Below are 115,343 nucleotides of genomic sequence, written 5' to 3'. Positions count from 1 at the left end.
AGGGGTGGGCGGCGGGTCAGGCGCCCCGGCGGCGGGCGACGAGCCGTTCCGCCGCGAGGGTGACCAGGTAGAACGCGAGGCCGAGCAGGACGGCCCCGAGCACGAAGGCCCACGCGCGGGCGTAGGCGCTGTTCGCGGCGGCGGAGGTGATGCGGGTGCCGAGCCCGTTCTGCAGGCCGCCGAAGTACTCGGCGACGAGGCCCGCGATGACCCCCGTCGACGAGGCGATGCGCAGGCCCGTGAAGAGGAACGGCACGGCGCCGGGCACGGTCACGACGCGCGCGAGCTGACCCGACGACGCCGCGTACGCGCGCAGGAGGTCGCGGTGCACCGGCTGCACCTGCCGCAGCCCGCGAAGCGTGTTGACGAACACCGGCGCGAACACGACCACCGCCACGACCACCCGCCGCGGGGTCGTCGACGTGGTGCCGAACATCGTGTTGAGCGCGGGCGCCAGCGCGACGACCGGCATGACGGCCAGGGCCGCCGCCGTGGGCGAGACCACCGCGTCGACGAGCCGGCTGCGGGCCGCCACGACCGCCGCCGCCACCGCGAGCGCCGCTCCGACCAGCATCCCGACGAGGACGTTCGTCCCGGTCGCGACCGACGCCTGCAGCACGAGCGGCGCGACCTCGACGAGCTCCGCGCCGATCGCCGTGGGGCTGGGCAGCAGGTACGGCTCGATCCCGGCGCCGACGACGAGCGCCTGCCACGCGGCGAGGAACGCCGCCCCGAGGAGCACCGGCGCGAGCCGGCGCCCCAGCACCCTGCCCGTCACGGCACCCGTCGACGTGCGCGTCGCCGTGCCTGTCACCGTGCCCGTCACCGTGCCCGTCACCGTGCCCGTCACCGTGCCCGTCACCGTGCCCGTCACCGCAGGTCCACCCCGCGGGCGGACCCGGGCCCCGCGCCACGCGACCCCGCGTGCAGGGCCTCCCGCACCGCGGTCACCGCGTCGAAGAAGGCGCGGTCCTCGCGAAGGTCCTCCGTCCGGCTGTCCGTGGCGGCGAGCGCGACGGGCACCACCGCGCTGATGCGCCCGGGCCGCGGCGACATCACCACGACGCGGTCCGACAGGAACACCGCCTCGGGGATGGAGTGCGTGACGAACACGACCGCGGCACCGCTCTCCGCGCACAGGCGCACGAGCTCGGTCTGCATGCGCTCGCGCGTCATCTCGTCGAGCGCGCCGAACGGCTCGTCCATGAGCAGGAGGCTCGGCCGCTCCGCCAGGGCCCGTGCGATCGCCACCCGCTGCTGCATGCCCCCGGAGAGCTGGTGCGGGAAGTGCGCGGCGAAGTCCGTCAGCCCGACGAGTGCCAGCAGCTCCGCCGCCCGCGCCGCACGCTCCCGGCGCCCGACCCCGTGCAGCTCGAGCGGCAGCGCCACGTTCGCCGCGACGGTCCGCCACGGCAGCAGACCCGCCTGCTGGAAGGCGATGCCGTAGTCCTGCGCCTCCCGCGCCACCCGCGGGCTCTTGCCGAACACCGTCAGCTCGCCGGAGCTGGGGGTGTCGAGGTCGGCGACGAGCCGCAGCAGCGTCGACTTGCCGCAGCCGGACGGCCCGATGAGCGAGACGAACTCCCCCGCCGCCACGGTGAGGTGCACGTCCTGCAGCGCGGTCACCGTGCCCGCCCGGGTGGTGAACACCTTGCCGACGCCGACGGCGTGGACCGCCGCGGCGGGCGGCGTGCTCACGTGCGCGCCGCCGGCCGCGGTGCTCGTCGCGGTGCTCGTCGCCGGGCCGGTCACCGAGCTCGTCGCCGGGCTCGTCGCCGGGCTCGTCGTGGGGCCCGTCATGGGGACGGGGACGCTCATGACACCTCCGCGTGGCGGTAGCGGCGCAGGCCGGCGCCCAGCAGCCCGACGACGCCGGCGGCCAGCAGGCCCAGCGCGGCGGCGCCGACGATCGCGGCCCAGGGCTTGGCGGGGTCGCCGGAGGCGGCCTGCGCGTAGCTGATGATCAGGCGGCCGATGCCGCCGCGGGTCCCGGTGGACACCTCGGCGACGATCGCGCCGACGACGGCCGTGGCCGCGGCCAGGCGCAGGGCCGGGAGCAGGTGGGGCACGGCCGCCGGCAGCCGCAGGGACAGCAGGGTCCGCCCCCAGCCGGCCGCCGAGGCCCGGAACAGCTCGACCTGCGCGTCGGTCGGGGACTTCAGCCCGCGCAGCGCCCCGACCGCGACGGGGAAGAACGCCAGGTAGGAGGCGATGAGGGCCACCGACATCCACCGCTCCCAGGCGAAGGCGCCGAGCTGCAGCCGCCCGCCCCACCCGACGACGAGCGGCGCCAGCGCCACGAGCGGCACGGTCTGCGACAGCACCACCCACGGCAGGACCGCGCTCTCGGCGAGCGACCAGCGCTGCATGAGCACCGCGAGCACCATCCCGCCGACGACGCCCAGCGCCCAGCCGACGAGGGAGACGCCGAGCGTGAACCAGGCGGCGTGCAACGTCGCGACCAGCACCGACGGGGCGCCGCTCGCCCCCGTCTCGGGCTCGAGCATCCGCGCGGCGACGTCCCACACGTGGGGCATGGCCACGTCGTCCGTGCGTGGGAGCACGCTGGCCTCGCCCAGGTGCAGGCCCGTGTCCGGGACGACGACCTTGACGAGCTCCCACAGCACCCCGGCCAGGAGCAGCGCGGCGAGGCCGACGAGCACCGGCCGCACCGCACGCGCGGCACGGCTCATCGCGTCGCCACCACGGCCTCGCGCATCGCGGGGATGACCCGCTCGCCGTACTGCCGCAGCGTCTCCTCCTTGTTGTCGTGCTGGAGGTACACCGCGAACTGGTCGACGCCGAGGTCCCGCAGCGCCTCGAGCCTCTCCACGTGCTCGCGCGGGCTGCCGAGCAGGCAGAACCGCTCGACGATCTCGTCGGGCACGAAGGAGGCGTGCGTGTTGCCGGCGCGGCCGTGCTGGTTGTAGTCGTACCCCTGCCGCGCGGCGACGTAGTCGGTCAGCGCCTGCGGCACGGGTGACGTGGTGCCGTAGCGCGACACGATCTCCGCGACGTGGTTGCCGACCATGCCGCCGAACCACCGGCACTGCTCGCGCATGTGCGCCCGCGCCGCCGGGGAGTCGCCGGCGCCGACGTACGCCGGCGCCGCGACGCAGAACTTCACGGCCATCGGGTCGCGGCCGGCCGCCTCGGCGGCGCCGCGCACCGCCGCGATCATCCACGCGGCGATGTCGGGGTCGGCGAGCTGGAGGATGAAGCCGTCCCCGACCTCGCCCGTCAGCTGCAGCGCCTTGGGCCCGTACGCCGCGACCCAGACGTCGAGGGCCGACCCCTCGCTCCACGGGAACCGCACGACGCGGCCGTTGTGCTCGACCTCGCGGCCGTTGGCGAGCTCGCGGATGACGTGCACGGAGTCGCGCAGCGCCTCGAGGTTCGACGGCTTCCCGGCCAGCGTCCGCACCGCGGAGTCGCCCCGGCCGATCCCGCAGATCGTGCGGTTGCCGTACATCTCGTTCAGCGTGGCGAACAGCGAGGCCAGGACCGTCCAGTCCCGCGTCGCCGGGTTGGTCACCATGGGCCCGACGACGACCTTCCGGGTCGCCGCGAGGATCGCGGAGTAGATGACGAACGGCTCCTGCCACAGCAGGTGGGAGTCGAACGTCCACACGTGGCTGAAGCCGTGCGTCTCGGCCAGGCGCGCGAGCTCGACCGTGCGCGAGGCCGGGGGGTTGGTCTGCAGGACGGCGCCGAACTGCACGGCGGGCCTCCTCTCGTCGGGGGGAGCGGTCAGGGGCTGGACGCGTCAGACCAGGTACTGCGACAGCTCGCGCTTGACGTACCGCCCGTGCCCGGCGCGCCCGCGGAACTGCCCGTCCTCGACGAGCACCTCGCCGCGGGACATGACGAGGTCCACGTGGCCGTCGACCTCGAAGCCCTCCCAGGCCGAGTAGTCCATCTGCATGTGGTGGGTCTTCCCCAGGCCGATCGACGTGTGGCCCGCGGGGTCGTACACGACGACGTCCGCGTCGGCGCCCGGCGCGAGGACGCCCTTGCGCCCGTACATGCCGAACATGCGCGCCGGCGTCGTCGAGCAGATCTCCACCCAGCGCTCGAGCGTGATCTGCCCGGTGACGACGCCCTGGTAGAGCAGGTCGAGGCGGTGCTCGACGGACCCGATGCCGTTGGGGATCTTGGAGAAGTCGCCCAGCCCCATCTGCTTCTGCGTCATGCAGAACGGGCAGTGGTCGGTGGAGACGAGCTGCAGGTCGTTCGTCCGCAGGCTGCGCCACATGTGGTGCTGGTGGCCCTCGGCCCGGCTGCGCAGGGGCGTCGAGCAGACCCACTTGGCGCCCTCGAAGCCCGGCGCGCCGAGCTGCTCCTCCAGCGACAGGTAGAGGTACTGCGGGCACGTCTCGCCGAAGACGTTCTGGCCGCGGTCCCGGGCGACGGCGATCTGCTCGGCCGCCTGCTTGGCCGAGACGTGCACGACGTACAGCGGCGCGCCGGTGAGGTCGGCCAGCATGATCGCGCGGTGGGTGGCCTCGGCCTCGGCCTGCCAGGGCCGGGTGAGCCCGTGGAAGACCGGGTCCGTGTCGCCCCGGGCCACCGCCTGCTGCACCAGCAGGTCGATCACCGACCCGTTCTCCGCGTGCATCATGATCATCGAGCCGTTGTCCGCAGCCTTCTGCATGGCCTTGACGATCTGGCCGTCGTCGGACAGGAAGACGCCCTTGTAGGCCATGAACAGCTTGAAGCTGGTCACGCCCTCGGCGACGAGCTCGTCCATCGCCTGCAGGGACGAGTCCTGCACGTCGGACAGGATCTGGTGGAAGCCGTAGTCGACCGCGCAGTGCCCGGCCGCCTTCTCGTGCCACGCCGCGTACTGCTCCAGCGGCTGCTCGCCGGCGTACTGCACGACGAAGTCGACGATCGTCGTCGTCCCGCCCCAGGCCGCCGCCGTCGTGCCGGTCTCGAAGGTGTCGGAGGCGAAGGTGCCGCCGAACGGCATCTCCATGTGCGTGTGGGCGTCGATGCCGCCGGGGATGACGTACTTGCCCGTGGCGTCGACGACCCGGTCCACGCTCGCGGCCAGGTCGACGCCGAGCAGCGTCGAGCCCGGCGTGAGCAGCGCGACGATCGTCTCGCCGTCGACGAGGACGTCCGCGGCGCCGCGACCGGTGGCGTTGACCACCGTGCCGCCGGTGATGAGCGTCCTCACGGCGCCACGATCGGGCCGTAGGCGTCGGGCCGGCGGTCGCGGAAGAACTGCCACCGCTCGCGGACCGTGCGCACCTGCTCGAGGTCGAGGTCCCGGATGAGCAGCTCGCTCTCCGTCGACGACCCGATCTCGCCCACGTAGTTCCCGTCGGGGCCCACGGCGTAGGAGGAGCCGTAGAAGTTCACGGCTTCCGTGCCGTACTCGTTGTCCTCCAGCCCGACGCGGTTGTTGGCGACGACGAAGACGCCGTTGGCGACGGCCGCCGCGGGCTGCTCGATCTCCCACAGGCGGTTGGAGACGCCGGGGGCCGTGGCGTTGGGGTTGAAGATGATCTCCGCGCCGTTGAGCGCGAGCACGCGCCAGCCCTCCGGGAAGTGCCGGTCGTAGCAGATGTTCACGCCGATCTTCCCGACCGCCGTGTCGAACACGGGGTACCCGAGGTTGCCGGGCCGGAAGTAGAACTTCTCCCAGAACTTGGGCAGGTGCGGGATGTGGTGCTTGCGGTATTTCCCCAGCACCGTGCCGTCCGCGTCGATGACGACCGCCGTGTTGTACAGGACGCCGGGCTGGTCCTCCTCGTAGATGGGCAGCACGACGACGAGGCCGAGCTCGGCCGCGAGCGCGGCGAACCGCTGCGTCGTCGGCCCCGGGACCGTCTCGGCGTAGTCGTAGTAGGCCGTGTCCTGCGTGATGCCGAAGTACGGCCCGTAGAACAGCTCCTGGAACGCGATGAGCTGGGCACCCGCGGAGGCGGCCTCGCGGGCCCACCCCTCGTGCAGGGCGATCATCGACTCCTTGTCGCCGGTCCAGGTGGCCTGGGTGAACGCGACCCTCACAGTGCTCATGCGGCGCTCGTCCGTCCTTCTCGTCGGTGGCGGCGACCGGGCGTGCCCGGGGCTGAGGAATGTGACCCTGGGCCCTGAACATTTCTGCGGCGTTTCTCCCGGTTTCCGCCGTGCATCGGCCGGCGGTCCGCGTGTAAACACTTCGCGCACGTCCCCCTCCCGGGTGGCGCACGGGCACGATGGGCGCCGTGAGCACCACCGCGAGCCCGCCCGCGCCGTCGGGCGTGACCACCGTCATCCAGGGCGACGTCGGGAGTGACGTCGGGGGTGACGTCGGGGGCGGCGGCGTCGTCGACCTCGTCCGGCACGTGGAGGACCGCAGCCCCCGGGGCATCGCGGCGGCCGTCGCGCGCTGCGTGCGCGCGGGCGACCTGGCCGTCGGCGACCGCCTGCCCACGGTGCGCGAGCTGGCGCGGGCCCTGGGCGTCTCCCCCGCGACGGTGTCCGGCGCGTTCCGGGCGCTGTCCGCCGTCGGGCTCGTCGCCTCCCGCGGCCGCGCGGGCACCTTCGTGCTCGCCGAGCCGGCCGGGTGGCTGCCGCCGCGCTACCGGCGGATGGCCGCGGGCGCCCCCGCCCGGCTGGACCTGTCCCGGGGCACGCCCGACCCCGCCCTCCTCCCGGCGCTCGGCCCGGCCGTCGCGCGGGCGGCCGCGGCGGCACGGCTCGACGAGGCCGGCTCCTACCTCGACGCACCCCTCGTCCCGCGGCTGGAGGCGCTGCTGCGGGCGTCGTGGCCGTTCGCCCCGGACCGGCTGACCGTCGTCGACGGCGCGATGGACGCCATCGGGCGCACGCTCGAGGTCGTCGCCCGGTACGGCGCCCGGGTCGCGGTGGAGGAGCCGGGCTTCCCCCCGCTGTTCGACCTGCTGGACCAGCTCGGCCTGGAGCGGGTGCCGATGACGCTCGACCGCTCCGGGGTGCGGCCCGACGCGCTCGCCGCGGCCCTCGCCGCCGGCGCGGCCGCGGTGGTCCTGCAGCCCCGCGCGCACAACCCGACCGGGGTGAGCCTGACGACGACGCGGGCGCGCGAGCTCGCGGCGGTCGTCCGGCTCCACGCGGCGCGGGCGGCCTCCGACGAGGGTGTCCGCCAGCGGCGGGTGGTCGTCGTCGAGGACGACCACTCGGGCCAGATCGCCTCGTCGCGCGACGTCAGCCTGGGGGCGCACCTGCCCGCGCAGGTGGTGCACGTGCGGTCCTACTCCAAGTCCCATGGACCCGACCTGCGGCTGGCGGCCGTCGGCGGGCCGGCCGCCGTCCTGGACGCGCTCGTCGGGCGCCGCATGCTGGGCCCGGGGTGGACGAGTCGGCTCCTGCAGCACACGCTCGTCGACCTGCTCACGGACGCCGACGCGCTCGACGCCGTGGCGGACGCCCGCCGCGTCTACTTCGCCCGGCAGCGGGCCCTGGTCGACGCGCTGGCCGCGCACGGGCTCGTCGTCACGCCCGGGGACGGCATCAACCTCTGGGTGCCGGTCCGCGACGAGGCCGCCGCGCTCGTCCACCTCGAGGCCGCCGGCGTCCGCGTGTCACCGGGGGCCCCGTACCGCGCGGGGCCGGGAGCCGGGGAGCCCCACGTGCGCGTGACCGTGGGCGCGCTGCGCGAGGGCACCGCCGAGGTGGCGGCCGCGCTGGCCCTCGCCGCCCGGGCCTGACGGTCCGGGAGGCACGGTCGGACGGCGTGGCCGTGGTGTCGCGCCCGGGGGCCCCTCAGCAGCCGGCGGGGGCGTCCGGCTCGTAGCCGCGGATGGCGTCCACCTTGGCGGCGGACCCCGAGGTCGGGTCGAACCGGTAGCCCAGCCACTCGCGCACGAGGCGCAGCGCGAGCTCCTGGCCGATGACGCGCTGCCCGAGGCACAGCACCTGCGCGTCGTTCGACAGGACCGTCCGCTCGACGGAGTAGCTGTCGTGGGCGGTCACGGCGCGCACGCCGGGGACCTTGTTCGCGGCGATCGCCACGCCCAGGCCCGTGCCGCACACGAGGACGGCACGGTCGGCCTGACCGCCGGCGATGCGGCGCGCCGCCTCGACGGCGACGTGCGGGTAGGCGGTGTGCTCGTCGGCCCCGACGCCGACGTCGGTCACGGCCGCCACCCGGTCGTCGTGCTCGAGCGCGTCCCGGATGAGGTCCTTGTAGGTCAGGCCGGCGTCGTCGCTGCCGACGACGACCCGCAGCGGCTGCGTCATGCGTCCTCCAGGGTGCGGGGAGCCGTGTGCCGGGCGCACACGGCGGTGGCGACGAGCGCGAAGGAGACCGCACCCGGGTCCGGCGAGCCGACGCTGCGCTCGGCGAGCGGGCGCGCGCGGCCCACCCGTGGGCGCAGCGCGGCGGTGTCCTCGGCGGCGCGGGACGCCCGCTCGGCGGCCCGCGCCCAGGCGGCGGCGGCACCCTCGTCGGCGTCCCGGCCCGCGAGCTCGGCGTGGAAGGGCTCGAGGGCGTCGAGCATCGTCTTGTCCCCGGGCTCGGCCCTCCCGAGGGAGCGCAACGCGTCGACGCCCGCGCGCACGGCCTCGGCGACGACGCCCGGCGCGTCGGCCTCCCACCGCCGCCACGCCTCGTCGTCGTCCCGCAGGCAGCGTCCCGCCGCCTCCAGCATCGCGCCCCACAGCACGCCGGACGTGCCCCCGGCCCGGTCCGCCCACGCCTGGCCCGCCTGCGTGAGCACGGCCGTCGGCCCGCCGCCGTCCTGCGCGCACGCGCGCCCGGCGGCGAGGGCGGCCGAGGCCCCGCGGACCATGCCGCGGCCGTGGTCGCCGTCGCCGGCGACCGCGTCCAGCCGGCCGAGCCGCTCCTCCGCCTCCGTGAGCGCCGCCACCGCGTCCTCGAGCGCGGCGACGACGAGTGCCGCGTGGCCCCGGGCCTGGTCGCTCGCCGGCGCGGCCACCGGACCGGCGTCGTCGTCGTGGCCGTCGTCGGGCCCGTCGTCGGCGGCCGCCGACGCGGCGGTCGCCGTCCCCGTGCCCGCCGCCGTGCCGACCGTCGTGCCGGCTGCCGGGTCCGCCGCCGGGTCCGCCGCGACCAGCACGCCCTTGCGGTAGGCCGGCGCACCGGACGGCGCTCGCCAGTACGTCTCGAGCGCCTCGTCGAGCCACATGAGCGTCAGGGAGCAGCCCGCCATGTCCAGGCTCGTGACGAGCTCCCCCACGTCGGGCTCGACGACCGTGATGCCGGCCTCGCGCAGCAGCGGCGCGACGCCGGACCACACGACGAACAGCTCCTCGTACTTCGTGCGGCCCAGGCCGTTGAGCACGGCCGCCGCGCGGGCGGGCCCCGGCACCGGGGCCTCGGCGAGGACGCGCTCGACGAGCGTGGCGGCCAGCTCCGCGGCGGTCGGGAGGGCGACCTCCCCGATGCCGGGCTCGCCGTGGATGCCCACCCCGATGCCCATGATCCCGTCCGGCACCGTGAACAGGGGCGCGCCGGCGCCGGGCAGGGTGCAGCCGTCGAAGGCGACGCCGAGCGTGCGGGTGCGGTCGTTGGCGTGCGCCGCCGCCCGCTCGACGCCGTCGAGGTCGAGGCCGGTCTCCGCTGCGGCCGCGGCGACCTTGAACACCGTGAGGTCCCCGGCGATCCCCCGGCGCCGGTCCCTCTCGCCTGGCGGCGCGCTGGCGACGTCGTCCGTCACGACGAGGTACCGGGCGTCGATGCCCTCGGCGACGAGCCGGTCGCGGGCCAGGCCGAAGTTCATGACGTCGCCCGCGTAGTTGCCGGTCAGCAGGAGCACGCCCGCGTCACCGGCCGCGTGCCGGGCGACGGACGCCGCGTCGGCGGCGGACGGCGAGGTGAACACCTCCCCGACGACGGCGCCGTCGGCGAAGCCGGGCCCGACGAGCCCGCAGAAGGCCGGGTAGTGCCCGGAGCCCCCGCCGACGACGACGGCGACCTTGCCCGGCCGCGTCGGCGTGGCCCGCACGACGCCGCCGGGGACGGACCGCACGACGTCGGCGTGCGCGTCGACGAAGCCGCGCAGCGCCTCCTCCGTGAAGCGTGCCGGGTCGTTGACCAGGGTCGTCATGCTCGTCCCTCCGCGGGTCCCAGGGTCGTGGCGACGACGGAGTCGTCGGCGGCGGCCAGGCCCCGTCCCTCGGCCAGCCGGTAGAGCTGCTCCGCCGCCGCGGCGACGGGGGTGGCGACGTGCGCCTCGTGCGCGAGCCGGGCGACGATGCCCATGTCCTTGGAGATGACGTCGAGCCGCGAGCGCAGCGGGGGCTCCTCGCCGCGCAGGCGCTGGGCCATGCGCGGGCCGCGGTCGGCCAGCATGAACGAGGCGGCGGCGCCCCGGCCCAGCACGTCGATCGTCGCGTCGAGGTCGAGGCCGAGCGCGTGCGCGAGCGCGAGGGCCTCCCCGGCGGCCGCGGTGTGCACGCCGCACAGGAGCTGGTTGACGGTCTTGAGCAGCTGCCCGTCGCCGACGCGGGGGCCGGCGACGACGAGCGTGGACGACAGCGCCTCCAGCACCGGGCGGGCACGGTCCAGCGCCTCCCCCGGGCCGCCCACCATGATGAGCAGGTCGCCCGTGCCGGCCCGGACGGGACCGCCGCTGACCGGCGCGTCGACGAGGTGCACGCCGCCGGCGGCCAGGCGGTCGGCGGCCGCGCGGGCGGCGTCGACGCCGACGGTCGAGGTGAGGACGACGGCCGTGCCCGCGGCGAGCGCGGCGGCCGCGCCGCCCTCCCCGAACAGCGCCGTGGCGAGCTGGGCCGCGTCCCGCACGCCGACGAGGACGACGTCCGCCCCGGCGCAGGCCTCGGCGGGCGTTGACGCCCCCGCCGCGCCGGCGTCGCCGGCGAGCGCGACCCGCTCGGCACTGACGTCGAAGCCCGTCACGGCGTGCCCGCGGGCCAGGTGGGTCGCCATCGGCAGGCCCATGGCCCCCAGGCCGAGGACGGCCACGCGGGCGGTCACCGGGACGCCCCCGCCGCCGTCGCCGCCGCCGTGGACGCGCCCGCGCGGGCGGCCCGGGCCACCTCGCCCGTCGCGACCGCGAGCAGCTTGCGCAGGTACGTGCGGTTCTCCGCCGCCACGGACAGCCCGTCGCCGCCGTAGTGCTCGACGCAGAACGGACCGGTGTAGCCGACCTGCACGGCGTGCCGGACCGCGGACCGGTAGTCGAGCGACCCGGCGTACATCGGCGCCGGCACGGCCACGACGGCGCCCGTGCGCGGGTCGGTGTCACGGTGGTAGCTCTTCACGTGCCAGTAGTTCGCCACCGGCAGCGTGCGGGCCACGGCCTCCTGGAACACCTCCACGTCCCGGTGCAGGCGGAACAGGTTCCCGAGGTCGGGGTTGAGGCCGACGGACGGGTGGCCGATGTCCTCGAGGAGCCGGACGGCGGAGTCGGCCGAGCCGAGCAGCGTGTCCTCGTACATCTCCAGGGACAGCGCCAGCCCGGCGTCGGCTGCGTGCTCGCCGAGCTCCCGCAGCCGCCGCACCGCGAGCGCCCAGGTCTCGGCGGAGTCGTCGTCCCGGGGTCCGTCGACCGTCCAGAACCACAGCACCCGGCGCTGCGCCTCGGTCAGCGGCCGGTGCAGCCCGACGCTGACGACCGAGCAGCCGAGCTCGGCGGCCGCGTCGATCGTGCGGTGGGAGTAGGCGAGGTTGTCCTCGCCGGCCTCGGGGTCGATGACGCTGCGCCGGATGGCCGACAGCGCCTCCGGGTGCAGGCCGGTGCTGCGCAGCACGTCCGCGAGCTCCGCGAGCCTGCCCGGCTCCAGGTCGCCGGCCCGCACCCACCCGTCGGTCAGGTCGACCTCCGTGAAGCCCTCGGCCGCGACCTCCGCGAGCTGGTCGTGCCAGGTGTCCGCGGACGCGTCCTGCGACGGCGGGAAGGGCAGCATCGCGGCCGCGACGGGCCACGTGGCGCTGCTGTACGGGGGCTGGGGGCGGCTCACGGGGCCTCCGGTCGGGTTCGGTGGTGGGTCGGTGACGCGTCGGTGGTGGGTCGGGTCGAGGGCACGCGGCTGCCCCGCGGTCAGCGGATGCGGACCCGGGTGGGTCCGGCGGGCAGGGCGACGAGCGGCCCGGCGGGGTAGGCCGTGCCGGCCGTCCGGGCGTCGCCGCGCAGGTCCGTGCCGAGGACGACGGGGCTGCCGTCGGGCGCCTCGAAGTCCGCGCCGACGAAGCGCACGGGAGGCAGGTCCGCGCCGGTGACGACGTCGAGGACCGGCGCGACGGCGGCCTCGGGCAGGTCGAGCTCGAGGTGCACGGCCCCGTCGTCGACGACGAGCCCCCACGCGACGGGCCCGGGCAGGACGACCGCGCCGCGCTCCTGCTCGTACGGCCGCGCGCTGTTGGCGTACACGTTGTGGTGCACGTAGGCGGGCTGCCGGTGGCCGTGGAACCTCACGTGGTCGCCCGGGCCCAGGCCGGCGAGGTACTCGTCGAACGTGGCCGGGCAGCCGTCGTACCCCGCCGTGCCCACGTCGACCGGGCCGTACCCGGCCGTGCCGGGCACGTACGCGGAGGTCGCGTCGCCGCCGAGGAACAGATTGCCGACCCAGCGGTCGTCCCCGCCGTAGACGACGGCGTACCCCGCCACCTGCGTGCTGTGGGGCCGGTGGTAGGGCGTGGCGCGGTCCAGCACGGCCTCCAGCCGGACGGCTCCCCCGACGAGGTTGTGCACGAAGGCCCCGCCCTGGCTGAACACCTCCACCGCGACCGCCGACGCCAGGACGTTGTGGTCGACGACGTACGGGCCGTGGCTGACCTCGACGAACAGGTCGCGCGTGTTGTCGTGCAGGACGTTGCGGGTGACCCGGGTCCCCTGCGTCTGCCAGTCCAGCCAGATGCCGAGCGTGCAGTCGTGGACGTGGTTGCCGCGGATCTCCACGTCGATCGCGGCGTGCAGCTTGATGCCCGCGATCTCGTAGCCGACGAACTGGCGCCTCGTGCCGATGCGCGCGACGTGGTTGTCCTCGATCGTCGAGAACACCGCCCCGAGGTGCCCGACGACGGCGTTCTGCCCGCAGTCGGTGATGGTGTTGCGGCGCACGACGTGCGAGCCGACGTGCTCGCGGTCCCACCCGATCTGGCGCGCGGCGAAGACGGCCTCGAGCTGGTACTGGTAGCCCGGCTTGTCACCGCGCTGCGTCGACAGGTTGTGCCCCGTCGACGCCTCCTTGCCCAGGGACACCGCGGAGCACTTCGCGTCGTGGATGAAGCAGTCCTCGATGACCCAGCCCCTGGCCCAGTTCGGCCCTACGAGGCCGGGCTGGTCGGCGGTGGGCGGCGCCCAGGGCGTGGCGGCCTGCGCCAGCTCGAAGCCCCGCACGGTGATGTAGTCGAGGTGGTGCTCGTCGGGGTAGAAGACGGACCGCCGCACGTTGATCTCGACGATCGCGTCGCCGGGGTCGACGTCGCCGAAGTTCGCCCAGATCGTCGTCGCCGCCCGACCGACCTCCGCGTACCAGACGCGGCGCGTGGCGTCGGGGTCGGGCAGCGGCTGCTGCCGGCCGGTCCACTGGTCCACGGCGGTGGTCCGCCGGGGCGGGTCGACGACGGCCGCGCGGTCGTGCACCTCGTACAGGCTCCTGCCGTCGAGGTACACCTCCCCGAGGTGCGCGCGCTCCCCCGTCGGCGGGTGCAGCAGCCAGTCGCCGTCGACCTCGTGGGCGAAGGGGTTGAAGTCCCCGAACAGGCCGGCGGGCACGGTGACCGTCCGGACGGTGCCGGTACCTGTGCCGGTGCCGGCGCCGGTGCCGGCACCCGTCCCACCCAGGTCGGCCCGGGTCCAGCCCGTGATGCGCTCCGACCCCTTGATGACGACGTGCTCGCCGGGGGCCGCCTCGTAGGTGATCCGCCGGGTGTCGCTGCGGCCACCCCGGGCGGGCCGCACCCACTCGCGGTACTCCCCCGCGTGGACCGTGACGGTGTCGCCCGGCCGCGCGAGGGCCGCCGCCCTGCTGACCGTGCGCAGCGGTGCGTCCGCGGTGCCCTCGGCGTCGTCGGCGCCCGTCGTGGCGACGTGGTAGCGGGTCATGCCTGCCTCTCGTCGTGCTCGGCGGCGGGGTAGGCGGCGCGCAGCCGGTCCCACTCGTCGCCGCGCAGCGGCAGGACGCCGCCGTGCTTCGTGTCGGGCGGCAGGTGGAACCGGTCGGCGGGCACGTGCTCCCACCGGCCGCCGGCCAGGTCGGTCGTGCGCAGGGCGACGTACCCCTGCGGCCGCCGGTCGTACTGGTCGAGGAACAGGTACCAGACGTCCTCGTGGTGGTCCTTGAGCAGCACGGGGCCCTCGAGGCGGTCGTAGCGGTCGGTGCCGATCCGGGTGGCGACGGTCCGGAACCCGTCCGCCAGGAGGCCGGGGCCGACCTCGTGGTGCACGCGCAAGGACCCCTCGTCGAAGGACTCCTGCTTCGAGACGCGGTGCACCACGCCGTCCTGCACCAGCACGGTCGTGTCGATGACGTCCGTCCCGAGGTCGACCATCACCTGCACCGGCCCGAGCGTCCGGAAGTCCCGCGTCCACGCCGCCAGCACGCGGCTGTACCCGTCCCCGCGGTGCTCCTCGTCGTCCGGGGCGAAGAGCGCCGAGGACCAGAAGAGGAGGAACTCCCCCCGGTCCGGGTCGAAGACGGCTTCCGGCGCCCACGCCATCCCGGCCTCCGGCGGGGCGACCGTCAGCGTCCACGGCCCGATCCACCCGACGAGGTCCTCCGAGCGCCAGACGAGGACGTCGCGGCTGCCCCGCCGGCGCCACGTGTCCCAGCCGGCGTCGTCGCCGCCGTAGATGCGCAGGTCGGTGGCGACGAGGAAGAACTCCCCCGCCCCGCGGACGACGAACGGGTCGCGGATCCCGGTCGTCCCGACGTCCGAGCGCAGCACGGGACGGCCGCCGTTCAGCCGCACCCAGGACAGCGGGTCGTCGCCGTCGCTGAGCGAGAGGTGCACCTGCTCGCCGTAGCCGTCGGGGTCCTCGACGAAGTGCACCAGGAGGTAGCCGAAGGGATCCTCCGGGCGGCGGGGCGCCGCGGCGCCGCCGCCGCCGGACGTCGCGGCCGGCCCGGTCCCGGACGTCGGCACCGTCAGCCGACCTCGAGCACGAACATGCTCCACGACGCCGCCGGCAGCTCCGCGCGCAGCGTCGTGCCGTCCACGCGCGCGTCCGGGTGGGCCCGGGGCGTGACGCGGTCGGGGTCGTCGGCCGTGTTGACCGCGGTGAGGTCCTCCCCGCCCAGCAGGGCGGACTCGACCAGGCGGGCGCCGCCGAAGCCGCGCAGGTCCGTGGCCAGCGACACCGGCGCGTCGGGGTCGCGGTTGACGACGAACACCGCCACGCGGCCCGCCTCGGCGTCGTGCGTCGCCACCGCGTCGAGCGCCGGCACGTCGCCGTGCTTCGTCGTCGACAGGGTGGGGGCGTCGACCCGCAGGTCGAGCACCCGTCCCTGCGCGTGCCGCGCCGTGAGCGCGAACGGGTGGAAGGTGGTCTGCCGCCAGGCGCGGCCGCCCGGCTCCGTGCGGATGGAGCTGATGGTGTTGACGAGCTGCGCCTGGCACGCGGCGGTGACGCGGTCGGCGTGCCGCAGCAGCGTGACGAGCAGGGACCCGACGACGACCGCGTCCAGGGCGGTGTAGGCGTCCTCGCTGAGCGGCGGCGCGGCGGTCCAGTCCTCGGGCATGCCGCTGGCCTGCAGGGACTTCAGGTACCAGACGTTCCACTCGTCGAAGGAGATCTGGATCCGCTTCGTCGACGACAGGCGCGCCCCCACGTGGTCCGCGGTGGCGACGACCTCCCGGATGAACCGGTCCATGTCGGCGGACGAGGCGAGGAAGCTGGCGACGTCGTCGCCCTCGAGCTCGTAGTAGGCGTGCGCGGAGACGAAGTCCACGACGTCGTAGGCGTGCTCGAGGACCGTGGCCTCCCACGCCCCGAAGGTGGGCATGTTCCGGCCGGAGGACCCGCACGCGACGAGCTCGAGGGAGGCGTCGAACTGCCGCATCGCGCGGGCGGTCTCCGCCGCGAGCCGGCCGTACTCCTCGGCCGTCTTGTGCCCGAGCTGCCACGGGCCGTCCATCTCGTTCCCCAGGCACCACATGCGGATGTCGTGCGGCTCCTTCTCGCCGTGCGCGACCCGCGCGTCCGACAGCGCCGTGCCCTCGGGGTGGTTCGCGTACTCGAGAAGGTCGATGGCCTCCTGCAGGCCGCGGGTGCCCAGGTTGATCGCCATGATCGGCTCGACCTCGGCCTTGCGGGCCCAGCGCATGAACTCGTTCAGCCCGAAGGCGTTCGTCTCGACCGTGCGCCACGCCGGGTCGAGCCGCGTGGGGCGGTCCTCGACCGGGCCGACGCCGTCCTCCCACCGGTACCCGGACACGAAGTTGCCGCCGGGGTAGCGCACCGCCGTCACCCCCTGCTCGCGGACGAGCGCCAGGACATCGCCGCGCAGGCCGTCGGCGTCGGCCGTCGGGTGGTCGGGCTCGTACAGCCCGCCGTAGACGCAGCGGCCCATGTGCTCGACGAACGACCCGAAGAGCCGACGGTTGACGGGTGCCACGACGAACGCCGGGTCGATCGACAGCTGGCCGGTCTGCATGCGGGTGCTCCTGGGGTGGGTCGGGCGCGCGGTGCGGCCGGTCGTCGGGGAGGAGGGGAGGTGGCCCTCGCGCCGGTGGCGCGACGGGCCGACGGCGCGGTCGGTCCGCGCCGCGCCTCCCGGGCGCCGGCTCGTGCCGACGCCCGGGGGCGGGTGCTGCTCGTGCGGCGGTCAGCCGCCGATCTGGTTCTCCAGGTCCTGCTGCGCCTGGTCCAGGGCCTCCTTGGCCGGCACGCCGTTCTCGAAGATCTGCGTGAACGTCGTCGTGGTGAACACGTCGTCGACCGCCGGGAGGTTGGCGTTGCTGAAGGACTCGAAGTGCCCGATGCCGTCCTTCACCTCGTTGAGGACGTCGAACAGGTTCGTCCGGAAGTACTGGTTGAACTTGTTGTCCGGGTTCTTCGTGACCTCCTCGTCCTCCCAGATGGCCATGTTGACCGGGTCGAAGCCGAGGACCTCCCACACGGCGACGTTCGCCTCGGGCGAGAGCTTGGCGAACGCGAGCCACTCGGCGGCCACGTCCTTGACGGGCGAGGAGTCGGCCACGGCCGTCCCGGTGCCGCCGCCGCCGATCGTCTGGACGACGCCGTCCTCGAAGGTCGGCGCCGGCGCGATGGCGATGTCACCGGCCAGGTCGGGCATGTAGTCGACGAAGCGCGAGGTGTACCAGGCCGGGTAGACGATGGCCGCGTAGTCGCCGTTCGCGATCGCGCCGAACGCCTCCTCGTCGTCGGGGCTGCCGCCGGGGATGGTCGAGATGGCGCCTGCCTCCTGCATCTCCTGCTCCTTCTCCAGGGCCTCGACGACCTCCGGGCTGTTGACGGCGACGGCACCGTCCTCGTCGAAGAAGGTGCCGCCGAGCTGGGCGACCATGAGCGGCTCCACCATGTCGACGCCCGTGCTGGCCACGCCGAACTGCTTCCCCGTCGCGGCGTTGTACGCCGCCCCGGCCTCCTGGAAGTCGTCCCAGGTCTCGATGGTCGTGTAGTCGATGCCGGCGGCCTCGAGCAGGGCGGCGTTGTAGAACGTGACGAACGCGCCGACGTGCGTGGGCAGGCCGTAGACCGTGTCGTTGCGGCTGTAGAGGTCCAGCCGCGCCTCGACGACGTCCTCCCGGTACGGCTCCGCCACCTCGGTGAGGTCCATGAGCGGGGTGCGCCCGTCGTCGGTGACGAACTTGGAGAACTTGCTGACCTCGATGTCGACGAGGTCGGGCATGCCCTCCCCGGAGTTCGCCGCGAGCTGCAGCTTGTTGTGCATGTCGTCGTACGGGTACACGGTCACGTTGAGGTCGACCTGGCGGTCCGGGTTCTCCTCGTTCCAGAGGTCCGCCATCTGCTCGTAGTAGGTGCCGTGCAGCTCGGCGAACACCCACATGTTCAGCGGGGTCGAGCCGTCGGCGTTCGTGGCGGCGGGCTCGCCGCCTCCCCCACCGCCGCCGCTGCACGCGGCGAGCACGAGCGCTCCGGCGACGCCGGCGGCGGCGAGCGAGATGGACCTGCGCGTCCTGGTCATGCGGGTGACTCCTTCGTCATGGTGCGGGTCGTCGTGCGGGTCGTCCTGCGGGTCGTGCGGCTCGTCGTGCGGTCTCGGACGAGGTGGTGGTCGGTCACCCCTTGAGCGCCCCGGCCGTCATCCCCGCCACGAAGAACCGCTGGAAGAGGAGGAACAGCACGAGGACCGGGAGCAGGGAGAAGAACGAGCCGATGATGAGCAGCTCGTAGTTGTTGCCGTAGGGCGTCAGCAGGGTGTTCAGCCCGATGGGGAGCGTGAACTTCTCGGCGGACCGCAGCACCAGCAGCGGCCACAGGAAGTTGTTCCAGATGACCATCCCGTTGAGGATCGCCATCGCGGCCATCGCCGGCTTCGCGATGGGCAGGACGATCCGGAAGAAGATGCCGAACTCCGTGACGCCGTCCACACGGCCGGCCTCGAGCAGCTCCTTGGGGATGCCCAGGAAGTACTGCCGGAAGAAGAAGATGGTCACCGACGCCGCGAGGAACGGGAACACGACCACGGCGTAGGAGTCCGCGAGCCCGACGTCGTTCACGAGCACGAACAGCGGCAGCATCATGATCTCGAACGGCACCGTCATGAGCAGCAGGACCGTGAAGAACCAGAAGTTCTTCCCCCGGAACTCGTACATCGCGAACCCGTAGGCGACGAAGGACGAGACGAGCAACGTGAGGACCACCTGCACGGCGGTCAGCACCACCGAGTTGACGAACCACCGGAAGTACAGGCCGGAGTCGGTGAAGAGCATCACGTAGTTGTCGAGCGACAGCGACGAGGGGTCGATGTCGAGGGCGAGCCCCCGTCGGATGATCTGGTTGCCGTCCTGGAACGTGCCCGCGAAGATCGCGACCAGCGGCACCAGCACGACGAGCCCGATGACGACGAAGAACCCCGTCTGCACCGCGGCGTGCAGGCCTCGCGGGAGCTCATACCGCGTCCGGGGCGCACCGCCGCGTCGACCCCCGCCGCGGGACCGGCCCCGCGCCTCGTCGGCGGCGGACGCCGCCACGTCGGCCACGGCACCCGGCACGCCGGACGCCTCGTCCCCGGGGCGCCGCGTGGGCGTCGCGGCGCTCATCGTCCCCCGTCCTTCGCGAAGGTGCCCGAGAGCTTCAGGTACGTGAGGTTGATGGTCATGATGACGACGAGGAGGACCACGCCGACCGCGGACGCGAAGCCGAGGTCGTTCTCCTCGATGCCGCGCCGGTACAGGTAGCCGACGACCGTGAGCCCCTGGTTGTTCGGCGAGTTGTTGCCGGCGTAGAGCATGAAGCTCTCGAGGAACATCGCCAGGCCGCCGTAGATGCTGATGGTCGTGACGTAGACCATCGTCGGGCGCAGGTTCGGCAGCGTGATGCGGAAGAACTGCTGCACGCGGTTGGCGCCGTCGATGGAGGCGGCCTCGTAGTACTCGTCGGGGATCGACTGCAGCCCCGCCAGGAAGTACAGGATGTTGACGCCGGTGTAGCGCCACATCGCCAGGGCGAGGAGGGCGACGAGGCCGCCCGTGTCCGTGCGCAGCCAGCGCACCGGGTCCAGCCCGACGAACCCGAGGACCTGGTTGACCAGGCCCGTGCCCGTCTCGGCGAACATGAGCCGGAAGATGATGCCGGCGACGACCACCGACGTCAGGGCCGGGACGAACATCGACGCCTTGAACAGCGCCTTGACGCGCGGGCTGCCGATCTTCGAGTTGAGCAGCACGGCCAGCACCAGCGGGATCGGGATGAGCAGCACCAGCGTCAGGACCATGTACCGGACGCTGTTGAACAGCGCCTGCCAGAAGATGCGGTCCCGCCACAGGCGCTCGTAGTTCTCCGTGCCGACGAACGCCGACTCGCCGAACAGCACCTCCTGGGTGCTCATGACGAAGGTGCGCGCGAGGGGCACGGCCCAGAACGCCAGCAGGGTGACCACGAACGGCGCGATGAAGAAGTAGGGCGCCGCCTTCTGCGAGTGCAGCAGGCCCTTCAGCCTGGCACCCACCGGCAGGGGCCGCCGCTGCCGCGTGGGCGGGGGGCCGGGGCGGATGACCTCGGTGCTCACCTGGTGACCTCTCTCCGTCGAGAACGTCGTGCCGACCGCGCACCGCCGTGATCGAGGTGCGGACCGGCACCGGTGCCGGTCGTGATCGTCGACACTATGACGATACAGCGTTCCGACGTGCAAATTTACTACGTCGTAAGTGCCGTGACGTCATCGTTGCCGCTCCTGGCGCCTGGTGTCAAGACACAGGACGGAGGTGCTGGTGGCCGCTCCGCCGGCGGGCGGCGGGTCCGCGTGCCGGGGGCCGTCCGGACGACGCCCCCGCGGGTGCAGGGAAGGAGGTGCCTGGCGACGGAGGCGCCGTCCGCGACGCCACGCGCGAGTGCGGGCCACCGGGTGCTGAGCGTCACGCCTGGTGGCGAGGGCCTGCGCGGTAGGGTCCGGGGAGCACCGGCCGACCCGGCGCCGGGCGGGCCCGGACGGCGGACCGCAGGACCGGGACCACCCCACGCCCCGGCCGTGCCCCGCGCACGACCGGGCACGAGAGCGCGGAGCGGCCACCTTGAGCGTGACCATGCGTGACGTCGCGCTCCTCGCGCGCGTCTCCAACAAGACCGTGTCGAACGTGGTCAACGACCACCCCCACGTGCACCCGGAGACCCGGGCGCGCGTGCAGCGCGCGATCGCCGAGCTCGGGTACCGCCCGAACCTGTCGGCGCGCGGCCTGCGGTCGGGCCGGACCGGGGTCATCGGGCTGGCTGTCCCGGACCTGCGGCAGACGTACTTCGCCGAGCTGGCCGACGCCGTCCTCGCCGCCGCGGAGCGCCGCAACCTCGGCGTCATCGTCGGGCAGGTCGGCGTCGACCGGGAGCACGAGATCGCCGTGCTGGCCAACGGCCTGCGGCAGACGGACGGGCTCCTCTTCAGCCCCGAGAAGCTCGGCACGGAGGACCGCGGTCTGCTCGACGGCGTGGAGTACCCGCTCGTGCTGCTCGGCGAGCGCATCTTCGGCGGCCCGACGGACCACGTGACGATGCACAACGTGGAGGCCGCGCGGGCGGCGGTCGAGCACCTCGTCGGGCTGGGGCGCCGCCGCATCGCCGTCCTGGGCGCCCACCCGGACCACCGCTCCGGCCAGCTGCGCCCCTCCGACCTGCGCGTGCGCGGCTACCGCGAGGCGCTGGCCGCGGCCGGGCTGCCCGAGGACCCGCGGCTGGAGCGGGAGGTCGCCCCGTGGCTGCCCGAGGACGGCGCGGCCGCGACGCGCCGGCTGCTCGCCGAGGGCATCGAGGTCGACGCGATCTTCACGCTCAACGACACGCTCGCGGTGGGTGCGCTGCGTGCCCTCGGGGAGGCGGGGCGGCGCGTGCCCGAGGACGTGGCCGTCATCGGCTTCGACGACATCACGCTCGGCCGGTTCACCCTGCCGTCGCTGTCGAGCATCGACCCCGGGCGCGACGAGATCGCCGAGACGGCGGTCGCCATGCTCGTCGAGCGCATCGCCTGGGGCGCCGGCTCGGGTCACGCCCCCCGCCTGCACAAGGCGGCCTTCCGCGTCGTCGCGCGGGAGTCGACGGTCGGTCCCGGCGCGTCGGCCCACCCCGCCGGCACCGCCTGACCCGGACGTCTCCGCCCCGTCGCGGCCGCGAGCCCGGCCGGGGACGATCCCGCGGGGTCGGCCCGGGAGGGCGCCGGGCAGGGGCCGCGCGCGGCGGGTCAGCCCCCTATGGGGCCGGGGTCGGCGCGGACGCCCTGCGGCTCGCCGTCGCGGCCGCGACCGCGGCGTCGATGCGCTCCTGGACCCGGCGCTCGGACGTGCGGCGCCACCGCACGCGCACCACCACGACCAGCGCGACCAGGACGACGAGCAGCGCCTGCGTCCACGGCACCGCCCAGACGACCGCCTGTGCCCGGGCCGTCGGCGCGGACGCCACCTGCTCGTCGTCCCCCACCGGGGTGGCCGCGACGGAGACGGTCGCGCGCGCCCGCAGCAGGCCCCACAGCGGCACCCGCACCTCCGCCTGCCGCACCTGCCCCGGCAGCAGCTCGCGCTCCGCGCCCCGCGCCTGCGACGGCAGGGCTCCCAGCGGGCCGGCGGCCGACACGCGTGCGTCGGCGCCGGCCCGGACGTTGCCCGTGTTGTGCAGCGTGTAGCCGACGACGACGGTGCCGGCGGCGAGTGGGTTCCACGACGGCTGCCACGTCGCGTGGACGTCCCGCGCCTCGACCCGGGCGAGGAGCTCGCCGGGGACGCGCAGGTGCAGCCGGACGCCGACGCGGGAGGCGACCTCGACCGCCTGGGGGGTCGACGGGACGACCTGCGCCACCACCCCCGCCGGGTGGTCGCCCGGCGTGGCGTCGGCGGGGACGGCGACGGTCACCGGGACGAGGAGGGTCGCGACGGGTGCCAGCTCGACGGTGAGGGAGCCGTCGTCCTCGCGGGTCGCGCCAGGGACGTCGCCGAGGGCGACCCAGGCGCCGCCGTCGGTGGGCGCCTGCCCGCCGGGCAGGATGTCGAAGGCACCGTCCGGGCCCGTGACCCCGTCGCTGGCGTACAGGCGGAAGACGGCCGCGTCCGGGCCGAAGCTCGTGACCGCCACGTGGTCCGCCACGGACTGCCCGGGCTCGACGGCGTGCCGCAGGGACGTGCGGCCGTCGGGGCCGTCGGCGCCGGCCGGGCGGACGGTCCAGGTGGTGCGCCGGCCCTCGTCGGGGGCGGTCGCGGCCTGCTCCTCCACACCCTCCGGGGCAGCGCCCGCCGTGGCGGTGGCCGCACCGGCCGTCAGCAGCTGGAGCGCGACGAGCCCCGCGACCACGAGGGTGCGCGGTCCGGTGCGGGTGCGGGTGCGCGGACGGGTCATCGTCGCCCCTCCCGTCCGACGGCTCTCGCGTCGGACGTTCCGTGGATCGTCGGGTCGGTCGTCGGCTCGGTCGTCGGCTCGGTCGTCGGGTCGGTCGTCGGGTCGGTCGCGCGGCGACCGGTCGACCTCAGTCGACGGGGAACAGGGACACCGTCACCGCACCGGTGTAGGTGCCCGGGGCGGTGTCGACGGGGACCTCCAGCCGCAGCTCCGCCGTGGCGGTGACGGAGCCGGCACGGCCCTCCCCGTCGGCCTCGGCGAGGCGCTGCGGCGTCGCGAGGCCGGCACCGCCGCTGAGCAGCGTGGCGACGGGACGCCCGGCGGTGACGCCGTCACGGCCGTCCTGCAGCGCGGGCGTCCACCCCAGGTGCTCCGCGGTGATGGGCTCCCCCGCCCCGACGAGGGCCGAGGCCTGGCCGGACAGCGCCCAGCCGGAGCCGGCCGCCTGCTCGTCGGTGCGCGAGTCCGTCACGGTGATGCCGGGCAGCGCCCCGGCGGTCACCAGGCGGTCGCCGGCGTTGCGGACCTCCCCCAGCGTGACCCGCTCGCCGTACTCGGCCACGGTGAGCGACAGGAACCCGTCGGCCACTTGGGGCACCGTGGCGTCGATCGCGATGCCTCCGCCGTCCTCGGCCGTGGCCTCGCGGAAGAGGCGCGGCGCGAAGTCGGCCAGGGCGTGCTGCCAGGTGTCCCAGCCGTGCGGGCCCTCGAACCACCCGTCGAACTCGTGCCGCACGCCCAGCCGTTCGAAGACCTCGAGGGTGTTGACCACGGAGCCGTACGTGAAGTCCGTGACGTTGCCGTTGTACAGCCGCAGCAGCGTCGTGCCCGCGTTGATGGCGTCGACGTCGAGGTCCGCGCCGTCGCCGGAGATGCCGGCCGAGAACGCCCCCACGTACCCGAACTCCCCGGGCCGCTGCGCCAGGACCCGCATCGTCTGGCCGCCACCCATCGACAGGCCTGCGAGCGCCCGGCGCGCCGGGTCGTCGCTGATGTGGAGCGCCGCCTCGGCCGCCGGCACGAGGTTCTCGAACAGCTCGGCGGTGAAGTCCGGGACGTTGCCGTTGCCCATCACCACGACCATCGGCTCGAGGTTCCCGTCCAGCGCGTGGTGGTCGAGGATGTTCTTCGCCTGGCCCATCTCCAGCCAGTCGGTGTACGACTGGCCGCCGCCGTGCTGCAGGAAGAACACGGGGTAGGGCTCGGCGCGCTCGGCGTCGTAGCCCGGAGGTGTCCACACGAGGGCCGTGCGCTCCTGGCCGGCGACCGCGCTGTCGTACATCAGCTCCTGCACGGTGCCGCCCTGCCCCTCGGGCACGGGGGCGACGAGGCGGGCCGCGTCACCGGGCACGAAGAACTGGCTCCAGGCGGGCTCGCTCGTGACGCTCGTCGGGTTGCTCGTGTCCTTCGTCGGCACCATGTCGACGATGAGCCGGTAGTGGTACCAGCCGGCGTCCAGCGGGCCGACGGTGCCGCGCCAGCGATCCCCGGCCTTGCCGAGCTCGACCCGGGTCCACAGGTGGCTCGGCCCCCAGTTCGCCCAGACCGTGACGTGCTCCGCGTCGGCGAACTCGGTCGTCGTCTCGAAGGTGACGTACCCGTCCTCGCTGACGAACGGCGTCGGCGTGGTGCCCGGGGCCGGCGTCTCGAAGGGGCCGTCGATCGGCAGGTGCCCGGGGCTCATGCCGGCGGGCGGGACGTCGTCCCGGAACAGCCGCTGGGCGAAGTCGGCGAGGTTCTCCTGCCACGCGTCCCAGTTGTGCCCGGCGTCCGGGTTGGCACCGTCGAACTGGTGCTCCACGCCCAGCGCCCCGAGCCGCCCGAGCGCGTCCTCGACGTCGTTGTACGCGACGTCCGTGGGGTTCCCGACGTAGAGCCGCAGCAGGTCCGTGCCCGCATTGATCTCGCCGACGGGGAGGCTCTCGAGGTCCCCGAACCGGCCGGCGCCGAACGTCCCGACCGCGGCGAAGGCACCCGGGTCGGACCGCAGCACCTCGAACGCCTGGCCCCCGCCCATGGACAGCCCCGCGAGCGCACGGCGCGCCGGGTCGTCGCTGATGTTCAGTGCGGACTCCGCCGCCCGGGTGAGGTTGCGCAGCAGCTCGTCGGGGAAGCTGGGCACGTTGCCGTTGCCCATGACGACGACCATGGGCGCGATGCGGCCGTCGGCGGACAGGTTGTCGAGGATCTGGGCGGCGCGGCCCACCTCGACCCAGTCGCGCTAGCTCTGCCCGCCGCCGTGCTGGAGGTACAGCACGGGGTAGGGCTCGGCCCGGTCGGGGTCGTACCCCGGCGGCGTCCAGGCGAGGGCCCGGCGCTCCTCGCGGGCGACCGAGCTGTCGTAGCTCAGCTCGACGACCTCGCCCCGGGCGCCCTCCGGCGCGTCGGCCAGGAGCTCGGCCCCCTCGCCGGCGACGAGGAACGTGCTCCACTCCGGCTCGGACGCCACGGACGTCGGGTTCGTCGGGTCCTTGACGGTCAGGTGGTCGTCGGCCGTGATCTGGTAGTAGTACGCGCCCGGCTCGAGGGGTCCGAGGACGCCCGTGGCGGTGTCGCCGCGGAGGGTGAGCCCGAACTCGGCCCAGTTGGCGGAGGGCCCGAAGTTGCCCTCCGCGACGATCTGGCTGACGTCCTCGCCGACCGCCTCGCGCACCTCGTCCACCGGGATGGTGAAGCGTGCGAAGCCGTCCGCGTCGACGGTCAGCCACGGCGTGTCGGCGTGGGCCACGCCGGCGACGCCGACGCCCCCCCGAGGGCGATGGCGCACCCCGTCGCGGCGGCGACCGCCCGGCGGTGGCCCGCCGGACGGAGGCGTCTGCTGTGCATGACTGCTCCCACTCGATGACTCCTCTGCTCTGAGGTGCCCGCCGCCGGCCGCCACGCTCGGTGCGCGACCAGGTGCCGCGCCAGGCCGGCACGGCAAGCGGAGGTTGCACAAACGTACTACGTCGTACGGTGCTGACGTGCAGTTTTACGACGTCGTATGCTACTCCTGCATCCTCTGCCCGCCCGGTGGGGGTGTCAAGGGCGCGCAGCGGCGCGGGCCCTGCAGTGGGCAGCGCGGGTGGGAGGATCAGCCCATGGTGCGGATGGCCGACGTGGCGCGCGCCGCCGCGGTGTCGACCATGACGGTCTCGAACGTCGTCAACGGCCGTCCGGGGGTGGGCGACGAGACCCGCCTGCGGGTGCTGGCCGCCATCGACGAGCTGGGCTACGTCGTCGACGCCACCGCGCGGAGCCTGCGGACCGGGCGGACCGGCGCGATCGGCTTCGTGCTGCCCGAGCTGGACAGCCCCTACTACGCCCACCTGGCGGACCGCCTGTCGGACGGCGCCCGGCGCCGCGGCCGCCACCTGCTCCTCGAGCGGACGGGCGGCACGCGGGAACACGAGCTCGAGGCGCTGTCCTTCGGGCACCTGCGCCGGTACGACGGGGCCGTCGTCCACCTCGTGCGGCTGAAGGCCGCCGACCTCGCCCGGCTGCACCTGCAGACGCCGGTGGTCTTCCTCGGGGAGAGCCCCGTACCGGGCCGTTTCGAGCACGTGATGATGGACAACGTGAGCGGCAGCCGTGACGCCACCACCCACCTGCTGCGCACGGGCTCCCACCGGGTGGCGATGGTCGGGGGCCGGCACGAGGACACGCACGACATGGCCTCGCTGCGCACCCGCGGGTACCGGCAGGCGCACGACGACGTGGGGCGCGAGGTGGACCCCGCGCTCGTCGTCGAGGTAGCGCCCTACACCTGGGAGCAGGGCCACCGCGCCGTGCTGGCCCTGCACGAGCGCGGCGTCGCCTTCGACGCGGTCTTCTGCGTGACCGACGCCCTCGCCATGGGGGCGCTGCGGGCGCTGGCCGACCTGGGCCTGCGCGTGCCGGCCGACGTGCAGGTCGTCGGGTTCGACAACGGCCCCGAGACCGACTTCATGGTCCCGCGGCTCTCCTCGGTGGAGCCGGGCAACGCGGAGATGGCCGAGCTGGTCCTCGACCTGCTCGAGGCGCGCATCCAGGCCGGGGGGCCGGCGGGTCGGCTCCCCCACCCGACGACCGCCGCCACCGCGCGGCTCGTCCTGCGCGAGAGCACGCGCTGACGGCCGACCGGTCCCCGGTCCCCGTCGTCGCAGGCGGCGGACGTGCGTCCACGGACCGCCGACGGCCGGCCGGGTCGGCGTCGGGGCGTGTGCGCCGACCTCCCCGGCGTGCCTAGGCTGTGCCCCGGAGCCCGGCCCCCTCTCTGGCCGGGTCGTGCCGGTCCTGCTTGGCCGGCCGCCACGGTGCGACGTGCACCGGCCCCGCCCGTCCGCGCACCCGCGGACGGACGCCCCGAGCGACGACGCCCGCCGCGCCCACGCGCGCCCGGCGGGTGCAACTGCACGTCCCGGAGGACCTCCCCCATGCTCCCTGGTCGCCCCCGCGCGCACCGCACCGCGACGCCCCGGCGCCGCTCCCGCACCCTCGTGCCGGCCCTCGTCCCGGCCGCGGTGCCTGCCGTCGTGGCCGTGCTCGCCCTGGCCGGGTGCGCCTCGGGCGCCGCCGGCACCGGGCCCGGCGCGGCCCCGACGGCCGCCACGAGCACCGGGGCCACGGACGCCGGTACGCCGTCCGCCGCCGCGTTCCCCGTCACGGTGGACAACTGCGGCACGGAGGTCACCCTCGACGCCGCGCCGGAGCGGCTCGTCACCATCAAGTCCTCGACGACGGAGCTCGTCGTCGCGCTGGGGCTGGCCGACCGGGTCGTCGGGGCCGCGTTCCTCGACGGGCCCTACCCCCAGGACCTCGCCGACGAGGCGGCCGCCGTGCCCGTCGTGTCCGACGGAGTCCCCGGGCAGGAGGCCGTCCTGGCGCTCGAGCCCGACCTCGTCCTCGGGGGCTGGGAGTCGAACTTCTCCGCGGACGGCGCCGGCGAGCGCGACGCCCTGGCCGACCTCGGCATCGCCAGCTACGTCGCCGCCTCCGCCTGCAAGGGGCCGGCGTACCAGCCCGACCCGTTGACGTTCGGGACGGTGTTCGATGAGATCCGCCAGGTCGGCGCCGTCCTCGGCGTCCCGGACCGGGCCGAGGCGCTCGTGGAGGAGCAGGAGGCGGCGCTGGCGGAGGTGCCCGCGCTCGAGCCCGGGACCAGCGCCCTGTGGTACTCGTCCGGGTCCGACACCCCGTACGTCGGCGCGGGCATCGGGGCGCCGCAGATGATCATGGACGCCGTCGGCCTCGAGAACGTCTTCGCCGATGTGCACGACACCTGGACCAGCGCCGGCTGGGAGCAGGTCGTCGCCGCCGACCCGGACGTCGTCGTTCTCGTCGACGCGGCCTGGAACACCGCGGAGAGCAAGATCGCCGCGCTCGAGGCGAACCCCGCCACGGCCGCCCTCACCGCCGTGCGCGAGCGCCGGTACGTCACCGTGCCCTTCGCGGCGACGGAGGGCGGCGTGCGCAACGTCGAGGCGGCGGCGTCCATCGCGCAGCAGCTCGCCGACCTGGGGGTGGCGTCCGGCTCATGACGACGACGCAGCCCGCGCGCACGGACGGCCCCACCGGCGGTCGGCCCTGGGGCACGCGCGTCCCCGCCCGGCTGGACGCGTCCGGCGCGGGCCAGCACGACGACCCGCACGACGACCGGCACGACGAGCGCCGCGACGCCGGAGGCGGCACCACCGCGCGGCGCCGTGCCCCGCTGACGCTGCTCGTCGGCGCGGGTGCGCTCGTCCTGCTGGCGAGCGTCCTCGTCGCCGTGACGCTCGGCGCGTCGGGGCTCGGCGTCGCCGAGGTGGTCCGGTCCGTCGGGACGCACGCCGGGCTCGACGTCGTGCCGCTCGACCGGCTGCAGGACGCGATCGTCTGGCAGATCCGCCTCCCCCGCGTGCTCACGGCGGCGGCCGTCGGGGCGGGGCTCGCGCTCGCCGGCGCGGTCATGCAGAGCCTGACCCGCAACCCGCTCGCCGACCCGTACCTGCTGGGGCTGTCGTCAGGGGCCTCCGTCGGCGCCGTCGCCGTGCTGCTGCTGGGGCTGGGCGTGCTGCTGCCGGTGGCGGCGTTCGTCGGGGCGCTGGCCGCGCTCCTGGCCTCGCTCGCGCTGGCGCGCACGGGGGCCGCGCTCAGCCCCGGCCGCGCCGTGCTCGCGGGGCTGGCGGTGTCGCAGCTGTGCGCGGCGCTGACCTCGTTCGTCATCTTCTGGACCGCGCAGGGCGACTCCTACCGGGAGATCCTCACCTGGCTCATGGGCTCGCTCGCCGGCGCGCACTGGTCGTCGGTCGGCATCGCCGGCCTGGCCGTGCTCGTCGTGGGCACGGTGCTCGCCGCCGCCGCCGGACGGCTCGACGCCTTCGCGTTCGGCGACACGGCCGCGGCGGCCCTCGGCGTCGCGGTCGACCGCACCCGCTGGACCCTGCTCGTCCTCGTCGCCGTCCTGACGGGCTGCCTCGTGGCGGTCAGCGGGTCCATCGGCTTCGTCGGCCTCGTCGTGCCGCACGCGGTCGCGACGCTCACCGGCCCGTCGCACCGGCGCCTGCTGCCCGTGGCCGCCCTGGCGGGCGCGGTCGTCCTCGTCTGGGCCGACACCCTCGCGCGCACGGTCTTCGAGCCGCGCGAGCTGCCCGTCGGCATCGTCACCGCCCTCATCGGCGTGCCCGTCTTCGCGGTGCTGCTGCGCCGGGGACGGGGGCCGGCATGGGCCTGACCGATGGGCCCGCCCTCCGCGTCGAGGGCCTGCACCTCGCCGGCGTCGGCGCCCGGCTCGGCGGCCGCTGGGTGCTCGACGGGGTCGACGCCACGCCACCCCCCGGACGGCTCACCGGCCTGCTCGGCCCGAACGGCGCCGGCAAGAGCACCCTGCTGCGGCTGCTCGCCGGGCTGCGGGCGCCGGACGCGGGCGCGGTCCTCGTCGATGTGCTCGACGAGCGCACCGCCGACGGCCCCAGCGCCGAGCGCCACGACGTCGCCCGGCTGCCCCGCCGCCGCCGCGCCCGCGCCGTGGCCCTGCTGGAGCAGGAGTCGACCTCGGCCGTCCCCTTCACCGTCACCGAGGTCGTCGCGCTCGGCCGGATCCCCCACCGCGGCGCGAGCGACGCGACCCGGGATGCGGCGGTCGTCGCCGCGTCGCTTGCCGCCGTCGACGCCGGCCACCTGGCCGACCGGCCCTGGTCGGCGCTGTCGGGCGGGGAGCGTCAGCGCGTGCACATCGCCCGAGCGCTGGCGCAGGAGCCCACGCTGCTCCTGCTCGACGAGCCCACCAACCACCTGGACGTGAGCGCGCAGCTCACGACGCTCGCGCTCGTGCGGGACCGCGGTACCACCGCGGTGGCGGCGCTGCACGACCTCAACCTCGCCGCCGCGTGGTGCGACCACGTGCTCGTCCTGTCGGAGGGTCGGCTCGTCGCGGCCGGACCGCCCGCGCAGGTGCTCACGCCGGAGCTGGTCGAAGCGGTATGGGGCGTGCGCTGCGAGGTGCTCGTCCACCCGCGCACGGGCCGCCCGGTCATCGCCTTCGACGGCCCGGCACCCGGGACCGGCGGTCCGTCGTCGGCGCCCGCATCACGGCAGCAGCCGGCGGAGGTGCTGCGGTGAGGGTCACCGTGCTGTCGGGGGGCATCGGCGGCGCCCGGTTCACCCGGGGCCTGCTGGCGCACCTGCGCGAGGTGGCCCCGGACGGGGCCGGTGGGACCACCGCGGAGGTCACCGTCGTGGCCAACACCGGCGACGACGTGTGGCTGCACGGCGTCCGCGTCTGCCCCGACCTCGACACGCTCATGTACACCCTCGGCGGTGCCGTGCACGAGGGGCAGGGCTGGGGCCGCCGCGACGAGTCCTCGCGGGTCTCCGCCGACCTCGCGGCCTACGACGTCGGCTGGGAGTGGTTCACCCTCGGCGACCTCGACCTCGCCACGCACCTGGCCCGCACCCAGTGGCTGCGGGAGGGCCTGACGCTCTCGCAGGCGACCGAGCGGCTCTGCCGGCGGTGGTCCCCCGGCGCGCGCCTCCTGCCCATGGCGGACACGCCGGTCGAGACGCACGTGGAGCTCGAGGACGGCCGGCTCGTGCACTTCGAGGAGTGGTGGGTGCGGCACCGGGCCGCCCTGCCGGCGCGGCGCTTCGTCCAGGTCGGCCTGGAGGACGCCGTCGCGGCCCCGGGCGTCCTCGACGCGCTGACGACGGCCGACGTCGTCCTCCTGCCGCCGTCCAACCCGGTGGTCAGCATCGGGACGATCCTCGCGGTCCCCGGGATCCGCGACGCGCTCGCGACGACCGCGGCACCGGTCGTCGGCATCGCCCCGGTCGTCGGCGGCGCCCCGGTTCGCGGCATGGCCGACGCCTGCCTGCGGGCGATCGGCGTGGCCACCACCGCCGACGCCATCGCCCGCCACTACGGACGACGAGGAGCCCAGCTCGGCGACGACGCCCGTGACCGCGCCGACCGAGACGTCACCGACCGGGAAGCTCTCCCTGCCGGCGTCCTCGACGGCTGGCTGGTCGACGAGCAGGACCGGGCCGCCGCCGAGTCGCTCGTCGGCGAGGGCTGGCCGGTGACCGTCACCGACACGCTCATGCGCGATGTGCCCGCCACCGCAGCCATCGCCGCCCACGCGCTCGCCCTGGCCGACGAGGTCCGCCGCCGCACGCGCTGACCAGCCCGCCGCACCGCTCCCGACATCGGTCACGTCGACCTCTGCGCTGCGACCCTTTCACCGCTCCAACCGCGCGAGCACCTCCCGCGTGCGCGGCCCCAGCCCGTCGCGCTCCGCGAGCACCAGGTCCGCGTGCACGTCCACGTCGTGCCGCAGGCTCGACGTGATCGGGACGTCGTCCATCACGACGTAGCCGAGCGCGGCGTGCGCCTGCGCCGAACCACGCCCGAAACGGGTGGGCAGCGGGACGTCGGGCTCGGTCGACCACGCAGTGAGCAGGGTCGTCCCGGTCCCGGCCGCGTCGGGCACGAGCGCCCTGCCGTGCCCCGCCGCGAGCGCGAGCGCGTCCTCGAGGTCGGCAGGCCGCAGCCCCGGCAGGTCCCCGAGCAGCACCGCCACGGCCTCGGCCGGCGGAGCCAGCACGTCCGACCCGCGCGCCGCCGCAACCCCTGCCGCGACGGCAGCGTCCAACCTCGGCTCGGGACCAGCACCGGTGCCCGGACCTCCGTCGTGCAGAGGTTCCGGCACCACGGTCACCGGCACCGGCAGGTCGAGCCCGTCCAGCTCCGCGGCGACCGAGGCGTCCGGCGTGACCACGAGGACGGCCGCCACCCGGGGCGTCGTCGCGGCTGCCACGATCGTGTCGACCGCCATCGCGCGCACGAGGGCCGCGCGGTCCGCCTCGTCCCCGTCGGCTGCGACCTCGAGCTCGCCGACGGGCCGCACGAGCCGCGACTTCCCCAGCGCAGCCGCCTTCACGGGGACCACCACGGCCCACCGCATCCCGTTCCCGGACGTCGTCACGCCGCTACCTCACCACGCCGTCGTCCACCTCGCCGTCGCCGACCACGTCGGTCACCTGCTGCCACGGAGCTCACCGTGCTCACCCTCTTCCTCCCCCTCCCCCTCCCCGGTCCGAGCCCGGCGACGAGCGACCCGTCGTCACGAGGCGTCCGTCCCGCGCGCGGAACTCGTACCGCGGCACCGGGCGAGCGCCACCACCGCCACCGCCGTGCCGCGCACGGGGCTCGGGCCGCAGCCGGGTGATGGTCACGTCGTGCGTGTGCACCTGGTGGTGATGGTGGGCGCAGACCAGCACCCCGTTCTCGGCACTCGTCGGACCACCTCGGCTCCACCACCGGATGTGGTGCACCTCGCACCAGCGGGCGGGGGTGCTGCAGCCGGGCCAGGTGCACCGCTGGTCCCGCACGACCACCGCGCGGCGCAGCCCTCCGCAGTAGGTGCGCTGGTTGCGCCCGACGTCGAGCGGCGTGGAACCGGCACCGAGCACGAGACGCGACACCTCGGCGTCGCACAGCACGCGCGTCAGGTGCGACATCGGCACCGGCACCCCGTCCTCGTCGAGCACGGGCGGCAGGCCGCGGACGGCCGTGGCGACCGCCTCGGCCCGCGTGACGCACCCGGACCCCGTGACGGGGTCGTCTAGGGCAGGGCCGACGTGGTCCGACTCCGCTGCACGCCCGCGCTCCGCACTCCCGCTGCTCTCCGCCGCCATGGCCGTGCTCGCCGCGGCCCACGTGGACGCGTCCATCACGATCGTGACGTGGGGACGCACCTGGGCGGTCGACCCGCCGGCGGTCGGCGCGGCGAGGGCGGCGAGGGCGAGGCTCTCCAGCGCGTCGGCGCGCACCTGCTCGGACGACCGCTCCTCGTCCGGCACGCCGCCCACCAGCTCGAGCGCCCGCCGCAGGGCGTCGCCCGCGCGCGCGTCGAGCCGGCCCTTGACCACGGTGCCGCGATCGGTGTCGCTCAGGTGCAGGTAGCGGTCGCGGTGCTGAGCCTCGTACCGGTCCTGCACCACGACGGGGTCGAGCCGCGCGACGGCAGCAGCGAGGTGGCGCGCGAACGTGCGCGGATCGTGCTGCTCCGCCAGATCAGCCAGCGCCTCCTGGCCCTGCGGCGAGGTCAGTTCCGCCACGACTGCCGGAGCAGCGCCCGGGAGGACCTTGGCGACCTCGTCGAGATGGGGCGTGGGCACCCGGCCGGCCTCCACAGCGGCCGCGAACACCGGCACCAGCTCCACGGTCTCCGCCTGGGCGACGGCCTTCCGTCCGTTGGCCGTGCCGGTGCCCGAGAGGCGCGACCACATCTCCCCGTCAGAGCGGTCGGAGGGGCGCCGCGATGTGCCGGCCGCCGTCTCGGCCGCGAGCCATGCCGCGCGGGACACCTGGACCGCGCCCTCCAGCCCCTGCACGGCGAGCAGCACCGCCTGCCGCGCCTGCCCCTCCCAGCCTCGGCCGGCCGCCGCGGCGGCGCGCACCTGTGCCAGCAGGTCGCGCACCGTCGCGACCTGACCCAGCACCTCCTCGACCGCCGCCGAGCCGAGACCGGCGAGGGCGGGGGCGGTCGGCCCGTCGGCGGGCGACCTGCGGGATGCTGCAGCCCACCTGCCGGTCGCGCCCGTGGTGGGCGCGAGGACGACCGCCGACACATTCACCTCAGCACCTCCGGCCGGCCCTCTGGCCCGAGCCCTGCGCTCGAACACGTGTCGCAAGACTAGCCCGGCCGGCGCTCGTCCGACAGGCGCTCGATCGTGTGATCCTGCAGGTCAGAGCCTCGCGAGCCGTCCCCAGCCCCGGTTCTCGGCCACTCCTCCACAGGGCTGCGGCGTCGGACGACGGCGACAGCCGAGTGCGCCATCATGAGCCCATGACGTTGTGGCTGACCGGCGACGCCGACGCGGACCGCCTCCTCGAGGAGGACCCCTTCGCGCTCCTCGTCGGGATGCTGCTCGACCAGCAGGTGACGATGGAGTCCGCCTTCGCCGCGCCGGCGCGCATCGCCGCGCGCATGGGCGGGCTCGACGTCGGGCGCATCGCCGCGGCGGACCCCGAGAGGTTCGCGGCGCTGTGCGCGACGCCGCCGGCCGTGCACCGCTACCCCGGCTCCATGGCCGGGCGGATCCAGGCGGTGGCGGCCGCGGTGCGGGACGAGTACGACGGCGACGTGCGGCGGCTGTGGACGGACGGCGACCCCGACGGCCCGACCGTCCTGCGGCGGCTCAAGGCTCTCCCCGGCTTCGGCGACCAGAAGGCCCGCATCTTCCTGGCCCTGCTGGGCAAGCAGCGCGGCGTGCAGCCGACCGGCTGGCGCGAGGCCGCCGGCGCGTACGGCGAGGAGGGGTCGCGGCGCTCGATCGCCGACGTCACCGACGAGCGCAGCCTCGCCGAGGTGCGCGAGACGAAGCGGGCGGCGAAGGCGGCGGCCAAGGCGGCCCGCACCGCCTGAGTCCCGGCGTCAGGGCTGGAGCGCCTCCACCAGACCCGGCAGGTCCGCCACCGGCACGGCCAGGTCGAGGACGCCGTCGAAGGTGTGGACCTCGAGGACGCCGAGCCCCGGCGGCACCCCCCGGGTCGGCGACCCGCTCGTCGTCCGGCCCGTCGGCCGCACGGCGACGACGTCCGTCGTCACGGGGTGCCCGTGCCCCCGCAGCGCAGCGCCGCGCACCGGCAGCACGCGCAGGTAGCCCGGCGAGGGGTCGACGCGGCCCCGCCGCCACCGGCCGTCGAGCCCTGGCACGGTGCCGGCCGTCACGCGAAGCGCCGCCACGGGCCCGCGCTCGCGGGTCGGCCGAGCCGGACCGCCCGCCGGTCGCGGCCCGCCGTCCCGCGACGCGCCCGCAGGCCGGGTCACCCCGCCTCCGTCGCCCGACGAGAGCCGCCGCCCCAGGCCCCGCACGACGAGGACCACCGCCGCGGCGACGAGCAGCACGAGCGCCGCGACGACCACGGCGTCGCCGGCGGCGCGGTCGCCACCCGGCGGCTGCGCCACCCGCACCGCCGCCAGCGACCCCGTGACGACCACCGCGAGCGCCGTCAGCAGGGCCACCCCCGCGACGAGCACGGACCCCCGACGACGTCGCACCCCGGCATCGTGCCAGCCCGCCGCTGAGAGCGGCAGCCCGCCGAACCGACGCCGTCGACGTGCGTCGGGCTGGTCCTCGAGGCTCCTCGTCAGGCCGGTCAGGGCCGGTCGTCAAGGTTGGTCGTCAGGCCCCGTCGTCAGGGCCGGTCGAGCGGCGGCTCGGAGCGGTCCGGCCAGGCGCGCGCGTCGTGCCACCCGGCCGCGTACGCCTCGGCCGACCCCAGCCGGAACATGTCCGTCGGCCCGGTCCGCACGAGCACGCGTGCGCCGGGCCCGTCCTCGTCGGTGACGAACCGCCCCGCTCCCCGCACCACCGCCAGCGGCCGGCCGGACGCCTTGCCCTTCACCAGCTCCGCCGCGGCGGCCAGCTCGTCGGCGACGGCGGCGACCGTCATGGTCAGCGGCCGGCCGTGGCTGTCCGTCTGCCCCCGCAGGTCGTCGAGCACCTGCACGCCGGCCGCGCCGATGGTCAGGTCCGTGACGCCCTCTCGCCAGGGCCGCCCCGCCGTGTCCGACACGAGCACCCCCACGCGCACGCCGAACGCGGCCCCCACCGCGGCCCGCAGCGCCCGCGCGGACGCGTCCGGGTCCAGCGGCAGCAGCAGCACCGTCCCGCCTGGCGTGTTCGACGCGTCGACCCCCGCCGCCGCCATGACCAGCCCCAGCCGGTTCTCGACGATCCGCGTGACGCCGCCCGGGTACGCCCGCGTCGCGACGACCCGCACGGTCTCGTCCGTGATGGCCTGCTCGCGGTCGTCGGCGGCGACGACACGCCCCTCGGCCTTGGACACCACCTTGCTCGTCAGCACCAGCACGTCCCCGTCGACGAGCGCCCGCGCCGGGTCCCGTCCGGCGTCGGCGGCCAGCGCCGCCACGACGAGCGCCGCCAGGCCGTCGCCGGGCCGCACCTCGGGCAGGCCGGCCGTCGCCCAGACGGTCAGCACGGCGTCCCCGGTCACGCCGCCCACGGGACCAGCACCCACCCCCGTCACCGGACCAGCCCCGGCAGCACGTCGCGCCCGAACGTCTCGAGGAACTCCCGCTGGTTGCGCCCCACGTTGTGCAGGTAGATCCGGTCGAACCCCAGGTCCACGTACCGCTGCAGCTCCGCCCGGTGCCGGTCGGGGTCGGCGGACACCAACAGGCGCCCCTCGAAGTCCTCCGCCCGCACGTGCCGGGCCATCTGCTCGAAGTCGAAGGGCGAGCGCACGTCCGACCGGTTGAACCGCATCCCCCCGTTGGGCCACTCCCGCAGCGCGCCGGCCACGGCCTCCTCCTCCGTCGCCGCCCAGGACAGGTGCACCTGCAGCACCTTCGGCAGCGCCGTCGCGTCGCGACCCGCCTCCCGCGCCCCGTCCGCGAACCGCGCGAGCAGCGACGCCAGCCGTTCCACCGGCGCGTTCACGGTGATGAGCCCGTCGGCCACGCGTCCGGCGCGCCGGGCGGTCACCGGCCCCGCCGTGGCGACGAGGACCTGCGGCGCGCGCTCCGGCATGGTCCACAGCCGTGTCGACTCCAGCCGGTAGTACGTGCCCGCGTGCTTGGCGTCCTTGCCCGCCAGGGACGCGTTGAACAGCTTCTTGATGACGTCCAACGCCTCGAACATGCGGTTGATGCGCTCGGGAGCCTCCGGCCAGTACCCGCCGACGACGTGCTCGTTCAACGCCTCGCCCGAGCCGATCCCGAGCCAGTGCCGGTCCGGGTACATGGCCGCGAGCGTCGCGCTGGCCTGCGCGACGACGGCCGGGTGCCAGCGGAACGTCGGCGCGGTGACGCCGGGCCCCACGTCTCCCGTCGTGCGCTCCGCGACCGCGGTGAGCACGTTCCAGACGAACGACGCCTGCCCCTGAGCGGGCACCCACGGCTGGAAGTGATCCGTGGCGGTGGTTCCGGAGAAGCCGTGCCGCTCGGCGTGCACCGCCAGCTCGACGGCCTCGCGCGGGTGCAGCTGCTCGAGCGCCGCCGTGTAGCCGACGGTCAGGCCCGTGCCCATGCGCCGCCCCTCGTCGTGTCCGTCGTCGCCGTCCGCCCGACGCCGCGTGCGCCGGACCCGGACGAGCCTAGGCGGCGGGGGCGACGAGGGGCGCCTCGACGGTGGCCGGCACGGGCGCGGCCTCCCCGCGCCGCACCAGCGCCACCCCGGCGACGACGAGCCCCGCGCCGACGAGCTGCACCGGCAGCGGAACCTCGTCGAGCAGCACCCAGGCCAGCGCGACGGCGAACAGCACCTCCGACAGCGCGAGGAAGGACGCCGTCCGGTCCCCCAGCAGCCGCACCGACACGGCGCTGACCCCGTACGCGAAGGCGGTGGGCACCGTCCCGACGACGAGCAGCGGCACCCACCACGGCACGACGGCCCCCGGCACGGCCACGTCGACCGCCGGTGCCGCCACCGGCAGCACCCCGACCAGCGCGAGCACCACGAGCCCGGCCCACCCGACGAGCATGCCCGCGCCGGCCAGCGTCACGGCGGGCAGCCGCGTCGGCCGGCCCGTGAGCAGGAAGTAGGCGGCGTTGCCGACGGCCGCGCCGAACGCGCAGAGCAGACCCACGGCGTCGAGCGCCAGGCCGCCGGTCAGGTCGAGCACCAGCGCGAGCCCCACGGTGGCCAGCAGCGCCCCCGCCAGCGTCTGCCGTGCCGGCGTGCGCCGCGAGCGCGCCCAGGTCCACGCCAGCAGCAGGAGCGGCCCGGTGTACTCCACCAGCAGCGCCACCGCCACGGGCAGCCGCTCGACGGCCTGGTAGTACAGCGCCGAGGCCGCGGCCACCCCGAGCGCCCCGAAGGCGACGACCAGCCGCCACTCTGCCCGCAGCACGTCCCAGCGCCCGCCGAGCGCGACCACCGCCGGCCCCACCAGGAGCAGGGCACCGATGCCGAGGCGCACGAGGATCGCCGCGCCCGGGCTCCAGCCCGCCTCCAGCAGCGGCTTGACCACCGGCCCGCTCGTCGCGAACGCCAGGGCCGCCACGAGCCCCGCCACCACCCCGCCGCCGCGGGTCCCACCTGTGCCGCCCACGTCGCTCCCCGTCGCCAGCCCGTCGATCACCCGCCGCCGCGGTCGCGACGTGCCGGAGCACCCACCCCCGACACGTGTCAGGAGCGTGGGATGCTGTTGCCCCTGACAGTAGGAGCACCGGCCGACAGGAGTCAACGCCATGTTCGCACCTGACACCCGCATGGCGCTGCAGACGGCGGCGGCACTGGTCAACACCGCACCCGACCGGCGCCGCGACGGCGCCGACGCCCTCGTGTCGGTGGCCGACCTCGACGCCTTCTACGACGCGAACGGCTTCGGCGGTCGCCACGACGGGGACGCGGCCGAGCTCGCGGCCGTCCGCGACGCCCGGGACACCGTGCACCGCTTCTGGGGCGTCGACCGCGACACCGCGGCGGGGCTCGTCAACGCCGTGCTGCACGAGGCGGACGCGCGGCCCTGGCTCGTGCGGCACGACGGCTGGGACTGGCACCTGCACGCCACCCCGTTGGACGCTCCCCTGCCCGTCCGCGTGCTCACCGAGGCCGCCATGGCGGTCGTCGACGTCATCCGGTCGGACGAGTACGACCGCATGCGCACCTGCGAGGCGCCGGACTGCCGCGCCGTCCTCGTCGACCTGTCCCGCAACCGGTCGCGGCGGTTCTGCGACGTCAACAACTGCGCCAACCGCGCGCATGTGCAGGCGTACCGCGAACGCCAGGCGCACCGCGAGGGCTGACGCCCGGACGGACCGCCCGGCCCGGGCGTCGGCCGGCAGCCGTCACCCAGCAGCCGTCACCCGGCAGCCGTCACCCGGCGGTCGGCACCTCGTCGAACGCCGCCGCCGGCAGGTCCCGCTCCCCCTCGACGAGGGCCCGGACCAGCCGGGCGGCCACGCCCGCGGGGTCCTTGCCCGGCTGCAGGTGCGGCGCCTGCCCGGCGATCGGCCGGCCGGCCAGGCCGGTCTCCGTGTGCGGCGGCCGTGCGTCCACCACGCGCACCCGCCGCTTGCGCAGCTCGCGCCCGGCCGCGGAGTCGAAGGCCGTCAGCGCCGCCTTGCTCGCGCTGTAGGCCGCCATACCGGCGGTCGGCGCCTCGGCCGTCACCGCCGACACGTGCAGGACGAAGGGGTCCCGACCCGCTTCGGCCGCGGCGAGCAGGTGCGGCGACGCGGCCGCGAGCAGCAGCACCGGCGCCACGGTGTTGACGGCGAGCAGGGCGCGCAGCACCTCCTCCTCGACGGCCTCGGCCGGCCCGAAGGCGACCACGCCGGCGGCGACGACGACGCCGTCGAGCCGCCCCCAGCGCTGCACGGCCGCGTCCACCGCCGCCGTGGGCGCGCCCGGCGCCGTCACGTCCAGCGCGACGACGTGCGCGTCGGCGGGCGCGGCCGCCCTCAGCCGACCCTCGTCGCGCGCCACGAGGGTGAGGTCCGCCCCGGCCCCCGCCAGCGCCGCCGCGAGGGGCGCGCCCAGCCCGCCGCTCGCCCCGACCACCAGCACGCTCGCGCCCTGCAGCTGCGTCACGTCGTCCTCCTCGCGCCGTCGGCGGCCCCGGCGGGACCGGCCCGCGCACCAGCGTGTCCCGCCGCGTCCCGGCGCGCGCCACGGTCGTACCGCGCGCTCTCAGCCTCGTCGCCACCCGTCCCCAGCCCCGGCACCGCCCGCACGTCCTGCACCGCACGGGGCCGCGGTCGTCGGTCGGCACCGATCTGGGATGATGACGCCCATGGCCGACCAGCACGCCCTCCCGTCCGACGCCCCGGCGACCCGCCCCGGCCGCCAGGTACCGGACCGGGTCTCCCTCGACGGGGTCGAGGAGCGCTGGGACGCCGCCTGGACCGAGGGCCGGACGTACGCGTTCGACCGCTCCGCCACGCGCGAGCAGGTCTACTCCATCGACACCCCGCCGCCCACCGTCTCGGGCTCGCTGCACGTCGGGCACGTCTTCAGCTACACCCACACCGACGTCGTCGCGCGCTTCCGCCGCATGCGCGGCGCCGAGGTCTTCTACCCCATGGGCTGGGACGACAACGGCCTGCCGACCGAGCGTCGCGTGCAGAACTACTACGGCGTGCGCTGCGACCCGTCCCTGCCGTACGACCCGGACTTCCGGCCCCCGCTGCAGGGCGCCGAGGGCAAGAGCGTGCGCGCCGCGGACCAGGTGCCGATCAGCCGGCGCAACTTCGTCGAGCTGTGCGAGCGGCTGACGGTCGAGGACGAGCGGCAGTTCGAGGCGCTGTGGCGCCGGCTGGGGCTGTCCGTCGACTGGGGCATGACCTACCAGACGATCTCCGCCGACGCCCGGGCCGTCGCCCAGCAGGCGTTCCTGCGCAACCTCGCCCGCGGCGAGGCGTACCAGGCCGAGGCCCCGGGCCTGTGGGACGTCACCTTCCAGACCGCCGTGGCGCAGGCCGAGCTCGAGGCGCGCGACTACCCCGGCGCCTTCCACCGCGTGGCCTTCCACCGCACGGACGGCGAGGGCGACGAGGGCGTCGTGCACATCGAGACGACGCGCCCCGAGCTGCTGCCGGCGTGCGTCGCGCTCATCGCGCACCCGGACGACGAGCGCTACCAGCACCTGTTCGGCACCACCGTCCGCACGCCGCTGTTCGAGGTCGAGGTCCCGGTGCTCGCGCACCCCGCCGCCGAGCCGGACAAGGGCGCGGGCATCGCGATGTGCTGCACCTTCGGCGACCTGACGGACGTGCAGTGGTGGCGCGAGCTGTCCCTGCCGACGCGGTCGGTGCTCGGCCGCGACGGCCGCCTCCTGCGGGACACCCCCGACTGGCTGACCACGGACGCCGGCCGGGCCCGTTACGAGGCCGTGGCTGGCAAGACGACCTTCTCGGCGCGCGAGGCGGTCGTCGCCGGCCTGCGCGAGACGGGCGACCTGGACGGCGAGCCGCAGGCCACGCAGCGCAAAACCAACTTCTTCGAGAAGGGCGACAAGCCCCTCGAGATCGTCACGAGCCGGCAGTGGTACATCCGCAACGGCGGCCGCGACGCCGACCTGCGTGAGACCCTCCTGGCGCGCGGCCGCGAACTCGGCTTCCACCCCGACTTCATGAAGGTCCGCTACGAGAACTGGGTCGGCGGCCTCAACGGCGACTGGCTCATCTCCCGCCAGCGCTTCTTCGGCGTGCCGTTCCCCGTCTGGTACCCGCTCGACGAGGCGGGCGAGGTGCGCCACGACGCCCCGATCCTGCCGGGCGAGGACCAGCTCCCGGTCGATCCGTCCTCCGACGTGCCCACGGGGTACACCGCCGACCAGCGCGGCGTGCCGGGCGGCTTCATCGGGGACCCGGACATCATGGACACCTGGGCGACGAGCTCCCTGACCCCGCAGATCGCGGGCGGCTGGCGCAGCGACCCGGACCTGTTCGCCCGGGTGTTCCCCATGGACCTGCGTCCTCAGGGCCAGGACATCATCCGTACCTGGCTGTTCTCCACCGTCGTGCGCTCGCACCTCGAGCACGGCGGGCTGCCCTGGTCCGACGCCGCCATCAGCGGCTGGATCCTGGACCCCGACCGCAAGAAGATGAGCAAGTCCAAGGGCAACGTGGTCACACCCATGGGCCTGCTCGAGGAGCACGGCTCCGACGCGGTCCGGTACTGGGCCGCCTCCGCACGGCTGGGCACGGACGCGGCCTTCGAGGTCGGCCAGATGAAGATCGGCCGCCGCCTGGCGATCAAGGTCCTCAACGCCAGCAAGTTCGCGCTGTCCTTCGGCTCGCCCGACGAGCCGGTCGTCCTCGACCCGGCCCTCGTCGTCGACCCGCTGGACCGCGCGATGCTGGCCGGCCTGGCCGACGTGGTGGACGCCGCGACCGCGGCGCTCGAGGCGTACGACCACACGCGCGCGCTGGAGCTGACGGAGACGTTCTTCTGGACGTTCTGCGACGACTACCTCGAGCTGGTCAAGGACCGCGCCTACGGCGCCGGCGCGTCCGCCGACGAGCTGACGGCCGCGACCCGGTCGGCGCGCGCCGCGCTGGGCCTGGCGCTGGACGCCCTCCTGCGGCTGTTCGCACCGGTGCTGCCGTTCGCGACCGAGGAGGTGTGGTCGTGGTGGCGCGAGGGCTCGGTGCACCGGGCCCCGTGGCCGACGGCGGCGCCGCTGCGGACGGCCGCCGGGGACGCCGACCCGGCCGTCGTGGCGGCCGCCGGCTCCGCGCTGGCGGCGCTGCGCAAGGTGAAGTCCGAGGCCAAGGTGTCGATGCGCACGGAGATCGAGCACGCGGTGCTGGCCGTGCCGGCCGCGCTGCGCGCCGGGGTCGAGCACGCGCTCGACGACGTGCGCGCCGCCGGGCGCGTCACCGGGACCCTCGAGCTCGTGGACGGCGACGGGGAAGGCGTCCTCGCGCGCGACGCGCGGCTCGTCCCGCCGGCGGCTGCCCCGGCGCCCGCCGCCGACCCCGCCCCCGCCGGCACCCGCTAGGACCGGCCGCGTGCGCGAGACGACGTCGCCCTCCCTGGTCCAGCACGACCCGGCCCTGTCCATCCCGGGCATGCTCGCCCGCCGGCTCGCCGAGGACGCCGACGGCGTCTTCGCCGAGCGCCGGGACGCGGGCGGCGCGTGGCAGGCGGTGACAGTGGCGCAGTTCGTCGCCGAGGTGCGGTCCGTCGCCAAGGGCCTCGTCGCCTCCGGCGTGGCGCCCGGGGACCGGGTCGGCATCATGTCGCGCACGCGCTACGAGTGGACGCTCGTGGACTTCGCGTGCTGGGCCGCGGGGGCGGTCGGCGTACCGGTGTACGAGAGCTCGTCGCCGGAGCAGGTGCGCTGGATCTGCGCCGACGCCGGGGTGCGGCTCGTCGTGGTCGAGACGGCGGCGCACGCGGCGGCCGTCGCGCAGGTCCGCGACGACCTGCCCGGCCTGGTCGAGGTGCTCGTGCTCGACGACGACGCCGTCGGCACCCTCGTCGCCCGCGGCCGGGGCGCCGCGGTCACGGACGAGGAGGTCGACCGGCGCAGCGCCGCCGCCGGGGGCGACGACCTCGCCACCGTCATCTACACGTCCGGCACGACGGGCCGGCCGAAGGGCGTGGAGCTCACGCACGGCAACTTCGTCGCGCTCGCCCTGGAGGGCACCGCCGGGCTGGGCGAGGTCTGCGCGGCACCGGGCTCCCGGACGCTGCTGTTCATGCCGCTCGCGCACGTGTTCGCGCGGTTCATCCAGGTCCTGTGCGTGCCCTCGCGTGCCGTGCTCGGGCACGCGCCCGACGCCAAGCACCTCCTGGCCGACCTCGGCACCTTCCGGCCGACCTTCCTGCTGGCCGTGCCGCGCGTGTTCGAGAAGGTCTACAACTCCTCCGAGCAGCGCGCCGGCACGGGCGCCCGACGTCGGCTGTTCCGCTGGTCGGCCAAGGTCGCCGCGGACTTCTCCCGTGCGCAGGAGAACGGCGGCCCGTCCGCCCGTCTGCGCGCCGAGCACGCCGTCGCGGACCGGCTCGTGCTGGCGCGCATCCGGACCGCGCTCGGCGGGCAGTGCGAGTGGGCCGTGTCCGGCGGCGCGCCCCTGGGCGAGCGCCTCGGCCACTTCTACCGCGGCGCCGGGCTCAAGGTCCTCGAGGGCTACGGGCTGACGGAGACCACCGCGCCGACGGCGGTCAACCGCCCCGCGCTGACGAAGATCGGTACGGTCGGCCCGGCCTTCCCCGGCACGTCGCTGCGCGTCGACGACGAGGGCGAGATCTTCGTGCGCGGCCCGCACGTCTTCCGCGGCTACCGACACAACGCCGAGGCGACGGCCGAGGTCCTCGTCGACGGCTGGTTCCACACGGGCGACCTCGGGTCGCTCGACGACGACGGCTACCTGCGCATCACCGGCCGCAAGAAGGAGATCATCGTGACGGCGGGCGGCAAGAACGTCGCCCCCGCCGTCCTCGAGGACCGCCTGCGTGGTCATCCGCTCGTCAGCCAGGTCGTCGTCGTCGGCGACGACCGCCCCTTCATCGGCGCGCTCGTCACCCTCGACGAGGAGATGCTGCCGGGCTGGCTCGCCGGGCACGGCCTGCCCGCCATGGACGCGGAGGCCGCGCGGCACGACCCGCAGGTCCTCGCGGCCCTCGACGCCGCCGCGGCGCGCGCCAACGAGGCCGTCTCGCGGGCGGAGTCCATCCGCAAGCTCCGCGTGCTGCCGGGCGACCTCACGGAGGCCAACGGCTACCTGACGCCCTCGCTCAAGGTGAAGCGGGCGCTGGTGCTGAAGGACTTCGCGCCGGAGATCGAGGCCCTGTACGTCGACGAGCGCCCGGAGGGCGAGCGCGGCGGCGACTGACGCCCTCGCGTCCAGGTCAGCGCCGCCGGGCCCCCGCGTCGGCGCGGCCTGCTCGTCGCTGCCACGCCCAGCCCCCGGCGAGCAGCAGCGCCCCGAGCACCAGGAAGCCCGCGTCGTACAGCCCCTGGTGCGGGCCGTACCGCACGTGGTGCAGCCCGAGCAGCTGGTGCGCCACCGTCCCCTCGACGAGGTTGAACAGCCCCCACCCGGCGACCACCCAGCCCCAGAAGCGCCCCGAACGCCACGGCCGCGGTGACACGCGCTGGCCCCGCACCCGGCCCACGAGCAGCACCAGGCCGACGACCGCCGCGACCCACGTCACCGCGTGGAACAGCCCGTCGGCGAGCGTGTTGACCTGTCACCGGTCCGGGCATCGGTCCTGTCGTCCGTCCCGCCGCGACCGTCGACGCCCGTCGCGCCGCTCCCGGCGCCGTACCCGGCCTCGCCGCTCACGGCGCCGCCGCCACCACCGGCCCACCCGCGGAGCTGTCCTGCGCGATGGCCTCGTGGTGGCGGATGACCTCCTCGACGATGAACGCGAGGAACTTCTCCGCGAAGACCGGGTCGAGATCGGCGTCGACGGCCAGCGCCCGCAGCCGCGCGACCTGCCGGCGCTCGCGCTCCGGGTCGGCCGGGGGCAGCCCCCGCTCCGCCTTGAGCCGGCCGACCTGCTGCGTCGCCTTGAAGCGCTCGGCCAGCAGGTGCACGAGCGCGGCGTCGATGTTGTCGATGCTGTGCCGCAGCCGCGCGAGCTCCGGCGGGGCGGCGTCCGGCACCGTCACGCCGGTCAGGCCGACTTCTCGCGCGGGGTGCGCTTCTCCCGCGGGGTGTCGCGCGGGACCAGCGTCGGGTAGACGTTCTCGAGGACGACCTCGCGGTTGACGACCACGCGGGCGACGTCGTCGCGGCTCGGCACCTCGAACATGACCTGCTGGAGGACCTCCTCCATGATGGCCCGCAGACCGCGCGCCCCGGTCCCGCGCAGCAGCGCCTGGTCCGCGATCGCCTCGACCGCGTCCTCCGTGAACTCCAGCTCGACGCCGTCGATCTCGAACATGCGCTGGTACTGCTTGACGAGGGCGTTGCGCGGCTCCGTGAGGATGCGCACGAGCGCGTGCTGGTCCAGCCGGTTCACGGAGGCCACCACCGGCAGGCGCCCGATGAACTCGGGGATGAGACCGAACTTCTGCAGGTCCTCGGGGCGCACCTCACCGAGCAGGTCCCCGTCGCCGTGCGCCTCGACGAGCGGCGCGCCGAAACCGACGACCCGCTTGCGCGCCCGGGCCGCGACGATGTCGTCGAGGCCGGCGAACGCCCCCGCCACGATGAACAGGACGTTCGTCGTGTCGATCTGGATGAACTCCTGGTGGGGGTGCTTGCGCCCGCCCTGCGGCGGCACCGACGCGGTCGTGCCCTCGATGATCTTCAGCAGCGCCTGCTGCACGCCCTCGCCGGAGACGTCGCGCGTGATCGACGGGTTCTCGCTCTTGCGGGCGATCTTGTCGATCTCGTCGATGTAGATGATGCCCTGCTCGGCCTTCTTCACGTCGAAGTCGGCGGCCTGGATGAGCTTGAGGAGGATGTTCTCCACGTCCTCGCCGACGTAGCCCGCCTCCGTGAGGGCCGTGGCGTCCGCGATCGCGAACGGGACGTTGAGCATCTTGGCCAGCGTCTGCGCCAGGTACGTCTTGCCCGTGCCCGTCGGCCCGACGAGCAGGATGTTGGACTTCGCGATCTCGATGCGGTCCTCGCCACCCGGGCTGCGCGGGGTCTCCCCCGCCTGCACGCGCTTGTAGTGGTTGTACACCGCCACCGCCAGGGCCCGCTTGGCCTGCTCCTGGCCGATGATGTACTGCTCGAGGAACTCGAAGATCTCCTTCGGCTTCGGCAGCTCGACGAGGCCGACCTCCGTCGCCTCCGCGAGCTCCTCCTCGATGATCTCGTTGCACAGCTCGATGCACTCGTCGCAGATGTAGACGCCCGGCCCCGCGATGAGCTTCTTGACCTGCTTCTGCGACTTGCCGCAGAAGGAGCACTTGAGCAGGTCAGCGCCGTCCCCCATCCGAGCCACGTGCGTCTCCCTCCTCCGTCGGGTCCCGCGTCCGCGGGTCCGGCCGTGCCGTCGTGCCCCCGGCGCCGGCCGGGTCGTGCTGGCCGCGACGGCGGTGCCGCCGCGGAACCGTGCCGGTGGACCGTATCGGCCGTCCGACGCCACCGATGACCGACCCGCCGGTCCGTCACCGTCCTGCTCCCCCATTCCACACCACGGCGGGGGCCGTGTCAGCCGCGCCGCGCGGGTCGTGCGCACGCCCCGCACCGGTGCGGCGAGGACACCACGGGCCCGGCGGGAGGTACCCGCCGGGCCCGTGGCCCGTCCGACGTCAGACCGGCTGCACGACGGTCGGGCGGGCGCCCTTCCGGCTCTCGAGCACCTGGTCGACGATGCCGTACTCCTTGGCCTGCGCGGCCGTGAGGATCTTGTCGCGCTCGATGTCCTGGCGGACCAGCTCGACGTCGCGGCCCGTGTGGTGGGCCAGCGTCTCCTCGAGCCACTCGCGCATGCGGATGAGCTCGTTCGCGTGGATCTCGATGTCGGAGGCCTGGGCGTAGCCGCCGCCCTCCATGGCGGGCTGGTGGATGAGCACCCGCGCGTTCGGCAGCGCCAGGCGCTTGCCGGGCGAGCCCGCGGACAGCAGCACCGCCGCGGCCGACGCGGCCTGCCCGAGGCAGACCGTGGAGACCGGCGACTTGATGTACTGCATCGTGTCGTAGATCGCCGTCAGCGCCGTGAAGGAGCCGCCGGGCGAGTTGATGTAGAGCGTGATGTCGCGGTCGGGCTCGCTGCTCTCCAGCACCAGCAGCTGCGCCATCACGTCGTCGGCGGAGGCGTCGTCCACCTGCACGCCGAGGAAGATGATGCGGTCCTCGAACAGCTTGGTGTACGGGTCCTGCCGCTTGTAGCCGTAGGCCGTGCGCTCCTCGAACTGGGGCAGGACGTAGCGGCCCGCGGGGCTCGCCGGGGCGCTGCCGCCGAAGCGGCCGGGGCTGCCGGCCAGCCGGCCCGCCCGCGCCATGAACTGGTACTCGTCGCTCACAGGTGTCTCCTCGAGAGGTCCGTCAGGGGGTCCGGGGCGGGGGCGGTCAGTCGGTCCCGCCGCCACCGGTGACCGAGCCGGAGCTGGCCACCACGTGGTCGATGAACCCGTACTCGAGGGCCTCGTCGGCCGTGAACCAGCGGTCCCGGTCGGCGTCCCGGTTGATGTCGTCGACGGACTTGCCCGTCTGCTGCGCCGTCAGCTCCGCCAGCACGTTCTTCATGTGCAGGATGAGCTGGGCGTTGATGCGCACGTCGGTGGCCGTGCCGCCGATGCCGCCCGAGGGCTGGTGCATCATCACGCGGGCGTGGGGCAGCGCGTACCGCTTGCCCTTCGCGCCCGAGGAGAGCAGGAACTGCCCCATGGAGGCGGCCATGCCCATGGCGATCGTCGCCACGTCCGGCTTGATGTACTGCATCGTGTCGTAGATGGCCATCCCCGCGGTGATGGAGCCGCCCGGGGAGTTGATGTACAGCCAGATGTCCTTCGTCGGGTCCTCGGCCGCGAGGAGCATCAGCTGCGCGCAGATGGCGTTCGCGTTCTCGTCGCGGACCTCGGAGCCGAGCCACACGATGCGCTCGCGCAGCAGCCGGTTGTAGATGCTGTCGTTGAGGCCCAGCGTGGCCCCGTCGGCACGGGCCACCGCCGGCAGCCCGCCGGTGGCGTCCCGGCCCGCCAGGGCCCGCTCGTCCACGCCTCGCTCGTTCACGTGAAGCTCCCTCGTGTCGCTGCTGCCAGGGCCGTCACCGGCGGCGGGGACGCCGCCGGGCCTGACCTTCGCCAGTGACCCTAGTGCCCGACAACGACACGCCCCGCGCCCGCGGTACCCGGTTTCGCTGTCGGCGCACCCTGCCCGCCCGCGACTCCTCGAGGACGCCGCGGAGATCCCGCGGGGACGCCGGAGGGGGCCCCGCGACGTGCGGGACCCCCTCCGGACGGGCGTGCGGACGGCTCAGGCCTCGGCGGCCGGGGCCTCCTGGGTGACGGCCTTCTTGCGCGTGGCCTTCTTCTTCGGCGCGGGCGTGGCCTCCTCGGCGACGGGCGCCTCCTCGGCGGGCGCCTCGTCAGCCGGCGCGTCGGCGGGCTCGGCCTCGACGACCACGGCGTCGACCTCCGCCTCGACCTCCGTCGCCGTGCCGTCCTGCTCGAGGGCCTCCTCCGACTGCGCGGCGTCCTCGGCGGCGTCCTCCTCGTCCGTGCCGATGAACTCGGACAGGTCGACGGCGGCACCGGCCTCGTCGGTGATGGTGACGCGGCGCAGGGCGACGGCGAGCGCCTTGGAGCGCGCGACCTCGGCGACCATGGCCGGGACCTGGCCCTGCTCGTCGACGGTCTTGATGAAGGTGTTGGGGTCCATGCCGTACTGGCGGGAGGCGGCGACCAGGTAGTCGACGAGCTCCGGCTGGCTGACCTTCACCGCGAGCTGCTCGGCCAGGGTGTCCAGGAGGATCTGGTTGCGCAGGGCCGTCGTGGCCTGCTCCGTCACCTCGGCACGGTGCTCGTCGTCGGCGAGGCGGTTCTCCGACTCGAGGTGGCGGTGCACCTCGGCCTCGACGACGCCCGCCGGGACGGGGACCTCGACGCCGGCGACGAGCGCCTCGAGGAGACGGTCGCGCGCCTGGACGGCCTGGTTGGAGGACTTCGTGCGGGCGACCTGCTCGCGCAGGTCGGCGCGCAGCTCCTCCAGCGTGTCGAACTCGCTCGCGAGCTGGGCGAACTCGTCGTCCGCCTCGGGGAGCTGGCGCTCCTTGACCTGCTGGGCGGTGACGGTGACCGTCGCCTCCTCGCCCGCGCGCTCGCCGCCGACGAGGGCGGAGACGAAGGTCGTCGTCTCGCCCGCCGACAGGCCGGTGAGGGCCTCGTCGAGGCCGGCGAGCATGTTGCCCGAGCCGACCTGGTAGGAGACGCCGGAGACCTCGTCGACCGTCTCCTCGCCGATGACGGCCTTGAGGTCGAGGACGACGTAGTCCGTGTCCTGCGCCGGGCGGTCGACGCCGACGAGCGTGCCGAAGCGCTCGCGCAGCGCGTCGAGGCGGCCGGTTACGTCCTCGTCGGCCACCTCGGGGCTGTCGACGGTCAGCGCCAGGCCGTCCAGGGCCGGCAGCTCGATCGTCGGGCGCACCTCGACCTCGGCGGTGAACTCGAGCTGGCCCTCCTCCTCGCCCTTGACGAGGCCGGGGACCTTCGTGACGTTCACCTCGGGCTGGCCGAGCGGGCGCAGCTTGTTCTCGCGGACGGCCTCCGCGTAGAAGCCGCCGAGGCCCTCGTTGACGGCGTGCTCGATGACGGCCGGGCGGCCCACGCGCTGGTCGATGATGCGCGGCGGGACCTTGCCCTTGCGGAAGCCGGGCACCGTGACCTGCTGGGCGATGTGCTCGTACGCGTGCGTGATGCTCGGACGCAGCTCGTCGTACGTCACCTCGACGGTCAGCTTGACCTTGGTGGGCTCCAGGGTCTCGACGGCGCTCTTCACTGATGCTCTCCCATGATCGGGGTGGTGCGGACGGGTCCTGACGGGTACAGGTGCCGCGGCGGCCTGCGCCGGCCCCCGCGCGGCCGGGGGCCGGGCAGGGGTGCGCTCGCCGCGCGCGCGACCCTCGATGGTACGTCAGGACCCGCCCGCCCCGATCAGCGTGCTCCGACCCGGGCGGTCGGACAGGGGGCCCGGCTCAGCGCGCCACGTCGTGGTGGCGGCCCTGGCGGTGCGTGTCGCCTCCCATCGACAGCAGGGACTCGTCGGGCGTCGACGCGTCCTCGTAGCGCAGGAGCGCGCCGATGCCGTCCACGAGGTCGACCGACCCCGCGTCCGCGAAGGTGACGCCGCTGTCCGTGCCGACGGCCGCGTCGAGCAGCGCGATGTCGGCGCGCAGCTCGTGCTGGTCCGCCTCCGGCACGCCGAGCGCGTCGAGGTCCGCCCTCGACAGCCCGATCTGCAGCGGGTCGATGCCCACCCACAGGGTGCGGTCGGCCAGCGGCGACCCGGGCTGGGCGGTGCGCTCGTCGAGCACGAGCTCCGACACCTGGGCTCGGCGCAGCGCCTCGACGACGTCCCCGAGCTGCGTGACGGCCGCACCGGCCCGCCCCCGCTCCGCCCGGAACCGGTCGAGCACGCCCTCGCGCCGCCGAGCGCGGACGGCCGTGAGGACGTCGCGCACGCGGTCGGCGAACACGTCCTCCTTGACCCCGTCGGCCCGGGACCCGCCGGACAGCTCGACGACGAGCTCCTTCGCCGCCGCCCCCAGCGCCTCGTGCACGAGCGCCACCGCCCGCACGTCACCCGTGAGCACGACGACCTCGGGGCGCCGCTCGGTGACCAGGCGGTCGACCTCCGCCGCCACGGCCGCCGCGTTGCGCTCCCACGAGTCCTCGGCGCGGCTCTGGAACCGCCGCTGCGACCACCCGCCCGTCGGGACCTTGCGCAGCTCGTCGTGCCCGCCCTCGACCGTGCGGTCGGGCGCGCCGCCCGGGGTGACGCCGTGCGACCACGTGAGGTCGGCCCCCGACCGGTCCACGGCGACGAGCAGGTGGGCCACCTCGCCGTCCGTGGCCAGCGCCGCACCGAGGAGCGCCGGCTCCGCACCCCAGCAGGCCTCGTCGCGGGTCGGCGGCACCGCCAGGACGCGGTCGAGGACGACGCCCTCGGCCGTGGCGACGAGCACGCGGCCGTGGGGGCCGCCGACTCCCGTCGGCTCGGTGACGACCTCGTCGAGGTGCGCGAGCACGTCCTCGGCCGCGCCCTGCTGCACGAGGTCGCGCCGCAGCCCCTGCCACCGGTCCTGCAGCTCGCGCTCGCTGCGCGTGTCGGCGCGCGTCGCGTCGAGGTGGACGGTCGCGAACGGGCCGCTGCGTCCGACGAGGGGCTTCATCCAGTCGAGCTTCATCAGTGTGGACCTCCGGGTCTCGCTCTGGACGGCCGCGCGCTCCCCCGAGCCCCGCGGCCGTGACCGGTGCCGCCGGCACCGGCTCCCCGCCCACTCTGCTCGTCACGGACCTGACCTGCCACCGCATACCCGGCACGTCATCTGCCGCGGAGGCCGGCGGCGCGCCCTCGTCGTCGGGATGGCGGGATTCGAACCCACGACCTTCCGCTCCCAAAGCGGACGCGCTACCAACCTGCGCCACATCCCGTGCGGGGCGAGTGTAGTGACGCCCGCACGGGCCGCGTCAGCGCCGGTCGTCGATGCGGTCCAGCCGTCGCAGCAGCGCCCCCTCGCGCAGCGCCCACGGGCAGATCTCGACGCCGTCGACGTCGAGCGCCCGCATCGTCTCGGCCGCCACCACCGCACCGCCGAGGATCTGCGGCGCCCGCTCCGCGGTGATGCCCGGCAGCTCGGCCCGCGCCTCGGGGGCCAGGCGCGCCAGGCGCGGCACCCAGTCGGCGAGCTGCGCACGGCCCATGCGCCACCGCTCGTCCCGCCCGACGACGTCGACCTGCATCCCCGCCAGCCGCGCGAGCGACCGGAACGTCTTGGACGTGGCGACGACGTGGTCCGGCCGCGGGACGGCCGCGAGCGCCTCGACGGCCGGGGCCAGCGTCGTGCGCACGTGCTCCCGCAACCGTTTGAGGTCGTCCGGCGAGGGCGGGTCGTCGGGCAGGAAGGCGCGCGTGGTCCGCCCCGCCCCCAGCGGCAGGGACAGGGCGACGTCCGGCTCCTCGTCGATCCCCGACGCGATCTCCAGCGACCCGCCGCCGATGTCCAGCAGCAGCAGGCGCCCGGCGGCCCACCCCTGCCAGCGCCGCGCCGCGAGGAAGGTCAGGCGGGCCTCGTCGGGCCCGGACAGCACCTGCACGGCGGCGCCGACGCGCGCCTCCACGGCCGCGAGCACCTCGGGCCCGTTCGTCGCCTCGCGCAGCGCCGAGGTCGCCATCGCCAGCACCTCGTCCACGCCGTGCTCCCGGGCGAAGGTGAGCCCGGCGTCGACCGCGTCGAGGATGAGCGCCACGCCCTCGTCGACGAGCCCGCCGTCGCCGTCGAGGTACCGCATGAGCCGGACCACGCGCCGTGCGGAGCCGACCGGGCTGGGCCGTGCCCCGTGCCGCGCGTCCACCACCGCCATGTGCACGGTGTTGGAGCCGATGTCGAGCACGCCCAGCCGCAGGTCCTCCGTCACGGGCGCGACCCTAGCGGCGGCGAGCGGCTACCCTGGGCGCGGCATCCGGGGCGGCACGGCTCGGGCGGCTCCCTGCGGGCCCCTCGTCACACGCCCCTGACCAGCGCGGACGTAGCTCAATGGTAGAGCCCCAGTCTTCCAAACTGGCTACGCGGGTTCGATTCCCGTCGTCCGCTCCACATCCACCATCGGTGCGCTGCCACGAGGCAGCAGGAACGCCCGCAGGACGTCGACGAAGGCGTCGGGCCGTTCGGAGTGCACCCAGTGCCCGGCGCCGCGCACGGTGACCGACCGCGTCCGCGGGAAGAGCCGGCGCATGGGTGCCGCGTGCTCCGGGCGCACGTACGACGAGCGCTCCCCCGCGACCCACAGCACCGGCCCGTCGAAGGTCGCCGCGGAGCCGTCGGGCCGCAGCACCTCCGGGAAGCCACCGATCGTCGGCAGCTCCCGGCGCAGCAGCGCGAGGTTCGGCTCCCACGCGAACCCTCCGTCCGTGGCCCGCAGGTTCTGCAGGAGGAACAGCCGCACGCGCTCGTCGGGCACGGCGGGGGCCAGCAGCTCGTCCGCGTCCGAGCGCCGCACGACCCGTTCGAGCGGCAGGGCGGCCAGGCTCGCCAGCAGGTGCTCGAACTCCCCCGCCCCGCTGCTCTCGGCCGGCGCGATGTCGACGACGACGAGCCGCTCGACGAGGTCCGGCCGCGTCAGGGCGAGCACCATGGCGACCTTGCCGCCCATGGAGTGCCCGACGAGGTGCACGGGCCCGTCGGCGGCGTAGCGCTCGTCGAGCAGGTCGGCGACGAGACCGGCCACGACGGGGTAGTCGACGGTCGTCGTCCAGGCGGAGGCGCCGTGGTTGGGCAGGTCGACCAGGACGGACCGCAGCTCCGGCGTCAGCGCCTTGGCGACCTGCGTGAAGTTGCGCCCCCGCCCGAACAGGCCGTGCAGCAGGACCACCCGAGGTCCCTCCGTGCCGACCTCCGTGACCCGGAGGCCCGCCGCGGGGTCGTCCCGCCCGTCACCGTCGTTCCCGTCGCCGCGCACCCCGTCACCGTAGACGCGCCGGGACCTCGGTCCCTGTCGCGCACGACCGGCCGGGGGCAGCGTGAGGACGACGCGCAAGGGGGCGCGCCACCGGTCGGGGAGGTGGGCACGGTGAGGGGCACGCTGCGGGGCACGTCGCGGGGCACGTCGCGGGGCACGTCGCGGGGCACGGTCGAGGCCGCGCGACGACGCCGGCCGGTCGGGACCGCCGTGGTGGGGGCCGCGCTGGCGCTGGGCGCGCTCGGTGCGGTGCCGGCCACGGCGGCGGACGTCGCGCCGCCACCGGCCGGGGCCGCGGCGACCGCCGACGCGCTGGACGCGGCGGTGCAGCGGTGGCTCACGACGCTGTACCGCGTCGGGGTCGGCCGGGACCCCGAGCCCGGGGCCGTCGAGCACTGGTCGGCCGCGCAGGCCGCCGGCGTACCCCGTGCAGCGGTGGCGTCGGCGGTGCTGGCCGGTCCCGAGGCGCGCACGACCTTCGTCGCCGGGACCTACCGGGAGCTGCTGGGACGGGAGGCGACGGCCGCCGAGCTGACGTACTGGCTCGGGATGCTCGACCGGGGCTTCACGCGGCTGCAGGTCGTCCAGGCGGCGGTCGCCTCGCTCGAGTACCACGACCACGCCCGGGACCGCGGCCTGCAGGTGTCCGAGGCGCTGTACGCCGACCTGCTGCGCCGGCCGATCCAGCGGGAGGAGTACTGGTACTGGTACGGCAAGGGCCACCTGGAGAACGCGCTGTACCCGTGGACGTACGGCTGCTGGCTCGGGCCGCGGGTGCTGTGGGGCGACGAGCACCTCACGCTCCTCGTCACCGACCTCTACGCGGCGTACCTCGGCCGCGAGCCGGAGCGCGACGGGCTCGACGGCTGGCTCTTCGCGCTGCACCAGGGCCTCGACCCGGAGGATCTCGGCGTCGCGCTGGCCGCCTCCGACGAGGCCCGGGCCGTCGCGGCGCGCGGCTGACGCGCACCGGGAGGACGACCTCGCCGGAGGGCTCAGGTCCGGCGGCGTGCGTGCCGATGGGAGGGGGTCGACCCCCCGTCGGCACGGACCGCACCCACCGGAGCACGCCATGTCCACCGCCGTCCTCACCGCTCCCGCCGCCCTCGTCGCCGGCACCTCCCCCGCCACTCACGCCGCCGCCGCCCTCCCGACGCCGCACGCCGTGCCCGGCGCGCGCGGCGCGGTCGTCGTGCTGCGCGGCACGGACACCGCGACCGGCCGCGTCGGCACCTGGCACGTCACCCCGCTCGAGGGCACGGACGCGTGCGAGGTCGAGCACGTCGAGGGGCACGTCATGAGCGAGGCCGTCTGGATGCAGACCGCGAAGACGTCCGTCGCGATGACGGGTGGCGAGGTGGCCGAGCTCGTCGCCCGCGTCGAGCCGTGCTGCTGACCCCTGCCTGACCCGCTGCTCGACCCGCTGCCGACCCGCTGCCGACCCGCTGCCGACCCGCTGCCGACCCGCCGTCGGCCGCGTCCCGCCGGCCACGGCGCCCGAGCCCCCTCCCGTCGACGGAGGGGGCTCGTCGTCGTCCGGGGGCGGCGCCACGCCGGCGTCACCCGGACGGGGTGACGCGTCGCGGGCATCTTTGCGGGGCCTCCGTCGTTACGGGTACCGTCGCCGCGCCCGCGGTCCCCGCTCGTCGTCCTGCCAGGGACGCCGTCCGGCCGCGGCTCGCGACCCGGCCGTCCGCACCGGGACGGATGCAGGACCGGCACATGACCGGCACATGACCGACACGGCACCGATCTCATGGGAGGGGACGAGCGTGCTGCACCGCACCGCCGGCCGCCCGTGCACGTGCCCGTCCGCCGACGCCGTCGTCGGCCGCCCCTGTCGCTGTCGCTAGAGCGCCGGTCCCCCTCCGTGCGAGGGTGGGGCTGCCCTGCAGCAGCCCGTCCGGACCCGGCGCTCGCCCCGGGGGCCTGCACGTCCCGTCGCCGGCCCGGCATCCACCGCGCACGCGGCCCCGCACGGCCCTCGTCGGGAGGACGTCCCGGCACCCACACCCGCAGCCGCACCGCCGCACCACCCCGGCGCCGCGCCGGACCCACCCCTCACCCTCCTCGAAGGAGAACGACCCACCATGGCCCGCATCTACGACGACGCGACGCAGCTCATCGGGAACACCCCGCTGGTCCGGCTCAACCGGATCACGGACGGCGCGCAGGCCACCGTGCTGGCCAAGCTCGAGTTCTACAACCCCGCGAACTCGGTGAAGGACCGCATCGGCGTCGCGATCATCGACGCGGCCGAGCAGTCCGGCGAGCTGCCCCCCGGCGGCACGATCGTCGAGGCGACGTCGGGCAACACCGGCATCGCCCTGGCCATGGTCGGCGCGGCCCGTGGGTACGACGTCGTCCTCACGATGCCCGAGACGATGTCGAAGGAGCGGCGGGCCCTGCTGCGCGCGTTCGGCGCCGAGCTCATCCTCACCCCCGGCTCCGAGGGCATGAAGGGTGCCGTCGCGCGGTCCGAGCAGATCGCGGCCGAGCGGCCGGGCGCGATCCTCGCGCGCCAGTTCGCCAACGCGGCCAACCCCGCGATCCACCGCGCGACCACGGCGGAGGAGATCTGGGCAGACACCGACGGCGCGGTCGACATCTTCGTCGCCGGGATCGGCACGGGCGGCACCATCACGGGCGTCGGGCAGGTGCTCAAGGAGCGCAAGCCGGGCGTGCAGGTGGTGGGCGTCGAGCCGGCCGAGTCCCCGATCCTCAACGGCGGCGCCCCCGGCCCGCACAAGATCCAGGGCATCGGCGCGAACTTCGTCCCGGAGATCCTCGACCGCGAGGTCTACGACGAGATCATCGACGTCGACGCGGAGACCTCGGTGAAGGTCGCCCGCCGGGCCGCCGCCGAGGAGGGCCTCCTGGTCGGCCTGTCCTCCGGCGCCGCCCTGCACGCCGCGACGCAGCTCGCCCAGCGGCCGGAGAACGCCGGCAAGACGATCGTCGTCATCGTCCCGTCCTTCGGGGAGCGGTACCTGTCCACGATCCTCTACGCCGACCTCATGGACTGACCGGTCCGCTCACCGGTCCCGAGCACCGGGGTCTCGTGCGCCCCTCGTCGCCCGCCCACCGCGGCCGACGAGGGGCGCACGCCCGTCGCTCGCCCCGCCCACCGATCCGCCCCACCGATCCGCCCCCACCGATCCGAGGCACCGCATGACCACGCACCCGCCCTTCCTGGCCACGCTGCAGGAGGACCTGCGGGCCGCCCGCGACCACGACCCGGCCGCGCGCAGCCTGCTCGAGGTGGCGCTCGGCTACCCCGGGGTGCACGCCGTGTGGGTCTACCGGCTGGCGCACCGCATGTGGCAGGTGCCCGCACTGCGGCTGGCCGCCCGCCTGCTCAGCCAGGCCACGCGCAGCGCGACCGGTGTGGAGATCCACCCGGGGGCGGTGCTCGGGCGGCGGCTGTTCATCGACCACGGCATGGGCGTGGTGGTCGGCGAGACGGCGGTCGTCGGCGACGACGTCGTGCTCTTCCACGGCGCCACGCTGGGCGGCACGTCGATGCGGCACGGCAAGCGGCACCCGACGCTCGGCGACCGGGTCGTCGTCGGGGCGGGGGCCAAGGTCCTCGGGCCCGTCTGGGTGGGCGACGACGCGCGCATCGGCGCGAACGCCGTCGTCATCCGCGACGTGCCGCCGGACAGCACCGCGGTGGGCGTCCCGGCGACGGTGCGCCGCCGGCCGGCGCCGGTGCCGCCCTTCGTCGCCGAGGTCGACGACCCCGCGATCTACATCTGACCCGCCGCGGGCCGCGCCGCGCCGTCCGCGCCGCCTCCGAGCCCGGCTGCCCGGAGCGCCCCGACGACGGCGGGCAGGTCGGCCGGGTCGGTCTGGAGAGCCAGCGTCGTCGCGACGGACCCGGACCAGCGCCGGGCCTGCTCGGTGAGGTCCGCCGGCGTCCCGACGAGCGCCACCTCCCGCACGAGCTCCGTGGGCACGGCGGCGGCGGCCCGCTCCCGGTCCCCCGCGCGGAAGCGGGCCTCGACCTCGTCGAGCACCTCGGCGAACCCGAGCCGGTCGAGTGCCGCCCGGTGGTGGTTCGCGCCCGGCGCACCCATGCCGCCGGCGTACAGGGCGACGAAGGGCCGCACCCGGTCGGCCGCGCTCTCGACGTCCGGCCCGAGGGCCACCGGGACCGTCGCGACGACCTCGAACGCCTCGGGCGGCCGCAGCCGCGGGTCTCGGCGCGCGAAGCCGTCGGCGAGCTGCTCGCGGACCCGCTCGTCGGCGGACGGGGTGACGAACAGCGGCAGCCACCCGTCCGCGATCTCCGCCGCGAGCGCCACGTTGCGCGGACCCTGCGCGGCCAGCAGGACCGGCAGGTCGGCACGCAGCGGGTGCAGCGTCGGGCGCAGGGCGCGACCCTGGCCGCTGCCCTCCGGCTCCGGGAGCGGCAGGCGGTAGAACTCGCCGTCCGCGCGCACGGGCCCCTCGCGCCGCAGGACCTGGCGCACCACGGCGACGAACTCGCGCGTCCGGGCGAGCGGCCGCGCGTAGGGCCGCCCGTACCAGCCCTCGACGACCTGGACGCCCGACGCCCCCAGGCCCAGGACCGCCCGCCCGCCGGAGAGGTGGTCGAGCGTCATCGCGGCCATGGCCGTGGCCGTCGGCGTGCGCGCGTCGACCTGGGCGACGGCCGTGCCGAGCCGGACCCGCCGGGTGCCCGCACCCCACCACGCCAGCGGCGTGAAGGCGTCGGAGCCGTAGGCCTCGGCCGTCCAGACGGAGTCGAGCCCGAGCGCGTCGGCCCCGGCGACCGCCTCCGCGACGCCCGCTGGCGGCCCCGCCGACCAGTAGCCGGTGTGGTACCCCAGCGCGGGCGCTGCGTCCCGGTCGTCCACGTGCCCGTCCCCTCCGGCGCCGGCCCCGTCGCCGTGCCACCACCGCCACGGTAGCGGCCCATGGCAGCGCCGGGCGGTGAGCCGGGGGTCGCTAGGGTCCCTCCCGTGGACGAGGAGTACCTGGAGACGGTGCTCGACCTCGTCGCGGCCATCCCGCCCGGTCGGGCGACGACCTACGGCTCGCTCGCCGAGGCCGCGGCCGACCGGCTCGAGGCGGCGGGCGGACAGCGCCGCGGCGGGCCGCGCCAGGCGGGGCGGGTCCTCGCGCGGGCCGGGTCCGGCGTGCCGTGGTGGCGCGTCGTCGACGCCGCCGGGCGCCCGCCCGCCCGGCACGCCGACCGCGCCCTCGCGCACCTGCACGCGGAGGGCACCCCGCTCGCGCCGGACGGCCGCCGCGTCGCGCTGCGGGCGGCGGCGTGGTTCCCCTCCGACGACGCAGGGGTTGCCGACCGATGAGCGGCTCCGGCGCACCGCCCGCCACGGACCTGCGGCGCACGCTCGACGAGTACCGCGGCCGCCGCGGGGTGGTACGGCTGCTCGAGGTGCCGCCCCGCACCTACCTCGCGGTCGACGGCGCGGGCGACCCGGACACGGTGCCGGCCTACCCGGCGGCGCTCGCCGTGCTGTACCCCCTGGCCTACGCCCTCCGGGCGGCGGCCCGGCGCGAGACCGGCCGGGTCCACGTCGTCCCGCCCCTCGAGGGGCTGTGGTGGGCGGACGACCTGCGGGCGTTCACCTCCCGGCGGGACAAGACGGTGTGGCGGTGGACGCTGCTGCTCCTCGTCCCGCCGTGGGCGCCGGTCGAGCTCGTGGCGACGGCGCGGGACGACCTCGCCCGCCGTCGCCCCGCCCTCCCGCTCGACCACGTGCGGCTCGAGGCGCTCGACGAGGGGCTGTGCGCGCAGACGCTGCACGTGGGCCCCTACGACGACGAGGGGCCGGTCCTCGCCGACCTGCACGGGGCCTTCCTGCCCGAGCACGGGCTGGTCCCCACCGGCCGGCACCACGAGGTGTACCTCGCGGACCCGCGACGCACCGCGCCCGAGCGCCTGCGCACCCTGCTCCGGCAGCCCGTGCGGCGGGCGGACGCCGCCCCCGCCGGCGGCTGACCACTCACGTGGCGTCAGGCGGCACCGGGCGCCGAGGAAAGGACGTGCCGCCTGCGGGTGCGGCCGGGCACGATGCGGGCATGGTCACCACCACGCCCGCGCCCGTCGTCGTCGCCCCCGCCCTCCCCGACGGGTACCGCACCGTCACCGTGCCGCCGGAGCGCGAGGCGGAGTACCGCGAGGTCGACGGCCTGGCGTTCGCGATGCCGAGCACCCCGGAGCTCGAGGCGCAGCTGCCCCTGACGGTCCCGTTCGAGCGCGCGATGGCGGTCGAGGCCCCCGACGGGACGCTGGCCGCCGTGCACGGCTCCTACGCCTTCCGGCTGCCGGTGCCCGGCGGGTCCGTGGCCTGCGCTGGCCTGACCTGGGTGGGCGTGCGGCCCGACCACCGGCGCCGCGGGATCCTGCGGAGCATGATCGCCACGCACCTGGCGCGCAGCCTCGACCGCGGCGAGCCCGTGTCGGCGCTGTGGGCCGCCGAGCCGGCGATCTACGGACGCTTCGGGTACGGGTCCGCCGCCGACTCGGCCACCTGGACGCTCCCCCGCGGCGCCGCCCTCCGCGACGTCCCCGGGTCGGCCGCGCTGACCGTGCAGCTGCGGACGGCCGACGTCGAGCGCGACTCCGCCGTCGTCGAGGCCGTGCACGCCGCCTGCGCGGACCGGCCGGGCTGGATGACGCGGGAGACGGACGTCCTGCGCCGCCGGGTCTTCCTGGACCCGGTGCCCTGGCGCGACGGCGCCGAGCCCCTGCGCCTCGTGACCGTCGCGGCACCGGACGGGGAGGTCCGCGCCTACGCGCTCTTCGCCCGCGCCGAGAAGTGGGAGGCCACCGGCGCCGCGGCGACCGTCCGCGTCCGCGACCTCGCCGCGCGCGACGCCGCCGCCGCCCACCGGCTGTGGTCGTTCCTGCTCGACCTGGACCTGACGGCCACGGTCCGCACCCCGGGCCTCGCGCTCGACGACCCCCTGGCCGCGCTGCTCGTCGACCCGCGGGGACGCGCCACGCTCGCGGACAACCTCTGGGTGCGGCTGCTCGACCTGCCCGCGGCGGTGGCGGCCCGGCGCTGGAGCGGCGACGTCGACGTCGTGCTGGAGCTCACCGACGCGCTGCTGCCCGGCAACGCGGGGCGCTGGCGGCTCGTCACCGGCGCGGCGGACGCCGACGGCCTGCGCGACGCCCGGCTGGAGCGCACCGACGACAGGCCCGCCGTCCGGCTGGACGTGCGCGAGCTCGGGGCGGCCTACCTCGGCGGCCGGTCCTTCGAGGCCTTCGCACGGGCCGGGCTGCTCACGGGCGAGTCGTCCGCGCTCCGGAGGCTGGACGTGGCCGCCCGCTGGCCGGTCGCTCCGGTGTGCAGCTGGGTCTGGTGACCGCACGGTGACCCGCGGGCCGGGCCCGACCGGCTAGCGTCGCCGCCCGTGCCCCCGACGAGCCGCCGCCGAGACGCCACGCCCGCCGACGCCGCTGCCGGTGCCCGCGGCCACGCCGTCCCGGCCGGGCTCGTCACCGCGGTCGTCGGCTTCACCAGCGCCTTCGCCGTCGTCCTCGACGGCCTGCGGGCGGTGGGCGCCACCCCGGCGCAGGCCGCGAGCGGGCTGCTGGCCGTCACCGTCGCCATGGGCGGGGCCACGCTCGTGCTGGCGCTGCGGACGCGGATGCCCGTCACCGTCGCGTGGTCGACGCCGGGCGCCGCGCTGCTGGCCGGCACGGGGGCGGCCGCGGGCGGCTGGGGGCAGGCGGTCGGCGGGTTCCTCCTGTGCGGCCTCCTGCTGGCGCTCGTCGGACTGGTCCGGCCGCTGGAGGCGCTCGTCCGCCGCATCCCGGTCCCCGTCGCGCAGGCCATGCTCGCGGGCGTGCTGCTGCCGCTGTGCCTGCGGCCCGTGACGGCGACCGTCGACGCCCCGGCGCTCGTCGGGCCCGTGGTGCTCGTGTGGCTCGTCGTGCTGCGGCTCGCGCCGCGCTGGGCCACGCCCGCCGCCATCGCGCTGGCGGTGGCCGTCGCCGTCGTCGCCGAGCAGCGGTCGGGGCTGGGCGGGGCGACGCTGCTGCCCGCCCCCGTCTGGACGGCCCCGGAGCTCGGCCTGCCCGCGCTCGTGTCGGTGGCCCTGCCGCTGTTCGTCGTGACCATGGCCTCGCAGAACATCCCCGGCCTGGCCGTGCTGAGGGGCTTCGGCTACACGCCGCCGCTGCGGCCGGTCATGCTCGTGACGGGCGTCGGCACCGCCCTGGCGGCGCCCTTCGGCGGGCACGCCGTGAACCTCGCCGCCATCAGCGCCGCACTGGCCGCGGGGCCGGAGGCCGGGGCGGACCGCGGCCGCCGGTGGGTGGCCGCCGTCACCGCCGGGCTCGGCTACCTCGTTCTCGGCGTCGGCTCGGCCGCCGCCGCCGCGGTGGCGCTGCAGGCACCGGCGGGCCTCGTCGCCGCGGCCGCCGGCCTGGCGCTCGTGCCGACCTTCGCCTCGTCGCTGGCGGGGGCCTTCGGCGCGGAGGAGGGCCGCACCCCGGCCGCCGCCGCGCTGCTCGTCACCGTCTCGGGCATCAGCGTCGCGGGCGTGTCCGCCGCGTTCTGGGGCCTGCTCGCGGGGGTCGTCGTGCACGTCGCCCTCGCGCGCCGCCGGGGCTGAGCCAGGGCGGCGGCGGGGCGGCCGGGCCGTCAGCGGGCCTCGTACTCCGACATCAGGTCGATGCGCCGCTGGTGGCGGGGGTCGTGGCTGTACGGCTCGGCGACGAAGGTGTCGACGAGCTCCACCGCCTCGTCGATGGTGTGCTGCCGCGCCCCGATCGACACGACGTTCGCGTCGTTGTGCTGCCGCGCGAGCACCGCCGTCGCCGCGTTCCACGCCAGCGCCGCCCGCACGCCGCGCACCTTGTTCGCCGCGATCTGCTCGCCGTTGCCCGACCCGCCGATGACCACCCCGAGGCTGCCCGGGTCCGCCACGACCGCCTCCCCCGCCGCGAAGCAGAACGGCGGGTAGTCGTCGAGGGCGTCGTAGGTGTCGGCCCCGTGGTCGACCACGTCGTGCCCCTGGTCCCGCAGGTGCTCCACCAGAGCCGTCTTGAGCTCGTACCCGGCGTGGTCGGAGGCGATGTGGATGCGCATGGCGTCATCCTGCCGCACCCGCCACGGGCTGCGCGCCTACGCTGGCGCCATGACCGAGCCCACCCACGAGCCCGCCCCCGGGCCCGACACCGCGCCTGCCTCCGCGCCCGGCTCCGCGCCCGACTCCGCGCCCGACTCCGCGCCCACCGCCACCGGCACCCGCAGCGGCATCGACCCGGCCGCCCTCGACCCGGCCGTGCGCCCCGCCGACGACCTCTTCCGGCACGTCAACGGCCGGTGGCTCGCGAGCCACGTCATCCCCCCGGACCGCGCCGCGGACGGTGCCTTCCGCCGCCTGCACGACGAGGCGGAGGTCCAGGTCCGCGACATCATCACCGAGGCGGGCGAGCGCGTGGCCGCCGGGACGGCGAGCGGCGTCGAGGCCAAGATCGGCGCGCTCTACGCGTCCTTCATGGACACGGACGCGATCGCCGCGGCCGGGCTGGCGCCGCTCGCCGCGGACCTCGACCCCGTGCTGACCGCGTCGTCGCGGGAGGAGCTCACGCAGGCGCTCGGCACGCTGCAGCGCGCCGGGGCGCTCTCGGCCGTCGGGTTCTGGGTCGACAACGACGCCAAGGACCCCGAGCGCTACGTCGTGCACCTCACCCAGGACGGCCTGGGCCTCCCCGACGAGTCGTACTACCACGACGCCACGCACGCGGACGTCCTGGCGGCCTACCGCCCGCACGTCGCGCGCATGCTGCGCCTGGGCGGCGTGGCTGCCGAGGAGGACGCCGCGCAGGCCCTGGCCGCGCGCGTCGTCGAGCTCGAGACGCGGCTCGCGGGTCACCACTGGGACGTCGTGAAGGACCGCGACGCCGAGCTGACCTACAACGCCACGACGCTGGCGGACCTCGTCACCGATGCACCGGGCTTCGACTGGCGCGCCTGGGTGGCCGCGCTGGGCGCGCCCGAGGGGGCGATGGACCGCCTCGTCGTGCGCGAGCCGTCCTACGCCACGGGATTTGCGGCCCTGTGGGCGTCGGCGGACCTGGAGGACTGGCGCGCGTGGGCGGCGTACCACGTCGTCAGCGCGCGGGCGCCGTACCTCACCGACGAGCTCGTCGAGGCGAACTTCGACTTCTACGGGCGCCGGCTGACCGGTGCGCAGCAGCTGCGGGACCGCTGGAAGCGCGGCGTGTCGGTGGTCCAGGGCGCGCTGGGCGAGGCGGTGGGCGAGGTGTACGTGTCGCGGCACTTCCCGCCCTCGCACAAGGAGCGGATGGAGGTGCTCGTCGCGCACCTCGTCGAGGCCTACCGCCGGTCCATCACGGGGCTCGACTGGATGGGCGAGGAGACGCGCCAGCGCGCGCTGGCCAAGCTCGAGCGGTTCACGCCGAAGATCGGCTACCCCGCCCGCTGGCGCGACTACTCGGCGCTGGAGGTCGCGCCCGACGACCTGCTCGGGAACGTCCGGCGCGCGTCGGCGGCCGAGCAGGACCGCGAGCTGGCGAAGATCGGGCGCCCGATCGACCGCGACGAGTGGTTCATGACGCCGCAGACGGTCAACGCCTACTACAACCCGGGGATGAACGAGATCGTCTTCCCCGCCGCGATCCTGCAGCCGCCGTTCTTCGACGCGGAGGCGGACGACGCGGTCAACTACGGCGGCATCGGCGCGGTCATCGGCCACGAGATCGGCCACGGGTTCGACGACCAGGGCTCGAAGTACGACGGCGACGGCCGGCTCGAGGACTGGTGGACCGCGGCCGACCGGCAGGAGTTCGAGCAGCGGACGAAGGCCCTCATCGCGCAGTACGACGCCTTCTCCCCCGCGCAGCTCGGCGGCTCGCACCACGTCAACGGCGCGCTGACGATCGGCGAGAACATCGGCGACCTCGGCGGCCTGGCCATCGCGCTGAAGGCCTACGCCCTCGCGCTCGGCACCCCGCTGGAGGAGGCGCCCGTGCTCGACGGCCTCACCGGCCTGCAGCGCGCGTTCATCGGTTGGGCGCAGTCGTGGCAGGGGAAGTACCGCGACGAGGAGCTGGTCCGGCGGATGTCGACCGACCCGCACTCCCCCGACGAGTTCCGCTGCAACGGCGTCGTGGCCAACCTCGACGAGTTCTACACCGCGTTCGACGTGCAGCCCGGCGACGCCCTGTACCGGGCGCCCGAGGAGCGCGTGCGGATCTGGTGACCCCTGCCGGGTCCGGCGCGTCGGCGCCGGACCCGGGAGCAGGTGCGGGTGCGGGCGCAGGGGACGCGGCGCTCGTCGGCGGACGCCGCGAGGCCCGCGTCAGGGCAGCGTGACCAGCTCGCCGCTCGCGAGCCGGAACCCCGTCCCGGTGCCCGCCTGCGCGCACGTCACGCCGTCCGTCCCGCTCGTGCAGGTGAAGTCCCCCACGGTGCTCGTCGAGCCGTAGTCGAGCACGGCCGCGTCCGCCGCCGGTGCGGGTGCCGCGTCGAGGCACGGAAGCGTGACGCCCGAGGCGTCCAGGACGACGACGGGCCCGCGCGTGGCCGTGCAGGACGGGTCCTCCGGCGGCGTCCACCGGTAGGAGCCGATCGTGCAGGTCACGGTCTCCTCCGTCATGTCGCACGAGATGTTGCCGCTCGGCAGGCGGAACGCGGCCGGCCCCGGGTCGGCCGTCGGCGTCGCCGCCGACCCGGAGGGTACGGCGCCGCCGGTGGCCGGCGCCGGTGCCGCCGACGGGTCCGTGCCCGTGCCCGTCTGCGTGCCCGTCTGCGTGCCCGTCTGCGTGCCCGATCCGCTCGGTGAGGTGCCGCCGAACAGGGTCAGGCCCGCCACCACGAGGAACGCGACCACGAGCAGCGCGACGACGACCGCGAGCGCGACGACACCACCGCCGGGCCCGCGCCGGGCCACCGGCGCCGGCGTCCCGGGCGGCACCGGCGGCGGCTGTGCCGCGGCGCCCATCAGAACTGGGGCCCGGCCGTCCGCGAGCGCTTGAGCTCGTAGAAGCCGGGGACGGTCGTGGCCAGGACGAGCCCGTCGTACAGGCGCGCCGCCGCGGGGCCGGTGGGCGCGGGGGTCATGACGGGCCCGAAGAAGCCGGTGCCGTCGATCGCGACGACGGGCGTGCCGACGTCCTCGCCGACGAGGTCGATGGCCCCCTGGTGCGAGGCGCGCAGCGCGTCGTCGACGGAGTCCCCGCCGGCGACGTCCGCGAGATCCGCCGGCAGGCCCACCTCGGCCAGCGACTCGGCGGTGATCGCGTCGAGGTCGCTGCGGCCGCCGGGGTGCCGGCGGGTGCCCATCGCGTCGTAGAGGGGCTTGAGCACGCCGTCCCCGTGCGCGGCCGCGGCGGCGACGAGCACGCGCACCGGGCCCCACGCCTGGTCGAGCATGCGCCGGTAGCCCTCGGGCAGGTCGCGGCCCTCGTTGAGCACCGCCAGGCTCATGACGTGCCAGTGCACGTCCACGTCGCGCTGCGCGGCGACCTCGTCCATCCATCGCGACGTCATCCACGCCCAGGGGCAGGCGGGGTCGAACCAGAAGTCGACGCGGTGGCGCTGCGCGAGCACCTCCTGCGTCGTCGCGTCCGCCGTGCCGGTCGTCGTCGTCACCGTGCCTCCTCGAGAGCGCTGCCGTCGTGGGCCGAACCGCAGCAGTCTCGCCGACGCGGTGCCCGGCGCGCACGCCGACACGGTGCACGACACCGCGCACGACACCGCGCACGACACCGTGCACGACACCGTGCACGCGAGGGGTGTCGGGGGGACGTGGAAGGATCGCGGACGTCGACGGCCCCGCCCGCGGGGCCCACCGTGCGAGGACCCCGAGGAGTCGTCTGTGCCTGGAGAGAACCTGACGCGTGCCGAGGCGCGGGAGCGTGCCGCGGTCGTGCGGACGCAGTCGTACGAGGTCGCGCTGGACCTGACGACGAGCCCGAAGACCTTCGGCTCCCGCACGCTGATCCGGTTCGACGCGACGCCGGGGGCGGGCACGTTCGTCGACCTCATCGCACCGGCGGTGCACGAGGTGGTGCTCAACGGCCGCGCGCTGGACGTGGCGGACGTCGTGGGCGACTCCCGGATCCGGCTCGACGGGCTCGCGGCGAGCAACGAGCTGCTCGTCGTCGCGGACTGCGACTACATGCACACGGGCGAGGGCCTGCACCGGTTCGTCGACCCTGTCGACGACGAGGTCTACCTGTACTCGCAGTTCGAGGTGGCGGACTCCCGCCGCGTCTTCGCGGTCTTCGAGCAGCCCGACCTCAAGGCGACCTTCGCCTTCACCGTCACGGCACCGGCGCACTGGACCGTGGTGTCGAACTACCCGCAGGTGGGTGAGCCGGAGCCCGTCGAGGGCGGCGTCAACGCCAACGGCGGCCGCGACGAGGGCACTGCCGTATGGCGGTTCGAGACGACGCCGCGGCTCTCGTCGTACGTCACGGCCGTCGTCGCCGGGCCGTACCACGCGGAGCACGGCGAGCTGACGAGCAGCGACGGCCGGACGATCCCGCTGGGCGTGTACTGCCGGCGCTCCCTGGCCGAGCACCTGGACACCGACGCGATCCTCGACGTCACGCGCGCCGGGTTCGCGTTCTACGAGGAGCAGTTCGACTTCCCCTACCCGTTCGCGAAGTACGACCAGCTCTTCGTCCCGGAGTTCAACGCCGGCGCCATGGAGAACGCCGGCGCGGTGACGTTCCTCGAGTCCTACGTCTTCCGCTCCAAGGTGCCGGAGGCGACGGTCGAGCGACGCGCGACGACGATCCTCCACGAGCTGGCCCACATGTGGTTCGGGGACCTCGTCACCATGCGCTGGTGGGACGACCTGTGGCTCAACGAGTCGTTCGCCGAGTACGCCTCGACGTTGGCCGCCGCGGAGGTCACGCGCTGGACCTCGTCGTGGACCACCTTCTCCTCGCTGGAGAAGAGCTGGGCGTACCGGCAGGACCAGCTCCCCAGCACGCACCCGATCGTCGCTGACATGCGCGACCTGGAGGACGTCGAGGTCAACTTCGACGGCATCACCTACGCCAAGGGCGCCAGCGTGCTCAAGCAGCTCGTCGCCTGGGTCGGGCGTGAGCAGTTCTTCGACGGCGTGCGCGCGTACTTCGCCGAGCACGCCTGGGGCAACACGGAGCTGCGCGACCTGCTGACCGAGCTGGAGACGACGAGCGGCCGCGACCTGGCCGCCTGGTCCCGGCTGTGGCTCGAGCAGGCGGGCGTCACGCTGCTGCGTCCGGAGGTGACGACGGCCGAGGACGGCACCATCGCCTCCTTCGCGATCCTCCAGGAGGTGCCCGACGAGCACCCGGTCCAGCGGCCGCACCGCCTCGCCGTGGGCGGCTACGCGCTCGACGACGCCTCGGGCCGGCTCGAGCGCGTCCTGCACGTCGAGCTCGACGTCGACGGCGAGCGGACCGAGGTCCCCGAGCTCGTCGGGCAGCCGCGCCCGCCGCTGCTGCTCGTCAACGACGAGGACCTGGCCTACGCGAAGGTCCGCCTGGACGAGGAGTCGCTGGCGGCGGCCGTGTCCTCGCTGGACGCGTTCGACGACTCGCTGCCGCGCACCCTCGTCTGGGGCGCGGCCTGGGACGCGACGCGCGACGCCGAGACGCCGGCCCGGGACTTCGCCGCGCTCGTGCTCGGCAACGTCGCGGCCGAGACGGACTCCTCCGTCGTCCTCGTGCTGCTGCGCCAGCTCGCGACGACGCTGGACCTCTACGTGGCCCCGGAGCACCGCGACGAGGTCCGCACGGCGGCGGCCGACCGGCTCCTGGAGCTGGCCCGCTCCGCCGAGCCCGGATCGGACACCCAGCTCCAGCTCGTCAAGGCCTTCGCGGCCCGCGCGGCCACGCCCGCCCAGCTCGACGCCGTCGCCGGTGTCCTCGACGGCAGCGCGACGCCCGAGGGCCTCGCCGTCGACACGGACCTGCGGTGGGAGCTGCTGGTCTCGCTCGTCGCGGGCGGTCGGGCCGGCCAGGGCGAGATCGACGCCCAGCTCGAGCAGGACGCCACGGCCACGGGGCAGCGGGCCGCGGCCACGGCCGGCGCCGCCCTGCCGTCGGAGGAGGCCAAGGCGCAGGCCTGGGCCCGCCTCGTCGACACCGACGACCTGCCCAACGCCGTCCAGGCGGCGACGATCGCGGGCTTCGGCCGCGTGCACGACCTCGGCCTGCTCGTGCCGTTCGTGGAGCCGTACTTCGAGGCTCTCGAGCGGGTGTGGGCGGAGCGGACGAACGAGATGGCGCAGAACGTCGTCGTCGGCCTCTACCCGACGGCCCTGGCCGGGCACCCGGAGGTCGACGTGCTGGCCGCCACCGACGCCTGGCTCGAGGGCCACCCCGACGCCGCACCGGCGCTGCGACGCCTGGTCGTCGAGGCGCGCGACGGCGTCCGTCGCGCCGTCGCCGCGCAGGAGGCCGACCGCCGCCGCTGAGGTCCGGTGCCGCGTGCGCCCCTCCTGACGCGGGACGTCGGGCCGGGTCCTCAGGACCCGGCCCGACGCCATCACCCCGTGCGGCGGAGCGACCGCAGCCAGCGGTCGACCTCGCGGGCCGAGGAGAGGCGCAGGACGGACGGCCCCGACGAGGGGGTGGCCCCTGGCCTCGCCGTCCGTGAGGCGGCGGGCGGGACGGCCTGCGCCGCGTGCAGCGCGCCGTAGCGCGCCCGGTAGGCGTGGTGCTGCGTCCAGGCCCAGAGCACCACGTTCTGCTCGGGGTCGCGGAGGAGCAGGTTCCTCAGCCGTTCCCTGTTGCCGTGCCACAACGGCTGCCGCGTCAGACCCCGTCGGAGCGTGCGACCCAGCACGCGACGCATGACGACGCGCCGCGGCAGGTCGAGCCACACCACCAGGTCGGCCTCGTCGTCGAGCATGCCCAGCAGCCGCGAACGCCAGTTGCCGTCGACGACCCAGCCCTCGCGGCCCGGCCCGGCGAGGAAGGCGGCGACCAGCGCGCGCCCCTCCGCGGGGTCGCGGTGCAGCCAACCGGCCTGCCAGAAGACCTCGTCCAGCTCGAGGTGCGCAACCTCCAGCGCGTCGGCCGCCCGCCGGGCGAGCGTCGTCTTGCCGGCACCGGAGTTCCCGACCACGCGGACGCGGCGCGGCGCGGCGGTCACGACCCGTTCATCACCCGGGCCAGGGACCGCAGGCGCGAGCTCTCGACGAGGTCCTCGACGAGGACCGGGCGCCCGGAGCCGTCGGCCAGCGGGACCTTCCAGTTCGGGTACTCCTGGTCCGTGCCGGGCTGGTTCTGCGCGCGCCGCTCGCCGACCGCGTCGGCCAGCGAGACGCCCAGCAGGGCCGCCGGGGACGCCTGGATGTAGCGGTGCAGCGCCTCGACGACCTCGCGCTCGCTCGGGTCCTCGCCGAGCAGCCCGCGCCCGCGCAGCAGACCGAGCATCCGCTCGCGCTCCTCGGCCGCCTGCGCGCGGACCTGGTCCACCGGCTCGGTGAGCAGCCCGAGCCGCTCCCGGATCGCGACGTGCTCGTCGGCCAGGTAGCCGGCGGTCGGCGGCAGGTCGTGCGTCGTCACCGTCGCCAGGACGAGCCGCCGCCACTTCTCCGGCGCCAGCGGCCCGCCCTGGTCGTCGTACTCGAACCACAGGATCGAGGTGCCGAGCACGCCGCGCTCGGACAGGTAGTCGCGCACCCACGGCTCGACCGTGCCGAGGTCCTCGCCGATGACGACCGTGCCGGCGCGGTGCGCCTCCAGGGCGAGGATGCCGACGATCGCCTCGTGGTCGTACTTGACGTACGCGCCGAGGGCCGGGGACTGCCCGCGCGGGATCCACCACAGCCGGAACAGGCCGATGACGTGGTCGATCCGGATGGCGCCCGCGTGCCGCAGGATCGTGCGCAGCATGTCCCGCCACGGCCGGTACCCGGCGCGGGCCAGCTCCTGCGGGTGCCACGGCGGCTGGGACCAGTCCTGGCCCTGCTGGTTGTACATGTCCGGCGGCGCGCCGACGGACGCCTCGGGCGCCAGCACGTCGCGCAGCGCCCACGCGTCGGCACCGCCCGGGTGCACGCCGACCGCGAGGTCGTGCATGATCCCGAGCGCCATGCCGCCCGTGCGCGCGGCCGCCTGTGCGGCGGCGAGCTGCTCGTCGGCCACCCACTGCAGCCAGCGGAAGAACTCGACGCGGTCCGCCAGCTCCGTGCGGGCGGCGGCGACGAGCGGCGAGGACAGGTCCCACGCCTCGTCGGGCCAGTCCTGCCCCGCGTAGCGCTCGGCCAGTGCGGACCACAGCGCGAAGGTGTCGAGGCCCGTGCCCTCCTCGGCGCAGTAGGCCTCGAACGCCCGCTGCCGGGCACCCGTCCGCGGCGCCGCGAACACGACCTCGAGGGCCGCCTTCTTGGCCGTCCACGCGACGTCACGGTCGATCGGCCCGGTGTCGGTGTTCAGCGCGCGGGCCGGCTCGGCCGCCCATTCGACGAGCGCACGGTCGGCGGAGGACAGGTACGCCGCCTCGCGCACCGCCTCGGGCCGGACGAACAGCGGGTTGACGAACCGGCGCGTGGTGGGCAGGTAGGGCGACGGCGTCATCGGCGTCGTCGGCTCCGCCGCGTGCAGCGGGTTGATGAGCAGGAAGTCCGCGCCGCACTCGCGCCCGGTGAGCCAGGCGATGTCGGCGAGGTCGACGAGGTCCCCCACGCCCCACGAGTCGCGCGAGCGCACGGAGTACAGCTGCGCCATGAGGCCCCACACCCGCTCGCTGTCGCCGAGCGCCGGCGTCAGCGTGAGCCGGGCCGGCGTCACGACGGCCGGGCTGTGCCCCTGCGCGCTGGGTCCCTCCACGACGACCTCGTGGTAGCCCAGCGGCAGGTCGTCGGGCAGGGCGAACGTCGCCCGCCCCACGCGGCGGCCGTCCACCGTGCGCGGCTCGACGAAGGCGTCCGCCTGCTCCAGGTCACGGCGGCCGCCGCCCGCGTCCGGGTCGATCTCGACCCACGCGCGCACCGGGTCGCCGTCGGTGACGTGCACCGGCACGTGCACCGACCGGCCCTGGCGGGTCACGACGAACGGCGGCAGCACCTGGCGCCACGGGGTGTCCTCCGCGTTGCGCAGCGCGAGGTCGACGAGCGCCGGGGAGCCGGCGTCGACCCCGAGCGCCCCGAGCACGTGCCGCAGCGTCGACGCCGACGGGGTCTGGCGACGCCCGTGGTAGTCCCAGAAGTCCGTCGTGATGCCGTGGAGCTCGGCGAGGCGGAGCAGCGCGTCGGAGGGGTGGTCCACGTCGTCGGTCACGCGTCGATCCTGCCATCCACCTGTCCGTCTGTCCGGGCGGGCGCCCGTCGTAGCCTTGCCGACCATGACCGCCACCCCCGGGGCCCCGGCCCTGCGCTACCCCGATGCCGAGCGCCTCGACCTCGTGGAGGACCTGCACGGCCACGCCGTCGCCGACCCCTACCGCTGGCTCGAGGACGCGGACGCCCCGGCGACGCAGGCGTGGTCGGCCGCGCAGGACGACCTGTACCGCACCTACCGGCGCCGCTGGGACGAGCCGTCGGGCGCGCGGGCGGACGGGCCCTTCGCCGGTCCCGCGCTCACCGCTCGCCTGGGCGCCCTGCTGGGTGCCGGGTCCGTCTCGCTGCCGGTGTGGCGCGGGGAGCGCTGCTTCGCCTCGCGCCGGGTGGGCGACGAGGAGCACGCGCGGGTGCTGGTGCGCGAGCCGGCGGTGCCGGGTGGGGGCACGGGTGGGGGCACGGGTGGGGGCACGGGTGCGGACACGGGCGGGGCCGGCGGTGAGGTCGAGCGCGTCCTCGTCGACCCGCTGGCGCTGGACCCCGCGGGCACGACCACGCTCGACGCGTGGCGGCCGTCCCTCGAGGGCGACCTGCTGGCGTACCAGGTGTCTACGGGCGGCACCGAGGAGAGCGTCCTGCACGTGCTCGACGTGGCGACGGGTCGCCCTGTGGACGGCCCGATCGACCGCGCCCGCTACTCCCCCGTCGCCTGGCTGCCGGGCGGCCGCGCCTTCTTCTACGTGCGCCGGCTGCCCCCGGAGGACCTCCCCGCCGACGAGCGCCAGTACCACCGGCGCGTCTGGCTGCACCGGGTGGGGACCGACCCCACGGCCGACGTCGAGGTGTTCGGCGCAGGGCTGGCGACCACGAACTACTACGGCGTGACCGTCTCGCGCGACGGCAGGTGGCTCGTCGTGTCCGCCTCGGCCGGCACCGCGCCGCGCACCAACGTGTGGCTCGCGCGGATCGACGCCACGCCGGACGACGAGGGGTCGGCCGCGGCCCCGGCCTTCACCGAGGTCATGGTCGGACGGGACGCGCAGGCCGGGGTGTCGGTCGGCCGCGACGGTCGCCTGTACGTGCACACCGACCTCGACGCCCCCCGGGGACGCCTCTGCGTCGCCGACCCCGCGGCGCCCGGGGTGGAGGGCTGGCGGACGCTGCTGCCCGAGGACCCCGGGTCCGTGCTGGAGCACGTGACGCTCGCCGACGACGGCGACCCCGAGCGGCCCGTCCGCCTGCTCGCCTCCCGCCGCCGCCACGCCGTCAGCGAGATCACCGTGCACGACCCGGCGACGGGCGAGCCCCTGCCCGGCGACGCCGGCCGGGTCGCGCTGCCGGGGCTCGGCTCGGTGTCCGGGCTGGCGACGCGCCCGGAGGGCGGCCACGAGGTCTGGTTCTCGTACACCGACCACACGACGGTCCCGCACGTGCTGCGCCTCGACGCGCTGACGGGCACGACGACGCTGTGGGCGGCACCGCCCGGCGTCGTCGCGGACCTGCCGGACGTCCGCGTGCAGCGGCTCGAGGCGACGAGCGCCGACGGCACGACCGTGCGCGCGTTCGTCGTCGCCCGGGCGGACGCGCTCGACGCCGACGGACGGCCGCTCGCCCCCGCACCGACCGTGCTCTACGGGTACGGCGGCTTCCAGATCTCGCTCGAGCCCGGGTACTCCGCCTCCACGCTCGCGTGGGTCGAGGCGGGCGGCGTGCACGTCGTCGCCAACCTCCGCGGCGGGGGCGAGGAGGGCGAGGACTGGCACCGCGACGGCATGCGCGGCGCCAAGCAGCACGTCTTCGACGACCTCGTCGCCGTGGCCGAGCGGCTCGTCGCCGATGGGTGGACGACGCCCGACCGTCTCGCCTGCTGGGGCGGCTCCAACGGCGGCCTGCTCGTCGGGGCGGCGGTGACGCAGCGACCCGACCTGTTCGCGGCGGCCGTCTGCTCGGCGCCCCTGCTCGACATGGTCCGGTACCAGCGCTTCGGCCTGGGCACGACGTGGACGGAGGAGTACGGCGACGCCGACGACCCCGTCGAGCTGGGTTGGTTGCTCGGCTACTCCCCGTACCACCGCGTCGTGCCGGGCACGGCCTACCCGGCCGTCCTGTTCACCGTCTTCGAGGGCGACACCCGGGTGGACCCGCTGCACGCCCGCAAGCTCGCCGCCGCCCTCCAGCACGCGACGAGCGCGCCCGCCGACGAGCGGCCGGTGCTCCTGCGCCGGGAGGTCGGCGTCGGCCACGGCGGGCGCGCGCTGTCGCGCACGATCGCGCTGACCGTCGAGCAGCTGCAGTTCGTCGCCGACCGGACGGGGGCGGTGCGGTGACCGCCACCCCCAGCCCCACCCCGGACCTCGTCGACGCCGGGCTCGAGCGCGGGCGCGCGGGCCTGGACTGGCTGCTGGGGACGCCGCTGCAGATCGTCATCATCGTGGTGGCGGGGCTGGTCGCGGTGGCCGTGCTACGCGCGCTCATCCACCGCGTCACCGACCACCTGGCCGACGGCCGGCCCGTGTGGCGGCGGGGCGTGCTCGGGCAGATCAGCGAGCACGAGCGGGCGGCCGTGCTCCTGCGGGCCAACCCACTCGCCGCCGCCCGGCGCGCCCAGCGCTCGCGCACGGTGGGGTCGGTGCTGCGCTCGGCGTCCTCGCTCGTCGTCGGGACGATCGTCGTGGTGCTCGTCCTCGACGCCCTGGGCATCAACATCGCGCCGTTCATCGCGTCGGCGGGGATCGTCGGCGTCGCGCTCGGCTTCGGCGCGCAGAGCCTCGTCAAGGACTTCCTCACGGGGCTGTTCATGCTCGTCGAGGACCAGTACGGCGTCGGGGACGTCGTCGACGTGGGGCCGGCGACGGGCACCGTCGAGGCCGTCGGCCTGCGCGTGACGCGGATCCGTGGGGACGACGGCACCCTCTGGTACGTGCCCAACGGCGCGGTGCTGCGGGTGGGCAACAAGACGCAGGGGTGGTCCGCCGCGACGGTCGAGGTGGACGTCGACTACTTCGTCGACCTCGACGAGGTGCAGGCCCTGCTCGAGGAGGCCGCGCGACGCGTGGCCGCCGACCCCGGGCTCGGCGACGCCGTCGAGGGCGCGGCCGACGTCGCGGCGATCGAGCGCCTCAGCGCCGAGGCCGTCACGGTCCGGCTGCGCGTGCGGACGCGCCCCGCGCAGCAGTGGGCCGTGGCGCGGCGGCTGCGGCTCGAGGTCCGCCGCCTGCTGGAGGAGGCGGGCATCCCGCTGGCCGGGCAGCGCGACGCGCTCGCCGCGCACCGCGAGCGCACCCTGGGCGCCGCGCTCGGCGACACGGCTGGCGACACGGCCGGCGACGGCGCCGCGTCGTCGTCCGCGGACCGTGCCGCATCCAGCCCTCCGCAGGGGTAGGGACGGGGGCCGGGGCGGGGCGGGCCGTCAGCCCCAGGTGAGCAGCGGCTGCCCGGCCGTCAGCGCGGTGCCGGGCGCCGGCACGTCGGCCAGCGCGCCCGCGTCGGCCTCGAGAGCGACGACCGGGCAGACGGTCGCGCGGCCCCCGGCGGCGACCGCCGCGGGCGACCAGGTGATGACGCGCTCGCCGGCGGTCACGCGCTGCTGCGCCGCGACGTGCACGGTGAAGCCCTCGCCCCGCAGCTCGACCGTGTCGATGCCGAGGTGGACGAGCACGGAGCGCCCGTCGTCGTCCTCGACGACAAAGGCGTGCGGGTGCACCGTCGTCACGACGCCGGCCACCGGCGCCAGGGCCGTCAGCGACGCCGCGGCCTCGTCGGGCTGCACCGCGATGCCGGGACCGACCATCTCCTCGGCGAAGACCGCGTCCGGGACGTCCGACATCGCCACGGCACGCCCGTCGACCGGGCAGAGCACCGGGGCGGGCGTGCGCGCCACGCTCAGCGCAGGCTGTCCAGCTCGGCCGCGAGGTTGTCCGCCTCCGGCCCGACGATGACCTGCACGATGCGTCCCGACCGGACGACGCCGAACGCCCCGCTCGCCTTCAGCGCGGCCTCGTCGACCAGCTGCGAGTCGCCGACCTCCACCCGGAGGCGGGTGATGCAGGGCTCCAGGTCGACGACGTTCCCGTCGCCACCCAGCGCCGCGAGGATCTGCTCCGCCTTGCTCACCGTGCTCCTCCGTGTCCCGCACGTCGGGGCGACGCGCGGGGACCAGGGTAACCCTCCTGCACGCGACGGCCACGGCACGGGTGCAGGTCCTCCACGCGGGGCCTGCTCGAGCCGCCGGTCGAGCCCCCGGTCGAGCCCCCGGTCGAGGATCCGGTCGAGGATCCGGTCGAGGATCCGGTCGGGGATCCGGTCGAGCGTTCGGCGGGGACGTGGTCGACGACCTCGCGGTGCGGGCCCGGCACCTCGACGGGCCTTCCGGGACCTGCGTCCCGCCGCCGGCGCGGCCGCCCGCGGCAGGCTGCGCCCCGGCGTCGCCACCAGCGACGACGCCCCCGCGCCGGGCCCCGGCGCGGCGCGCTGGCGCGGTGGGCGCCGGGTCGGCCACACTGCCCCCACGCACCCCGCGACGACGAGGAGGTCCGACCCGGTGAGCGCCACGACCACGGTCCTGCCGGGGCTGCCCGCGAGCCCCGGCCGCACGTCCGGGCCCGCCCTGCGGCTGCCCGACCCGGTGCTCGAGCCGCCCGCCGGTGTGCGCGTGCCGCCGTCGGGCGACGTGGCGGCCGCCGCGGCGCGGATCGCCGACTCCTCGCACCGCGTCCGCGCGGCGCTGGAGGCCGACGCGGCCCGGGTGGAGGGGGACGCCCGGGAGATCCTGCAGGCCACGGCGGCGATCGCCGCGGACCCCGCCCTGCTGGACGACGCGCGGCGCCGCGTGCTCGAGGAGCACCTCGTGCCCGAGCGGGCCGTCTGGGAGGCCGCGGCCGAGGTCGCCGCCATGTTCGAGGCGCTCGGCGGGGTCTTCGCCGAGCGCAGCCACGACGTCGTCGACGTGCGCAACCGGATCGTCGCCGACCTGACGGGCCGCCCGGCACCCGGCCTGCCCGCGTGCGACCACGCGTACGTCCTCGTGGCCGGCGACCTCGCCCCGGCGCTGGCCGCCACCCTTGACCGGGCGCGCGTGCGCGCCATCGTCACGGCGACCGGCGGCCCGACGTCGCACACCGCGATCATCGCGCGCTCGCTCGGGGTGCCCGCCGTCGTCTCCGTCGACGGGCTCGTCGCGGCGGTGCACGACGGGGACGTCCTCGTCGTCGACGGGGACGCCGGGACGGTCACCGTCCGGCCAGAGGCGGGCGACGAGCCCGCCGACCTCGCACCCGCCGGCGCCCCGGTCTTCGCCGGCCGCGGCCTGACCGCCGACGGCGTGCACGTGCCCCTCCTGGCCAACGTCGGCACGCCGGCGGAGGCGCTCGCGGCGGCGGCCGCCGGGGCCGAGGGCATCGGCCTGTACCGCACGGAGTCGAGCTTCCTCGGGCGCACCCTGGCGCCGTCCGTCGAGGAGCAGGTGGCGACCTACCGCGCGGTGCTGGAGGCGTTCGCCGGCCGCACCGTCGTCGTCCGCACCCTCGACGCCGGCGCCCAGCAGCGGCTGCCGTTCCTCGTCGACCACGGCGAGGACAACCCCGCGCTCGGCGTGCGCGGCCTGCGCACCTCCGCCGCGCACCCGGACCTGCTGGAGGACCAGCTCCGGGCGGTCGCCCGGGCGGCGGACGGCTCCGGCGCGGACGTGTGGGTGATGGCGCCCATGGTCGCCACGGTGGAGGAGTCCGACCGGTTCGTGGCGCTCTGCGCCGCGCAGGGGCTGACCACGGCGGGCGTCATGGTGGAGGTGCCGTCGGCGGCGCTCGTCGCCGGGCCGATCCTCGAGCGGGCGGCCTTCGCCAGCGTGGGGACGAACGACCTCACCCAGTACACGATGGCCGCGGATCGGTCGCTCGGCACCGTGGCGACCCTCCACGACCCGTGGCAGCCCGCCGTCCTGCAGCTCGTCGCGCTCACGTGCGCCGCCGGCACCGCCCGCGGCCGGCCCGTGGGGGTCAGCGGCGAGGCGGCGGTGGACCCCGCGCTCGCCTGCGTCCTCGTCGGGCTCGGTGCGGCGCACCTGTCCGTCCGGCCCAACGCGCTCGGGCCGGTGGCGGCCGGGCTGGCCCGCGCGACGCTCGAGCAGTGCCGCGCGGCCGCCGCCGCGGCGCTGGCGGCACCGACCGCGGAGCGCGCGCGCCTGGCCGCGCTCGCGGCCCTGCCCCCCGCCGAGACGGACGTCGTGGCGGCGTAGGCGCGTGCACGACGCCCCGGTCCGGGTGCGCCGGGGCCCGCCACTAGGCTGACGGGGTGCGGACGGACTCCTTCTACGAGGCGGTCGGCGGGCACGCGACGTTCGTCGCGCTCGTCGACGCGTTCTACCGCGGGGTGGCCGACGACCCCGTGCTGCGGGGGATGTACCCCGAGGAGGACCTGGGCCCGGCGGCCGAGCGCCTGACCCTGTTCCTCGAGCAGTACTGGGGCGGTCCGACGACGTACTCCGACACCCGCGGGCACCCGCGGCTGCGGATGCGGCACGCGCCCTACAAGGTCAACCCGGACGCGCGGGACCGCTGGCTGCGCCACATGCGTGCCGCGGTCGACGAGCTGGACCTCGCCCCCCTGCACCGCGCCGAGCTGTGGGACTACCTGGAGCGCGCCGCGCACTCCCTGCTCAACACCTTCGAGGACTGAGGCCGCACCGCGCATGACTCCGCCCGACGAGCAGCACGACGAGCAGCAGCACGACGAGCACGACGCCCCGCTCCCGGAGCCGGACCCCCGCGCACCGCGCGTGACGCGGGCCGACCCCGCCGCCGTCGCCGCCACGCGGGCCGTGCTCGACGCCCTCGACGTGACGCCCACGGGCGAGGACGCGTTCGTCGGCCGGAGCCTGCCCAAGCCCGACGGCCGGGTGTACGGCGGGCAGGTGCTGGCGCAGGCCCTGCTGGCCGCCGCCCGCACCGTCCCCGACGGGCGGCTGCCGCACTCGCTGCACGGCTACTTCCTGCGGGCCGGGGACCTGGCCGAGCCGATCGAGCTGCAGGTCGAGCGGCTGCGCGACGGCCGGTCCTTCTCGGCACGGCGCACGCACGCGCTGCAGCACGGCGAGCCGATCCTGTCGATGATCGCCTCGTTCCAGCCGCCGCAGCCGGGGGTCGAGTTCGCCGACGACGTGCCGCCGCACGTGCCGGAGCCCTGGGACGTCCCGAGCGCGCACGACGTCATGGGCCACGTCGACCACCCCATGGCCCGCTTCTGGACGCACGAGTCGGCGTTCGAGGTGCGGCACGTCGACGGCGCGCTGTACCTGGGGCACGCGGGCGAGAGCACGGGTCGGCAGCGCGTGTGGATGCGCTCGCGGGCACCGCTGCCCGACGACCCCGTCCTGCACCGCGCGCTCGTGGCCTACGCCTGCGACCAGGTGATGCTCGAGCCCGTGCTGCGCCGGGCCGGGCTGTCCTGGATGACGCGCGGGCTGGCGGTGGCGAGCCTCGACCACGCCCAGTGGTGGCACCGCGACCTGCGGGCCGACGAGTGGCTGCTGTACGACCAGACCACGCCGTCGGCCCAGGGCGGGCGCGGCCTGGGCGCCATGCGCGTCTTCGCCCACGACGGCACGCTCGTCGCCAGCGTGGCGCAGGAGGGCATGGTCCGCGTGCCGCAGGGCTGAGCCCCTGCGAACCGGTCGGGCGCGGCTCGCCGCGCGCCGTGGCCCGGCCTGACCGACGATCACCGCATGCCTCGGCTCCGACGTGTCCGCATCGACCAGCCCGGATGGACCCGCGAGCGCGTGGGCGACGGGTTCCGCTTCCTCGACGTGCACCGCGAGCCCATCACCGACCCGGAGCACCTCGAGCGCGTCGAGCACCTGGCGATACCGCCCGCGTGGCAGGACGTGTGGATCTCCCCCTGGCCCAACGGGCACATCCAGGCGGCGGGGCTCGACGAGGCCCAGCGCCGCCAGTACCTGTACCACCTGCAGTGGCGGCAGCGGCGCGACAAGCTCAAGCACGAGCACACCCTCGTCGTGGCGAAGCGGCTGCCGCGGGCGCGCAAGCAGGTGACGGCGGACCTCGCGCTCGACGGGTTCCCGCGGCAGAAGGCCCTGGCCCTGGCGTTCCGTCTGCTCGACCTGGCCTACCTGCGCGTGGGCGGCGAGGGGTACGCGAAGAAGCACGGCTCGTACGGCCTGGCGACGCTGCGCAAGGAGCACGTGGAGGTGCTGCCGCCGGCGCACGACGGCGACGAGGGGCGCGTGCACCTGCACTTCCCCGCCAAGTCCGGGCAGGTGCGCGACACGGTCGTCGAGGACGACGTCGTCGCCACCCTCATCCGCACGCTGGTCCGCCGGCGCGAGCCGAGCCCCGAGCTGCTGGCGTGGCAGGACGACGCCGGCACGTGGCACGACGTGAGCAGCACCGACGTGTCGGCGTACGTCAAGGAGCGGCTGGGCGAGGAGGCGTCGCCCAAGACGTTCCGCACGTGGCACGCGACCGTCCTGGCGGCGCGCGCGCTGGCGGACGCCGGGGACCCGCCGACCTCGGAGCGTGGTCGGCGCAAGGTCGTCTCCGCCGTCGTCAAGGACGTGTCGCAGGAGCTGGGCAACACGCCCGCCGTCGCGCGCGCGTCCTACATCGACCCGCGCGTCATCGAGCTGTGGGAGCGGGGCCGGACGATCGGGCGGACGAGGACGCAGGCCAGCGCGGAGCGCCGCACGCTCGAGCTGCTGCGGTGAGCGGCACGGTGAGCGGCACGGTGAGCGGCACGGTGAGCAGCACGGTGAGCGGCGCAGTGACGGGTGCAGCGCTGAGCCGTCCCTGAGGGCCGTCGCGTGGCCGGCGGGCCCCGCGTGCGGGCCCCGGACGCCGGCACCACACTCGCGGCGTGACCTCCACCACGGGCAGCACCCCCCGGCAGGACCCCGACGACCGGCAGCAGGACGGGCGGCAGGACGGGCGGCAGGACGGACGCGGTCCGAACGCCCGCGGCGGGATCGGCGACGGGCCCGTCCGCACGCGGACGGAGACCGCGGAGGACGACCGCGCCGAGAGCCTGGCGCGCGAGCCCGTCGCCACCACGCTGACCGGCATCGTGCCGGGCACGGACGACGGGGGCCGGCCCCGCCCCGACGCGCCGCTCGTCGCCGTCACCGGCGTCACGGGGTACGTCGGGGGTCGGCTGGTCCCCGAGCTGCTGACGGCCGGCTACCGCGTGCGGGCCGTCGCGCGCCACCCCGACCGGCTGCGCGGGCACCCGTGGCGGGACCAGATCGAGGTCGCCGAGGCCGACGTCTCGGACCTCGAGGCGACCCGCAAGGCCCTGACGGGCGTGCAGGTCGCGTACTACCTGGTCCACTCCCTCGGCTCGGGCCGCAAGTTCGAGGCGACCGACCGGCACGCCGCGCTCGTCTTCGGCCAGGCCGCGCGCGAGGCGGGGGTCGAGCGGATCATCTACCTCGGCGGCCTGTACCCCGAGGGCGAGGACCTGTCCCCGCACCTGGCCTCGCGCCGTGAGGTCGGGGAGATCCTGCTGGCGTCCGGCGTCCCGACGACGGTGCTGCGCGCGGCGGTCATCCTCGGCTCCGGGTCGGCGTCGTTCGAGATGATGCGGTACCTCACCGAGCGCCTGCCCGCGATGACCGTGCCCCGCTGGGTGCGCAACCGGATCCAGCCCATCGCCATCCGGGACGTGCTGCGCTACCTCGTCGGGTCGGCGTCGATGCCGCACGAGGTGTCGCGGTCCTTCGACATCGGCGGTCCCGAGGTCCTCACCTACGAGCAGATGATGCAGCGGTACGCGGCCATCGCCGGGCTGCCGCGACGCGTCATCGTGCCCGTGCCGGTGCTCACGCCCCGGCTGTCGAGCCACTGGGTCGGGCTGGTGACGCCCGTGCCGGCCGGGCTGGCCAAGCCGCTCGTCGCCTCGCTGGTGCACGAGGTGGTGTGCGACGAGCACGACATCGCCGACCTCGTGCCCGACCCGCCGGAGGGGCTCGTCGGCTTCGACCGGGCCGTGCGCCTGGCGCTGCAGCGCGTGCAGGACTCCGCGGTGAGCACCCGGTGGTCCTCGGCGGCCGTGCGCGGGGCCCCCAGCGACCCGCTGCCCTCCGACCCCGACTGGGCCGGCGGCTACCTCTACGCCGACGAGCGGCGGACCGAGGTCGACGCCTCCCCCGCCGCGCTGTGGCGGGTCATCGAGTCGGTCGGCGGCACGCGCGGCTGGTACTCGTGGGGCCTGGCGTGGCGGGTCCGCGGCCTCATGGACCGCGTCGTCGGAGGGCCGGGGCTGCGCCGCGGTCGCTCCAACCAGGACCGGCTCGTCGTGGACGACGTCATCGACTGGTGGCGCGTGGAGGAGGTGCAGCCCGGGCGGCTGCTGCGGCTGCGCGCGGAGATGCGGCTGCCGGGGCTGGCGTGGCTCGAGCTGCGGATCGAGGACGTCGACGGCGCGGACGGTTCCGGGGAGCCCGACGAGGGGTCGCCCACCGACCCGCGCGACGACGAGCGCTGGACGCGGCCGCCGACGGTGTTCGCGCAGCGGGCGCTGTTCCAGCCGCACGGCCTGGCCGGCCAGCTCTACTGGGCGTCGGTGACGCCCTTCCACGGCATCATCTTCGGCAGCATGCAGCGCAACGTGGCCCAGGCCGCCGAGCGCGCGGAACGCGCCCGCCGGACCCCGGCGGTCGCGTCGCGCTGAGGTCCCCGTCGAGGTCCGTCAGGCGCGCGTGCGGCGGCGGAGGGCCACGGGCTCCTCGACGTACGGCTCCCACACCGCGCGCTCGGCCGGGCCGATCCGGCGCGGGCGGCCGGTCGCGGTGTCCATGAGGACGAGGGTGGATTCGGCCCGGGCGTGCACCACCGACGCCGGGTCGGCCGCCGGGCGGTCGCGGACCTCGTAGCAGATGTCCAGGCTCGCGCCGCCCATCCGGCCCAGCCACAGGGCGACGACGACGGGGTCGCGCAGGTAGGGCAGCGGCACGAGGTACTCGATCTCGTGCCGGGCGACGAAGGTCGCCACGGCCGCGTCGGGCCCGGCCTCGAGCACCGCCGTCGCGTGCGGACCCCCGCCCGCGCGGCCGGTGCCGCCGGCCGCCGGCCCGCCCGGGGGCGCCGACCAGAAGGCGGCGATGCGGGCCTCCTCGAGCAGCACCATCATCGCGACGTTGTTGACGTGCGCGTACGCGTCCATGTCCGACCAGCGCAGGTGGACGGGCACCTCGATCCTCGCCATCGCGCCATCATGCCCGCGCGCGGACCCGCTCCCGCACGGGCCCCGCACGTCGCCCGTCACCGGCACGTGACGTCCGCGACCCACGCGCCTGCTACAACCACGGGCGTGCTCACCGTCCGCGACGCCGACCACGTCCTCCTCGACGCCCGCACCGTCACGCGCGGCGACGTCCGCATCGCCGGCGGCCGCGTCCTGGCTCCGGGCGACGACCTGCCGCCCGACGACGGCCCGGACGAGGTGCTCGACGCCTCCGGCTGCGTCGTCACGCCCGGCCTCGTCAACGCCCACCACCACCTCCTCCAGACGGCCTTCCGCACGCTGCCCGGCACGCGCGGGGTCCCCATGGCCCGGTGGCTGCCGACGATGGCGGCCGCCTACGCGGCGGCCGGGCTCGACGCGGGGCTGTGCGCCGCGGCGGCGGGCGCGGGCCTGGCCGAGGCCCTGCTCAGCGGCGTCACCACCGTCGCCGACCACCACCTCACGTGGCCCGCCGGGGCCCCGGTGGCCGACACCGTCGCCATGGCGCAGGCGACGGCCGGCGCGGCGGCGACCCTCGGCGCGCGGCTCGTGCTCGTGCGCGGCACCGCCCGCGACGACCCGCAGGAGGCGGCGCTGTCGGCCGAGGCGGTCGTGGGCGCGCTGGTGCCCGGGGCGGCGGGCGGGCTCCGCGCCGACGGCCTCCTCCAGGTCGCCGTGGGCCCGGCCGGTGTGCACTCCGACGGGCCCGAGACGTTCCGCCTGCTGGCGGAGGTCGCGGCCCGCCACGGGCTGCGCCGCCGGACGCAGGCGAACGAGCAGGTCGACGTCGCCGTCGCGCTCGAGCGGTACGGCCGCCGCCCGCTCGACCTGCTCGAGGAGTGGGGCTGGCTCGCGCCCGACGTCACGCTCGCGCACCTGTGCGGCGTCAACGACGACGAGATCGCGCGGCTCGCGGCGGCCGGCGTGGGCGCGACGCACGCGCCGGGCTGCGACCTGCCGATGGGATGGGGCGTCGCGCCGGTCGCGGCGCTGCGGGCGGCCGGCGTGCCCGTGGGGCTGGGGACGAGCGGCGGCGGCAGCAACGACGCGGGGCACCTGCTGGCCGACGCGCGGCTGGCCCTCCAGGTGGCTCCCCTCGTCGGGCCCCCGCTGGCCGCGCAGGACGTCCTGGGGATGGCGACCGAGGGCGGGGCGGCGGGTCTCGGCCGGCCGGAGCTGGGCCACCTGCGGCCCGGGGCGGCCGGGGACCTGTGCGTGTGGGACGTCTCCGGGGTCGCCGACGCGGGGGTGGCCGACCCCGTCGCCGGGCTGCTGTGGGCCTCCCCCGGCCGCCGGCCGCGGCACGTGGTCGTGGCGGGGCGGGTCGTCGTGCGGGACGGCCGGCTGGTCGCCGCCGACGAGGGGGCGCTCGTCCGGGCCCTGCACGCGCGCGTGGCCCGGCCCTGAGGGGTGTCGCCGCCTACAGCTCCAGCACCAGCCGGGGGCACGCCGCGCGCGAGACGCAGATCATCATGGCCCGCCCGTCGGCGCGCTCGTCGGCGGTGAGGACGGAGTCCCGGTGGTCGACCTCCCCCTCGAGGACCGGCGTCTCGCAGGTGCCGCAGGTGCCCTCGCGGCAGGAGGACAGCACGAGCACGCCGGCCTCCTCGACGACGTCGAGCACCGAGCGCTCCGGCGGCACCGTGAGCGTGAGGCCCGACAGCTCGAGCTCGACCTCGAACGGCCCCGCCAGGACGGGCTCCCCGACGTCCCGCGGCACGAAGCGCTCGAGGTGGAGCGACCCCGCCCGCCGGGTCGCGCTCGCCGCCTCGACGGCCTCCATGAGCCGCGCGGGCCCGCAGCAGTAGACGGTGGCGGCGGGATCGGTCGCCGCGAGCAGCGCGGCCACGTCGAGCCGGTCCCCCTCGTCGCCGACGTGCAGACGGACCCGGTCGGGGTGCTCGTCGGCCAGCGCGGCGGAGAAGGCGAGCGTCCGGCGGGAGCGGCCGGCGTGGACGAGCCGCCAGTCGTGCCCTGCGGCGGCGGCCGAGCGGACCATGGGCAGCAGCGGCGTGATGCCGATCCCGCCGGCGACGAACAGCACGGGCCCGCTCGTCGCCCAGTCGGACGCGTCGTAGGCGAAGAGGTTGCGAGGGCCTCGCACGACGAGGGCGTCGCCGACCGCGAGCGCGTGCGCGCGCACGGATCCCCCGCGGCCCCCGGGCTCGAGGAGCACCGCCACCTGCCACACGGGCGCCCCGGGGACGCCGCACAGGGAGTACTGCCGCTCGAGCGCGTCGGACCCGGTCCCCAGCACGAGGTCCACGTGCGCCCCCGGCACCCAGCCCGGCAGGGGCAGCCCGTCGGCGCGGGCCAGGTCGAGGAGCACGACGCCGTCCGCGATGGGGGTGCGGGCGGCCACGACGACGTCGTAGGCGGTGTCGGCGACGCTCACGGGGCCTCCTGCCGAGCGAGGACCTGCTTGACGACGAGCACGCGGTAGGCGCCAGGTTCTGCTGCGCTGTCCGTCGTGCTGTCCGTCGGGGTGTCCGTCGTGGTGCCGGCGGTGGACCACCGGTGGGGCGTCCCGCCGCGGTAGCGCGCGCAGTCGCCGGCCGCCAGGAGGTGCCGGCCGTGCTCGCCGAGGTCGAGGAGCACCGTCCCGGACACCACGTAGAGGAACTCGTCCTCGACGTGCACGTAGTACTCGCCGGGGTCGGTGTTGGCGCCGACGAACTCCATGGGCTCGAACGGTGCCGGCGACCGTGTCAGCAGCCGGGCCTCGCCCTGCGGGAAGGGGCCGCGGGCGCCCTCGTCGGCGCGGAGCACCTCGGGCCGCGTGTCGCCGGGCGCGCGGGCGGCCGGCACCGCCGCGGCCAGCAGCTCCGCCTGGCTCGTTCCCAGCGCGGCGGCCACGCGGTCGAGCGAGACCATGCTCGCCCGCGTGTGCCCGCGCTCGAGCTGGGACAGGAACGGGTGGGACAGTCCCGCCGCCGCCGCGAGCTGGACGAGCGTGAGCGACCGGCGCCGGCGCAGCGCGCGGATGTGCGCGCCGATGCGGGCGGCCTGCGGGTCGACGACGCGCTCGCTCGCGGCGGGTGGCGCGTCCGCGGACGGGGCGGCGGACGGGGCGGGGGGCGGCATGGGCGCTGACTCTCTCCTGCCGGCGGGGGCGTCGGGGGCGGCGTCGCGAGGCTGTAACGCAACGGGTACCAGCGGTTACGCGACGGAAACGGGCGAGCCGTACATTCCGTCAATGTTCAGCCCATCAACATTGTGGCACGGACCCGCGGCCGGCGCACCGGCCCTCCCGCTCAGCCGTCACGTCGTTGCTGGTCAGAGCGCCGTAGCCGCGCGCCGGACGCCGTCGGAGCGTGCCGCACCACCGGAGAGGAGGACCGCATGACCTCGGTTCTGCCGCAGCCGCTCCGCCTCATCCGGAACGCGACCCTGGCCGACGGGCGGCTCGTCGACGTGGCCCTCGACGGCGCGACCGTCGCCGCGGTCACCCCCGCCGCGGGTCCCGCCGGCGACTCCGGCGACCACTCGGCCGGCGACTCCGCCGCGGGCGACGACGTCCTCGACCTCACCGGCTTCGTGCTGCTGCCGGCCCCGGCCGAGCCGCACGCGCACCTCGACAAGGCCCTCTCGTGGGACCGCATCCGCCCGCCGATGGGTGACCTGCGCCGGGCGATCGAGTCGTGGCAGGCCTACGCCGCGACGATGGACGTCGACGAGATCGCCGACCGCGCGCGCACCCAGCTCCTCGACATGCTGGCGCAGGGCACGACGGCGGTGCGCAGCCACGTCGACGTCCTGCTCGGCCCGGAGCCGCTGCGCGGGGCGCAGGCCCTGGTGCGGGTGCGCGAGGAGCTCGCGGGCCTGGTGGACCTCGAGCTCGTCGCGCTCGCGAGCCACCTGTCCGACGACGCGTCGGTCGAGGCGGTGCTCGACCTCGGCGTCGAGCTCGTCGGCGGCGCGCCGCACCTGGCGCCGGACCCGCAGCACGAGGTCGCGCGCCTGCTGGCCCTGGCCCGGCGCCGCGGCCGCGGTGTCGACCTGCACGCCGACGAGGGGCTCGGCGGCGCCGACACCCTCACCACGTACGCACGCACGGTGCGCGACTGGCCCGCCGGCACGTCGCTGTCGGCCGGCCACTGCGTCCGCCTCGGCACCCTGGCCGGCGACGAGCTGGCCGCCGCGGTGGCGGAGGTTCGCGCCAGCGACATCGGCGTCATCAGCCTGCCGATCACCAACCTCTACCTGCAGGGCTGGGAGCACCCAGTGTCCACGCCGCGCGGGCTCACCGCGCTCCGCGCCCTGCTCGACGCCGGCGTGCGCGTGGCCGCCGGCGCCGACAACGTCCGCGACCCGTTCAACCCCGTGGGCCGCGGCGACGCGCTCGAGACGGCGTCGCTGCTGGTGACGGCCGGGCACCTCACGCTCGACGAGGCCTACGCCGCGGTGAGCACCGGCGCCCGGTCGGTCCTGCACCTGCCCGTCGCCGGCGTCGTCCCCGGCGCTGCCGCGGAGCTGCTGGCGGTCCGCGGTGCCGACCTGGCCGAGGTCGTGGCGACAGCCTCGCCCGACCGGTACGTCGTCCACGCCGGCCGGCTCGTCGCCCGCACGCGCGTGGAGCGCACGGTCGCCGCCCCGGCCACCGCGCTGCCGACCGGCCCTCTCGACGCGGCCGGCCCCGCCGCCGCACCCGCACCCCGCCCCGACGCCCTGCTCACCGGAACGAGGTGACCCCCGTGCCCGTCGCCCCCAGCGCCGCCGCGCCCACCGCCGCCGTCACGACGTCCCTGCTCGAGTTCTCCGACGTCGAGATGACGTTCCCCGACGGGACGGTGGCCCTGCGCGGCGTCGACCTCACCGTCGGTCGCGGGGAGTTCGTCACCGTGGTCGGCCCGTCCGGCTGCGGGAAGAGCACCCTGCTGCGCATCGCGTCCGGCCTCGAGCACGCCTCCGCCGGCACCGCGACGCTGCGCACGGACCGCATCGGCTACGTCTTCCAGGACGCCACGCTCCTGCCCTGGCGGTCCGTGAAGGCCAACGTCGAGCTGCTGGCCGAGCTCAACGGCGTCGGCCGCGCCGAGCGGGCACGCAAGGCCGCGGCGGCCATCGAGCTCGTCGGCCTCGGTGGGTTCGAGCGGCACCTGCCCAAGCAGCTGTCGGGCGGCATGCGGATGCGCGCCAGCCTGGCCCGCTCGCTGACCCTGGACCCCGAGCTCTTCCTGTTCGACGAGCCCTTCGGCGCCCTCGACGAGATCACCCGCGAGCGCCTCAACGACGAGCTCCTGCGCCTCTTCGTGCAGCGGCAGTTCGCCGGGCTGTTCATCACGCACTCCGTCTCCGAGGCCGTCTACCTCTCGACGAAGGTCGTCGTCATGTCGGGGCGGCCCGGCGGGATCGTGCGGACCTTCGACGTGCCGTTCCCGCTGCCGCGCGACCCGGACATCCGGTTCACGGCCGAGTTCGCGGACCTCGTCGGGCACGTCTCCCACGCGCTGCGCGAGGGCCACGCGTGACGCGCCGGCGCGGCCGGACGCCGTGGTGGCAGCCGCTCGTCGTCCTCGTCGCCCTCATCGGCCTCTGGTACGCCGCGGCCGCGAGCTACGCCCGCCAGGAGCTGGCGTTCCTCGTGCCCTACCCGCACCTCGTGCTCCGGGCGATGGTCGCGGACCCGACGTTCACCCCGCAGCTGCTGCGCAACCTCGGGAACTCGACGGTCGTCGCCCTCACGGGGCTCGTCATCGCCATCGCCATCGGCGTGGCGTGGGCGGTGCTCATGGCGCAGGCGCGGTGGATCGAGCGGTCGCTGTACCCCTACGCCGTGATCCTCCAGTGCATCCCGATCCTGGCGCTCGTGCCCCTCATCGGGGCCCTGTTCGGCTACGAGTTCGCCTCCCGCGTCATCGTCACCGTGATGATCTCGATCTTCCCGATGGTGTCGAACACGCTCTTCGGGCTGCAGTCCGTGGACAGGGCGCAGCGCGAGCTGTTCGCGCTGCAGGGCGCCTCGACGTGGACCGTGCTGACGAAGCTGCGGTTCCCGGCGGCGCTGCCGTCGCTGTTCGTCGGGCTGCGGACCGCGGCGGGGCTCTCGGTCATCGGCGCGATCGTCGGCGACCAGTTCTTCCAGCGCGGCACCCCGGGCCTCGGGGTCCTCATCCAGGTGTCGACCTCCCGGCTCAACGGGCCGGGCACCTTCGCGGCCATCCTCACGGCCTCCCTGCTCGGCGTCGCGGTCTTCCTGCTCTTCGGGTGGCTGCGCACGCTCGTCGTCGGGCGGTGGAGCGACGCCGCCTGAGCGCGGCCCGCCCCGCCGTCCCCGGCACCCCGCACCGCCCGCCCGTCCCCTACCCCTGCCCGTCCCCTGCCCCCGTCCCGGCCCCTGCCCCGACCCCCTCTGGAGTCCCCATGCGCCCGACCGCGAAGCGGTCCACCCTCGCCGGCGGTGCGGTCCTCGCCCTCGCCGCGCTCGCCGCCTGCTCCTCCGGCGCCGCCGGCTCCGCCGACGCGACGGGCGGCGGCTCGACCGCGGCCACCGCCGCGGCGGGCGGCGTCGACCTCGCCTCCGTGTGCCCCGCCACCGTCGTCATCCAGACGGACTGGAACCCCGAGGCGGACCACGGCCACCTCTACGAGCTGCTCGGGCCCGACCCCGTCATCGACGCCGACAAGAAGTCGGTCTCGGGCGACCTGTACGCCAGCGGCGAGCCGACCGGCGTCAAGGTCGAGGTCCGGTCCGGCGGACCGGCCATCGGCTTCCAGTCGGTCTCCTCGCAGATGTACCAGGACACGGACATCACGATGGGCTACGTCTCCACCGACGAGGCGGTGCAGGTCAGCGCCTCGCTGCCGACGACCGCCGTCTTCGCCGAGGCCGACAAGTCCCCGCAGATGATCATGTGGGACCCGGAGACCTACCCGGACGTCACGACGATCGAGGAGCTCGGCAAGGCGCTGCCCGGCACGGGCGGGGTCGTCCGCTACTTCCAGGGCGCCGCCTACATGGGCTACCTCCAGGGCTCCGGCATCCTGCCCACCGAGGTGACCGACGGCGCCTACGACGGCACGCCGGCCAAGTTCGTCACCGCCAAGGGCGTCGACGGCCAGCAGGGCTTCGCCACCGCCGAGCCGTTCATCTACGAGAACCAGGTCGCCGCCTGGGGCAAGCCCGTGCAGTTCCAGCTCATCCACGACACGGGCTACCCCATCTACCCCGAGGCGATGGCCGTCCGCACGGGCGACCTCGAGGAGCTGCGGCCCTGCCTCGAGAAGCTGGTGCCGGTGCTGCAGCAGGCGACCGTCGACTACATCGAGGACCCGGCGGAGACCAACGCCCTCGTCGTCGAGCTCGTCACCGCCTTCGACAACGGCTGGGTGTACGACGCCGACGTGGCGGACTTCGGCGTCCAGCAGATGAAGGACCTCGAGATCGTCGGCAACGGCGACAACGAGTTCATGGGCGACATGGACGAGGCCCGGATCCAGACGGTCATCGACATCGACACCCCGCTGTTCACGGAGTCCGGCTCGGCGCCGAAGGAGGGCCTCGTCGCGAGCGACCTGTTCACGAACGAGTTCCTCGACGAGTCGATCGGCTTCTGACGCCGTGACCCCCGCCCTGGACGCCCCCGGTCCTGGTACCGGTCCTGGCTCGACGCCACGCCTCGCCGGCGTGCGGGCCGTCGTCACCGGGGGCGCCCAGGGCATCGGCGCAGCCATCGTGCGGCGCCTGTCCGCCGACGGGGCGCGCGTGGCGGTGCTCGACCGCCTCGTCGCCCCGGGGCAGGCGGTGGCCGACGAGGTGGGCGGCTCGTTCCACGCCGTCGACCTCGTCGACGTCGCCGCCACGCGGGCCGCCGTGGACGCCGCCACCAGCGCCCTCGGCGGGCTCGACGTCCTCGTCAACAACGCCGGGATCCTGCGCTTCGCGGCCCTGCTCGACCTCGACCCCGACGCGTGGGACGAGGTCATGGCCGTCAACGCGCGGTCCTTCCTCGTCACCACGCAGAGGGCGGCCCGCACGATGGTCGCGCAGGGCACCGGCGGCTCGATCATCAACCTCGCGAGCATGGCCGCGAAGGCCGGCGGCGCGGGCCAGGGCCACTACGCCGCCTCGAAGGCCGCCGTCGCCGCGCTCACCCGCGTCACCGCGCTCGAGCTCGGCGAGCACGGCATCCGCGCCAACTGCCTGTGCCCCGGGTACGTGCTCACGGAGATGGGCGCCGCCACCCGGACGGCCGAGGACGTCGCGACGTGGTCGTCGTACTCGCCGCTCGGCCGGCTCGGCGAGCCGGACGACGTCGCGGGGGTCGCCGCGTTCCTCGCCTCCCCGGACGCCTCCTACCTCACGGGGCAGTCCATCAACGTCACCGGCGGGATGGTCATGCACTGACGGGCGCTCGCCCGTCCGTCGCCCGGCCGTCGTCCTGCCGTCGTCCTGCTGCCCGCGCTGCTCCCCCGCTCCCCACCCGCCCCGTCCCGACAGGACCCGCCCATGACCGCCACCGCCGCCCGGCCCGCGCCGGCCACGCTCGCCGCCCTGGCCGCCGAGCTGCGCTCCCTGCTCGGGGACCGCGCCGTCACCACCGAGCTCGCCGCCCGCGAGAAGGCCTCCGTCGACGGGGCGCACCTGTCCCCCGTCATCAGCGCGCAGCTGCCCCTCGGCCTGGCGGACCTCGTCGCCTTCCCGACGACTGCGGAGGGCATCGCGCAGGCCGTCGGCGCCGCGGTGCGGCACGGCGTCCCCGTGACGCCGCGCGGCAAGGGCACGGGCAACTACGGCCAGGCCATCCCGATGGCCGGCGGTCTCGTCCTCGACCTGTCGCGCGCGCGCACGGTCGTCGAGGTCGGCGACGGGTTCGTCACCGCCGACGCGGGCGCGACCCTCGTCGCCCTGGAGCAGGCCGCCGGCCGCACGGGCCAGCAGGTCCTCATGTACCCCTCGACGGCGCAGTCCTCCATCGGCGGGTTCCTCTCGGGCGGCTCCGGCGGCACCGGGTCGATCGCGCACGGCATGCTGCACACGGGCTTCGCGCTCGCGCTCGACGTGGTGCACGCCGTGCCCGACGCGCGGCTCGTCCACGTGGAGGGCGCCGACGCCGAGCCCTACCTGCACACCTACGGCACCGCCGGCATCATCGCGCGGGCCACCGTCCGGCTCGAGCCGCTGCAGGACTGGCGCGCGCTGTACGCCAGCTTCGGCGACTTCGCCGACGCGCTGTCGGTGCTCCGCCCGTTCGCGGACCTGACCCCGACGCCCCGGCTCGTGTCGGCGGACCTGCCGACCCTTGCCGAGGCCCTGCCCGCGGACCCGGCGATCCCGGCGGGGCGCTCCAGCCTGCGCGCGATCGTCGACGCCGCCTCGCTCGACGCCGCGCGGGCGCTCGTCGAGGGCGCCGGCGGCCGCGTCGAGGACGTCCGCGAGGGCCCGCAGGCGACTATGAAGCTGAGCATGCTGTCCTACAACCACCCCGTCGAGTGGCTGCAGAAGGCGCACCCGGGCCGGTACTTCCACGTCGAGGTCGCCGGCGACGCGCTCGTCGAGCGGATCGACGAGGTCCACGCCGTGTACCCCGGCGGGATGCTCCACATCGAGGCGCAGCGCGGGCGGCCCATCGGGATGCTCGTCGGCGAGTACGAGAGCCCGGAGGCGGTGTGGGCCGGCTTCGAGCGCCTCACCGCGCTGGGCGTCGGCTTCCACAACCCGCACCAGTGGGCCGTCGACCACGAGCCGGAGCAGACGGCGGCGCTCGCCGCGACGACCGACCCCGCCGGGCTGCTCAACCCGGGCAAGCTCGCGCGCACGGACGTGGCACCGCTCGCGCCGGGGACGGTCGGCGGCATCGCGACGCGCGGCGCGGCGGTCGCCGTGACCGGGAGCCAGCGGTGAGCGCGGGCCGGCGCCTGGCGGAGCTGTCCGGGCCGGCCGCGGCCGCGGCGCTGGGCCCGGGCTCGGTGGTGGTCCTGCCGACGGGGGCCGTCGAGCACCACGGGCCGCACCTCCCGCTGCTGACCGACCAGATCATGGCCGACCGCGTCGCCGCCGAGGCGGTGGACCGGGCCGCAGCCGCGGGCGTCGACGCCTGGGTCCTGCCGACCCTGGCGTACACGAAGTCCGACGAGCACGCGTGGGCGCCGGGAACGATGTGGCTGCGCGCGGAGACGTTCCTGCAGACCGTCGTCGACCTCGGCCGGTCCGTGGCGGCGGCGGGCGCCGAGCGGCTCGTGTTCCTCAACGGCCACGGCGGGAACGTCGCGCCGCTCGGTGTCGCGCTGCGGGAGGTCCGCCGGCTCACAGGGCTGCGGACGTTCCTCGTGCCGGCGCTCGTCGCCGCGCCGCCGCCGGACGGCGAGGGGCTCGACGAGCTCGGGCTGGGCATCCACGGCGGCGCGGCCGAGACGTCGATGCTGCTGCACCTGCGCCCGGACCTCGTGGACCTGTCCACGGCCGAGCGCTGGGTGCCCGAGCACCTGGCGGCCTCCGAGCTCATCGGCTTCCACGGCAAGCCCGTGACGTTCGGCTGGCTGTCCGACGACTTCGGGCCGGCGGGCGTCCTCGGCGACCCGACGCAGGCCACCGCCGCCTACGGCGCCCGGCTGTACGAGGCGTCCGTCGCCCTGGCCGTCGCCGCCCTCACGGAGATCGCCGCCTTCCACCCGCTCGGCCCCGGTCACACGGTCGCGGGCGGGGCCGGCGTGGCCGGCCCGGTGGAGGTGCGGTGATCACCTCCTCGACGCTGTTCGGCCACGACGTCGAGGACCCCGACGCGCCGCTGGAGGACCCCGAGGCCCTGCTGGACGCGTGGCTGCCCCAGCCCGTCGACGAGCTGCGCCCGCTCATGGCGCTGACGACGCTCGACGAGGACGGCTGGCCGGACACCCGCCACGTGCTGCTGAGCGCGCACGCGCCGGGCGCCCTGCTGTTCCACACCGACGCCCGCACCCGCAAGGCCGCGCACCTGGCCGCCGACCCGCGCGTGTCCCTGGCCCTCGTCTGGCCGGACCTCGGCCGCCAGGTGACGGTCCAGGGCGAGGCGGAGCCCACGGAGGCCGAGGCCGCCGCCGCGGTCTTCGCCGCCCGGTCGCGGTACCTCCAGCTCCTCGCGTGGCAGAACGACGCCGACGCCGCGGCCCTGCCGCGTGCGGCCCGGCGGCAGCGGTGGGCGGAGTTCGCCGCCGCCCACCCCGAGGCCCTCGACGCGCCGGCCACCTGGGTCGGCTACCGCGTCACCCCCCGCCGCATCACCTTCTGGCGCGGCGACCCCGACGGCCCGAGCCACCGCCTCGCCTGCGCCCGCACCCCCACGGGCTGGACGGTCACCCGCCTCCCCGGCTGACCACCCCTGCCCACCCTGACCACCCCCGCCCCCTCCCTCCCCGAGCACCGGCACCGGCATCTCGGCGGGCGGGGCGGGCGGGCGGGGCGGGGCGGGGCTACGGCGTGGTGCGGATCGCCAGGCGGTCGGCGATCTCCGCGAGGGCCTCGGCGTAGGGGGTCTCGGCGCCCGGGCCCGGGCCGCCCGAGAGGTCGACGCCCGAGACGCCGTCGACGGCGAGCACCTGCGCCGCCAGGTCGACGGCGGCCTCGATGCCGGCCGCGTGCGGGTCGGCGGCGTCGAGGATGCCGTCGAGGAAGCCCTCGGGGAGCACGAGCGTCGTGAAGGAGCGCAGCAGCGCGGCGCTCGCGTGGTCGAGGACCACCGGGACGCAGGCGATGAACGCCGAGGTGCTGCCGAGGTCGCGCGCCTCGCGGACGAAGCGGCCGACCGGGCCCGCGCCGCCGCAGTGGTTGACGAAGCAGACGTCCGCGCCGGCGGCCTCCTTCTGGCGCAGGCGGGCCGCACGGCGGTCGGCCGGCGGCGCCATCGGCGACTCCGCGACGGAGACGAGGTGGCCGGCCGCGCGGGCCAGGGCCGCGGTGGCGGTGGAGTCGAGGTCGAAGACCGGGGGGGCGTCGGGGCGGTGGCCCGTGCGCGGGTGGTCCCCGGTGACGCAGTGGACGCCCGCGACGCCGACGTCGGCGAGCGCGGCGACCTCGCCCTCGAGCGCCACGCGGTTGCGGTCCCGGTCGTTGAGGCCGGTCCACGCCGGCAGGCCGCGGGCCTGCACGAGCGCGGCCCGGTACGCCGGCGGGAACTGCACGCGCGCCGACCCCGAGTCCCCGGCCAGGACCGCGTCGACGTGCCCGACGAGGACGTCGGCGCAGCGCTCGAGCGAGGCGCGGTCCAGCGCGCGCGCCGGGAAGTCCGCGACGACGACGGGACGCCGGGCCAGCAGGGCGGCCATGGCCGCCGCCGACGGGAGGAGCGGGGGCGTCGGCACCGCGCCCGCCCCCGGGTCCGGCAGGTACCTGACGACCGGCGCGTCGACGAACGGGCACGGCCGGTCGCCGAGCTCGCACAGCCCGTCGAACCGCACGCCGCCGCACGGGCCGTGGACCATGTCCTTCGGGCAGGCCGCCGCAGCTGGAGGCAGCGACGTGGGCAGGGCCGTCATGGCCGGACCGTACCGATCCCGCGTGTCCGGCAGATGACGCGTGCGGCACGCCCACCGCACGCGCCGGTGGTCGGTCCGCTCAGCGCGTCGACGCCGCCCGCTGCGCTGCCGCGCGGCACGCCGCCAGCCGCTCGAGGTCCGCGCGCACAGGCTCGACGACGAGCGTCCGCGCGACGCCGGCCACCGCCTCCCGCAGGCGCCGCCGCGCCCGGGCCGCGCGTCGTCGGGCCCCGAGCCGGGCCAGGACGCCGGCCAGCAGCGCGAGCAGCAACCCGGCGAGCACGCCGCCGACCGCGAGCGCGGTCGGCACCGGCAGCGGCCCCCACCGCGGCGTCTCCGGCGCCGGGAGCTGCAGGTACGCCATGACCGCCAGCGCCCCGAGCCAGACGAGGCCCGCGACAGCCGCCGCCAGCAGCAGCCACTGCAGCACCCCGACGGCCCGCCACCACGGCGCGGGCCTCTCGGGCAGCAGCGGGGTGTCGGCCACGGCGCTGTCGAGCGCGTCGGCCAGGCGGTCGGGGCCGGCCGTCGTCGCCAGGGCCGAGCGGGTCGACAGCACCCAGGAGTCCGGCAGGCCCGCCGTCGCCTCGTCCGACCACGTGCGCACGGCCGTCGACGCCGCGGCGCGCACCACGGGGGCCGCCGCCGGCAGCGAGGTGCGCCCCGTCGCCGTGGCGTCCGGGAGGCCGACCCGCAGGTGCAGCCGCCGCAGGGGGTCGGGCCGCCACCGCGCCAGCCAGCGCACGGGCGGCCAGCCCGTCACGGACCCGGCCTGCCGCACGGCCGAGCGCCGCACCGCGTCCACGACGACGGGCACGCCGGCCGCCGCCTCCAGCGCGGAGACGAGCGAGCCCTCCGGCGGCGGACCGGCGGCGCGCTTCGGGCCCGGCCCGCCGCACGCCGCCAGCACCCGCTCGGCGGCGCTGCGGACGTCGCCGTGCACGCGCGCCACGGCGGCCTCACGGCGGCGGGCGGCGTCGACGAGGCGGTCGCGCAGCTCGTCGACGCCCTCCCCCGTGCGGGCGCTGACCGCCAGGACCGGCACGCGGCCGAGGCCGTCGTCCGCGGCGAGGCGGCGGGCGTCGTCGAGCCAAGCCGCCCGGTCCTGGGCCGGGACGCGGTCGGCGTGGTTGAGCGCGAGGACCATGACGCCGGCGAGCGGGGCCAGCGGACGCAGGTAGCGCTCGTGCAGCACCCCGTCGGCGTACTTCTGGGGGTCGAGGACCCAGACGAGCAGGTCGACCCGCTCGTACAGGCGCTCGGCGACCGCGCGGTGCTCGGCGACGACGGAGTCGTGGTCGGGCAGGTCCAGCAGGACGAGGCCGGTGGGCACGGCGCGGGCCGGCGGTGCGGGCGGCGTGTGCCGCACGTCGACACCGAGCCAGTCGAGCAGGGGGTCGACGTCCTCGTCGGGGCCGGGCCACACGGCGGCCAGGGCGTGCGCGGTGGTGGGCCGCAGGGTCCCCGGCGTGGCCAGCTCCGCCCCCGCGACCGCGTTGAACAGGCTCGACTTGCCCGAGCCCGTGGCGCCCGCCAGCGCGACGACGGTCGTGCCCGCCGCGAGACCGAGCCGCTCGCGGCCGCGGTCGAGGACGCCGCGCGCGTCGGCCACGACGTCCGCCGGCAGGCGTCCCTCGCCGGCCTCGAGCGCGGTGGCGAGCTCCTCGGCGGCCTGCACCGCCGTGGTGCTCACGGCGCGTCCTGCCCGGTGACCCGTCGCCACCAGCCGCGCAGCCCGGTGGCGGCGCCCTCGTCGCCGGCGCCACGGCTGTCGGGGCCCCCCTCGCGGGCGTCGCGGCCCTGACCGTGCTCACCGCCGCCGGGGCGACGACCGGCCGCCCCCGCACCGCGCAGGCGTCCCGCGGCCCCGGCGGACGGCGCCTGGGACGCCTCGGGCAGCGGCGACCGCTCGACGAGGGCCACCGCCTCGCGCAGGCGCGCGCCGTCGGTCGAGACCCCGGGGGTCTGCCCGCCCGTGCCGAGCGCGTCGAGCTGCGCGGTGAAGCGGCGCGACTCCGCCGCGAGCAGGGCGTCCACCCGCTCGCCGAGCAGCTCCTGCGCGCGGGTCGTCAGGCGCCGGACGGCGTCGTCGCCGAAGACCGCCTCGAGCAGCCGCTGCGCGAGCAGCGCCGAGCCGCCCGCGATGCCGACCTCCGCGCCCGTGAGGCCGCCGGTGGACGCGAACACGACGAGCATGAGCGCCGCACCGAGCCCGTTGACGCCGAAGGACAGCGCGCGGGCCTGCGTCCGCCGGCCCGAACCCTCGTCGGTGACCAGCGCGAGGACGTCCCCCTGCCAGGCGCGCACGCCCTCGGCGACCTGGGTGCGCAGCGACGACGAGGCGCGCGAGAGCGCCAGCCCCTCGAGCAGCGCGGCGCCGGCCGGGTCGGAGCGCCAGGCGGCGTGCGCGCGCTCCGCGGCGGTCTCCGCCGCGTCGAGGACGACGGCGTCGAGGTGGTGCCCGATGGCGTCCTGCAGCTCCGGGGCCGCGGACGGCTTGCCGCGGAGCGCTGCGCCGAGCCGGTCGCGCAGCCGGGAGACGCCCTGCTCCACGGACCGCATGAGCTCCCCCGTCCCGACGAGCTCCTGCCAGCGCGCGAGGACCTCGCCGCGCAGCAACGTGCCGTCGGAGGTGGCCCGCCGGACGTCGGCCGAGGCCGCCGCGTAGGCCGACTCCACCGCCGACCGCAGGCGCGCGTCGGCCACCGCCTGGGCGTCCGCCGCGGCGGCGAGCCGGGCCGACCGCCCGAGCAGGTCGGCGAGGAGCCCGTCCCGCGTACGGCGCACGACGTCGCGGCGCGCGGCGGGGTCGGCCGCGAGCGCGGTGAGCCAGTCGGCGAGCGGCGCAACGGCCCACGTCGGCAGGAGGCCGTCCTCGAGCGGGGCCTCGGGCACGGTGAGGACCGTGGTGCCCGGCAGGTCGTGCTCGGCGAGCATCGACCGCAGGTGCGCGCCGACGACGTCCTCCTGCCCGGGGTCGACGCGGTCGAGCACGAGCGCGAGCTCGACCCGGCGCTCGGCGGCCGTCTGCAGGAGCTCCCACGGGACGGCGTCGGCGTACCGGGCGGCCGTCGTCACGAACAGCCACAGGTCGGCGGCACCGAGCAGCTGCCGGGAGAGCCGCCGGTTCTCCTCGACGAGGGAGTCGATGTCCGGGGCGTCCAGCAGCGCGAGGCCCTGCGGCAGGGCGTCGGAGGCGACGAGGCGCAGCCCGCCGACACCGTCGCCGGCCTCGGTCGGGGCGACGGCCGCGCCCGACGAGCCGGCCGGGGCGTCGAGCCGCCGCGCGAGGCCGGGCAGGACGCGGTCCGTCGTGAACCAGCGCGCGTCGAGCGGGTGGTGCACGAGCACGGGCCAGCGCGTGGTGGGCCGCAGCACGCTCGAGCGGCTGACCTCGTGCCCGAGCAGCGAGTTGACCAGGGTCGACTTGCCGGCGCCGGTCGAGCCGCCGAGGACGGCCAGGACGGGGGCCGCCGAGGCGCGCAGGCGCGGGAGCAGGTAGTCGTCGAGCTGGTCGAGCACCTGGCGGCGCGCCTGCCGGGCCGGCTCGACACCGTCGCCCTCGAGGGGGAGGTCCACCTCGTCGACGCGGGCGCGCAGCAGCACGAGGGCGTCGACGAGGCTGGTGCCGCCGTCCCCGGCCGGCGGGCCCGGGTCGGCGTGCCGGGCGGTGCTCACCCCGTCGTTCAGCTCGTTGCTCACGCCCCGATCGTGGCCGACGGGCGGGCCCTCGGCACCCCGAGGACCCGCCCGTCGTCGTCCGTCACCTGCACGTCACCCCGCGGGACGGGGTGCTCGGCCCCGGCCCGGCGGGGGTCAGTCGCGGCGCAGCTTGCGGTGCGTCACCCGGTGCGGCCGGGCCGCGTCGGCACCGAGGCGCGCGACCTTGTTCTCCTCGTACGCGGCGAAGTTGCCCTCGAACCAGTACCAGGCGGCCGGGTCCTCCTCCGTGCCCTCGTAGGCGAGGATGTGCGTGGCCACCCGGTCGAGGAACCACCGGTCGTGCGAGACGACCACGGCGCAGCCCGGGAACTCGAGCAGGGCGTTCTCCAGCGACCCGAGCGTCTCGACGTCGAGGTCGTTGGTGGGCTCGTCGAGCAGCAGGAGGTTGCCGCCCTGCTTGAGGGTGAGCGCGAGGTTGAGGCGGTTGCGCTCGCCACCGGACAGGACGCCCGCGGGCTTCTGCTGGTCCGGGCCCTTGAAGCCGAACGCGGCCACGTAGGCACGGCTCGGCATCTCGACGTTGCCCACCTTGATGTAGTCGAGGCCGTCGGAGACGACCTCCCACAGCGTCTTCTTCGGGTCGATGCCGCCACGGCTCTGGTCGACGTAGGAGATGGACACCGTCTCGCCGATCTTCAGGTCGCCCGCGTCCAGCGGCTCGAGCCCGACGATCGTCTTGAACAGCGTCGTCTTGCCGACGCCGTTGGGGCCGATGACCCCGACGATGCCGTTGCGCGGCAGGGTGAACGACAGCCCGTCGATGAGGTCGCGCCCGTCGAAGCCCTTCTCCAGGCCCTTCGCCTCGAGCACCACCGAGCCCAGGCGCGGGCCCGGCGGGATCTGGATCTCCTCGAAGTCGAGCTTGCGCGTGCGGTCGGCCTCGGCCGCCATCTCCTCGTAGCGGGCCAGGCGCGCCTTGCTCTTCGTCTGGCGGCCCTTGGCGTTCATCCGGACCCACTCGAGCTCGTCCTTGAGGCGCTTGGCGAGCTTGGCGTCCTTCTTGCCCTGGACGTTGAGGCGCTCCTGCTTCTTCTCCAGGTAGGTGGAGTAGTTGCCCTCGTAGGGGTACAGGCGCCCGCGGTCGACCTCGCAGATCCACTCCGCGACGTGGTCGAGGAAGTACCGGTCGTGGGTGACCGCGAGGATCGCGCCCGGGTACTCCTGCAGGTGCTGCTCCAGCCACAGGACGGACTCGGCGTCGAGGTGGTTGGTCGGCTCGTCGAGGAGCAGGAGGTCGGGCTTCTGCAGCAGGAGCTTGCACAGCGCGACGCGGCGGCGCTCACCACCGGACAGGACGGTGACGTCGGCGTCCGGCGGCGGGCAGCGCAGCGCGTCCATGGCCTGCTCGAGCTGGGTGTCGAGGTCCCACGCGTCGGCGGCGTCGATGTCCTCCTGCAGCGTGCCCATCTCGGCCAGGAGCGCGTCGTAGTCCGCGTCGGGCTCGGCCATGAGCGCCGAGATCTCGTTGTAGCGGTCGAGCTTGGCCTTGATCTCGCCGACGCCCTCCTCGACGTTGCCGAGGACCGTCTTGCTCTCGTTCAGCGGCGGCTCCTGCTGGAGGATGCCGACGGTGAAGCCGGGCGACAGCCGCGCCTCGCCGTTGGAGGGCGTGTCGAGGCCGGCCATGATCTTGAGGATCGTCGACTTCCCCGCGCCGTTGGGGCCGACGACGCCGATCTTGGCGCCGGGCAGGAAGTTCAGCGAGACGTCGTCGAGGATGACCTTGTCCCCGTGCGCCTTGCGCGCCTTGTACATGGAGTAGATGAACTCAGCCACTGGCTCTCTGTCCGCCTCGGGTGCTCGGGTGTGCTGCAGGGGTCCGGTGCGTGGGTCGCGCGCGGGCGCGGCGACCGCGGGTGCGGGGCCGGTCGTGCGCCGACCGGGCCCCGCACCGTCGCTCGTCGACGTCCCAGCCTAGGCGATCAGCCCTGCCCGACGGCAGCGAGGTCCGCGCGCAGGCCCGCCAGCACCTCCCTCTGCAGGGTGGCCGCGTCCTGCTCGCCGTCCGCGCCGCTCCCGCCGACCGGCCCGTCGTCGTGACCCCCGGGCTCCGCGGGTGCGTCCGCGCCCTCCACCGCGGGCTCGTCCACGAGCTCCGCCAGCGCCGTCACGTCGACGGGCCGCCCCTCGCCGCCGGCGCCGGCCGCGCGCACCGTCCGCGTGAAGTGCGACGTGCCGAACGTCAGGTCGTGCCCGATGGTCGAGGCCAGCAGCACGACCTCCGTGCGCGGCGTGCCGTCCTGGGCGGTCCACTCCTCCGTGACGAGCCGCCCGCGGACCGTCACGGGGTCGCCCCGGCGCAGCGACTGGGCGGCGTTGAGCGCCGCCTGCCGCCACAGCTTGACGGTGAACCACTGCGTCGGGTCCTCCCGCCAGGCGCCGTCCCGATCCTGCCACCGTCGCGTCGTCGCCACGCGCAGCGACGTGTAGTCCGGCTTGCCGTCCGCGGCCGGCACGTGCCGCGGGTCGGCCCCCAGCCATCCCGTCAGCGCCAGCTCCGTGCCCTGGTTGCTCATGCGTCCTCCTCCGTCCGCCCCGACGGTCGCGGGGCCGGAGCACGCACGCTGCCGCGCCGGCTCGTCCGGCGGCGCTGCCGGGCGCCCGCCGCGGGACGGAGCCGCCCGGAGCGGGGCTGGGGACGGCTCGCCCGCCGGCCGGCCCGCTACAGCGGTCGGGTCGCTACAGCGGTCGGGTCGCCCGGTCGAGGAGTGCCCGCACGGCCGCGTGCTCGTCGAGGACGGCCCGCGCGGGAGCCGACAGCCGCCGTCCGACCACCGTAGCCAACGCCCCCCGGGCCTCGTCCAGGGGCGGTGGTGCGGCGGCCTCGGTCCGCGTGCGCCGCCCGACGAGGAGGAGGGCCACCCCGCCCGCGAGCACCACCGCACCGGCACGCGCCATCTGCGTGCCCACGACGGGCGGGAGTCCGGCGAGCCCGCCGGCGAGGACGACCCCGAGCCCGACCGCGAGGAGCAGGGCGCCGACGAGCGCCAGCGCCGACCCGACGACCGGGCGCGCCCACCAGGCTCGCGCGGCGGGCGCGAGGCCCGGGAGGTCGGCGAGGGCGCGACCGGTCGCGGCGACCAGGTCCTCGGCGGAGGACGTGCGCCGGTCGACGTCGCGCGCCCAGCGCTCGGGCACCCCGGCCGTGCGACGGGCGAGCCAGCGTCGACGAGCCAGCGCCACCGCGTCGGCCGGCGGGGGGACGGCGGCGGGTCCCACCGCGCCGGCCCTGGCCCCGGACAGGTCGAGCAGCTCCTCGACGAGCGCCTCGCCGGCCTCGTCAACCTGCCCGTCGGCCTCCGCGGACGCGGCGGTCCGGCCCACCTCCGCCCCGAGCCGCTCGGCGACCTCGTCGAGCACGCCCTCCGCACGCCGGGCGGCCAGGCCTGCCGCAGCCACGATTTCGGCGAGGACCCGACGGAGCTCCCCCACGCCCTCGCCCGTCACGGCCGACACGGCCAGGACGCGGGCGTCCAGCCCGTCCTCGGCCAGCAACCGCTCGAGGTCCGCGACGAGCGCGTCCCGCGCGCCCGCCGGGACGGTGTCCGCCTGGTTGAGCACGACGAGGGCCGCCACCTCGTGGGCCGCGAGGCGCTGCAGGTAGCCGCTGTGCAGGGCGTCGTCGGCGTACTTCTGCGGGTCGAGGACCCACACGAGCAGGTCCGCCTCGGGCAGGAGGGCGTCGACGAGCGCGCGGTGGGCGCCCTCGACGGAGTCGTGGTCCGGCACGTCGAGCAGGACCATCCCGCGCAGCGGCGCCTCCGCGTCGCCGTCGAGCGGGCTCTCCCGCTGCGTGCGACGGGTCGGGTGCACCCCGAGCCGGTCGAGGAGGGGCCCCGCGTCCCGCCCCCACACGCACGCGGTGACCTCCGACGAGGTCGGGCGCCGCACGCCGACCTCGGCCAGCGGCAGTCCGCTCACCGTGTTGAACAGGCTCGACTTGCCCGAGCCGGTGCCCCCCGCGAGGAGCACCACGGTGTGGTCGACGCCGAGCCGCAGCCGGTCCCGCACGGCGGTGAGCGCCGCCTCCACGCCCGTGCGCGTGCCCGGGTCCCAGCGGTCGGTGCCCAGGGCGAGCGCCTGCACGAGCACGCCCGCGCGCTCGAGGAGCGCGGCCGTCCGCGGGGCCGACGCGTCGTCGCCGGGCGGCGTCGGTCGGGGCGGCGTCGGTCGGGGCGGCGTCGGTCGGGGCGGCGTCGGTCCGGTGGGGGACCCGGTGGTGACGGTGCTCATGGGTGCTGTGTCCGCTCCTCGGTGCCTCGGTCGTCCGCGTGCGTTGCCCGCGCCGGCTCAGGTGAAGGTCTTGAGGACCGCGAGCCGCAGCCGCAGCAGCGACGCGGCGTCCGTGGCGAGGTCCGGGTGCCTCAGCACGCGCCCCGCGTCGAGGCGCCCTGCCAGCGCCCGCGCGACGGCCCGCTCCGCCAGGTCCGCGTGCGACGCGTCCACGACGCCCTCGACCGCCGCCGCGTCCTCCGGGCCGGCGAGCACCACCGCGAAGCGGCGCGCGTCCGCGACCCCGGCCGCGGCCACGGTGAGCAGCGCCGCCCACGCCTCGGCGCCGCCGAGCGCGCGCTCGACCGCGGACCGCCGCGCCTGGTCGAGCGCCGCGACGGCACGGTCGGCCACCGCCGCCCGCCACGCCCCCACCGCACTCTCCGCCTCGGGGACCCCGAGCGGCGCGTGCGACGGCGCCGGGGCGTCGGCCAGGAGCCCGGCGGCCCCGGGCTCCGCGGACCGGGCGAGCGCGCCCCGCGCCGCGTCGAGCCCGCCCTCGTACGCCGCGACGAGCACGGCCGTCGCGGACGACCCCACGCCCTCCGCGAGCCCGGCGAGCGCCGCAGCCCGGGTACGAGCCGTGCGCCCGCGGCCGCGCGGCCGCCCCCCGCGGCTGACGACCCCGTCGAGCGCGGCCCCGGGCGCGACGAGGGCCGCCCACCCGGCCCGCACCCCGCCCTGGGCGACCGCGCCCTCGGCGACGGAGCGGCGCACGGCGGCCAGCACGGGCGCGACGGCCTCGTCGAGCAGCACGGTCAGCCGCTGCCCGGCGTCCACCTGCGCCTGCACGGCGTCGGCGAGCTCGGCCACCCAGGGGCGCAGCGCGGACAGCGCCCCGCGCAGCGTGCGGGCGACGACCGCCCGCGCGCGGTCGGGCCCGGCCAGCAGGGCGAGCCACCGGCGGATGGGCGCCACGTACGCGGGCGGGAGCAGCCCCTGGTGCGGCCCCACGTCGGGCACGACGAACAGCGGGGCCCCCGCCAGCCCGTGCGCGCGCAGGCGCTTGAGCAGGTCGGCCCGCACGACGGCCACGGACGCCGGCGCGACGCGGTCGAGCACGACCGCGACCGACGTCCCGCGTGCGGCGGCCGCGTCGAGGACGTGCCACGGCACCGCGTCGCCGTACCGGCTGGCGGTCGTGACGAACAGCCACAGGTCCGCCGCCTCCAGCAGCCGGTGCGCGACCGTGCGGTTGCTCTGCAGGACGGAGTCCAGGTCCGGCGCGTCGAGGACGGCGATGCCGCGGGGGCACGCGGCGTCCGCCACGACGACCACGTGCTCGAGCACCGGGTGCGCGGCGAGCAGGCGCTCGTCGTCCGGGTGGTGCACGAGCACCGGGCGGCGCGTCGTCGGGCGCAGCACGCCCGCCTCGCTCACCTCCCGCCCGACGAGGGAGTTGACGAGCGTCGACTTGCCGGCCCCGGTCGACCCCGACACCACGACGAGGGCCGGCGCGGTCAGCTCGCGCAGCCGGGGCAGCAGGTGCTCCGCGAGCTGGTCGACGAGCCGGTCGCGCGAGCCGCGGGCCGCCGCGACGTCCGGCAGGTCGAGCGGGAACGACGTGCGCCGGGCGTCGCGGAGCAGGTCCTGCACCGCCTCGACGAGGGACGTGGCCGCCAGCGGCCGGGCCAGCATGCGCTCGGGGGCGTCGGGGGCCAGGCCCGTGCCGTCGTCGTCGGGCACGACGGCGGGCACCGGGGACGGACCGGCGGTCGCGGGGGCGCCCCCTCGGGTGCCGCCCTCGTCCGTGTCCACGGCACGCATCATCCCTGGCCGTCGGGACGCGGTCCAAGCGGGCGCGCGGGCCGCGGCGACCGGGGTGCGGCGCGGCTAGGCTCGCCGGGCGGCCCCCGTAGCTCAACGGATAGAGCAACGGCCTTCTAATCCGTCGGTTGCAGGTTCGAGTCCTGCCGGGGGCGCCCACCCCTCCCCGGCCCCGTCGCCCCCTCCGCGCCGGCCGTCCACGGTCCGTCGTCCCGGCTCGTCCCGGCCAGTCCCACGGCCCCGACGACGAAAAAGACGTGACGCGCGCCCGTGCCCGCTGGTGGACTCAGGTCACCGAGAACAGCACACGGGCCCATCCGGGGCCCGGCTCGGCCATGCCCACGGACCGACCGAGCGCCCCACCGGCGCCCGGCCGCCCCGAGAGGCTCGAGAGGGGGAACCACGATGCATCCCGAGCAGCTCATCGCGCTGGCACGCGCGGAGCACGCCGAGCGGGTCGCCCGCAGCCAGGTCGCCCGGCTCCGGCAGGAGCAGGTCCGTCGTCAGGCCGCGGCCCGCGCGGCGGAGCGACGGACGGCCGACGAGGCCGGGGCGGGGCTCGACCACGACGAGCTCGCGCGGTTCCTCGCCGAGCACGCGGGGTCGGCGCCGGCCACGGCCGGGCTCGCCCGGCTCTGAGCCGCGGCCCCCGGCCCACGCACCGGCCCACGCACCGGGCCCACGCACCGGGCGGCCGCGCACCACGCGGGACGGGCGGCACCAACCCCTCACGGGTGGTGCCGCCCGTCGGCGTGCCCGCGCACCGGCGCTCCCGCAGGAGGACGGCCGGGGTGCGCCCGTACGCTCTCCCCGTGACCGCCAGCAGCGACGCCAGCACCGCCAGCAGCACGCCCCCGGCCAGCACCGCGCCCCACGCCTCGTCGGGCAACGACCGGATCGTGTGGATCGACTGCGAGATGACGGGGCTCGACCTCGCGGCCGACGCGCTCGTCGAGGTCGCGGCTGTGGTGACGGACTCCGAGCTCAACGTCCTGGGCGAGGGCGTCGACGTCGTCGTCGCGCCGCCGGAGGCCGCGCTGGCGCAGATGGGCGACTACGTCCGGCAGATGCACACCACCTCGGGGCTGCTCGAGGAGCTGCCGGGCGGGACGACCCTCGAGGAGGCCGAGCGCATCGTCCTGGAGTACGTCCGCACGTGGGTCCCCGAGCCGCGCAAGGCGCCGCTGGCCGGCAACTCCGTCGGCACGGACAAGGGTTTCCTCGACCGCGACATGCCGGCCCTCGTCGGGCACCTGCACTACCGGATCATCGACGTGTCGTCGATCAAGGAGCTGGCCCGGCGCTGGTACCCGCGCGTGTACTACGCCTCCCCCGAGAAGACCGGCGGGCACCGGGCCCTCGCCGACATCCTCGAGAGCATCGACGAGCTGCGCTACTACCGGCAGGCGCTCATGGTCCCGCAGCCGGGTCCGACGTCGGCGCAGGCCCGTGCCGTCGCGCAGGGCGTCGTCGCCACGTCGGCGCTGCCCAGCCGCCGTCCCGCCACGCCGTCCCGAAACGGCGCGACGCCCGGCTGACCGGCCGACGACGAGAGGCGCCGCACCCCGACCGGGGAGCGGCGCCTCTCGTCGTGCTGGGGTGGCTAACGGGACTTGAACCCGCGACCCCCTGGACCACAACCAGGTGCTCTACCTGCTGAGCTATAGCCACCACGGCCCCGGGCGAGCCCGGGCCGACGAGGAGTCTAGCGGGTGCGCGGCGTGCTCACGCACCCGACGGGCGCAGGCGGGCGACGAGGGCGTCGGCGAACGCCTCCACCGCGCCCGGGCCGTGCGCGAAGAACAGGGACGGCTCGATGACCTCGAGCTCGAGGACGACAGGGCGGCCCTGGTCGTCCGGCACCATGTCGACGCGGGCGTACAGCAGCGGATGGTCGACGCCCGGCACCAGCCCGGGCAGCGCGTCGACCACGCGCTGGGCCAGCGAGAGCTCGGCCTCCGAGGCGGTCGCGTCCGCCTGCACGCCCTCGCGGTGGAAGGGGCCCTCGTCGCTCTCGCCCTTGCGGTACGGGCCGGCCAGCGCCGGCGTCTTGCGCACGGAGTGGCTGAGCTGGCCGTCGATGAACACGACCGCCGTCTCCCCCACCGTGTCGACGCCCGCGAGGTAGCGCTGCAGCATCACCCAGCGGCCCACGCCGAGCAGGTTCTTGGCGTGCATGATCGCCAGGGAGCGGGACTGCGTCTCCCCCGCCACGTAGCGGCCCGTGTCCCGCGAGCCGGCGCTGACGGTCGGCTTGATGACGAAGTCGCCGAAGGCCGGGAACCGCGTGTGGATGGCGCGCGAGTCCATCTGCCGCTCGGGGTCGAGCCAGATCGTCGGCACGATGGGCAGCCCCGCGCCCTCCAGCGCGCGCAGGTACGTCTTGTCGATGTTCCAGGTCACCGCCGCGGCGGGGTTGAGCAGCGTGCTCGTCCTGTCGACCCGGCGGATCCACTCCGCGAACTGCTGCGGCCGGTCGCTGTAGTCCCACGTCGAGCGCAGCAGCACGGCCGGGTACGTGCCCCAGTCGACGGTCGGGTCGTCCCACACGACCGGCTCCGCGCTCACGCCGCGCTCCGCCAGCGCGGCGACGAGGGGCAGGTCGTCGGGGTCGAGGTCGGGCAGCTCGGCGCAGGTCGCCAGGGCGATGCGCGCGGTCGGGGTGCTCACGCGGGTGACACTAGGCGACGGCACCGTCGCGCGGGGTGTGATCCACCAGACGCCGGAGGCCGGTGAGCAGCACCGTGGCGTCGGCGGCGCCGGCATCGCGGCCTCCGTCGGTGAGCACCACGCGCCCGGCCGGGGCCCCGACGAGCTCGGCCAGCACCTCCCCGAGGTCGGCCGTCAGCGGCACGCGGGGGGCGTCGGCGTCCGCGGCGGTGAGGGGCCACAGGTCACGACGGTCCAGCCCGCCGAGCCCGAGGAGGCGCGTCGTGCGACCCCCGCCGACGAGGTCGGCCACCGCCGGCGACGCCGGCCGCGCCACGACCTCGAGCGGCCCGGCGAGCTGCTCGACGTGCGCGCCGCGGCTCAGCACGAGCACCCGGTCGGCCAGGCGCACGGCCTCGTCGACGTCGTGCGTGACGAGCATGACGGTCGTGCCCAGCTCGCGGTGCACGCGCAGGAACTCGTTCTGGAGCCGGCGCCGGCCGACGGGGTCGACCGCGCCGAACGGCTCGTCCATGAGGAGCACGGGCGGGCCCCCGGCGAGCGCCCGCGCCACGCCCACGCGCTGGCGCTCCCCGCCGGAGAGCTGGTGGGGGTAGCGCCGCGCGTACCGCGCGGGGTCCAGCCCCACGAGCCCGAGCAGCTCCGCGGTGCGGGCGGTGGTCCGGGCGCGGTCCCAGCCGAGCAGCCGGGGCACGGTGCCGACGTTCTGCCCGACGGTGCGGTGCGGGAAGAGCCCGACCTCCTGGATCACGTAGCCGATGCGCCGGCGCAGCGCCACGGGGTCGACCTGAGTGACGTCCTCGCCGTCGAGGAAGATCCGGCCGGACGTCGGCTCCACCAGCCGGTTGGCCATCCGCAGCGTCGTGGACTTCCCGCACCCGGACGGCCCGACGACGGCCAGGAGCTCGCCGCGCCGCACCGAGAAGGACAGGTCGTCGACCGCGGCGCCGGTGGCCGGTCGGTCGTCGCGCCCGCGCCGGGCGGGGGCCGACTCGTCGTACGCCTTGTGGACGTGGTCGAAGCGGATCACCGCCCCGTCGTCGTCCCCGGCGGTGCGGGCACGGTCGCGGGGCGCGTCGGGGGCGTGGGTGGCTGCCACGTCCGGGACGCTAGCCGCTGCGGGCGAGCGGCGCCGGTCAGCACGTGGCCGCGCGGCGTGCGGCGGCGCGTGTCGGGGGCCGCCGGTACGGTCGGCGCGTGCAGACACGCGCGCTCGCGGAGCTCCCCGGTCGCCTCCGCGCGGCCGAGGGCGGGCCGCCCGGCAACCCCTGGTTCTCCTGGGAGTACCTGCAGGCCAACCGGACGGACGTGCTCGCGGCGCTCGCGCAGCACACCTCCCTGACGGTCCAGGCGGTCCTGGTCGCGGCGGTCGTCGCGCTGCCGCTCGCGGCGCTGGCGCACCTGCGGCCCCGGCTCGCCGCTCCGCTGCTGGGGACGACGGGCGTGCTCTACACGATCCCGTCGCTGGCGCTGTTCGCGGTGCTCGCCCCCTACACCGGGATCGGCCGCACGACCGTCCTCATCGGGCTCGTCGTGTACGCGCTGCTCGTGCTGGTGCGCAACGCGCTCGTCGGGCTGCAGGGCGTCGACCCCGCCGTGACGGACGCGGCGCGCGGGATGGGCTACGGGCGGCTGCGCCTGCTGCTCACGGTCGAGCTGCCGCACGCCCTGCCCAGCGTCGTGACCGGCCTGCGGCAGGCGACCGTGACGACGGTGGCGCTCACCACCGTCGGCGTCGTCGTCGGGTACGGGGGCCTGGGCCAGCTCCTGTTCCGCGGGTTCCGCAGCAGCTACCACGCGGAGGTGATGACGGCGACGGTGCTCTGCCTGCTCCTCGCGTTCGTCCTGGACCTGCTGCTGGCCGGCGTCGGGCGGGCGGTCACGCCGTGGGCGCGCGCGGGCCGGGGGGCCTAGGCCGTGGACACCGTCGCCGAGGCGCTGCGCTGGCTCAACGACCCGCTGAACTGGACGGGTCGCAACGGCGTGCTGGAGCTGACCGCCACGCACCTGACCGTCACGGCGCTGGCGGTCCTGCTCGGCACCGCGGTCGCGCTGCCGCTGGGGCTGTGGCTCGGGCACCTGCGGGCGGGTGCCACCGTCGGGGTCGTCGTGTCCAACACCACGCGCGCGCTGCCCACGTTGGCGCTGCTGACGCTCCTGGCCGCGAGCGGCCTGTTCGGCTCGACCGCCACGGTGCTCGCGTGCGCCGTGTTCGCGGCGCCCCCCGTGCTGGCCAACACCGTCACGGGCATCGCGGGGGTGGACCCGGCCGTGCGCGACGCCGCCCGCGGCACCGGCCTGTCGCGGTGGCAGGTGCTGCGCCAGGTGGAGCTGCCGCTGGCGGTGCCGCTCGTCGCCGCGGGCCTGCGCACCGCGGTCGTGCAGGTCATCGCCACCGTGCCGCTCGCCGCGCTCGTCGGCGGCCGTAGCCTCGGCACGGTCGTCGTCACGGGGTTCGGGCTGCAGCGCTACGGGCAGGTCGTCGCGGGCGGGCTCCTCGTCGCCGGGCTGTGCCTCCTGGCCGAGCTCGTCCTCGCCCTCCTGCAACGCGTCGCCAGCCCCCGCGGGCTGCGGCTGCGCGACGCCGCCCGCCGCACCACCGCCGGTCGCCCCTCCCGTCGCCGCAGGTCACGGTCCGGTGACGGTCCCGCCGTCGCAGGGGTCCAGAGGTTGCCCTGACCCGGCCCCGACGGTCCAATGTCCCCCGGTCCCCCACCCCGAGCCCGCGCAGACCACGCCGCTCGCCCCCAAGGAGAACCCATGCGCCGTCGTCCGACGCTCCTGGCCCTCGCGGCCGCCACCGGCCTGCTGCTCGCCGCCTGCGGCGACCCCGGGTCCGGCGGTGGTGAAGCGGCCCCCACCTCCTCCGGCTCCGCCGGCGGCACCGTCTGCGAGCCCGTCGCCGGCGAGCAGCTGGTCGCCCTCGAGGACGACCAGCAGCTGCAGAACGCCGACAACATCGTGGCCGCGTTCAACGCGGCGGCCGTCGCCGCCAACCCGTCGATGGTCGAGCTGCTCGACGCCGTCGGCGCGGCGCTCGACACGGAGGGGCTGATCGAGCTCAACGCGCAGGTGGACGTCGACCGCCAGACGCCGAGCGAGGTGGCCGCGGCGTTCGTCGAGGCCGAGGGCCTGGCGGCCGCCTCCGCGACGGGGTCCGGCCCGGTCGTCATCGGCGCGGGCAACTTCACCGAGAGCGCGACGCTCGCCGAGATCTACGCCGCGGTGCTGCGCTCGGCCGGCTTCGAGCCGAGCGTGCAGCAGATCGGCAACCGCGAGACCTACCTGCCGGCGCTGCAGGACGGGACGCTGTCCGTGGTGCCGGAGTACGCCGCGACGCTCGCCGAGTTCCTCAACGGCAGCATCAACGGCGCCGACGCCGAGCCCGTCGCGACGCCGGACATCGACGAGACGATGGCCGCCCTCACCCCGCTGGCCGAGCAGTCGCAGCTCGTGGTGGGCACGCCGTCGGCCGCGCAGGACCAGAACGCCTTCGCCGTCACGCAGGCGTTCGCCGAGCAGTACGGCGTCGAGACGCTGTCGGACGTCGCGGAGGCCTGCGCCGGCGGCATCAGCCTGGCCGGTCCGCCGGAGTGCCCGGAGCGCCCGTTCTGCGGCCAGGGCCTGGAGGAGACGTACGGGCTGGCCCTCGAGTTCAGCTCCTACGACTTCGCGCTCATCGCCACGGCCGTGCGCCAGGGCGAGGCGGCGATGGGCCTGGTCCTGTCCTCCGACGCGGCGCTCGCCGACCGGGGCTGACGCCCGGGCCGTCGCCCACCGCGGCCCGTACCGGCCGCGCACGCCAGGAGGGGCCCGACCGTCACGGTCGGGCCCCTCGGTGCGTCCGGCGCCGGTGCTCCCGGTCCCGGGACGGCCGCTCAGAGGCCGGCGGACTCCAGGAAGCGCAGCCAGACCTCGCTGACCGTCGGGTAGGACGGCACGGCGTGCCACAGGCGATCGATCGGCACCTCCCCGACGACCGCGATCGTCGCGGCGTGCAGCATCTCCCCCGCGTCCGGCCCGACGAACGTCGCGCCGACCAGCACGCGCCGTTCGGTGTCGACGAGCACCTGCGCGCGGCCGACGTAGCCCTTCGCGTGCACGCTGGCCCCGGCGACGGCGGACAGGTCGTAGGAGATCGCGCGCACGGGCAGGCCCGCCGCCTCGGCCTCGGCCTGCGTCGGGCCGACCCACGCCACCTCCGGGTGCGTGAAGACGACCTGCGGGACCGCGTGCGCGTCCGCCGTCGCGCGGTACCGGCTCCAGGGCCCGGCGCCCTGCTCCGCCTCGGCGCTGGGCGCCGGCGCGAGCGGCGGCTCCTCGTCGCCGGACGACGCGTCGGAGCCGGTGTTCGAGTCCGTGGCGGCACCGCCCGACCCGGAGGCGAAGCGTGCGGCGACGACGTCCCCGACGACACGGGCGTCGTACTTGCCCTGGTGGGTCGTGTGGGTGCGGTCGGTGACGTCCCCGCAGGCGAACAGCCAGCCGCCGGCCACGCCCGTCACCTGGAGCGCGTCGTCGACCTCCAGCGCACGGCCGGGCTCGAGCCCGATCGTCTCCAGCCCCAGGTCCGCCGTCCCCGGCCGGCGCCCGGCGGCGACGAGCACGCGGTCGACCGTGAGCGTGCGCTCCCCGTCCGGGCCGGTGACGTCCAGCTCGACCGCACCGCCGGCCCGACGCGCGGCCCGCGTCTCCGCGCCGAGCAGCAGCTCGACGCCGAGGTCCCGCAGCGCGTCGGCGAGCAGCTCGCTCGCGAAGGGCTCGGCCGGCGCGAGGACGCGGTCCCCGCGCACGAGGAGCGTCACCTGCGACCCGAGCTCGGCGTACGCGGTGGCCATCTCGACCCCCACGACACCGCCGCCGATGATGGCGAGCCGGCCGGGGACCTCCTTGGCGGAGGTGGCGTCGCGGCTCGTCCACGGGTCGACGTCGGCCAGGCCGTCGACCGGCGGCAGCGTGGGTACGGAGCCGGTGCACACGATGACGGCGTGCCGGGCCCGCAGGCCGTGCGTGGTCCCGTCGTGCGTGATGGTGAGCTCCCGCTCGCCGGTGAACCGCGCGTGCCCGCGCAGGAGGGTCAGGCCCGCGCCCTCGACCCACTCGACCTGGCTCGCGTCGTCGTAGTGCGAGGCGATCTCGTCGCGGTAGGCCAGGACCGCGGCGGCGTCGATGCCGCCCGTCACGGCCGCGTCGGCTCCCGGCACGGCCTTCGCCGCGGCCACCGCGGCACCGGGCCGCAGGAGCGCCTTCGACGGCATGCAGGCCCAGTAGGAACACTCGCCGCCGACGAGCTCGGCCTCCACGACGGCCACCGACAGGCCCGTGCGGCTCGCGCGGTCCGCGGCGTTCTCGCCGATCGCGCCGGCGCCGATGACGACGACGTCGACCTCGCGGACGTCGCCGCCCGCGTCCCCGACCCCTCCGCCGGCGCCGCCCTCGGCGCCCTGCCCGCTCTGCGCCTGCTCTGCTCGCTGCGCCATGGATCCACCCTCCCGGCGGCCCGACGGCCCGTCCGTCCCTCCGCCGCCGCTCATCCTGGTGCCGGCGGTGCCCGTGCCGCGCGCGCTGCGGGGCGTCGCCCGTCGGCGGGGCTCAGCGGTCGAACGCGCAGGCCTCCGCCTGGCTCAGGCCCGCCTCGAGGCGGCCGCGCATCTCGTCGTCGAGCGGGGGCAGCGCGTCGAGCCGGAAGAAGGCGGCCTCGGTGTTCTCGCCGTCCGCCGGGCTGGGCTCGCCGCGCTCCCACCGGCAGCGGAACGTCAGGTCGAGGTACTGCGCGCGGTCGCCGTTCGCGTAGGTCATGGGCGGCAGGGCGTGCACGCGCACGAGCCGCTCGGCGACGGCGACGACGTCCGCCTCCTCGAGCACCTCGCGCTCGGCGGCCACGGCCGGCTGCTCCCCCGGGTCGATGATCCCGGTGACGGGCGTCCACCGGCCGTCGTCGGACCGCCGCACGAGGAGCACCTCGGCCCTGTCGCCCGTGCCCCTCAGCACCACCGCCGTCACGCCGGAGAGCCACAGGGGGTGGTGGCCGACCTGGGCGCGCAGGTCGACGATGAAGTCGGGGATCGGCACGGCCGCGATCCTACGCAGGGCGCTGCCACCACCCGCCGCCGGCGGCCGTGGCCGCCCCTCCGACGCCGGAGGCCCCGTCCTGCTGGACGGGGCCTCCGAGGGGGTGCGCCATCAGGGACTCGAACCCCGAACCCGCTGATTAAGAGTCAGCTGCTCTGCCCATTGAGCTAATGGCGCGCGGGGAGAGACGTTAGCACCGCCGGGCCACGACGGGCGAATCGGCCCTCCTGACGCGGGCGCCACCCGGCGGCACCGACCGGATGTGCCGCCCGCGGTGCTCGCGCGCGGTGCGGGCCCGCGGTGCCGGCCCGCGGTGCCGGCCTCCGGTGCCGGCCCGCGGTGCCGGCGTGCGGTGCCGCTCAGAGGTACAGGCCCGTGCCCCGGCCCGCCGCGCGCGGTGCCGCCACCGCGTGGACGTCCTTCTCGCGCAGCAGCAGGTACGTGCGGCCCTCGAGCTCGACCTCGGCGCGCTCCTCGGGGTCGAAGAGCACCCGGTCACCGACCTCCACCTGGCGCACGTGCTGGCCGACGGCGACCACCTGCGCCCACGCCAGGCGCTTGCCGACCACGGCCGTGGCCGGGATGACGATCCCCGCGCTCGACCGGCGCTCGTCGGCAGAGCCGTCGCGGTGCACGAGGACGCGGTCGTTGAGCATCCGGATCGGCAGCGACCCGGGCACGGGGGCGCCCGACGAGGCAGCGGCCGTCCCGGTGGCGGAGGCGCCGACCGGCTCCGTCCGCGGCGCTCCCCCGGACGCCGCAGCCGGGGTCCCCGGTGCCGACGGGCTCTCCGCCCCCACGGCGGGCGCGGGCGGCGTCGAGGTGGGTGCTCCGGCCGACGGGGACGACGGGGACTCGCTGGTGCTCACGGGTCGAACCTACCGGGGCGATCCCGGCGGCCTACGCTGGCGCAGCCCGTCCCCGCCGTCCCGGTGCGGCCCGCCGCCCGTCGGCCGGCCCCCGCGCGACGGCGCCACCGAGAGGAGCACCGTGCCCCG

General features: G+C 76.0%; 99 protein-coding genes, 5 tRNA genes and 2 pseudogenes (1 of these 106 running past the window's edge). 45 read left to right on the top strand and 61 right to left on the bottom strand.

Annotated elements, in window-relative coordinates; translation table 11 throughout:
* Nucleotides 1-16: 16 nt before the first annotated feature.
* The 6 genes from BM048_RS01550 to BM048_RS01525 are packed head-to-tail and all read right to left on the bottom strand — an operon-like array spanning nucleotide 17 to nucleotide 6,027.
* The gene (locus tag BM048_RS01550) at nucleotides 17-874 is read right to left on the bottom strand and encodes an ABC transporter permease (protein WP_239078651.1); all 858 of its coding nucleotides are present in this window, start codon (nucleotides 872-874) and stop codon (nucleotides 17-19) included.
* The gene (locus tag BM048_RS01545) at nucleotides 871-1,818 is read right to left on the bottom strand and encodes an ABC transporter ATP-binding protein (protein WP_373308389.1); all 948 of its coding nucleotides are present in this window, start codon (nucleotides 1,816-1,818) and stop codon (nucleotides 871-873) included. Before BM048_RS01545 ends, BM048_RS01550 begins: the two co-directional genes overlap by 4 nt.
* A complete protein-coding gene (locus BM048_RS01540; protein WP_090030067.1) occupies nucleotides 1,815-2,693 on the bottom strand; it encodes an ABC transporter permease in 879 nt (292 codons plus the stop codon). Before BM048_RS01540 ends, BM048_RS01545 begins: the two co-directional genes overlap by 4 nt.
* Entirely contained in the window at nucleotides 2,690-3,721 is a 1,032-nt protein-coding gene (locus BM048_RS01535; protein ID WP_090030065.1) for a TIGR03842 family LLM class F420-dependent oxidoreductase, read from the bottom strand. The genes BM048_RS01540 and BM048_RS01535 overlap by 4 nt, the downstream gene beginning before the upstream one ends.
* A 45-nt stretch (nucleotides 3,722-3,766) precedes the next feature.
* Complete coding sequence (gene hydA, locus BM048_RS01530; RefSeq protein ID WP_090030063.1) at nucleotides 3,767-5,182, bottom strand: dihydropyrimidinase; 1,416 nt, start codon at nucleotides 5,180-5,182, stop codon at nucleotides 3,767-3,769.
* A complete protein-coding gene (locus BM048_RS01525; RefSeq protein WP_090030061.1) occupies nucleotides 5,179-6,027 on the bottom strand; it encodes a nitrilase-related carbon-nitrogen hydrolase in 849 nt (282 codons plus the stop codon). Before BM048_RS01525 ends, hydA begins: the two co-directional genes overlap by 4 nt.
* Nucleotides 6,028-6,215: 188 nt before the next feature.
* On the opposite strand from BM048_RS01525, the gene BM048_RS01520 reads away from it, so the two are divergent.
* Nucleotides 6,216-7,679 (top strand): aminotransferase class I/II-fold pyridoxal phosphate-dependent enzyme, encoded by a 1,464-nt coding sequence (locus tag BM048_RS01520; protein WP_239078652.1) that lies wholly within the window; start codon nucleotides 6,216-6,218, stop codon nucleotides 7,677-7,679.
* Between the two features lie 55 nt (nucleotides 7,680-7,734).
* On the opposite strand, the gene BM048_RS01515 is transcribed toward BM048_RS01520, so the two are convergent.
* The 10 genes from BM048_RS01515 to BM048_RS01470 all read right to left on the bottom strand — a co-directional run bounded on the left by BM048_RS01515 (nucleotide 7,735) and on the right by BM048_RS01470 (nucleotide 20,115).
* Nucleotides 7,735-8,211: a ribose-5-phosphate isomerase gene (locus BM048_RS01515; protein ID WP_090030057.1), complete on the bottom strand. Its 477-nt coding sequence runs from the start codon at nucleotides 8,209-8,211 to the stop codon at nucleotides 7,735-7,737.
* Nucleotides 8,208-10,040, bottom strand: a complete 1,833-nt coding sequence (locus tag BM048_RS01510; protein ID WP_090030055.1) for a dihydroxyacetone kinase family protein — start codon at nucleotides 10,038-10,040, stop codon at nucleotides 8,208-8,210. Before BM048_RS01510 ends, BM048_RS01515 begins: the two co-directional genes overlap by 4 nt.
* On the bottom strand, nucleotides 10,037-10,930 hold the full coding sequence (locus BM048_RS01505; protein ID WP_090030053.1) for an NAD(P)-dependent oxidoreductase: 894 nt from the start codon (nucleotides 10,928-10,930) through the stop codon (nucleotides 10,037-10,039). Before BM048_RS01505 ends, BM048_RS01510 begins: the two co-directional genes overlap by 4 nt.
* Nucleotides 10,927-11,916 (bottom strand): sugar phosphate isomerase/epimerase family protein, encoded by a 990-nt coding sequence (locus BM048_RS01500; protein WP_239078837.1) that lies wholly within the window; start codon nucleotides 11,914-11,916, stop codon nucleotides 10,927-10,929. The genes BM048_RS01505 and BM048_RS01500 overlap by 4 nt, the downstream gene beginning before the upstream one ends.
* 80 nt (nucleotides 11,917-11,996) lie before the next feature.
* Nucleotides 11,997-14,003: a right-handed parallel beta-helix repeat-containing protein gene (locus tag BM048_RS01495; protein WP_090030051.1), complete on the bottom strand. Its 2,007-nt coding sequence runs from the start codon at nucleotides 14,001-14,003 to the stop codon at nucleotides 11,997-11,999.
* Entirely contained in the window at nucleotides 14,000-15,043 is a 1,044-nt protein-coding gene (locus BM048_RS01490) for a glycoside hydrolase family 43 protein (RefSeq protein ID WP_090030049.1), read from the bottom strand. The genes BM048_RS01495 and BM048_RS01490 overlap by 4 nt, the downstream gene beginning before the upstream one ends.
* Before the next feature lie 2 nt (nucleotides 15,044-15,045).
* A complete protein-coding gene (arfA, locus tag BM048_RS01485) occupies nucleotides 15,046-16,554 on the bottom strand; it encodes an arabinosylfuranosidase ArfA (protein WP_090030047.1) in 1,509 nt (502 codons plus the stop codon).
* Between the two features lie 171 nt (nucleotides 16,555-16,725).
* Nucleotides 16,726-18,069 carry an ABC transporter substrate-binding protein gene (locus BM048_RS01480; protein WP_090030045.1) on the bottom strand — a complete coding sequence of 448 codons (1,344 nt, stop codon included), beginning with the start codon at nucleotides 18,067-18,069 and terminating at the stop codon, nucleotides 16,726-16,728.
* A gap of 94 nt (nucleotides 18,070-18,163) precedes the next feature.
* Nucleotides 18,164-19,147 carry a carbohydrate ABC transporter permease gene (locus BM048_RS01475; RefSeq protein ID WP_090030043.1) on the bottom strand — a complete coding sequence of 328 codons (984 nt, stop codon included), beginning with the start codon at nucleotides 19,145-19,147 and terminating at the stop codon, nucleotides 18,164-18,166.
* A complete protein-coding gene (locus BM048_RS01470; RefSeq protein WP_239078838.1) occupies nucleotides 19,144-20,115 on the bottom strand; it encodes a carbohydrate ABC transporter permease in 972 nt (323 codons plus the stop codon). Before BM048_RS01470 ends, BM048_RS01475 begins: the two co-directional genes overlap by 4 nt.
* A gap of 502 nt (nucleotides 20,116-20,617) precedes the next feature.
* Here BM048_RS01470 and BM048_RS01465 point away from each other — a divergent pair.
* On the top strand, nucleotides 20,618-21,673 hold the full coding sequence (locus tag BM048_RS01465; protein WP_373308423.1) for a LacI family DNA-binding transcriptional regulator: 1,056 nt from the start codon (nucleotides 20,618-20,620) through the stop codon (nucleotides 21,671-21,673).
* A gap of 106 nt (nucleotides 21,674-21,779) precedes the next feature.
* Here BM048_RS01465 and BM048_RS01460 read toward each other — a convergent pair whose 3' ends face one another.
* The 3 genes from BM048_RS01460 to BM048_RS01450 form a co-directional block, all read right to left on the bottom strand.
* The gene (locus BM048_RS01460) at nucleotides 21,780-22,916 is read right to left on the bottom strand and encodes a COG1470 family protein (protein ID WP_090030039.1); all 1,137 of its coding nucleotides are present in this window, start codon (nucleotides 22,914-22,916) and stop codon (nucleotides 21,780-21,782) included.
* A 127-nt stretch (nucleotides 22,917-23,043) separates the two neighbouring features.
* Nucleotides 23,044-25,122: an alpha/beta hydrolase gene (locus BM048_RS01455; protein WP_090030037.1), complete on the bottom strand. Its 2,079-nt coding sequence runs from the start codon at nucleotides 25,120-25,122 to the stop codon at nucleotides 23,044-23,046.
* A gap of 15 nt (nucleotides 25,123-25,137) precedes the next feature.
* Entirely contained in the window at nucleotides 25,138-25,644 is a 507-nt protein-coding gene (locus BM048_RS01450) for an alpha/beta hydrolase (protein ID WP_090030035.1), read from the bottom strand.
* Between the two features lie 352 nt (nucleotides 25,645-25,996).
* On the opposite strand from BM048_RS01450, the gene BM048_RS01445 reads away from it, so the two are divergent.
* From BM048_RS01445 to cofD, 5 genes are all read left to right on the top strand, one after another.
* Entirely contained in the window at nucleotides 25,997-27,007 is a 1,011-nt protein-coding gene (locus tag BM048_RS01445; RefSeq protein ID WP_090030033.1) for a LacI family DNA-binding transcriptional regulator, read from the top strand.
* Between the two features lie 303 nt (nucleotides 27,008-27,310).
* On the top strand, nucleotides 27,311-28,414 hold the full coding sequence (locus BM048_RS01440; RefSeq protein ID WP_090030030.1) for a putative F420-0 ABC transporter substrate-binding protein: 1,104 nt from the start codon (nucleotides 27,311-27,313) through the stop codon (nucleotides 28,412-28,414).
* Nucleotides 28,411-29,589 carry a putative F420-0 ABC transporter permease subunit gene (locus BM048_RS01435; protein WP_090030028.1) on the top strand — a complete coding sequence of 393 codons (1,179 nt, stop codon included), beginning with the start codon at nucleotides 28,411-28,413 and terminating at the stop codon, nucleotides 29,587-29,589. Before BM048_RS01440 ends, BM048_RS01435 begins: the two co-directional genes overlap by 4 nt.
* Entirely contained in the window at nucleotides 29,580-30,476 is an 897-nt protein-coding gene (locus tag BM048_RS01430; RefSeq protein ID WP_090030025.1) for an ATP-binding cassette domain-containing protein, read from the top strand. The genes BM048_RS01435 and BM048_RS01430 overlap by 10 nt, the downstream gene beginning before the upstream one ends.
* A complete protein-coding gene (gene cofD, locus BM048_RS01425) occupies nucleotides 30,473-31,534 on the top strand; it encodes a 2-phospho-L-lactate transferase (RefSeq protein ID WP_090030023.1) in 1,062 nt (353 codons plus the stop codon). Before BM048_RS01430 ends, cofD begins: the two co-directional genes overlap by 4 nt.
* A 57-nt stretch (nucleotides 31,535-31,591) precedes the next feature.
* On the opposite strand, the gene BM048_RS01420 is transcribed toward cofD, so the two are convergent.
* Nucleotides 31,592-32,338 carry a CofC family guanylyltransferase gene (locus BM048_RS01420; protein ID WP_239078839.1) on the bottom strand — a complete coding sequence of 249 codons (747 nt, stop codon included), beginning with the start codon at nucleotides 32,336-32,338 and terminating at the stop codon, nucleotides 31,592-31,594.
* A gap of 79 nt (nucleotides 32,339-32,417) precedes the next feature.
* The gene (locus tag BM048_RS01415; protein WP_139224265.1) at nucleotides 32,418-33,992 is read right to left on the bottom strand and encodes an HNH endonuclease signature motif containing protein; all 1,575 of its coding nucleotides are present in this window, start codon (nucleotides 33,990-33,992) and stop codon (nucleotides 32,418-32,420) included.
* 212 nt (nucleotides 33,993-34,204) lie between these two features.
* On the opposite strand from BM048_RS01415, the gene BM048_RS01410 reads away from it, so the two are divergent.
* Complete coding sequence (locus BM048_RS01410; RefSeq protein WP_090030019.1) at nucleotides 34,205-34,783, top strand: HhH-GPD-type base excision DNA repair protein; 579 nt, start codon at nucleotides 34,205-34,207, stop codon at nucleotides 34,781-34,783.
* A gap of 9 nt (nucleotides 34,784-34,792) precedes the next feature.
* Here BM048_RS01410 and BM048_RS01405 read toward each other — a convergent pair whose 3' ends face one another.
* From BM048_RS01405 to BM048_RS01390, 4 genes are all read right to left on the bottom strand, one after another.
* Nucleotides 34,793-35,419: a hypothetical protein gene (locus BM048_RS01405; protein WP_139224264.1), complete on the bottom strand. Its 627-nt coding sequence runs from the start codon at nucleotides 35,417-35,419 to the stop codon at nucleotides 34,793-34,795.
* Nucleotides 35,420-35,556: 137 nt separating this feature from the next.
* The gene (locus BM048_RS01400; RefSeq protein ID WP_239078840.1) at nucleotides 35,557-36,378 is read right to left on the bottom strand and encodes a coenzyme F420-0:L-glutamate ligase; all 822 of its coding nucleotides are present in this window, start codon (nucleotides 36,376-36,378) and stop codon (nucleotides 35,557-35,559) included.
* Nucleotides 36,379-36,407: 29 nt separating this feature from the next.
* On the bottom strand, nucleotides 36,408-37,412 hold the full coding sequence (locus tag BM048_RS01395; RefSeq protein WP_090030016.1) for a TIGR03557 family F420-dependent LLM class oxidoreductase: 1,005 nt from the start codon (nucleotides 37,410-37,412) through the stop codon (nucleotides 36,408-36,410).
* Between the two features lie 67 nt (nucleotides 37,413-37,479).
* The gene (locus BM048_RS01390) at nucleotides 37,480-38,436 is read right to left on the bottom strand and encodes an EamA family transporter (RefSeq protein WP_239078841.1); all 957 of its coding nucleotides are present in this window, start codon (nucleotides 38,434-38,436) and stop codon (nucleotides 37,480-37,482) included.
* A gap of 139 nt (nucleotides 38,437-38,575) precedes the next feature.
* Here BM048_RS01390 and BM048_RS01385 point away from each other — a divergent pair, with 139 nt between their 5' ends.
* Nucleotides 38,576-39,133: a CGNR zinc finger domain-containing protein gene (locus BM048_RS01385; RefSeq protein ID WP_090030013.1), complete on the top strand. Its 558-nt coding sequence runs from the start codon at nucleotides 38,576-38,578 to the stop codon at nucleotides 39,131-39,133.
* Between the two features lie 70 nt (nucleotides 39,134-39,203).
* Here BM048_RS01385 and BM048_RS01380 read toward each other — a convergent pair whose 3' ends face one another.
* Nucleotides 39,204-39,920, bottom strand: a complete 717-nt coding sequence (locus BM048_RS01380) for an SDR family NAD(P)-dependent oxidoreductase (RefSeq protein ID WP_203708844.1) — start codon at nucleotides 39,918-39,920, stop codon at nucleotides 39,204-39,206.
* Nucleotides 39,921-40,122: 202 nt separating this feature from the next.
* Between BM048_RS01380 and valS the strand changes: the two genes are divergently transcribed.
* Nucleotides 40,123-42,834 carry a valine--tRNA ligase gene (gene valS / locus BM048_RS01375; protein WP_090030011.1) on the top strand — a complete coding sequence of 904 codons (2,712 nt, stop codon included), beginning with the start codon at nucleotides 40,123-40,125 and terminating at the stop codon, nucleotides 42,832-42,834.
* Nucleotides 42,835-42,844: 10 nt separating this feature from the next.
* Entirely contained in the window at nucleotides 42,845-44,674 is a 1,830-nt protein-coding gene (locus BM048_RS01370; protein WP_090030008.1) for an AMP-dependent synthetase/ligase, read from the top strand.
* 16 nt (nucleotides 44,675-44,690) lie between these two features.
* Here BM048_RS01370 and BM048_RS01365 read toward each other — a convergent pair.
* The 9 genes and pseudogenes from BM048_RS01365 to BM048_RS01325 form a co-directional block, all read right to left on the bottom strand.
* Nucleotides 44,691-45,020 (bottom strand): annotated as a pseudogene (locus BM048_RS01365) (DUF2243 domain-containing protein); the annotation flags it as partial.
* Nucleotides 45,021-45,123: 103 nt separating this feature from the next.
* Nucleotides 45,124-45,456, bottom strand: a complete 333-nt coding sequence (locus BM048_RS01360) for a chorismate mutase (protein WP_090030006.1) — start codon at nucleotides 45,454-45,456, stop codon at nucleotides 45,124-45,126.
* 5 nt (nucleotides 45,457-45,461) lie between these two features.
* On the bottom strand, nucleotides 45,462-46,745 hold the full coding sequence (clpX, locus tag BM048_RS01355; protein WP_090030004.1) for an ATP-dependent Clp protease ATP-binding subunit ClpX: 1,284 nt from the start codon (nucleotides 46,743-46,745) through the stop codon (nucleotides 45,462-45,464).
* A gap of 310 nt (nucleotides 46,746-47,055) precedes the next feature.
* The gene (locus BM048_RS01350) at nucleotides 47,056-47,769 is read right to left on the bottom strand and encodes an ATP-dependent Clp protease proteolytic subunit (RefSeq protein WP_090030002.1); all 714 of its coding nucleotides are present in this window, start codon (nucleotides 47,767-47,769) and stop codon (nucleotides 47,056-47,058) included.
* Nucleotides 47,770-47,815: 46 nt separating this feature from the next.
* A complete protein-coding gene (locus BM048_RS01345; protein ID WP_090030444.1) occupies nucleotides 47,816-48,421 on the bottom strand; it encodes an ATP-dependent Clp protease proteolytic subunit in 606 nt (201 codons plus the stop codon).
* Between the two features lie 300 nt (nucleotides 48,422-48,721).
* Entirely contained in the window at nucleotides 48,722-50,242 is a 1,521-nt protein-coding gene (gene tig / locus BM048_RS01340) for a trigger factor (protein WP_090030000.1), read from the bottom strand.
* A gap of 196 nt (nucleotides 50,243-50,438) precedes the next feature.
* The gene (locus BM048_RS01335; protein ID WP_090029998.1) at nucleotides 50,439-51,650 is read right to left on the bottom strand and encodes a baeRF2 domain-containing protein; all 1,212 of its coding nucleotides are present in this window, start codon (nucleotides 51,648-51,650) and stop codon (nucleotides 50,439-50,441) included.
* Nucleotides 51,651-51,823: 173 nt separating this feature from the next.
* Nucleotides 51,824-51,897: transfer RNA gene (locus BM048_RS01330), tRNA-Pro, on the bottom strand.
* A gap of 36 nt (nucleotides 51,898-51,933) precedes the next feature.
* A complete protein-coding gene (locus BM048_RS01325) occupies nucleotides 51,934-52,881 on the bottom strand; it encodes a Ppx/GppA phosphatase family protein (RefSeq protein ID WP_308439517.1) in 948 nt (315 codons plus the stop codon).
* A gap of 105 nt (nucleotides 52,882-52,986) precedes the next feature.
* On the opposite strand from BM048_RS01325, the gene BM048_RS01320 reads away from it, so the two are divergent.
* Nucleotides 52,987-53,060, top strand: a tRNA-Gly gene (locus BM048_RS01320).
* On the opposite strand, the gene BM048_RS01315 is transcribed toward BM048_RS01320, so the two are convergent.
* Nucleotides 53,029-53,922 (bottom strand): alpha/beta fold hydrolase, encoded by an 894-nt coding sequence (locus BM048_RS01315; RefSeq protein ID WP_090029996.1) that lies wholly within the window; start codon nucleotides 53,920-53,922, stop codon nucleotides 53,029-53,031. The two genes, BM048_RS01320 and BM048_RS01315, sit on opposite strands and share 32 nt — an antisense overlap.
* 111 nt (nucleotides 53,923-54,033) lie before the next feature.
* On the opposite strand from BM048_RS01315, the gene BM048_RS01310 reads away from it, so the two are divergent.
* The 4 genes from BM048_RS01310 (at nucleotide 54,034) to epsC (ending at nucleotide 57,681) form a co-directional block, all read left to right on the top strand.
* Nucleotides 54,034-54,885 carry a DUF4214 domain-containing protein gene (locus tag BM048_RS01310; protein WP_175499168.1) on the top strand — a complete coding sequence of 284 codons (852 nt, stop codon included), beginning with the start codon at nucleotides 54,034-54,036 and terminating at the stop codon, nucleotides 54,883-54,885.
* Nucleotides 54,886-54,994: 109 nt separating this feature from the next.
* Nucleotides 54,995-55,318, top strand: coding sequence for a hypothetical protein (locus BM048_RS01305; protein WP_090029992.1), 324 nt, complete (start codon nucleotides 54,995-54,997; stop codon nucleotides 55,316-55,318).
* 694 nt (nucleotides 55,319-56,012) lie between these two features.
* The gene (gene cysK, locus BM048_RS01300) at nucleotides 56,013-56,948 is read left to right on the top strand and encodes a cysteine synthase A (protein ID WP_090029990.1); all 936 of its coding nucleotides are present in this window, start codon (nucleotides 56,013-56,015) and stop codon (nucleotides 56,946-56,948) included.
* A 145-nt stretch (nucleotides 56,949-57,093) separates the two neighbouring features.
* Nucleotides 57,094-57,681 (top strand): serine O-acetyltransferase EpsC, encoded by a 588-nt coding sequence (gene epsC / locus BM048_RS01295; RefSeq protein ID WP_090029988.1) that lies wholly within the window; start codon nucleotides 57,094-57,096, stop codon nucleotides 57,679-57,681.
* Here epsC and BM048_RS01290 read toward each other — a convergent pair.
* Complete coding sequence (locus tag BM048_RS01290; protein WP_090029986.1) at nucleotides 57,672-58,784, bottom strand: LLM class F420-dependent oxidoreductase; 1,113 nt, start codon at nucleotides 58,782-58,784, stop codon at nucleotides 57,672-57,674. The genes epsC and BM048_RS01290 overlap by 10 nt on opposite strands.
* A gap of 105 nt (nucleotides 58,785-58,889) precedes the next feature.
* Between BM048_RS01290 and BM048_RS01285 the strand changes: the two genes are divergently transcribed.
* The 4 genes from BM048_RS01285 to BM048_RS01270 all read left to right on the top strand — a co-directional run bounded on the left by BM048_RS01285 (nucleotide 58,890) and on the right by BM048_RS01270 (nucleotide 62,520).
* Nucleotides 58,890-59,240: an MGMT family protein gene (locus tag BM048_RS01285; RefSeq protein ID WP_239078842.1), complete on the top strand. Its 351-nt coding sequence runs from the start codon at nucleotides 58,890-58,892 to the stop codon at nucleotides 59,238-59,240.
* Complete coding sequence (locus tag BM048_RS01280; protein ID WP_090029982.1) at nucleotides 59,237-59,893, top strand: GyrI-like domain-containing protein; 657 nt, start codon at nucleotides 59,237-59,239, stop codon at nucleotides 59,891-59,893. Before BM048_RS01285 ends, BM048_RS01280 begins: the two co-directional genes overlap by 4 nt.
* Nucleotides 59,894-59,973: 80 nt before the next feature.
* A complete protein-coding gene (locus BM048_RS01275; RefSeq protein WP_090029981.1) occupies nucleotides 59,974-61,266 on the top strand; it encodes a GNAT family N-acetyltransferase in 1,293 nt (430 codons plus the stop codon).
* Nucleotides 61,267-61,314: 48 nt separating this feature from the next.
* Complete coding sequence (locus BM048_RS01270; protein ID WP_090029978.1) at nucleotides 61,315-62,520, top strand: benzoate/H(+) symporter BenE family transporter; 1,206 nt, start codon at nucleotides 61,315-61,317, stop codon at nucleotides 62,518-62,520.
* 29 nt (nucleotides 62,521-62,549) lie between these two features.
* Here the strand turns inward: BM048_RS01270 and BM048_RS01265 are convergent, their stop codons facing one another.
* Complete coding sequence (locus tag BM048_RS01265) at nucleotides 62,550-62,996, bottom strand: ribose-5-phosphate isomerase (protein ID WP_090029976.1); 447 nt, start codon at nucleotides 62,994-62,996, stop codon at nucleotides 62,550-62,552.
* 49 nt (nucleotides 62,997-63,045) lie between these two features.
* On the opposite strand from BM048_RS01265, the gene BM048_RS01260 reads away from it, so the two are divergent.
* Nucleotides 63,046-65,136 carry a M13 family metallopeptidase gene (locus tag BM048_RS01260; RefSeq protein ID WP_090030440.1) on the top strand — a complete coding sequence of 697 codons (2,091 nt, stop codon included), beginning with the start codon at nucleotides 63,046-63,048 and terminating at the stop codon, nucleotides 65,134-65,136.
* A 99-nt stretch (nucleotides 65,137-65,235) separates the two neighbouring features.
* On the opposite strand, the gene BM048_RS01255 is transcribed toward BM048_RS01260, so the two are convergent.
* Both BM048_RS01255 and BM048_RS01250 read right to left on the bottom strand, forming a co-directional pair.
* A complete protein-coding gene (locus BM048_RS01255) occupies nucleotides 65,236-65,877 on the bottom strand; it encodes a hypothetical protein (RefSeq protein ID WP_090029974.1) in 642 nt (213 codons plus the stop codon).
* Nucleotides 65,877-66,485: a mycothiol-dependent nitroreductase Rv2466c family protein gene (locus BM048_RS01250; protein ID WP_275407343.1), complete on the bottom strand. Its 609-nt coding sequence runs from the start codon at nucleotides 66,483-66,485 to the stop codon at nucleotides 65,877-65,879. The genes BM048_RS01255 and BM048_RS01250 overlap by 1 nt, the downstream gene beginning before the upstream one ends.
* A gap of 268 nt (nucleotides 66,486-66,753) precedes the next feature.
* Between BM048_RS01250 and pepN the strand changes: the two genes are divergently transcribed.
* Nucleotides 66,754-69,351: an aminopeptidase N gene (gene pepN, locus BM048_RS01245; protein ID WP_090030437.1), complete on the top strand. Its 2,598-nt coding sequence runs from the start codon at nucleotides 66,754-66,756 to the stop codon at nucleotides 69,349-69,351.
* Nucleotides 69,352-69,422: 71 nt separating this feature from the next.
* Here pepN and BM048_RS01240 read toward each other — a convergent pair whose 3' ends face one another.
* Together BM048_RS01240 and malQ are read right to left on the bottom strand one after the other, a co-directional pair.
* Nucleotides 69,423-70,031, bottom strand: coding sequence for a P-loop NTPase family protein (locus tag BM048_RS01240; RefSeq protein WP_090029972.1), 609 nt, complete (start codon nucleotides 70,029-70,031; stop codon nucleotides 69,423-69,425).
* Nucleotides 70,028-72,163, bottom strand: a complete 2,136-nt coding sequence (gene malQ, locus BM048_RS01235) for a 4-alpha-glucanotransferase (protein WP_239078843.1) — start codon at nucleotides 72,161-72,163, stop codon at nucleotides 70,028-70,030. The genes BM048_RS01240 and malQ overlap by 4 nt, the downstream gene beginning before the upstream one ends.
* A 64-nt stretch (nucleotides 72,164-72,227) precedes the next feature.
* Here malQ and BM048_RS01230 point away from each other — a divergent pair, with 64 nt between their 5' ends.
* A complete protein-coding gene (locus tag BM048_RS01230) occupies nucleotides 72,228-74,489 on the top strand; it encodes a prolyl oligopeptidase family serine peptidase (protein WP_090029968.1) in 2,262 nt (753 codons plus the stop codon).
* Complete coding sequence (locus tag BM048_RS01225) at nucleotides 74,486-75,544, top strand: mechanosensitive ion channel family protein (protein ID WP_090029966.1); 1,059 nt, start codon at nucleotides 74,486-74,488, stop codon at nucleotides 75,542-75,544. Before BM048_RS01230 ends, BM048_RS01225 begins: the two co-directional genes overlap by 4 nt.
* 27 nt (nucleotides 75,545-75,571) lie before the next feature.
* Here BM048_RS01225 and BM048_RS01220 read toward each other — a convergent pair whose 3' ends face one another.
* Complete coding sequence (locus BM048_RS01220) at nucleotides 75,572-76,042, bottom strand: PTS sugar transporter subunit IIA (RefSeq protein WP_239078844.1); 471 nt, start codon at nucleotides 76,040-76,042, stop codon at nucleotides 75,572-75,574.
* 2 nt (nucleotides 76,043-76,044) lie between these two features.
* On the bottom strand, nucleotides 76,045-76,275 hold the full coding sequence (locus BM048_RS01215) for a PTS sugar transporter subunit IIB (protein WP_090029964.1): 231 nt from the start codon (nucleotides 76,273-76,275) through the stop codon (nucleotides 76,045-76,047).
* A 427-nt stretch (nucleotides 76,276-76,702) separates the two neighbouring features.
* Here BM048_RS01215 and ptsP point away from each other — a divergent pair, with 427 nt between their 5' ends.
* From ptsP to BM048_RS01190, 5 genes are all read left to right on the top strand, one after another.
* Nucleotides 76,703-78,394 carry a phosphoenolpyruvate--protein phosphotransferase gene (gene ptsP, locus BM048_RS01210; RefSeq protein ID WP_139224261.1) on the top strand — a complete coding sequence of 564 codons (1,692 nt, stop codon included), beginning with the start codon at nucleotides 76,703-76,705 and terminating at the stop codon, nucleotides 78,392-78,394.
* Nucleotides 78,395-78,450: 56 nt separating this feature from the next.
* On the top strand, nucleotides 78,451-78,834 hold the full coding sequence (locus BM048_RS01205) for a globin (RefSeq protein ID WP_090029960.1): 384 nt from the start codon (nucleotides 78,451-78,453) through the stop codon (nucleotides 78,832-78,834).
* Nucleotides 78,835-78,847: 13 nt separating this feature from the next.
* Nucleotides 78,848-79,813: an acyl-CoA thioesterase gene (locus tag BM048_RS01200; protein WP_090029958.1), complete on the top strand. Its 966-nt coding sequence runs from the start codon at nucleotides 78,848-78,850 to the stop codon at nucleotides 79,811-79,813.
* A 66-nt stretch (nucleotides 79,814-79,879) separates the two neighbouring features.
* Nucleotides 79,880-80,878, top strand: coding sequence for a DNA topoisomerase IB (locus BM048_RS01195; RefSeq protein WP_090029956.1), 999 nt, complete (start codon nucleotides 79,880-79,882; stop codon nucleotides 80,876-80,878).
* Between the two features lie 356 nt (nucleotides 80,879-81,234).
* Nucleotides 81,235-82,839, top strand: a complete 1,605-nt coding sequence (locus BM048_RS01190) for an SDR family oxidoreductase (RefSeq protein ID WP_239078848.1) — start codon at nucleotides 81,235-81,237, stop codon at nucleotides 82,837-82,839.
* A gap of 18 nt (nucleotides 82,840-82,857) precedes the next feature.
* On the opposite strand, the gene BM048_RS01185 is transcribed toward BM048_RS01190, so the two are convergent.
* Nucleotides 82,858-83,373 carry an acyl-CoA thioesterase gene (locus BM048_RS01185; protein WP_090029954.1) on the bottom strand — a complete coding sequence of 172 codons (516 nt, stop codon included), beginning with the start codon at nucleotides 83,371-83,373 and terminating at the stop codon, nucleotides 82,858-82,860.
* Between the two features lie 105 nt (nucleotides 83,374-83,478).
* Between BM048_RS01185 and BM048_RS01180 the strand changes: the two genes are divergently transcribed.
* Entirely contained in the window at nucleotides 83,479-84,798 is a 1,320-nt protein-coding gene (locus tag BM048_RS01180; RefSeq protein WP_090029952.1) for an amidohydrolase family protein, read from the top strand.
* A 13-nt stretch (nucleotides 84,799-84,811) separates the two neighbouring features.
* Here BM048_RS01180 and BM048_RS01175 read toward each other — a convergent pair whose 3' ends face one another.
* Both BM048_RS01175 and BM048_RS01170 read right to left on the bottom strand, forming a co-directional pair.
* Nucleotides 84,812-85,786 (bottom strand): PDR/VanB family oxidoreductase, encoded by a 975-nt coding sequence (locus BM048_RS01175; protein WP_090029950.1) that lies wholly within the window; start codon nucleotides 85,784-85,786, stop codon nucleotides 84,812-84,814.
* Nucleotides 85,783-86,475 (bottom strand): helix-turn-helix domain-containing protein, encoded by a 693-nt coding sequence (locus tag BM048_RS01170; protein WP_090029949.1) that lies wholly within the window; start codon nucleotides 86,473-86,475, stop codon nucleotides 85,783-85,785. Before BM048_RS01170 ends, BM048_RS01175 begins: the two co-directional genes overlap by 4 nt.
* A 258-nt stretch (nucleotides 86,476-86,733) precedes the next feature.
* Here BM048_RS01170 and BM048_RS01165 point away from each other — a divergent pair, with 258 nt between their 5' ends.
* The 8 genes from BM048_RS01165 (at nucleotide 86,734) to BM048_RS01130 (ending at nucleotide 94,682) form a co-directional block, all read left to right on the top strand.
* Nucleotides 86,734-88,080 carry an amidohydrolase family protein gene (locus tag BM048_RS01165; protein WP_090029947.1) on the top strand — a complete coding sequence of 449 codons (1,347 nt, stop codon included), beginning with the start codon at nucleotides 86,734-86,736 and terminating at the stop codon, nucleotides 88,078-88,080.
* A gap of 5 nt (nucleotides 88,081-88,085) precedes the next feature.
* A complete protein-coding gene (locus tag BM048_RS01160) occupies nucleotides 88,086-88,862 on the top strand; it encodes an ABC transporter ATP-binding protein (RefSeq protein ID WP_090030432.1) in 777 nt (258 codons plus the stop codon).
* Nucleotides 88,859-89,644, top strand: coding sequence for an ABC transporter permease (locus BM048_RS01155; protein WP_090029945.1), 786 nt, complete (start codon nucleotides 88,859-88,861; stop codon nucleotides 89,642-89,644). Before BM048_RS01160 ends, BM048_RS01155 begins: the two co-directional genes overlap by 4 nt.
* A 110-nt stretch (nucleotides 89,645-89,754) precedes the next feature.
* Entirely contained in the window at nucleotides 89,755-90,948 is a 1,194-nt protein-coding gene (locus tag BM048_RS01150; protein WP_090029944.1) for a substrate-binding domain-containing protein, read from the top strand.
* A gap of 4 nt (nucleotides 90,949-90,952) precedes the next feature.
* Nucleotides 90,953-91,738, top strand: a complete 786-nt coding sequence (locus tag BM048_RS01145) for an SDR family NAD(P)-dependent oxidoreductase (protein WP_239078845.1) — start codon at nucleotides 90,953-90,955, stop codon at nucleotides 91,736-91,738.
* A 102-nt stretch (nucleotides 91,739-91,840) separates the two neighbouring features.
* A complete protein-coding gene (locus tag BM048_RS01140) occupies nucleotides 91,841-93,235 on the top strand; it encodes an FAD-binding oxidoreductase (RefSeq protein WP_090029940.1) in 1,395 nt (464 codons plus the stop codon).
* Entirely contained in the window at nucleotides 93,232-94,068 is an 837-nt protein-coding gene (locus BM048_RS01135; RefSeq protein WP_090029938.1) for a creatininase family protein, read from the top strand. The genes BM048_RS01140 and BM048_RS01135 overlap by 4 nt, the downstream gene beginning before the upstream one ends.
* A complete protein-coding gene (locus BM048_RS01130) occupies nucleotides 94,065-94,682 on the top strand; it encodes a pyridoxamine 5'-phosphate oxidase family protein (protein WP_203708856.1) in 618 nt (205 codons plus the stop codon). The genes BM048_RS01135 and BM048_RS01130 overlap by 4 nt, the downstream gene beginning before the upstream one ends.
* Nucleotides 94,683-94,779: 97 nt before the next feature.
* On the opposite strand, the gene BM048_RS01125 is transcribed toward BM048_RS01130, so the two are convergent.
* From BM048_RS01125 to BM048_RS01095, 7 genes are all read right to left on the bottom strand, one after another.
* Nucleotides 94,780-95,841, bottom strand: coding sequence for a methylenetetrahydrofolate reductase C-terminal domain-containing protein (locus BM048_RS01125; protein ID WP_139224260.1), 1,062 nt, complete (start codon nucleotides 95,839-95,841; stop codon nucleotides 94,780-94,782).
* A gap of 79 nt (nucleotides 95,842-95,920) precedes the next feature.
* A complete protein-coding gene (locus BM048_RS01120) occupies nucleotides 95,921-97,534 on the bottom strand; it encodes a GTPase (protein ID WP_090030428.1) in 1,614 nt (537 codons plus the stop codon).
* Nucleotides 97,531-99,543, bottom strand: coding sequence for a dynamin family protein (locus tag BM048_RS01115; RefSeq protein WP_239078846.1), 2,013 nt, complete (start codon nucleotides 99,541-99,543; stop codon nucleotides 97,531-97,533). The genes BM048_RS01120 and BM048_RS01115 overlap by 4 nt, the downstream gene beginning before the upstream one ends.
* Before the next feature lie 114 nt (nucleotides 99,544-99,657).
* Nucleotides 99,658-101,340 (bottom strand): energy-dependent translational throttle protein EttA, encoded by a 1,683-nt coding sequence (ettA, locus tag BM048_RS01110; RefSeq protein WP_090029934.1) that lies wholly within the window; start codon nucleotides 101,338-101,340, stop codon nucleotides 99,658-99,660.
* A gap of 146 nt (nucleotides 101,341-101,486) precedes the next feature.
* Nucleotides 101,487-102,080, bottom strand: coding sequence for a single-stranded DNA-binding protein (locus BM048_RS01105; RefSeq protein ID WP_090029932.1), 594 nt, complete (start codon nucleotides 102,078-102,080; stop codon nucleotides 101,487-101,489).
* Nucleotides 102,081-102,243: 163 nt separating this feature from the next.
* Nucleotides 102,244-103,797: a P-loop NTPase family protein gene (locus tag BM048_RS01100; RefSeq protein WP_239078847.1), complete on the bottom strand. Its 1,554-nt coding sequence runs from the start codon at nucleotides 103,795-103,797 to the stop codon at nucleotides 102,244-102,246.
* A gap of 57 nt (nucleotides 103,798-103,854) precedes the next feature.
* Complete coding sequence (locus tag BM048_RS01095) at nucleotides 103,855-105,594, bottom strand: dynamin family protein (protein ID WP_244890629.1); 1,740 nt, start codon at nucleotides 105,592-105,594, stop codon at nucleotides 103,855-103,857.
* A gap of 91 nt (nucleotides 105,595-105,685) precedes the next feature.
* Here BM048_RS01095 and BM048_RS01090 point away from each other — a divergent pair.
* From BM048_RS01090 to orn, 3 genes are all read left to right on the top strand, one after another.
* A tRNA-Arg gene (locus tag BM048_RS01090) sits at nucleotides 105,686-105,758 on the top strand.
* Between the two features lie 250 nt (nucleotides 105,759-106,008).
* Nucleotides 106,009-106,242, top strand: coding sequence for a hypothetical protein (locus BM048_RS01085; protein WP_090029931.1), 234 nt, complete (start codon nucleotides 106,009-106,011; stop codon nucleotides 106,240-106,242).
* A gap of 257 nt (nucleotides 106,243-106,499) precedes the next feature.
* On the top strand, nucleotides 106,500-107,141 hold the full coding sequence (gene orn / locus BM048_RS01080; RefSeq protein ID WP_275407330.1) for an oligoribonuclease: 642 nt from the start codon (nucleotides 106,500-106,502) through the stop codon (nucleotides 107,139-107,141).
* Between the two features lie 57 nt (nucleotides 107,142-107,198).
* Here orn and BM048_RS01075 read toward each other — a convergent pair.
* The 3 genes from BM048_RS01075 to BM048_RS01065 all read right to left on the bottom strand — a co-directional run bounded on the left by BM048_RS01075 (nucleotide 107,199) and on the right by BM048_RS01065 (nucleotide 109,303).
* Nucleotides 107,199-107,274 (bottom strand) — tRNA-His (locus BM048_RS01075).
* 54 nt (nucleotides 107,275-107,328) lie between these two features.
* Nucleotides 107,329-108,273 carry an ATP-grasp domain-containing protein gene (locus BM048_RS01070; protein ID WP_090029927.1) on the bottom strand — a complete coding sequence of 315 codons (945 nt, stop codon included), beginning with the start codon at nucleotides 108,271-108,273 and terminating at the stop codon, nucleotides 107,329-107,331.
* A gap of 10 nt (nucleotides 108,274-108,283) precedes the next feature.
* Complete coding sequence (locus BM048_RS01065; RefSeq protein ID WP_090030422.1) at nucleotides 108,284-109,303, bottom strand: ABC transporter ATP-binding protein; 1,020 nt, start codon at nucleotides 109,301-109,303, stop codon at nucleotides 108,284-108,286.
* Between the two features lie 167 nt (nucleotides 109,304-109,470).
* Here BM048_RS01065 and BM048_RS01060 point away from each other — a divergent pair, with 167 nt between their 5' ends.
* From BM048_RS01060 to BM048_RS01050, 3 genes are all read left to right on the top strand, one after another.
* Nucleotides 109,471-110,187, top strand: coding sequence for an ABC transporter permease (locus BM048_RS01060; RefSeq protein ID WP_090030420.1), 717 nt, complete (start codon nucleotides 109,471-109,473; stop codon nucleotides 110,185-110,187).
* Nucleotides 110,188-110,190: 3 nt separating this feature from the next.
* On the top strand, nucleotides 110,191-110,952 hold the full coding sequence (locus BM048_RS01055; RefSeq protein WP_090029925.1) for an ABC transporter permease: 762 nt from the start codon (nucleotides 110,191-110,193) through the stop codon (nucleotides 110,950-110,952).
* Nucleotides 110,953-111,033: 81 nt separating this feature from the next.
* Entirely contained in the window at nucleotides 111,034-112,032 is a 999-nt protein-coding gene (locus tag BM048_RS01050) for a glycine betaine ABC transporter substrate-binding protein (RefSeq protein WP_090029923.1), read from the top strand.
* 119 nt (nucleotides 112,033-112,151) lie between these two features.
* Here the strand turns inward: BM048_RS01050 and BM048_RS01045 are convergent, their stop codons facing one another.
* The 4 genes from BM048_RS01045 to BM048_RS01030 form a co-directional block, all read right to left on the bottom strand.
* Nucleotides 112,152-113,753 (bottom strand): dihydrolipoyl dehydrogenase family protein, encoded by a 1,602-nt coding sequence (locus tag BM048_RS01045; protein ID WP_090029921.1) that lies wholly within the window; start codon nucleotides 113,751-113,753, stop codon nucleotides 112,152-112,154.
* A gap of 112 nt (nucleotides 113,754-113,865) precedes the next feature.
* Nucleotides 113,866-114,345 (bottom strand): NUDIX hydrolase, encoded by a 480-nt coding sequence (locus BM048_RS01040; RefSeq protein ID WP_090029919.1) that lies wholly within the window; start codon nucleotides 114,343-114,345, stop codon nucleotides 113,866-113,868.
* A gap of 104 nt (nucleotides 114,346-114,449) precedes the next feature.
* A tRNA-Lys gene (locus tag BM048_RS01035) sits at nucleotides 114,450-114,522 on the bottom strand.
* A 182-nt stretch (nucleotides 114,523-114,704) separates the two neighbouring features.
* The gene (locus tag BM048_RS01030) at nucleotides 114,705-115,001 is read right to left on the bottom strand and encodes a GroES family chaperonin (RefSeq protein ID WP_090030418.1); all 297 of its coding nucleotides are present in this window, start codon (nucleotides 114,999-115,001) and stop codon (nucleotides 114,705-114,707) included.
* Nucleotides 115,002-115,320: 319 nt separating this feature from the next.
* On the opposite strand from BM048_RS01030, the pseudogene bcp reads away from it, so the two are divergent.
* Nucleotides 115,321-115,343, top strand: a pseudogene (gene bcp / locus BM048_RS01025) (thioredoxin-dependent thiol peroxidase); its annotated part runs 460 nt beyond the window's last position; the annotation flags it as partial.

The sequence above is a fragment of the Cellulomonas marina genome (assembly GCF_900111925.1).
GTDB lineage: Bacteria > Actinomycetota > Actinomycetes > Actinomycetales > Cellulomonadaceae > Cellulomonas > Cellulomonas marina.
This window is presented reverse-complemented; position numbering and strand designations above follow the sequence as displayed.

Bases quoted from the DNA above. Each gene is read 5' to 3' on its own strand.
- BM048_RS01200 (WP_090029958.1), top strand. From the start codon at position 78,848: ATGACTCCGCCCGACGAGCAGCACGACGAGCAGCAGCACGACGAGCAC.
- valS (WP_090030011.1), top strand. From the start codon at position 40,123: ATGGCCGACCAGCACGCCCTCCCGTCCGACGCCCCGGCGACCCGCCCC.
- BM048_RS01475 (WP_090030043.1), bottom strand. From the start codon at position 19,147: ATGAGCGCCGCGACGCCCACGCGGCGCCCCGGGGACGAGGCGTCCGGC.
- BM048_RS01260 (WP_090030440.1), top strand. From the start codon at position 63,046: ATGACCGAGCCCACCCACGAGCCCGCCCCCGGGCCCGACACCGCGCCT.
- BM048_RS01335 (WP_090029998.1), bottom strand. From the start codon at position 51,650: ATGAAGCTCGACTGGATGAAGCCCCTCGTCGGACGCAGCGGCCCGTTC.
- BM048_RS01050 (WP_090029923.1), top strand. From the start codon at position 111,034: ATGCGCCGTCGTCCGACGCTCCTGGCCCTCGCGGCCGCCACCGGCCTG.
- BM048_RS01410 (WP_090030019.1), top strand. From the start codon at position 34,205: ATGACGTTGTGGCTGACCGGCGACGCCGACGCGGACCGCCTCCTCGAG.
- epsC (WP_090029988.1), top strand. From the start codon at position 57,094: ATGACCACGCACCCGCCCTTCCTGGCCACGCTGCAGGAGGACCTGCGG.
- BM048_RS01085 (WP_090029931.1), top strand. From the start codon at position 106,009: ATGCATCCCGAGCAGCTCATCGCGCTGGCACGCGCGGAGCACGCCGAG.
- BM048_RS01495 (WP_090030051.1), bottom strand. From the start codon at position 14,003: ATGACCCGCTACCACGTCGCCACGACGGGCGCCGACGACGCCGAGGGC.
- BM048_RS01275 (WP_090029981.1), top strand. From the start codon at position 59,974: ATGGTCACCACCACGCCCGCGCCCGTCGTCGTCGCCCCCGCCCTCCCC.
- cysK (WP_090029990.1), top strand. From the start codon at position 56,013: ATGGCCCGCATCTACGACGACGCGACGCAGCTCATCGGGAACACCCCG.
- BM048_RS01430 (WP_090030025.1), top strand. From the start codon at position 29,580: ATGGGCCTGACCGATGGGCCCGCCCTCCGCGTCGAGGGCCTGCACCTC.
- BM048_RS01510 (WP_090030055.1), bottom strand. From the start codon at position 10,040: ATGACGACCCTGGTCAACGACCCGGCACGCTTCACGGAGGAGGCGCTG.
- BM048_RS01445 (WP_090030033.1), top strand. From the start codon at position 25,997: ATGGTGCGGATGGCCGACGTGGCGCGCGCCGCCGCGGTGTCGACCATG.
- BM048_RS01480 (WP_090030045.1), bottom strand. From the start codon at position 18,069: ATGACCAGGACGCGCAGGTCCATCTCGCTCGCCGCCGCCGGCGTCGCC.
- BM048_RS01385 (WP_090030013.1), top strand. From the start codon at position 38,576: ATGTTCGCACCTGACACCCGCATGGCGCTGCAGACGGCGGCGGCACTG.
- BM048_RS01045 (WP_090029921.1), bottom strand. From the start codon at position 113,753: ATGGCGCAGCGAGCAGAGCAGGCGCAGAGCGGGCAGGGCGCCGAGGGC.
- BM048_RS01440 (WP_090030030.1), top strand. From the start codon at position 27,311: ATGCTCCCTGGTCGCCCCCGCGCGCACCGCACCGCGACGCCCCGGCGC.
- arfA (WP_090030047.1), bottom strand. From the start codon at position 16,554: ATGCAGACCGGCCAGCTGTCGATCGACCCGGCGTTCGTCGTGGCACCC.
- BM048_RS01185 (WP_090029954.1), bottom strand. From the start codon at position 83,373: ATGGCGAGGATCGAGGTGCCCGTCCACCTGCGCTGGTCGGACATGGAC.
- BM048_RS01195 (WP_090029956.1), top strand. From the start codon at position 79,880: ATGCCTCGGCTCCGACGTGTCCGCATCGACCAGCCCGGATGGACCCGC.
- BM048_RS01030 (WP_090030418.1), bottom strand. From the start codon at position 115,001: ATGCTCAACGACCGCGTCCTCGTGCACCGCGACGGCTCTGCCGACGAG.
- BM048_RS01525 (WP_090030061.1), bottom strand. From the start codon at position 6,027: ATGAGCACTGTGAGGGTCGCGTTCACCCAGGCCACCTGGACCGGCGAC.
- BM048_RS01170 (WP_090029949.1), bottom strand. From the start codon at position 86,475: ATGCCGCCCCCCGCCCCGTCCGCCGCCCCGTCCGCGGACGCGCCACCC.
- BM048_RS01545 (WP_373308389.1), bottom strand. From the start codon at position 1,818: ATGAGCGTCCCCGTCCCCATGACGGGCCCCACGACGAGCCCGGCGACG.
- BM048_RS01230 (WP_090029968.1), top strand. From the start codon at position 72,228: ATGACCGCCACCCCCGGGGCCCCGGCCCTGCGCTACCCCGATGCCGAG.
- BM048_RS01305 (WP_090029992.1), top strand. From the start codon at position 54,995: ATGTCCACCGCCGTCCTCACCGCTCCCGCCGCCCTCGTCGCCGGCACC.
- BM048_RS01150 (WP_090029944.1), top strand. From the start codon at position 89,755: ATGCGCCCGACCGCGAAGCGGTCCACCCTCGCCGGCGGTGCGGTCCTC.
- BM048_RS01460 (WP_090030039.1), bottom strand. From the start codon at position 22,916: ATGACCCGTCCGCGCACCCGCACCCGCACCGGACCGCGCACCCTCGTG.
- BM048_RS01255 (WP_090029974.1), bottom strand. From the start codon at position 65,877: ATGGGCGCCGCGGCACAGCCGCCGCCGGTGCCGCCCGGGACGCCGGCG.
- BM048_RS01280 (WP_090029982.1), top strand. From the start codon at position 59,237: ATGAGCGGCTCCGGCGCACCGCCCGCCACGGACCTGCGGCGCACGCTC.
- BM048_RS01540 (WP_090030067.1), bottom strand. From the start codon at position 2,693: ATGAGCCGTGCCGCGCGTGCGGTGCGGCCGGTGCTCGTCGGCCTCGCC.
- BM048_RS01100 (WP_239078847.1), bottom strand. From the start codon at position 103,797: ATGAGCACCGTCACCACCGGGTCCCCCACCGGACCGACGCCGCCCCGA.
- BM048_RS01105 (WP_090029932.1), bottom strand. From the start codon at position 102,080: ATGAGCAACCAGGGCACGGAGCTGGCGCTGACGGGATGGCTGGGGGCC.
- BM048_RS01125 (WP_139224260.1), bottom strand. From the start codon at position 95,841: ATGACGGCCCTGCCCACGTCGCTGCCTCCAGCTGCGGCGGCCTGCCCG.
- BM048_RS01140 (WP_090029940.1), top strand. From the start codon at position 91,841: ATGACCGCCACCGCCGCCCGGCCCGCGCCGGCCACGCTCGCCGCCCTG.
- BM048_RS01265 (WP_090029976.1), bottom strand. From the start codon at position 62,996: ATGCGCATCCACATCGCCTCCGACCACGCCGGGTACGAGCTCAAGACG.
- BM048_RS01395 (WP_090030016.1), bottom strand. From the start codon at position 37,412: ATGGGCACGGGCCTGACCGTCGGCTACACGGCGGCGCTCGAGCAGCTG.
- BM048_RS01515 (WP_090030057.1), bottom strand. From the start codon at position 8,211: ATGACGCAGCCGCTGCGGGTCGTCGTCGGCAGCGACGACGCCGGCCTG.
- BM048_RS01435 (WP_090030028.1), top strand. From the start codon at position 28,411: ATGACGACGACGCAGCCCGCGCGCACGGACGGCCCCACCGGCGGTCGG.
- BM048_RS01165 (WP_090029947.1), top strand. From the start codon at position 86,734: ATGACCTCGGTTCTGCCGCAGCCGCTCCGCCTCATCCGGAACGCGACC.